The sequence below is a fragment of the Fluviispira vulneris genome (assembly GCF_014281055.1).
In the GTDB taxonomy this organism is placed as follows: Bacteria; Bdellovibrionota_B; Oligoflexia; order Silvanigrellales; family Silvanigrellaceae; genus Silvanigrella; species Silvanigrella vulneris.
The window spans coordinates 692,059-807,401 of the sequence record NZ_JACRSE010000001.1 but is presented as its reverse complement, the minus strand read 5'-3'; the positions used below and the strand labels follow the sequence as shown (position 1 = coordinate 807,401).

General features: G+C 34.9%; 103 protein-coding genes (2 of these 103 only partly in view). 53 read left to right on the top strand and 50 right to left on the bottom strand.

Annotated elements, in window-relative coordinates:
* From H7355_RS03220 to H7355_RS03205, 4 genes are all read right to left on the bottom strand, one after another.
* Positions 1-814 carry the 5' portion of a 2-hydroxyacid dehydrogenase gene (locus tag H7355_RS03220; protein ID WP_186645126.1) on the bottom strand. The gene continues 182 nt to the left of window position 1, outside the view, so only the first 814 of its 996 coding nucleotides appear in the window; the start codon lies at positions 812-814; the stop codon falls past the left edge of the window.
* Positions 815-843: 29 nt separating this feature from the next.
* Positions 844-2,433 (bottom strand): phosphoenolpyruvate carboxykinase (ATP), encoded by a 1,590-nt coding sequence (gene pckA, locus H7355_RS03215; RefSeq protein WP_186645125.1) that lies wholly within the window; start codon positions 2,431-2,433, stop codon positions 844-846.
* Positions 2,434-2,792: 359 nt separating this feature from the next.
* Positions 2,793-4,613, bottom strand: a complete 1,821-nt coding sequence (locus H7355_RS03210; RefSeq protein WP_186645124.1) for an acyl-CoA dehydrogenase — start codon at positions 4,611-4,613, stop codon at positions 2,793-2,795.
* Positions 4,614-4,653: 40 nt separating this feature from the next.
* Positions 4,654-6,219 carry a tetratricopeptide repeat protein gene (locus tag H7355_RS03205; protein WP_186645123.1) on the bottom strand — a complete coding sequence of 522 codons (1,566 nt, stop codon included), beginning with the start codon at positions 6,217-6,219 and terminating at the stop codon, positions 4,654-4,656.
* Positions 6,220-6,368: 149 nt separating this feature from the next.
* Here H7355_RS03205 and H7355_RS03200 point away from each other — a divergent pair, with 149 nt between their 5' ends.
* Together H7355_RS03200 and H7355_RS03195 are read left to right on the top strand one after the other, a co-directional pair.
* The gene (locus H7355_RS03200; protein WP_186645122.1) at positions 6,369-7,034 is read left to right on the top strand and encodes a lysophospholipid acyltransferase family protein; all 666 of its coding nucleotides are present in this window, start codon (positions 6,369-6,371) and stop codon (positions 7,032-7,034) included.
* 218 nt (positions 7,035-7,252) lie between these two features.
* Complete coding sequence (locus H7355_RS03195) at positions 7,253-8,107, top strand: hypothetical protein (RefSeq protein WP_186645121.1); 855 nt, start codon at positions 7,253-7,255, stop codon at positions 8,105-8,107.
* Between the two features lie 38 nt (positions 8,108-8,145).
* Here the strand turns inward: H7355_RS03195 and H7355_RS03190 are convergent, their stop codons facing one another.
* Positions 8,146-8,697 carry a phospholipase D family nuclease gene (locus H7355_RS03190; RefSeq protein WP_222435648.1) on the bottom strand — a complete coding sequence of 184 codons (552 nt, stop codon included), beginning with the start codon at positions 8,695-8,697 and terminating at the stop codon, positions 8,146-8,148.
* Between the two features lie 215 nt (positions 8,698-8,912).
* On the opposite strand from H7355_RS03190, the gene H7355_RS03185 reads away from it, so the two are divergent.
* Positions 8,913-10,064 carry a beta-alanine-activating enzyme beta-propeller domain-containing protein gene (locus H7355_RS03185; protein WP_186645120.1) on the top strand — a complete coding sequence of 384 codons (1,152 nt, stop codon included), beginning with the start codon at positions 8,913-8,915 and terminating at the stop codon, positions 10,062-10,064.
* 157 nt (positions 10,065-10,221) lie between these two features.
* Here the strand turns inward: H7355_RS03185 and H7355_RS03180 are convergent, their stop codons facing one another.
* Positions 10,222-11,700 carry a M20/M25/M40 family metallo-hydrolase gene (locus H7355_RS03180; protein ID WP_186645118.1) on the bottom strand — a complete coding sequence of 493 codons (1,479 nt, stop codon included), beginning with the start codon at positions 11,698-11,700 and terminating at the stop codon, positions 10,222-10,224.
* Positions 11,701-11,710: 10 nt separating this feature from the next.
* A complete protein-coding gene (locus H7355_RS03175) occupies positions 11,711-12,094 on the bottom strand; it encodes a J domain-containing protein (RefSeq protein WP_186645116.1) in 384 nt (127 codons plus the stop codon).
* Positions 12,095-12,155: 61 nt separating this feature from the next.
* On the opposite strand from H7355_RS03175, the gene ccsA reads away from it, so the two are divergent.
* The 9 genes from ccsA to H7355_RS03130 all read left to right on the top strand — a co-directional run bounded on the left by ccsA (position 12,156) and on the right by H7355_RS03130 (position 20,204).
* Complete coding sequence (ccsA, locus tag H7355_RS03170) at positions 12,156-13,061, top strand: cytochrome c biogenesis protein CcsA (protein WP_186645114.1); 906 nt, start codon at positions 12,156-12,158, stop codon at positions 13,059-13,061.
* Between the two features lie 61 nt (positions 13,062-13,122).
* Positions 13,123-14,178 (top strand): asparaginase, encoded by a 1,056-nt coding sequence (locus H7355_RS03165; RefSeq protein ID WP_186645106.1) that lies wholly within the window; start codon positions 13,123-13,125, stop codon positions 14,176-14,178.
* Complete coding sequence (hemA, locus tag H7355_RS03160) at positions 14,175-15,563, top strand: glutamyl-tRNA reductase (protein WP_186645104.1); 1,389 nt, start codon at positions 14,175-14,177, stop codon at positions 15,561-15,563. The genes H7355_RS03165 and hemA overlap by 4 nt, the downstream gene beginning before the upstream one ends.
* A gap of 68 nt (positions 15,564-15,631) precedes the next feature.
* Positions 15,632-16,723, top strand: a complete 1,092-nt coding sequence (locus H7355_RS03155) for a hydroxymethylbilane synthase (RefSeq protein WP_186645102.1) — start codon at positions 15,632-15,634, stop codon at positions 16,721-16,723.
* Positions 16,724-16,733: 10 nt separating this feature from the next.
* The gene (locus H7355_RS03150) at positions 16,734-17,477 is read left to right on the top strand and encodes a hypothetical protein (protein ID WP_186645094.1); all 744 of its coding nucleotides are present in this window, start codon (positions 16,734-16,736) and stop codon (positions 17,475-17,477) included.
* Between the two features lie 159 nt (positions 17,478-17,636).
* Entirely contained in the window at positions 17,637-18,089 is a 453-nt protein-coding gene (locus H7355_RS03145) for a hypothetical protein (protein ID WP_186645092.1), read from the top strand.
* 28 nt (positions 18,090-18,117) lie between these two features.
* The gene (locus tag H7355_RS03140) at positions 18,118-18,384 is read left to right on the top strand and encodes a BolA/IbaG family iron-sulfur metabolism protein (RefSeq protein WP_186645090.1); all 267 of its coding nucleotides are present in this window, start codon (positions 18,118-18,120) and stop codon (positions 18,382-18,384) included.
* Between the two features lie 29 nt (positions 18,385-18,413).
* Complete coding sequence (gene grxD / locus H7355_RS03135; protein WP_186645088.1) at positions 18,414-18,731, top strand: Grx4 family monothiol glutaredoxin; 318 nt, start codon at positions 18,414-18,416, stop codon at positions 18,729-18,731.
* A gap of 87 nt (positions 18,732-18,818) precedes the next feature.
* On the top strand, positions 18,819-20,204 hold the full coding sequence (locus H7355_RS03130; RefSeq protein WP_186645086.1) for a TIGR01777 family oxidoreductase: 1,386 nt from the start codon (positions 18,819-18,821) through the stop codon (positions 20,202-20,204).
* Positions 20,205-20,329: 125 nt separating this feature from the next.
* On the opposite strand, the gene H7355_RS03125 is transcribed toward H7355_RS03130, so the two are convergent.
* The 10 genes from H7355_RS03125 to H7355_RS03080 all read right to left on the bottom strand — a co-directional run bounded on the left by H7355_RS03125 (position 20,330) and on the right by H7355_RS03080 (position 32,240).
* Positions 20,330-21,724 (bottom strand): hypothetical protein, encoded by a 1,395-nt coding sequence (locus tag H7355_RS03125; RefSeq protein WP_186645084.1) that lies wholly within the window; start codon positions 21,722-21,724, stop codon positions 20,330-20,332.
* A 208-nt stretch (positions 21,725-21,932) separates the two neighbouring features.
* On the bottom strand, positions 21,933-22,793 hold the full coding sequence (tatC, locus tag H7355_RS03120) for a twin-arginine translocase subunit TatC (RefSeq protein WP_186645082.1): 861 nt from the start codon (positions 22,791-22,793) through the stop codon (positions 21,933-21,935).
* A 2-nt stretch (positions 22,794-22,795) separates the two neighbouring features.
* Positions 22,796-25,663, bottom strand: a complete 2,868-nt coding sequence (gene polA, locus H7355_RS03115; RefSeq protein ID WP_186645073.1) for a DNA polymerase I — start codon at positions 25,661-25,663, stop codon at positions 22,796-22,798.
* Positions 25,664-25,720: 57 nt separating this feature from the next.
* Positions 25,721-27,214: a lysine--tRNA ligase gene (lysS, locus tag H7355_RS03110; protein ID WP_186645071.1), complete on the bottom strand. Its 1,494-nt coding sequence runs from the start codon at positions 27,212-27,214 to the stop codon at positions 25,721-25,723.
* A 2-nt stretch (positions 27,215-27,216) separates the two neighbouring features.
* Positions 27,217-28,065, bottom strand: coding sequence for a metal ABC transporter permease (locus tag H7355_RS03105; protein ID WP_186645069.1), 849 nt, complete (start codon positions 28,063-28,065; stop codon positions 27,217-27,219).
* A 17-nt stretch (positions 28,066-28,082) separates the two neighbouring features.
* On the bottom strand, positions 28,083-28,754 hold the full coding sequence (locus H7355_RS03100; RefSeq protein WP_186645068.1) for a metal ABC transporter ATP-binding protein: 672 nt from the start codon (positions 28,752-28,754) through the stop codon (positions 28,083-28,085).
* A 24-nt stretch (positions 28,755-28,778) separates the two neighbouring features.
* The gene (locus H7355_RS03095; protein WP_186645060.1) at positions 28,779-29,744 is read right to left on the bottom strand and encodes a metal ABC transporter substrate-binding protein; all 966 of its coding nucleotides are present in this window, start codon (positions 29,742-29,744) and stop codon (positions 28,779-28,781) included.
* Positions 29,741-31,009, bottom strand: a complete 1,269-nt coding sequence (locus H7355_RS03090) for an ABC transporter permease (RefSeq protein ID WP_186645058.1) — start codon at positions 31,007-31,009, stop codon at positions 29,741-29,743. The genes H7355_RS03095 and H7355_RS03090 overlap by 4 nt, the downstream gene beginning before the upstream one ends.
* On the bottom strand, positions 31,006-31,689 hold the full coding sequence (locus H7355_RS03085; protein WP_186645056.1) for an ABC transporter ATP-binding protein: 684 nt from the start codon (positions 31,687-31,689) through the stop codon (positions 31,006-31,008). The genes H7355_RS03090 and H7355_RS03085 overlap by 4 nt, the downstream gene beginning before the upstream one ends.
* Positions 31,686-32,240, bottom strand: coding sequence for a ZrgA family zinc uptake protein (locus H7355_RS03080; protein ID WP_186645054.1), 555 nt, complete (start codon positions 32,238-32,240; stop codon positions 31,686-31,688). The genes H7355_RS03085 and H7355_RS03080 overlap by 4 nt, the downstream gene beginning before the upstream one ends.
* 116 nt (positions 32,241-32,356) lie before the next feature.
* On the opposite strand from H7355_RS03080, the gene H7355_RS03075 reads away from it, so the two are divergent.
* The 7 genes from H7355_RS03075 to H7355_RS03045 all read left to right on the top strand — a co-directional run bounded on the left by H7355_RS03075 (position 32,357) and on the right by H7355_RS03045 (position 38,297).
* Positions 32,357-32,863 (top strand): Fur family transcriptional regulator, encoded by a 507-nt coding sequence (locus H7355_RS03075; RefSeq protein WP_186645052.1) that lies wholly within the window; start codon positions 32,357-32,359, stop codon positions 32,861-32,863.
* Positions 32,854-33,696: an MnmC family methyltransferase gene (locus H7355_RS03070; protein ID WP_186645050.1), complete on the top strand. Its 843-nt coding sequence runs from the start codon at positions 32,854-32,856 to the stop codon at positions 33,694-33,696. Before H7355_RS03075 ends, H7355_RS03070 begins: the two co-directional genes overlap by 10 nt.
* Before the next feature lie 110 nt (positions 33,697-33,806).
* Entirely contained in the window at positions 33,807-34,304 is a 498-nt protein-coding gene (locus H7355_RS03065) for a DUF3015 family protein (protein ID WP_186645048.1), read from the top strand.
* Positions 34,305-34,362: 58 nt separating this feature from the next.
* A complete protein-coding gene (locus tag H7355_RS03060) occupies positions 34,363-34,878 on the top strand; it encodes a DUF3015 family protein (RefSeq protein WP_186645046.1) in 516 nt (171 codons plus the stop codon).
* Positions 34,879-35,022: 144 nt separating this feature from the next.
* Entirely contained in the window at positions 35,023-36,801 is a 1,779-nt protein-coding gene (locus tag H7355_RS03055) for an Lnb N-terminal periplasmic domain-containing protein (protein WP_186645044.1), read from the top strand.
* Positions 36,802-36,894: 93 nt separating this feature from the next.
* Complete coding sequence (locus tag H7355_RS03050; RefSeq protein WP_222435647.1) at positions 36,895-37,203, top strand: HU family DNA-binding protein; 309 nt, start codon at positions 36,895-36,897, stop codon at positions 37,201-37,203.
* Positions 37,200-38,297 (top strand): dipeptide epimerase, encoded by a 1,098-nt coding sequence (locus H7355_RS03045; RefSeq protein WP_186645042.1) that lies wholly within the window; start codon positions 37,200-37,202, stop codon positions 38,295-38,297. Before H7355_RS03050 ends, H7355_RS03045 begins: the two co-directional genes overlap by 4 nt.
* Here the strand turns inward: H7355_RS03045 and H7355_RS03040 are convergent.
* Positions 38,294-42,049 carry an RHS repeat domain-containing protein gene (locus H7355_RS03040; RefSeq protein ID WP_186645040.1) on the bottom strand — a complete coding sequence of 1,252 codons (3,756 nt, stop codon included), beginning with the start codon at positions 42,047-42,049 and terminating at the stop codon, positions 38,294-38,296. The genes H7355_RS03045 and H7355_RS03040 overlap by 4 nt on opposite strands.
* Before the next feature lie 282 nt (positions 42,050-42,331).
* The gene (locus tag H7355_RS03035) at positions 42,332-43,777 is read right to left on the bottom strand and encodes a hypothetical protein (RefSeq protein ID WP_186645038.1); all 1,446 of its coding nucleotides are present in this window, start codon (positions 43,775-43,777) and stop codon (positions 42,332-42,334) included.
* 328 nt (positions 43,778-44,105) lie between these two features.
* On the opposite strand from H7355_RS03035, the gene H7355_RS03030 reads away from it, so the two are divergent.
* From H7355_RS03030 to H7355_RS03020, 3 genes are all read left to right on the top strand, one after another.
* The gene (locus tag H7355_RS03030; RefSeq protein ID WP_186645036.1) at positions 44,106-47,282 is read left to right on the top strand and encodes a hypothetical protein; all 3,177 of its coding nucleotides are present in this window, start codon (positions 44,106-44,108) and stop codon (positions 47,280-47,282) included.
* 122 nt (positions 47,283-47,404) lie between these two features.
* Positions 47,405-48,535 (top strand): hypothetical protein, encoded by a 1,131-nt coding sequence (locus tag H7355_RS03025; protein ID WP_186645034.1) that lies wholly within the window; start codon positions 47,405-47,407, stop codon positions 48,533-48,535.
* Positions 48,536-48,556: 21 nt separating this feature from the next.
* The gene (locus H7355_RS03020; RefSeq protein WP_186645032.1) at positions 48,557-49,534 is read left to right on the top strand and encodes a sucrase ferredoxin; all 978 of its coding nucleotides are present in this window, start codon (positions 48,557-48,559) and stop codon (positions 49,532-49,534) included.
* 3 nt (positions 49,535-49,537) lie between these two features.
* Here the strand turns inward: H7355_RS03020 and H7355_RS03015 are convergent, their stop codons facing one another.
* The 5 genes from H7355_RS03015 to choX all read right to left on the bottom strand — a co-directional run bounded on the left by H7355_RS03015 (position 49,538) and on the right by choX (position 54,206).
* Entirely contained in the window at positions 49,538-49,717 is a 180-nt protein-coding gene (locus H7355_RS03015; RefSeq protein WP_130609263.1) for a hypothetical protein, read from the bottom strand.
* A 176-nt stretch (positions 49,718-49,893) separates the two neighbouring features.
* Entirely contained in the window at positions 49,894-51,537 is a 1,644-nt protein-coding gene (gene betA, locus H7355_RS03010; protein ID WP_186645030.1) for a choline dehydrogenase, read from the bottom strand.
* Positions 51,538-51,550: 13 nt separating this feature from the next.
* A complete protein-coding gene (locus H7355_RS03005) occupies positions 51,551-52,411 on the bottom strand; it encodes a quaternary amine ABC transporter ATP-binding protein (protein ID WP_186645021.1) in 861 nt (286 codons plus the stop codon).
* Positions 52,408-53,250, bottom strand: coding sequence for an ABC transporter permease (locus tag H7355_RS03000; protein WP_186645013.1), 843 nt, complete (start codon positions 53,248-53,250; stop codon positions 52,408-52,410). Before H7355_RS03000 ends, H7355_RS03005 begins: the two co-directional genes overlap by 4 nt.
* Before the next feature lie 11 nt (positions 53,251-53,261).
* Entirely contained in the window at positions 53,262-54,206 is a 945-nt protein-coding gene (gene choX / locus H7355_RS02995; protein ID WP_186645012.1) for a choline ABC transporter substrate-binding protein, read from the bottom strand.
* Positions 54,207-54,612: 406 nt separating this feature from the next.
* On the opposite strand from choX, the gene H7355_RS02990 reads away from it, so the two are divergent.
* The 3 genes from H7355_RS02990 (at position 54,613) to H7355_RS15985 (ending at position 57,851) form a co-directional block, all read left to right on the top strand.
* The gene (locus H7355_RS02990; RefSeq protein WP_186645003.1) at positions 54,613-56,187 is read left to right on the top strand and encodes a HAMP domain-containing histidine kinase; all 1,575 of its coding nucleotides are present in this window, start codon (positions 54,613-54,615) and stop codon (positions 56,185-56,187) included.
* Between the two features lie 420 nt (positions 56,188-56,607).
* Positions 56,608-57,519, top strand: a complete 912-nt coding sequence (locus H7355_RS02985) for a methyltransferase domain-containing protein (protein ID WP_186645001.1) — start codon at positions 56,608-56,610, stop codon at positions 57,517-57,519.
* Positions 57,520-57,725: 206 nt separating this feature from the next.
* Positions 57,726-57,851 carry a hypothetical protein gene (locus H7355_RS15985; RefSeq protein ID WP_286190610.1) on the top strand — a complete coding sequence of 42 codons (126 nt, stop codon included), beginning with the start codon at positions 57,726-57,728 and terminating at the stop codon, positions 57,849-57,851.
* Between the two features lie 5 nt (positions 57,852-57,856).
* On the opposite strand, the gene H7355_RS02980 is transcribed toward H7355_RS15985, so the two are convergent.
* A complete protein-coding gene (locus H7355_RS02980; protein WP_186644999.1) occupies positions 57,857-59,737 on the bottom strand; it encodes an NAD(P)-binding protein in 1,881 nt (626 codons plus the stop codon).
* Positions 59,738-59,796: 59 nt separating this feature from the next.
* Positions 59,797-60,498, bottom strand: coding sequence for an MBL fold metallo-hydrolase (locus tag H7355_RS02975; protein WP_186644997.1), 702 nt, complete (start codon positions 60,496-60,498; stop codon positions 59,797-59,799).
* Positions 60,499-60,993: 495 nt separating this feature from the next.
* Here H7355_RS02975 and H7355_RS02970 point away from each other — a divergent pair, with 495 nt between their 5' ends.
* Entirely contained in the window at positions 60,994-62,241 is a 1,248-nt protein-coding gene (locus tag H7355_RS02970) for a dicarboxylate/amino acid:cation symporter (RefSeq protein WP_186644995.1), read from the top strand.
* A gap of 242 nt (positions 62,242-62,483) precedes the next feature.
* The gene (locus H7355_RS02965; RefSeq protein ID WP_186644994.1) at positions 62,484-63,770 is read left to right on the top strand and encodes a hypothetical protein; all 1,287 of its coding nucleotides are present in this window, start codon (positions 62,484-62,486) and stop codon (positions 63,768-63,770) included.
* 53 nt (positions 63,771-63,823) lie between these two features.
* Here H7355_RS02965 and mnmG read toward each other — a convergent pair whose 3' ends face one another.
* Entirely contained in the window at positions 63,824-65,701 is a 1,878-nt protein-coding gene (gene mnmG / locus H7355_RS02960; protein WP_186644992.1) for a tRNA uridine-5-carboxymethylaminomethyl(34) synthesis enzyme MnmG, read from the bottom strand.
* A 125-nt stretch (positions 65,702-65,826) separates the two neighbouring features.
* Positions 65,827-66,573, bottom strand: coding sequence for a substrate-binding periplasmic protein (locus H7355_RS02955; RefSeq protein WP_222435645.1), 747 nt, complete (start codon positions 66,571-66,573; stop codon positions 65,827-65,829).
* Positions 66,574-66,972: 399 nt separating this feature from the next.
* On the opposite strand from H7355_RS02955, the gene H7355_RS02950 reads away from it, so the two are divergent.
* The 4 genes from H7355_RS02950 to H7355_RS02935 all read left to right on the top strand — a co-directional run bounded on the left by H7355_RS02950 (position 66,973) and on the right by H7355_RS02935 (position 70,882).
* Entirely contained in the window at positions 66,973-67,608 is a 636-nt protein-coding gene (locus tag H7355_RS02950; RefSeq protein WP_186644990.1) for a lytic polysaccharide monooxygenase auxiliary activity family 9 protein, read from the top strand.
* Between the two features lie 32 nt (positions 67,609-67,640).
* A complete protein-coding gene (locus H7355_RS02945; RefSeq protein WP_186644988.1) occupies positions 67,641-69,239 on the top strand; it encodes a chitinase in 1,599 nt (532 codons plus the stop codon).
* 107 nt (positions 69,240-69,346) lie between these two features.
* Complete coding sequence (locus H7355_RS02940) at positions 69,347-70,453, top strand: NAD(P)-dependent oxidoreductase (protein ID WP_186644986.1); 1,107 nt, start codon at positions 69,347-69,349, stop codon at positions 70,451-70,453.
* 30 nt (positions 70,454-70,483) lie between these two features.
* The gene (locus H7355_RS02935; RefSeq protein ID WP_186644984.1) at positions 70,484-70,882 is read left to right on the top strand and encodes a hypothetical protein; all 399 of its coding nucleotides are present in this window, start codon (positions 70,484-70,486) and stop codon (positions 70,880-70,882) included.
* 8 nt (positions 70,883-70,890) lie between these two features.
* On the opposite strand, the gene H7355_RS02930 is transcribed toward H7355_RS02935, so the two are convergent.
* The 7 genes from H7355_RS02930 to tmk form a co-directional block, all read right to left on the bottom strand.
* Positions 70,891-72,123, bottom strand: coding sequence for a GAF domain-containing sensor histidine kinase (locus tag H7355_RS02930; RefSeq protein ID WP_186644983.1), 1,233 nt, complete (start codon positions 72,121-72,123; stop codon positions 70,891-70,893).
* 77 nt (positions 72,124-72,200) lie between these two features.
* Positions 72,201-74,084, bottom strand: coding sequence for a glycoside hydrolase family 15 protein (locus H7355_RS02925; protein ID WP_186644982.1), 1,884 nt, complete (start codon positions 74,082-74,084; stop codon positions 72,201-72,203).
* Positions 74,012-75,343, bottom strand: coding sequence for a glycoside hydrolase family 57 protein (locus H7355_RS02920; RefSeq protein WP_186644981.1), 1,332 nt, complete (start codon positions 75,341-75,343; stop codon positions 74,012-74,014). Before H7355_RS02920 ends, H7355_RS02925 begins: the two co-directional genes overlap by 73 nt.
* A gap of 11 nt (positions 75,344-75,354) precedes the next feature.
* On the bottom strand, positions 75,355-76,764 hold the full coding sequence (locus H7355_RS02915) for a glycosyltransferase family 4 protein (protein WP_186644980.1): 1,410 nt from the start codon (positions 76,762-76,764) through the stop codon (positions 75,355-75,357).
* 52 nt (positions 76,765-76,816) lie between these two features.
* Positions 76,817-79,288, bottom strand: coding sequence for an alpha-glucan family phosphorylase (glgP, locus tag H7355_RS02910; protein WP_186644979.1), 2,472 nt, complete (start codon positions 79,286-79,288; stop codon positions 76,817-76,819).
* 61 nt (positions 79,289-79,349) lie between these two features.
* On the bottom strand, positions 79,350-80,192 hold the full coding sequence (locus H7355_RS02905) for a hypothetical protein (protein WP_186644978.1): 843 nt from the start codon (positions 80,190-80,192) through the stop codon (positions 79,350-79,352).
* Positions 80,189-80,845: a dTMP kinase gene (gene tmk, locus H7355_RS02900; protein WP_286190640.1), complete on the bottom strand. Its 657-nt coding sequence runs from the start codon at positions 80,843-80,845 to the stop codon at positions 80,189-80,191. Before tmk ends, H7355_RS02905 begins: the two co-directional genes overlap by 4 nt.
* 114 nt (positions 80,846-80,959) lie before the next feature.
* Here tmk and H7355_RS02895 point away from each other — a divergent pair, with 114 nt between their 5' ends.
* From H7355_RS02895 to H7355_RS02880, 4 genes are all read left to right on the top strand, one after another.
* Complete coding sequence (locus H7355_RS02895) at positions 80,960-81,457, top strand: hypothetical protein (protein WP_186644969.1); 498 nt, start codon at positions 80,960-80,962, stop codon at positions 81,455-81,457.
* Positions 81,458-81,640: 183 nt separating this feature from the next.
* Positions 81,641-82,390, top strand: a complete 750-nt coding sequence (locus H7355_RS02890; protein ID WP_186644967.1) for an L-histidine N(alpha)-methyltransferase — start codon at positions 81,641-81,643, stop codon at positions 82,388-82,390.
* Positions 82,351-82,602, top strand: coding sequence for an L-histidine N(alpha)-methyltransferase (locus H7355_RS16190; protein ID WP_186645394.1), 252 nt, complete (start codon positions 82,351-82,353; stop codon positions 82,600-82,602). The genes H7355_RS02890 and H7355_RS16190 overlap by 40 nt, the downstream gene beginning before the upstream one ends.
* A gap of 224 nt (positions 82,603-82,826) precedes the next feature.
* Entirely contained in the window at positions 82,827-83,453 is a 627-nt protein-coding gene (locus H7355_RS02880; protein WP_186644965.1) for a hypothetical protein, read from the top strand.
* Between the two features lie 82 nt (positions 83,454-83,535).
* On the opposite strand, the gene H7355_RS02875 is transcribed toward H7355_RS02880, so the two are convergent.
* Positions 83,536-83,859: an RNA recognition motif domain-containing protein gene (locus H7355_RS02875; protein WP_130612839.1), complete on the bottom strand. Its 324-nt coding sequence runs from the start codon at positions 83,857-83,859 to the stop codon at positions 83,536-83,538.
* A 425-nt stretch (positions 83,860-84,284) separates the two neighbouring features.
* On the opposite strand from H7355_RS02875, the gene H7355_RS02870 reads away from it, so the two are divergent.
* Both H7355_RS02870 and H7355_RS02865 read left to right on the top strand, forming a co-directional pair.
* On the top strand, positions 84,285-84,605 hold the full coding sequence (locus H7355_RS02870) for a hypothetical protein (RefSeq protein ID WP_186644963.1): 321 nt from the start codon (positions 84,285-84,287) through the stop codon (positions 84,603-84,605).
* Positions 84,606-84,726: 121 nt separating this feature from the next.
* Positions 84,727-85,392, top strand: coding sequence for a response regulator (locus H7355_RS02865; RefSeq protein WP_186644961.1), 666 nt, complete (start codon positions 84,727-84,729; stop codon positions 85,390-85,392).
* Positions 85,393-85,467: 75 nt separating this feature from the next.
* On the opposite strand, the gene H7355_RS02860 is transcribed toward H7355_RS02865, so the two are convergent.
* Complete coding sequence (locus tag H7355_RS02860) at positions 85,468-85,857, bottom strand: PEGA domain-containing protein (protein ID WP_186644959.1); 390 nt, start codon at positions 85,855-85,857, stop codon at positions 85,468-85,470.
* Positions 85,858-86,091: 234 nt separating this feature from the next.
* Between H7355_RS02860 and H7355_RS02855 the strand changes: the two genes are divergently transcribed.
* Positions 86,092-87,111 carry a hypothetical protein gene (locus H7355_RS02855; protein WP_186644957.1) on the top strand — a complete coding sequence of 340 codons (1,020 nt, stop codon included), beginning with the start codon at positions 86,092-86,094 and terminating at the stop codon, positions 87,109-87,111.
* Between the two features lie 417 nt (positions 87,112-87,528).
* Here the strand turns inward: H7355_RS02855 and H7355_RS02850 are convergent, their stop codons facing one another.
* The 4 genes from H7355_RS02850 to mmsA all read right to left on the bottom strand — a co-directional run bounded on the left by H7355_RS02850 (position 87,529) and on the right by mmsA (position 92,043).
* Positions 87,529-88,002: an alpha/beta hydrolase fold domain-containing protein gene (locus H7355_RS02850; RefSeq protein WP_186644955.1), complete on the bottom strand. Its 474-nt coding sequence runs from the start codon at positions 88,000-88,002 to the stop codon at positions 87,529-87,531.
* Positions 87,986-89,230: a DUF1688 family protein gene (locus H7355_RS02845; protein WP_222435644.1), complete on the bottom strand. Its 1,245-nt coding sequence runs from the start codon at positions 89,228-89,230 to the stop codon at positions 87,986-87,988. The genes H7355_RS02850 and H7355_RS02845 overlap by 17 nt, the downstream gene beginning before the upstream one ends.
* Positions 89,223-90,470 (bottom strand): GTP cyclohydrolase II, encoded by a 1,248-nt coding sequence (locus H7355_RS02840; protein ID WP_186644953.1) that lies wholly within the window; start codon positions 90,468-90,470, stop codon positions 89,223-89,225. Before H7355_RS02840 ends, H7355_RS02845 begins: the two co-directional genes overlap by 8 nt.
* Before the next feature lie 94 nt (positions 90,471-90,564).
* Entirely contained in the window at positions 90,565-92,043 is a 1,479-nt protein-coding gene (gene mmsA / locus H7355_RS02835) for a CoA-acylating methylmalonate-semialdehyde dehydrogenase (protein WP_186644951.1), read from the bottom strand.
* Positions 92,044-92,264: 221 nt separating this feature from the next.
* Here mmsA and H7355_RS02830 point away from each other — a divergent pair, with 221 nt between their 5' ends.
* From H7355_RS02830 to H7355_RS02815, 4 genes are all read left to right on the top strand, one after another.
* Positions 92,265-92,666: a TraR/DksA family transcriptional regulator gene (locus H7355_RS02830; RefSeq protein WP_186644944.1), complete on the top strand. Its 402-nt coding sequence runs from the start codon at positions 92,265-92,267 to the stop codon at positions 92,664-92,666.
* A gap of 156 nt (positions 92,667-92,822) precedes the next feature.
* Positions 92,823-94,466: a peptide ABC transporter substrate-binding protein gene (locus H7355_RS02825; RefSeq protein ID WP_186644942.1), complete on the top strand. Its 1,644-nt coding sequence runs from the start codon at positions 92,823-92,825 to the stop codon at positions 94,464-94,466.
* A 13-nt stretch (positions 94,467-94,479) separates the two neighbouring features.
* Positions 94,480-95,112 carry a bifunctional nicotinamidase/pyrazinamidase gene (pncA, locus tag H7355_RS02820; protein WP_222435643.1) on the top strand — a complete coding sequence of 211 codons (633 nt, stop codon included), beginning with the start codon at positions 94,480-94,482 and terminating at the stop codon, positions 95,110-95,112.
* A gap of 133 nt (positions 95,113-95,245) precedes the next feature.
* Positions 95,246-95,467 (top strand): hypothetical protein, encoded by a 222-nt coding sequence (locus H7355_RS02815; protein ID WP_186644935.1) that lies wholly within the window; start codon positions 95,246-95,248, stop codon positions 95,465-95,467.
* On the opposite strand, the gene H7355_RS02810 is transcribed toward H7355_RS02815, so the two are convergent.
* Genes H7355_RS02810 through H7355_RS02800 form a run of 3 tightly spaced genes read right to left on the bottom strand, consistent with a single transcriptional unit; the run spans position 95,468 to position 98,323 of the window.
* Positions 95,468-96,109, bottom strand: coding sequence for a hypothetical protein (locus H7355_RS02810; RefSeq protein ID WP_186644934.1), 642 nt, complete (start codon positions 96,107-96,109; stop codon positions 95,468-95,470).
* A gap of 59 nt (positions 96,110-96,168) precedes the next feature.
* On the bottom strand, positions 96,169-97,251 hold the full coding sequence (locus tag H7355_RS02805; RefSeq protein WP_186644933.1) for a hypothetical protein: 1,083 nt from the start codon (positions 97,249-97,251) through the stop codon (positions 96,169-96,171).
* A gap of 13 nt (positions 97,252-97,264) precedes the next feature.
* Positions 97,265-98,323 carry a FecR family protein gene (locus tag H7355_RS02800; protein ID WP_186644932.1) on the bottom strand — a complete coding sequence of 353 codons (1,059 nt, stop codon included), beginning with the start codon at positions 98,321-98,323 and terminating at the stop codon, positions 97,265-97,267.
* Between the two features lie 101 nt (positions 98,324-98,424).
* On the opposite strand from H7355_RS02800, the gene H7355_RS02795 reads away from it, so the two are divergent.
* The 8 genes from H7355_RS02795 to H7355_RS02760 all read left to right on the top strand — a co-directional run bounded on the left by H7355_RS02795 (position 98,425) and on the right by H7355_RS02760 (position 106,585).
* The gene (locus H7355_RS02795) at positions 98,425-98,820 is read left to right on the top strand and encodes a ribonuclease P protein component (RefSeq protein WP_186644931.1); all 396 of its coding nucleotides are present in this window, start codon (positions 98,425-98,427) and stop codon (positions 98,818-98,820) included.
* On the top strand, positions 98,817-99,050 hold the full coding sequence (gene yidD, locus H7355_RS02790; protein WP_186644929.1) for a membrane protein insertion efficiency factor YidD: 234 nt from the start codon (positions 98,817-98,819) through the stop codon (positions 99,048-99,050). The genes H7355_RS02795 and yidD overlap by 4 nt, the downstream gene beginning before the upstream one ends.
* Positions 99,051-99,082: 32 nt before the next feature.
* Positions 99,083-100,789: a membrane protein insertase YidC gene (gene yidC / locus H7355_RS02785; RefSeq protein WP_186644927.1), complete on the top strand. Its 1,707-nt coding sequence runs from the start codon at positions 99,083-99,085 to the stop codon at positions 100,787-100,789.
* A gap of 101 nt (positions 100,790-100,890) precedes the next feature.
* A complete protein-coding gene (locus H7355_RS02780; protein WP_186644912.1) occupies positions 100,891-102,018 on the top strand; it encodes a protein jag in 1,128 nt (375 codons plus the stop codon).
* Between the two features lie 39 nt (positions 102,019-102,057).
* Entirely contained in the window at positions 102,058-103,542 is a 1,485-nt protein-coding gene (mnmE, locus tag H7355_RS02775; protein ID WP_186644910.1) for a tRNA uridine-5-carboxymethylaminomethyl(34) synthesis GTPase MnmE, read from the top strand.
* A gap of 80 nt (positions 103,543-103,622) precedes the next feature.
* On the top strand, positions 103,623-104,387 hold the full coding sequence (locus H7355_RS02770) for a class I SAM-dependent methyltransferase (protein ID WP_186644902.1): 765 nt from the start codon (positions 103,623-103,625) through the stop codon (positions 104,385-104,387).
* A gap of 23 nt (positions 104,388-104,410) precedes the next feature.
* Entirely contained in the window at positions 104,411-105,142 is a 732-nt protein-coding gene (locus H7355_RS02765) for a hypothetical protein (RefSeq protein ID WP_186644900.1), read from the top strand.
* Positions 105,143-105,241: 99 nt separating this feature from the next.
* Positions 105,242-106,585 (top strand): hypothetical protein, encoded by a 1,344-nt coding sequence (locus H7355_RS02760; protein WP_186644898.1) that lies wholly within the window; start codon positions 105,242-105,244, stop codon positions 106,583-106,585.
* 133 nt (positions 106,586-106,718) lie between these two features.
* On the opposite strand, the gene H7355_RS02755 is transcribed toward H7355_RS02760, so the two are convergent.
* Both H7355_RS02755 and H7355_RS02750 read right to left on the bottom strand, forming a co-directional pair.
* Positions 106,719-107,747, bottom strand: coding sequence for a rod shape-determining protein (locus H7355_RS02755; RefSeq protein WP_130609093.1), 1,029 nt, complete (start codon positions 107,745-107,747; stop codon positions 106,719-106,721).
* Between the two features lie 121 nt (positions 107,748-107,868).
* Positions 107,869-108,834, bottom strand: coding sequence for a hypothetical protein (locus H7355_RS02750; RefSeq protein WP_186644896.1), 966 nt, complete (start codon positions 108,832-108,834; stop codon positions 107,869-107,871).
* Positions 108,835-108,973: 139 nt separating this feature from the next.
* On the opposite strand from H7355_RS02750, the gene aspA reads away from it, so the two are divergent.
* Positions 108,974-110,824: an aspartate ammonia-lyase gene (gene aspA, locus H7355_RS02745; protein ID WP_186644894.1), complete on the top strand. Its 1,851-nt coding sequence runs from the start codon at positions 108,974-108,976 to the stop codon at positions 110,822-110,824.
* A gap of 83 nt (positions 110,825-110,907) precedes the next feature.
* Positions 110,908-112,287 (top strand): hypothetical protein, encoded by a 1,380-nt coding sequence (locus tag H7355_RS02740; RefSeq protein WP_186644892.1) that lies wholly within the window; start codon positions 110,908-110,910, stop codon positions 112,285-112,287.
* A gap of 77 nt (positions 112,288-112,364) precedes the next feature.
* Here the strand turns inward: H7355_RS02740 and H7355_RS02735 are convergent, their stop codons facing one another.
* The 4 genes from H7355_RS02735 to H7355_RS02720 form a co-directional block, all read right to left on the bottom strand.
* Positions 112,365-113,090: a riboflavin synthase subunit alpha gene (locus tag H7355_RS02735; RefSeq protein ID WP_186644890.1), complete on the bottom strand. Its 726-nt coding sequence runs from the start codon at positions 113,088-113,090 to the stop codon at positions 112,365-112,367.
* Between the two features lie 57 nt (positions 113,091-113,147).
* The gene (locus H7355_RS02730; RefSeq protein ID WP_186644888.1) at positions 113,148-113,351 is read right to left on the bottom strand and encodes a hypothetical protein; all 204 of its coding nucleotides are present in this window, start codon (positions 113,349-113,351) and stop codon (positions 113,148-113,150) included.
* Positions 113,352-113,356: 5 nt separating this feature from the next.
* Positions 113,357-114,217, bottom strand: a complete 861-nt coding sequence (locus H7355_RS02725) for a lysophospholipid acyltransferase family protein (RefSeq protein ID WP_186644886.1) — start codon at positions 114,215-114,217, stop codon at positions 113,357-113,359.
* 81 nt (positions 114,218-114,298) lie between these two features.
* On the bottom strand, positions 114,299-115,132 hold the full coding sequence (locus H7355_RS02720) for a hypothetical protein (protein ID WP_186644884.1): 834 nt from the start codon (positions 115,130-115,132) through the stop codon (positions 114,299-114,301).
* Between the two features lie 150 nt (positions 115,133-115,282).
* On the opposite strand from H7355_RS02720, the gene H7355_RS02715 reads away from it, so the two are divergent.
* Positions 115,283-115,343: the 5' end (the start) of a 2Fe-2S iron-sulfur cluster-binding protein gene (locus tag H7355_RS02715; RefSeq protein ID WP_186644882.1), read on the top strand. It continues 221 nt past the right edge of the window; only the first 61 of its 282 coding nucleotides appear in the window; it begins with the start codon at positions 115,283-115,285; the stop codon falls past the right edge of the window.

Sequence of the window (115,343 nt, the reverse complement as noted above, 5' to 3'; positions counted from 1 at the left end):
TTTCGGAACAATCAGAGAAAAAATATCCTTCCTCTTCTTCGTAAACGTCAAGAGCTGCTCCTTTTATAATTCCTTTTTTGAGAGCATTTATGAGTGCGCTGCTATCAATCAAACCTCCACGACTGGTATTTAAAATGATGACATTTTTTTTCATCTTAGCAAAAGCTTCATTATTTAATAAATGATAAGAATCTTTATTAAGTGGGATATGCAGAGAAATAATATCAGAATATTGGTAGAGATCATTTAAAGAAACATAAGTTATATTTTTATTGGTATTGTCAGGGAATTTATCGAATGCAAGCACTTGACAACCAAAGCCAATCATAATTTGTGCCATGGCCATTCCTATTCTTCCAGTACCAATAATTCCAACAGTTTTTTTATAGAGGTCAAAACCTGTTAAGCCATCAAGACTAAAGTTAAATTCATGCACACGATTATATGCTTTGTGGATTTTGCGATTGAGAGTGAGTAAAAGTGCAATTGTGTGCTCAGCTACTGCATGCGGAGAATATTCGGGCACATGCAATACAGTTATTTTTTGTTTTCGAGCTTCAAGTAAATCCACATGATTAAAACCAACACTGCGTAAAGCGATAAGTTGAACACCTAACGCAGATAATTCTTGGATGGTGTGTTTATTTAATTTGTCATTTACAAATGCACAAACACAAGTAAAACCTTTTGCGAGAGCTGCTGTTTCTGCATTTAATTGTAGATCTAGATATTTGATATTGTGATGAAAAGATTTGTTGATCTCTTCAAAGTAACTTTTTTCATAGCTGTGTGAACTAAAAACAATAACATTCACTTTCTTTCCAATTCTGCAGAAACTTTTTATTAATGGGAACGAGTCATTTCAATGTCTGGTCCTGCTTTCAAAACATCTTGATTTGTCTTATGAACAAATTTCTTAAAATTATCTATAAACATTTGAGCAATTTTTATTCTTTGAGTGTCATAGAGATTCTTATCTTTCCATGTGTTACGAGGATTTAATATTTGTGTCGGAATATTTTTAATTTGGCGTGGAATTTTGAAATTAAAGACATCAAAGTTTTCAAAATCCTCATTTGTGAGTGCGCCTGAGTGAATCGCATTCAAAATACTGCGCGTGTGTTTTAAAGAGATTCGTTCCCCTTCACCAAATGCACCCGCTGTCCAACCGGTATTGACTAGCCAAGCTTGGGCGGAGTGTTCACGTATTTTTTGGGCTAATAATTCGGCATATTTTGTAGGATGCCACACCATAAAAGGAGCACCAAAACAAGCTGAAAATGTTGCTTTTGGCTCTTTTATACCGACTTCTGTACCGGCAATTTTTGCAGTGTAACCACTCATAAAGTGATACATCGCCTGCTCTGGTGTTAATAAACTGATTGGAGGTAACACACCAAAGGCGTCACAAGTGAGGAAAATAATATTATTTGCATGTTTAGTTATACATGGAATTTTTGCATTTTCTATATATTCAATTTTATAGGATGCTCGAGTGTTTTCTGTTATAGATAAATTGGTATAATCAATTTTACGACTGATAGGATCGGCAACTGTATTCTCTAATAAGGTACCAAACTTTATAGCAGCAAATATTTCGGGTTCTTTTTCTTGCGAAAGATTGTCGCATTTAGCGTAACAACCTCCTTCGATATTAAATATACCATTATCCGCCCAGCAATGTTCATCATCACCAATTAATTTTCGATTGGGATCAGCTGAAAGAGTGGTTTTGCCTGTGCCTGATAGACCAAGAAATACTGAGACATCTCCTTGCGTGCCTTCATTTACTGAGCAGTGAAGTGAAAGAACACCTTTTTTGGGCATCAGATAATTCATAACGGTAAAGACACCTTTTTTCATTTCTCCAGCATAATCAGTGCCTAATATTACGATTTCTTTTTGCTCAAAATGAAATGAAATGCTTGTTTTAGAACTCATTCCTTCTGCGTTTTCATCTGCAGGATGACTGCCCGCATTGAAAATAACACAGTCAGGTTCACCAAAATTTTTCAGTTCTTCTTGAGTTGGGCGGATAAGCATATTGTGCATAAATAATGCATGATATGGGCGAGAACAAATAACCCGCACTTTTATTTGATAGGACTTTTCCCAACCTGCATAGCCATCAATTACATAGAGATTTTCTTTTGCAGATAAATAGTCAATAGCTCTCTGTTTACATGTGGTAAATGATTCTTGTGATTGGGCTATGTTAACATCACCCCAATCAATATTTAATTCACTTTCAGGATGTTTGACAATTCTTTTATCTTTTGGACTTCTTCCTGTCTTTTCACCGGAAAAAGCTACTAACGCACCTGTATCAGTGAGAAAAGAATCTTTTTCTAAACGAATTGAATGTTCATAAATTATCGGAATAGATGTATTATAAAATATTTTATTATGAATCAAACCATATTTTTTTAACATTATGTTCTTTTTCCTTTTCTTATAATATAGATGGCCATTTTTTAACATAATGATATTTAAGCGATAGTTTTAAGAAAGTCAATAACTTGAAATTTTTCTTTTACTTATTGGTACTCTTTTTGAGAGAATACTGGGTTAAGATATATTTCCAAGAAAAAAATTTTTCTTAAACCAGAGTTTAATCTTTTCTCTCCATCATCTTATAAAAGTATTTCTATGTGAGGTCAATTTTGGAAATGAGTTATTGTATAGACAATTTTGCTGCTATTTTAAAGCGTGTTTATTAAATTTTATAAAAATAAAAAATGCATCTAATTAAAAATAAAAATTAGATGCATAAAGAAACAGGACGGTAAAAATCAAAACTCAAATTCTAGACAGGAAATGTCATTTGAAACGACATTTGCTAAATAGGACTTTGCTTCAGGTAGAACATGATGTGTAAAGAATTTTGCAGTCTTGATTTTATTAGCATAGAAACGTTTTTCTGCAGCCGAAACATTTCCTGAAAGTTTTTCAGCAGCCACAACTGCTTGCTCTAATAATAAGCCTGCAATAATAGTATGGCCGAGTGCCATTAAAAATGGATAAGCGTTAACTATCGCAGCTTTGCGATCTCCTTTTTTAGCAACTTCTGCCATGTGCATAGCGGATTCAGCAATTCCAGCTATGTATTCTTCAAGTATTGCAGCTTCCGCACCAATTGCTTTATGATCCTTATATTTTTCGATAAAGTCAGTGTGTCTTTCAAGCCAACCCATGAATATCGCGCCCTCTTCCATGCGCATTTTACGGCCAACGAGATCCAGTGCTTGAATTCCATTTGTTCCTTCGTAGATTGAAGCGATTTTTGAATCGCGGAGGAGCTGCTCAACAGGATAATCCTTTGTAAATCCATAGCCTCCATAAGTTTGAATGGATTGTACTATGGAATGAAAACCCATATCGGTTGCCCAAGCTTTCACAATAGGTGTTAATAACTCAAGAAATCCTTGGCATTTCTTTTTTAATTCATTGTCCGGTGAGTGTTCGGATTCATCGTGCATGAGAGCTGCTGTATAAATGAGCGCACGGACACCTTCTACAATACTGCGTTGACGTAAAAGCATTCTTTTCACATCAGGATGATTGACAATAGCAATGCGTGGAGGGTTTGTAGCATCTTTTTTATCTGTTATATCAACCCCTTGGATGCGTTCTTTTGCATAGGCTTCTGCATTGAGAAAAGCAACAGAGGCTTGAGCAAGCCCTTGGAGACCCACACCGATCCGCGCTTCGTTCATCATGAGGAACATGTAGTTAATTCCTTGATTTTCTTTGCCAATCAGAAACCCTTCACAATCATCTTTATCACCAAAACTCATCAGACATGTTGAGTTGCCATGAATGCCCATTTTTTCTTCAAGAGAAATGCAATAAAGATCATTTTTGCCAGTGATTTTTCCAGTGTTTTTATCGAAACGCTTTTTAGGCACTAAAAATAGGCTCACACCTTCAATCCCTTGAGGAGCGCCTTCAATACGAGCTAAAACAAGATGTAATATGTTTTCAGCAAAATCATTTTCTCCACCTGAAATCCACTGCTTTACACCTTTAATACGGAAGCTTCCATCTTTGTTACGCTTAGCTGTTGATTTTAAATCGCCAACAGCACTGCCCGCTGAAGGTTCTGTAAGACACATAGTGCCTGTCCACGTGCCCGCAGCAATTTTTGGCACACAAGTTTTTTTCATCCATTCTTCACCAAAATGATAAAGCACATGGGAAGCCGATTTTGTTAAACCTGGATACATAGTAAAAGCTTGGTTGGCACTAGAGAATAATTCCATAAAAACAGCAGCAATTACGCTTGGTGCTTGGATCCCTCCAGCTTCTTCGGGATCGGAAAGCGTTAAAAAACCATTATCCACAAATTGTTTATAAGCTTCTTTAGTTCCTTTAGGTGTTGTTACTTCTTTTGTTTCTTTATTATGCACACAACCCGTACGATCTCCAATTTTATTCAGTGGTCCTAAATATTGATTACATAATGAAATTGCAGATGTTAACATTTCTCCAACGGAATCCTTAGAGTGATCAGTAAAATAAGAATATTCAAATAGTTTTTGAATATTTAAATATTCAAATAGAACAAATTCTATTTCTCTTCTGTCAACCATGAAAGAACTATTTGCTGCCATAAAACAATCTCCTAGATAATTAAAAATGAATAACTAAACATTATTGTGGTTCTGATTCTGTTACGCTCCATTTTTCATCAAAATCCTCTAAAATGAGTGAAGCAAACTGAGAGGAATACAAATTGTCCGATTTTATTGAGGCAAAATCAGAATCAACTCGTGCTAACTCGATTAATTTTTTATCTTCAATAAAAGCGAGCTTTAAAGTCTTTAGAGCATCCGCTTTTTTTCCTAAAAGTGCGAGCATACAGGCTTTATTATAAAGATAAATTGCAGTATGTGGACGCAGCTTTAAAGCAGCTTCGAAATCTTCTAGTGCATTTTCGTAACTAGAACTTTTATAATATGTAATTGCTCTTTCTGCAAAGAGGTCATCTCTTTTTGGTTCTAAAGATATTGCTTTATCGTACATTTCTATAGCAGTACCGTATTTTTTATTGTTTCTATTGATTTCAGCAAAAACAGTATAAGGTAGTTCAAATGATGGTTCTTCTTTTATTAAATAATTTAATGAATTATCTAATATATACAAAGCATTTATTTTTTTATATTCAGCAACGAGTGATGTATAGAATTGTTTGCTTTCTCCACTTGATTTTGCCGCATAGGTCGCAGCCAATGCGGCTTCTTCATTTTTTTTGTCTTTAAAATAAGCTAAAGACAAATGAGCATAAACTAAGGAATATGCTGTTGTAGAGATATATTCTTTTTCTCCAAGTATTGTGATCAATTTATTTAAATTTTCAATGGCTTTTTTATTTTTACTCTCAATCGAATATTGCATAACGGCTAACTGTAAACGTGATTCGACATCATTTCCGAGGGTGATTGCCTTTTCAAAAGCATTTGTTGCTTCTTTATAATTTCTATTATTGGCATAAGCTAAAGCAGTTTTATGCCATAGCCACCTATCAGGATATTTTTGTGCATATGATTTTAGCTTATTTGCTAGAACTTCTTTCTTTGTACTGCGAATGAGAGCTGAACTTAAATACTGAGAAATATCATCTGTTGAGGCTCCCAATTTAAGAGCGGCTTCAGCATTGCGTATAGATTCCTGTGGATTTTTTTCTGAATATATTCTTGTTTTTTCTATATACGTATCTCTATGGTTTGGGAATCGAGTCATCGTGTCAAGGTAAAGATCTTCTGCGCTTTTTACCTGACCTGTGTAGAATAAAATATCTGCACTGGCAAAACGTGTTTTAGGTCTTTCGGGGTCAATTTCGTATGCTTGGTTTATGAGAGTGATGCTTTTGTGTAGTTCTTGGGGATATTTATTACCCTGCGCAACCTGCGATTGTATGAGTTTGGCAAGAGCAACATAAGCATTGATATTCTTTGGGTTTTGCCGGATGCTTTCAATTAAAAGCTTTTCAGCTTTTACCTGTTCTCCAGGTAAAGAGTCGACAATAATTCGTTTTGCAGTTAAATAAAGCTGAGTTGAAGATTCGGAATTATAATCTTTATCGGCTTTGGAAATCAATTCCATATCTTTAACAAGTGTATCCTTGGTCGCTGTGTACGATCCTTGCTCTCCATAGACAATGAAGCTCTTGCAAAACATAGTGCCATAAAGTGTTATGGTAAGAACCCTATTTTTCAAAGAGTGCCCTTCCTCAACCTTGTGTTGTGAAGTTGTTGTACCTAGACTGGCGTATCGACGTTATTTCTTAATAATTGAGATAGACGAATATAGATATCAATGAATGAGTTGTGTTTTTAGTGTTGTAATTTCAAAGAATTAGGAATTTTATGAGGACTTTTTTATTTTATATAGGCTATTTGTACTATCTCGTATTGCTAAAAACCGTACGCATTCGCCTTGTCGGATTTGAGAATATCCAAGCGGTTTGGCGTAAAGGCAAAAATGCAGTTTTTTGCTGCCCACATAATTCAATTTTAGCTTGCTTTATTGGAGTGGATCAACAAGAAAGACCTAAAGTCTCTTTAATTGCTAGCTTAAGTAAAGATGGTGAGCTGGTTGCTAAATTGTTGTTAAAAAGAAGGTATGAAATGATCCGTGGATCCTCAAGCCGTGGAGGGCGTAAAGCATTACTTGAAATGCAGCGGGCTGGAGAGAGTGGTGTCAGTCTCGGCATTGCCTTTGATGGACCAAAGGGGCCGCCTCTTATTCCTAAACGTGGCATAGTTGGTTGTGCTCGAGTGGTAAATGGGCCACTTTTTTTGATCCATGCCCATTCTAAGAGCGGCCGTTTGTTTGGTTTTCCAAGAGCAATTCGCGTAAACTCTTGGGATAAAATGCTTATACCTGTTCCTTTCTGTGAGATTGAAGTTTTCTTTGAGAAGCTGCCTGAGCAGGAAGAGATGCATATTCAAGTTGAGGAGGAGTATGAAAAGTTTATATTAAATTATGTACAAAAAAGGTCATTTGAAGTTTTTCCTAATTTATATTCTTAAAATTATAAATTTTTAAATATTAAATTTACAATAAATGATATTCAAAATATCCATTGATAAAAAATGAAAATAGTAGATTTATAATAAAATTAAGCAAAATAAAAAATAATAAATAATGCTTTATAAAAAATATCTCTAAAGCTTGAAATAAATTTTTAATTATAGTATTAACTAGCAATTGAATTTGTGTTAACCCAAACCTGATCGAGGTCTATCGTATGAAGTTAATTTTAGGATCTGCTCTCGCTGTATGCACTTCTGTTTTTGCTTTAATTGGTTGTGGAAATAAAAATGATAACAAAGAAAAAGGTGGTCTTGATTTTAATCAATCACATCATATCACTTCAAATATAAAAAATACTCAAATCACATGTGCCGATGCTACACTTAAGGACTGTAATATCGAACTTAAAACTTCTAATAAAGGTGAAAGTATTCTTAAAGCAAAATTGAAGGTTGAAGATAATATCAATACAATTTCTGAACTTTCATTGCATGAAAATCATCAAAAATCCTTGGTTTTAAATCTCTCTGAAGATCAAAACAAAGAATTTTATAAAAATCTAGTAGCTAACTTAACTTATCAATACAACTCTGCAGATAACACAGCAAGTTTAGATTATCTCGGTGACCTGAGTGTTGCCGCTGACAAAAAGGCAGAAGCCAAAACAGCAGCAAATACAAAGGTAAAAACCGATCTAGACAAACTTTTAGAAGCTGTTAAACCAATTTTAAGCAAAGAGAGAGCGGATAAGAATACTAAAAATATAGAAACTCTTAAAGCTCTTAAAACTGATATAACCTTTGAAAGCGTATTGAATGCTTTAAATGACATTAGCATCAACAGCTTGTTACCGAAGAGTCTAACTGATAACTATAAAACTCTCGGAATCAACTTTAAGTTAGTTGGCAAAGATATTGTTTTATCTTACACTGATAATGCAAATGATGTTTGTCAATTGACTTTTGCAATATCTCCTGATCAAAAGCCTGCTAAATACGTGTATAAAATTGATCCAAATAAGGCAGAGTTTAAAACTGCTGATGGTAAAAAAACTTGCTCACTTAACTAAAATTTTAAAACTAAAAAAAAGATCAATTAAAATGCATTTTAATTGATCTTTTCGTTTTTACCATCTTCACGGATTGAAGCAGCTTTGCGTTTGTCCCAGTTCTCTTTGTATTTTGCAGCTAATTCTGTGTCAGTGATAATCAGTATATTTTCCGCATTCCGTTCTTGAGCTGCCTTGGTAAAATTAAAACTTCCCGTAATAACGGTTTTGGCATCGATGATCATAATTTTATTGTGAGCGATAGCTGGCTTAAAATCTTTCCAAAGAGGGATACCCTGATTTTGTAAAAATTTTGCGGAAGAGTATTTTTGTGAAAATTGTCCTTTATCTAAAATTACATTAATTTCCACTCCTCTCTTTTTAGCATCCACAATTGCTTTGGCTATGGGAGCACTTGTAAAAGAATAAGCTTGTACATAAACACTTTTTTTTGCTGCATCAATTTCTTTTACAATTTGTTCTGCACAATTTGAACCAGGCGTGAAACAAACTTTATAAGAAGAATCTTTAAATGTACTTGCATAAATAGGATTTAAATAAAAAAATAATGAAGAACATGTCATAATTTGTATTAATTTTATTTTGAACATTTTTTTTTCCTTTCGTTTTTGTTCCCTTAATTTATAAGCTATCCATAATTTTCTGTAAAGCACACCATATGTATGTTTTTATCTATATCGCATAAAAAAAATGCATATAAAATATTTTTATATTAAAAACATTGACTTGCACTTTTCTATTTTTTTTTGTTAATAAATTTCTCTGGAGATTTTTTATTTAGTTTTATCATTCAAGGAAATTAAAAATGTTTTTCAATAATCCGTTGTGTTGTCTGATATTATCTTTTTCTTTTTCAAGTGTAGCTTTTGCAAATAATGATTTAGAAATTAGTGAAAATTATGATAATTCGAGTTATTTAGAGGGAAATTATCAAAGATTATATGATTTTGAACCCAAAAAATTATGGCGATATTCTACTCAAGGAAGTTTATACGGTAGTCCTACAGTCGCAATAAATGGAGCCGTGTATATTGGATCGAAAGATGGTTATTTACATGCATATTATCCAGAAGATAAATTTCACAATTGGAAATTCAAAACGGATGGAGAAATATTTTCAACTCCCGCTGTTTCAGATGATGGTAGCATTTATTTTTCTTCTTTAGATAAAAATATTTATGCTTTAACGTCTGATGGAAAACTTAAATGGAAATTTATCACAGGCGATGAAGCTTATTCTAGTCCTGTCATTGGTAAAGATGGAACGATTTATGTAGGATCTAATGATCATAAACTCTATGCAATCAATCCAGACGGAACAAAAAAATGGGATTTTATTACGGGTGATGCTATTTTTTCCGCATCTCCTTCTATAGACAATGACGGAACAATTTACATTGGTTCTAATGATAATAAACTTTATGCAATCAATCCAGACGGAACAAAAAAATGGGAATATACGACAGGAGGGATGATTTATTCTTCACCTGCATTTGCTTCGGATGGAACTATTTATTTTGGTTCTTATGATAATAAACTCTATGCACTCAATCCAGACGGAACAAAAAAATGGGAATTTACAACAGGACGCAGTGTGCATGCAAGTCCGACTGTTGGTAAAGACGGAATAGTATATTTTACGTCCATGGATAGTAAGCTTTATGCTTTAACTCCTGAAGGAAATAAAATATGGGAGTTTTCTGCTGGTGGATCTATTTATTCAAAGCCACTCTTAAATAAAGCTGGTGAAATATATATTGCTTCATTTGATCAAAAATTATATTTAATTTCTAGGGATGGATATAAAATTTGGTCTTATAAATTAGGAGGATTTGTTTATTCAAGTCCTGTATTAGGTAAAGGTAATTCAGTAATCGTAAGTTCCTTTGATAAAAAACTTTATGCAATTTATGAAGATATTCAGTTGATGCCTTCGCCTTTTGATTTAAGAAATTAAAGTTGTTAACTTATTCGCATCGCTTTCAGAACGTAATGAGAAAATTCACATATTTTGGAATTTATATTTCCTTCTAATAATTGAGATGGTAAGGGAAATAGATCGAGTAAGTTAGAATAAATATTTTTTTAAGATAAAAGTCTCTGAGGTTGTTGCTTTAAATTTTTTTAAATTTAGCCAAATCTTGCAACATATGAATTTGCCCAAAAAGTGATTTTTTAAAATCTGTAAGCAATAAACTTTCATTTTCCGAATGCGCATTTGTGTAAGGATCTTCAACGCCCACAAGGATTGCCGGGATTGAACCAAACTCATCGGATAATGGTTGAACAAATGGAATACTTGCGCCACAACCAATAAATTGAGTGGTGTGCCCATAACCTTTTTCCAAAGAACGTGCGGCAATTTGGTAAACATCTTCTTTGGGATCCGCAATTGCCCACCAATTGCTTGAAGACTCGGGCTTAATTTTGAGACGGAAACCTTGCGGGCAAACAGATTGTATGTGTTTCGTTAAAATATCTAAAATTTCTTGCGGCTTCATGTTAGGAACGATACGAATTGAAACACGTGCCCATGCTGCGTCTTGAATAATATTACTTACGAGTTTACGTGAGCCACTTTGAATGGCGTTTATACTCAAAGAAGGTTGGCGCCACAATTTTTCTGCAAAATCTTTTTCCTGAGCAGTAAAAGGCAGCCCATTTAACAGACCGGTTGCTCCGCGTGCGATATTTTCCATTTTTAAGTGCGCAAAGTTTTCTCTTTCCTCTTCTGTGAGAGCTTTAACTTTATCGTTAATACCTTTGATGGCAATGTTTCCATATTCATCGCACAAAGTGGATAAGATTTTCGTAAGAGCAAAAACAGGATCGGGCAGAATTCCTCCCCAGAGTCCAGAGTGCACTGGGTGATCCAGAGCTTCAACTTCTATATCCACTGCGACGAGTCCGCGTAGGGCAGTCGTAATGCTTGGAATGCCTGAATCGACATTGGCACAATCTGTTACGATTATTCCATCTGCTCTCAATTTATCTTTGTGTTTCCTTACGAATGCAGCAAGATTATTACTGCCGATTTCTTCTTCGCCCTCAATCAAAACTTTTACATTTACTGGTAATTCCCCAGCTGTTTTTAAATACGAAGAAATTGCTGCTGTGTGTGCAATAATTCCTGCTTTATCATCTGCTGTTCCTCGGCCATACAGGCGACCATCCTTTTCTACTGGTATAAATGGATTTGATTTCCATTTTTCTTCTCGTCCTGGTGGTTGAACATCGTGATGAGCATAAAGTAACAAAGTAGGTGCACCGGGCTTATGCAGCCATTCACCATATACATAAGGATGAATGCCTTTGCCGAGTTCAAGCAATTCAACATTTTCAAGACCTGCTTCTCGCAAAAGCTCAGCAGTGGCTTCTGCGCTAAGCTTCACATCATTTTCATCGAAACCAGCAAGGCTTACACTTGGAATTTTTACAAGTTTGATTAAGTTTTTAAGTTCTTTTTCAAGATGTTTTTCACAATAATCAAGAGCATCTTGTGTTTCTTTTGACGGTGCTGTAACAAATAAAGGTTCTCCTTTTTCATTTTTACAACCACATGTAGGGGAATGAAGATGTTTAATATTTTTCATTCTAATTTCCTTATTTATTTTTTTTAACAATTTGCCAAGCTTCGTTTAAATATTGCATTGCCAAATGATTCTTATCATTATTTTTATCTGGATGCCAAAGCTGAGCGCGTTCTAAATATACTTTTCTAATGAATTCATGATCTGTATCAGTTTGTGCACTTAAAAACTCGAGAGCCCATTTTAAAGTTCCCCTCGGATATTTACTCGATTTTTCTAAACATAGGTTAAAATTATGCTGACTACTTGTATTATGTTCGCGGATTTTTTGTAATTCTTGGATTAATTCCGCTTTTTGTTTCAATCGAAGTTGCTTTTCAAGCTTTTTTTGTTTTTTTTTCTCTAATTCGATTCTTCTCTCATCAAAAGAATCATCATCGCTAAATTGGCTGCACATGTTGGAAACATTCACCTGCTGTTGTAGATCAAATTGACTTTCGTGTTATGACGCTGGTTAAATGGAAGGATGGGGCCGACCATTTACCCTCAATGCACAGAGTTTGGATAATGACATGCAGAATCTGACAATTCAAGAAAACATTTTCCGTAATATATTTATGCTTGAGACCATTGCACGGATTGGTATGAGCACTTTATATGGTTTTGCTGTATTGATTTTTGGATACACATTGATGCTAAAATCAAAGAATGCTCCACATTCAGAAAAATTTCATATAGGTGCAAGAGCTCTTTTTTTATTAGCAACTTCTTTTACTATCGTATATGGAACTCTTGAGTTTATTTTCCCAGTGAATTCATTGACAACTCAAGTTTATACAGTCATTTGTTTTGTTCTATCTGTTGCAGTCATTGCCGTAGATCGCGGAAAAGAAGGACTTCCAGCTTTTTCTTTTTTGGTGGGCGCTCTTACTTTTCTATTAGCAACGATCTCTCCATTTCTCGACCCAACGCCACTTTATAATGCAGCATCTGGCGATTGGTTGGTCTTTTTACATATTGGTACAGCCGCACTGGGAGAAGCTATTTTTGTAGCAGCATTTTGCGCATCCCTGCTTTATTTAAGAGAATATACAAAATTAAAACAAAAGAAATTAGAAAAAGTACACTCACCTATCAGTCTTGCCGCACTCGAAAAACTCGTTGAACGATCATCTTTCATTGGCTTAACTTTTATTACTATCAGTTTATTATCAGGGTTGGCCTTGATTTTTATCGGCAAAGTGACTGTGCAAGTTGGAATTGTTAAAATTCTCTGGGCATTTTTAGTTTGGGGATGGTATGTGATGACCATATTTGGTCGCAGTCTTTGGGGATGGCGAGGAAGAAAAGGGGCTCGCTTGACTGTTTTTGGTATGCTTTTGTTGATCTTAGGTTTTTTTGGGACAATTTGGCAGTACGTTTGATATTTAGTTAAATATGAATCGATAAACTGTGTTTTTTAAGGCAGAATGAAATGAGTGATTTATGAAGAAAAGAGTTCTTATATATCATACCGGTGGTACTTTTGGGATGGCTTTGGGCAATGCACAAACAGTCCAAACTCAATCTCCAGACTTTTTAAAAGATCTCTTAGAGCGTGTGCCAGAGCTGCCTTCACTCGCGCAAATTGATTTAAGAATTCTTTGTAATATCGATTCCTCCGATGCAAATCAAAAACTTTGGTCCTTAATTGCCAATGCTATACAAGAAAACTGGGATGAATTCGATGGATGTGTGATTATTCATGGCACCGATACTATGGCTTTTACAGCAACAGCACTTGCATTCTTTTTACAAGGCCTAACAAAACCAATTGTTTTTACGGGATCACAGCGTCCGTTAAGCGCAATGCGTTCAGACGCACGTGTGAATATTATCGATGCTGTTGAATTGGCAACGCGTGGAATTCCAGAAGTCATGGTTTGTTTTGACAGCAAAATTCATCGTGCAGCACGAGTCACGAAATACAGCAATGAGCATTTATATGCTTTTAAAAGTTATAATGCTCCATTAGTTGGCAGCCTTGGCGTTAATTTTAAAATAAAACAAAAAATTTTAAATTCGATTATCCCAACTGCAAAAAGACATATGCCGATTATAAATACACAGACAAATAGCAATATTGCTTCCTTAAGTTGTGTACCTGGTGCATTGCCTTCCGAAGCATTTATAGAATCCCTCTTAAATTCTATAGATGGCCTAATTATTCAAGGCTTTGGTGCAGGGAATTTACCTGCAGCAAATAAAAATTGGTTAGAACTTTGCAAAAAATCTTTTCTTAAAAAAATTCCAGTTGTGATGTCAACTCAATGTGAATCTGGTTCTGTTTCGTTAGATTTATATGAAAATGGAAGAATTTTTGCAAATTTAGGGGTTATATCTGCAATGGATATGACATTTGAAGCAGCCAGTGTAAAATTAATGATTATGCTTGGTAGAAACATTTCCTTTGATAAAAGACATGAATTTTTTGCTACACCTTTAGCATATGAGTGCACTCCTATCTTTAAAAACAAAGAAAATATAGGATCAAGTAAATGAAACAATCGCAATTTTTTGCTTACACTGGAGCTCATTTTAAAACCTGTCCTGTGGAAATGCGTGAAGCTTGGGCTGCGATTGGTACATATAAAAATGTCGAATATGTTTTACAAAAAATAACCCCATTACAAAAAATTGAATTTGTCATTATTAGCACATGCAATCGGTTTGATATTTGTTTTTTTGGCATGATCTCTAAACAACAAATTTTAAATATATTTTCAGAATTGTATAATATTTATATTAAAAATTTAAATTCAACGTGCAAGATATTAACTTTAGAATATTTTGAACGATTTTTGCATATTGATTTCGATGCTGATGCTCTAAGAACGCTCTATAAAGTTACAACAAGTTTAGACTCATTAGTACTTGGTGAATCGCAAATTCTTGGACAAGTTAAAGATGCTTATATGCAAGCATGTGAATTTGGCTCAGCACAAAATCAAGCTGCTGCTATTTTTAGTCGGAATTTTCGTGTCGCTAAAAAAGTACGCACAGAGACCGAAATTGGTCGAAATGGAATATCAATTGGGCATGCCGCTATTGATGTTATTTCCCGCGTATTTGAAGGCGTGCAAGATAAAAAAATTGTGATTTTTGGTGCTGGAGAAATGTCAAGAATCACTGCTCAACATTTGATTGTTTCAAATGCTAAAAGTGTGTACATAGCAAATAGAACATTTGCAAAAGCTGAAAAACTAGCCCTCGAATTGGGTGATGCATGGCCTTTGGAATTGCAAGATGCCTTAGATCGTATTTCAGAATTTGATATTTGTATTGCAGCCGCTTCAGGTAATAACTATATAATTGAAAATAATCATTTAAAAGACTATGCAAAAAAAAGGCATGGTAAACTTTCCGTCATGGTTGATATAAGTGTGCCAAGGAAAATTGATCCTAAAGTGTCAGAATTTGACAACCTTTTTCTATTTAATGTTGACGATCTTGACTCTGTGATGGAGAAAAATCGGCAAAATCGGCGAATGGCAGCTCAACAAGCAGAACTTATTATTGAAGGTGAAGTACGCGATTATATATTATTTTGCAAACAAAAAGAAAATCTTGCGAATGTTGGACGGTTTCACAGTTGGATTAAAAACGTAACTGATTATGAAATTTCTCGCTATGTAAGAGATATTAAAAATGGGAAATCTGTTAATCCTTCAGTTGTATCAGACGCAATTGCAAAAAAAATAGTATCAAATGCAGCATTTCTCGCACGTAATAATATGAAACCTGAAGATGCAGAGTCTACAGTGGGAGATCTTCTTGAATATTTATTTCGACTATCTGAACAACCTCTGTTACCTGAAAATGTGCAAAAAGAAGATAATATTGTGAAACTCCCAGTCAAACCCTCTGGAAAATTAGGTGGGATATAAATTATTTTTAAAATTAAATAGTGCATTAATTTAAAAATAATTTTGCTTAGAAAGAAAGTTGTTATTTTATGAACTCAATTATTCAAATTGCGACACGCAAAAGTCCTTTAGCTTTATGGCAAGCGCGCACAACGCAAAAGATGTTAATAGATATGGGACTGAGTGTCGATATATTTCCAGTGGTCACGACAGGTGATAAAATACAAAAATCTCAACTTGCAGATGTGCATTTAGAATCGAATGACCCCAATCATTTAAGCACTGGTAAGGGTTTATTTATAAAAGAAATTCAAGAAGCTCTCCTTGCTCAGCAGGCTCATGTCGCCGTGCACAGTATGAAAGATCTCCCTGTCACTCAAACAGAAGGTTTAAGTGTTGCTGCTGTTTTACCACGCGCAGGTGCACGGGATGTGCTTATTCTTTCTCCTATGGTATTAGAACAATTAGGCTTAAATAATAAGTCTGAAGATGAGTTAAAAAATTTAACTTTTACAAAGCTTAAAGCGTTATTACTGGCGAGTGATAAGTTTTGTGAAAATATTATAGGAACAACAAGCACTCGTAGACAACTCTTACTCAAAAAACATTTAAAACATGATCTCAATTTGCAAATTTTACGAGGTAATGTTGATACACGTCTTAAACGTTTGCGCAATAATGAATTTGCAGCCATCATTTTAGCAGAAGCTGGCCTCGAGCGGCTTGAACTAATGTCACACAAAGAAATGTTTGCATTGCCTTTAAATTTATTTATTCCTGCGACTGCACAAGGTGTTATTGCAGTTGAAGTTCCAGAAGCAAATCAAACATTAAAAATGCAAATTGCTCAGTTGTGCTGTCATAAAACAGCAATAAACGCTGGTATTGAAAGAATGGTATTGTTTTTACTTGGTGGAGACTGTCATTCTTCCATTGGTGTGCATTTTGATGGAGAAAATTTGTTTGTGATATGTGGACGTGAAGGAAGAACGAAGGAACTTAATATTTCTTTAAATAAACAGGAATTAAAATGTATGCAAAATATCTTTGGAAAAAATAAATATATTTATTCTGACTTTTTTAAAGAACTCTGTTCTTCTGAATCTGCAAACAAAATTCATAAAATATTAATTGAAAATAATTTTGCTGATGTAAGTGATGTTAATTTAATTAAATTTTAAGGTTTTAACAATGGTAAACGAAAATCGAGTTATTCATATTGAATGTGGTGTGCTCGGTGATAGTGCACATGCCCCCTCGCATTTTTTTTGGCCCGTTTACCAAACTGAGTTATTAGAATCAAATTGGTGCCCTTCTCGGGAAGACTCTTTTTCTGTTGTTTTTACGAGTAAAAATGCTGTCCTTGCTTTTCAAAGGCAAATATATTCTAAATATTCTGATGAAAATAATTGGCTCAAACTTAACTCTATTTGTGCTGTTGGTAAAAGTACGGCCAATTTTATAAAAAAAACTTTGCCAAATGCTTTTTTTCAACAAAACAAAGAAGTTTTTACCCCTGACGGGCAAAATGGTCTGCTACCTCTACTCAAGCAAGAGAAAATTTTTTCAAAGAGTTCATCGGTGTATATTTTTACTTCACAAGTTGGAAAATCTTTTCAAATAGTTGACGATGTGAAAGATAAATGTCACTTTCAATGCGTAGTTGTTCCTCTTTATACTTTAATTGAAATTAATAATGATATTAAAGGAACAATGGCACAATCGATATTGAAAATAGAACAGAACTCAAACCAGAAGGTTGTTTTTTATTGTCGATCTGGACAAATATTAAATAGAGTTGTTGATTTATTAATTCAACTTTTTAAGGTCGATGCTGCATATAAGTTACCTAAATATATCTTTTTTTCAACTTGGGAGCAGTCTGCAAACACTGTTCTTTTAGAGCTAAAGCTGATTGACAGAAAATTCTCTTAATGACAGTTTTAGCTTGTGTGCTTTTTTTAACAAAAGGTCACTTACTTGGAAAAATGCCATTGTGCATGCTGAAAACCAAGCTTATTTGAGGTCATTACAATGAAGCAGTCAGAAAAACTCTGGATCCAAAATCTCGCAAGAGTCAGTCTTGGAATACCTTTGAAAGCCTCGCATGCTGCGCAATTGATACAGCAATCTGTGAGTGTTTTCTTTGAAGAACTTTGCTCTCTTATGATCACTTACTCTCATTATTTTAATGAATTGATTGCAGAGACGAAGCCTCAAGATTGCAACCGCATCTTTCAAACAAGCCAACCCCGCCCTGGTCTTATAGTCTTAAAAGGTGGCGATAAAATGATCATCTCTCTTGAGGGCAAAACAATTCGCGTCCGCACAGTACAGGTGCATGTTAACAGCGAACGCAATTTTCAATCCTACGATTTCGAACCCAAACAAAATGAAGTAGGAGCTGTTGTTTGGAGTTGTTTAAACGACGGACAGACGGTAAATCCTCAGTTGGTAGCGGAACATTATCTGACCTCTTTTCTGGTCTCAGGTTGTCGCGCTATATCTCAAACATTACGATTGGTTGCTGTTGCATCTCATCCGTAAGTCGAATTAATTTAAACAGAGGTTTTTAATGTTGAGCCATGAAGTGAAAAAGCGTATTGAATCAGGGATTGCAGAAGCTGAGTGCCTTGTCAGTGAATTTTCAGGCGGAACAGACCATTATTCTGTCATTGTGATATCAAATGCTTTTGAAGGTCAACCTGCTTTAAAACGCCATAGAATGATTATGGAACTATTTAAAGAAGAGGTTGATACGGGTGAAGTGCATGCGCTCGCGATAAAAGCATATACTCAAAAACAATGGGCGGATGAAAAACAAAAACATAAGCCCCTCTAAATCTTTTATTAAGTAAAGGAGATTCTAACTTGAATCCAACATGGAAAACTAAAATCGAAAACGATGTAAAAAATAATGAAATTATGGTTTATATGCGCGGAACCCCTGAAGCGCCTCGTTGCGGTTTTTCAGCACGCGTTGTGCGTGCTTTAAACGAGCTTGGTCGTCCTTATGGTTCTGAAGATATGGACAGTGATCCTGAACTTTGGTCAACTTTAAAAGAAATCAATAATTGGCCAACATCACCTCAGATTTTTGTTAAAGGAGAATTCGTGGGCGGTTGCGATATTTTTATTGAAATGTTCAAATCCGGTGAATTGCACGAAAAGCTTGGCATACAAAAATAAATAAAAATTACGAAATTAATTTTTCTTGGCGACACATTGAACTCCTGATAGACTTGCTCAAGTCGTTTTATTAGGAGTTTTTTATTTATGTCAGTAAAAACATTTATCAGAACATGCCATTTACCAGTCTCTGTAGAAGAAGCTTTTCATTGGCATGAAAGAATGGGAGCTCTTGAACGAATGATCCCTCCTTGGATGCCGACAGAAATTGTGGAGCGTTCAGGGGGAATATATAACAGTGATACCATTGTACTTAAAACAAAAATTTCTTTTGTTACTTTAAAGCTTAAAATGCTGCATCAAAATTTTATTGCCAATAAACAATTTGAAGATATTCAATTAATTGGTCCATTTAAGTCTTGGAAGCATAAACATTTGTTTGAAAAAATTGATGAAAAAAAATCGAAAATAACCGATCATATTGAATACGCTTTACCAATGAGTTCAATATTAAATATGTTTGGTAAACACTTTGTTGAAGATAAATTAAATCGTCTGTTTACTTATAGACACCGAACTTTAAAAAATGATCTTTTTTTACATGCAAAATACTCTCAAGAAAAATTGAAAATTCTAATTACCGGTTCTTCAGGGTTGGTCGGTAGCAATCTGGTTCCCTTTTTAAGATCTGGTGGACATACTGTGTTGCGCCTTGTACGCACTCCTATTGCCTTAAGCGAAAATGACTGCGTTTATTGGAATGCTAGCGAAAAAAAATTTATAAATCCTGAACTTTTAGATGGTGTGAAAGCCGTTGTGCATCTAGCGGGTGAAAATATTGCGGCTGTTAAATGGAGCGATTCCAGAAAACAAGTTTTAAAATCGAGTCGTGTGGATTTTACCAAGGACTTTTGCAAAGCACTTTCAGCATTGCAAAGTCCGCCCAAAACATTTGTAGCAGCCTCTGGAATTGGGATTTTCGGAAGTCGTGATTATGACGATATTTTACATGAAGATTCTAAACTTGGAGAAGGTTTTCTTGCACAACTAGCAAAAGAATGGGAAGCCTCTTGCCATGTTGCAGCCGAAGCAGGAATGCGTGTGGTGAATTTGCGTTTTGGATCAATTCTATCCCTTGGGGGAGGAGTGATTAAAAAAATGTATACCCCTTACAGACTTTGCTTAGGTGGTCCTTTTGGTACGGGTCGACAAATGATGTCTTGGATATCTCTCACCGATGTGCTGGGTCTAATTTTATTTTCTCTTACAAATTCGAGCGTAGTAGGAGCTGTCAACGCAGTAGCACCCCATGCTGTCACCAATGAACAATTTTCAGAATTGCTTGCTCAGACCTTGGACAGGCCAAGTTCCTTGCGTATACCGGAAATTGTTGTTGAAAGTTTATTTGGCGAAATGGGGCGAGAGTTGTTGTTATCTGGTCAAAATGCCAAGCCGTTGAAAGCAACGAAAAATGGTTATGTTTTTCTTCATGCCCACCTGCACGATGCCTTTACATATTGTTTAGGAAATTAAAATTTTAATTCATAATTAGGTTTAGAGTTTTATAGTTTATTTTTGAAAATTAAGACTCATTTCTAATAAATAAAAAACCACCGTACGTTGAAACGTACGGTGGAGGAGAGTCAAACTGTTTTCTCTTAGAATGAGTAAAGAGCAGTGATGTAAGTTGTAGTAGCGCTATCTACGGAATCCCCTTTTGCATTTTTAAAAATGCTCTTACTGGAGCTCTTATAGTCAGCTACTAGGGCAATCTCATAAGTGTTTACGGCATAACCAATTTGTGCAGCGACTTGGCCTAAATTGTAGTTCGTGCCATTGGATTGGTTGGCATAAATGCTTTCAACAAATGCGTAAGATAGGCCATAAGTGAGTCTGTCGCCTTTTTGCATCATACCAGTTAAGAAGTTACCTGTGTCGCCAGATACACCTATACCGACAAGGTTTGAGTAATTTGCATCATCAACACCTGAAGTAGCGTTTCCTTGGCGAGCATAGCTATAGCCACCATTGTTTTTAGTGGCTGTGTAAGTCGTGCCTGCGTTTTCGCCTTCAAACCAAATAGCAACTCCATTGCTGGCGATAACGGAATTGCTTCCAAAGATAGCTTTGTCATTATACCAGAGAGAGCCTTCCATGTGGCTGACATCTCTTGCTTTTGCTAGTTCTCCATCAGTTGTTTGTGATGATGGCGAATTACTTTGTTCACCATAGAAAAATTGACCGGTAAGGCTCTTGTTGTCATCGAGATTGTAAACAAGTTTAATATTCCCTGCATAACCGAGAGTGCCGTTAAAGGATGGATTCGTCCAGTTAGCTTGTACAGAATTGTTTGCAGAAGCATAGGAGAATGTACCAGGAGCTTGTGAGTATGCAGTGATGTTGTTAAATGCACCTACACCGATTTCAGAGCTAAATGCTTTGCCAAGGGTGATAGTTTCTTTAAGATATACGCCGTCTTGGCGGGCAAAACCATTTGTCGTTACGGCAGCATCGGGAGCAGAAGAGTCTGCACCACCAATACGCACACCACCAAGAGAAAGTGTTGTTAAGAATGTGTTTGAGCCACTTTTAACGTTGAGCACATCGAGGTTCAACTGAGCACGGCGGATAGTGACTGTGCCATCACCTTGAGATGTTGCGGATGATCCAGACACTGCTAAATTTCTTTGTTGATTTCCGTTGAACTGGACTTCGAACTGACCTGTGGCGATCCCGCCAGTGGCTAAAATACCAAAGCGAACTTTACCAGCGGAAAAGTCAACGGTGCCACTGCGGGTGGTGTCTACGAGGTTAGCATTTAATTGAATGAGACCATAGGCTTTAACAGCATTTTCTGTGGGGTCTTTTTTAAGAACTTCTTTTTTAAGGGCATCAATTTGCTCTTGAGAGATAAGAGAAGAGCCTGTTGAAACACCAGTGTCCATTGCTACTTTTTCGCCTTCATTTTCAGTGGATGCCTCTTGTGCAAACGCAGTGCTTCCAATGAGAGAAAGGGCGGATATAGTAAGAGTGTGTATTACTTTTCTTTTCACAAAAAACTCCTTTTGAGAGAAAATATACTATCTATGGCTTTGAACAAACCTAAAAATAAAAGAGACAAATAACTTAGTTTCTGGAAGATAGGTGAATGAAATAATCTTGTCAACTCTCTAGCCAATTTTTTTAATTTTTTTTAATTTTATATTAATAATATTGAACTTGTGCCTTAAAATCATAGATAAATATGATAGTGTAATTAAATTATGAAGTTTGGGCAATGCTATTTTGGTTTTGATTTTTCTCTATTTTTTTGATAATGAAAATAGAGACTTCCACCATAAAATACATAGGTAAGGCGACTAGGCACTGACTTATCACTTCAGGTGGTGACAATATAGCACCTAAAATAAAACATGCAAGAAATGCAATTTTTCTATTTTTTATAAGTGATTTTGAAGAGACAATACCTGCCATGCCAAGCAGCGAGAGGACAACAGGCACTTCAAAAACAGCAGCAAAAATAAGCATTAGTGTGATTAGCGAATTGAAATAACTTTCATAAGTGATCATAACTGAGGCGTATTTGCTGCTCCAACTCAAAGCTTCTTGAAAAAAATAGGGAATGATAAGAAAAAAACCGAAACACATCCCTAAATAAAACAATATTATACTTGAGATTAAAGCGATGCGTGCCAGTCGTTTTTCTTTGTCATACAGAGCAGGTGATACGAATCTCCAGAGCTCTCTCACAAGAAATGGCAGACTCAAAATAAAACCAACTAAAAAACAAATTTTAAAATTCATGGTCATAACTTCAAAAATACCAATAGAAGATAAATTTTCTTTTATTCCCATACTTTCTGCGTGTTTGAGAAAAGCTGTATAGGGGCGTTTCAAAAAAAATATCACATGTTCCATAAATAAAAAAGCGAGACCTGAAAAAGCTATGAGCCATAAGGTACCATGGAGAGCATGTTTTCTTAAATCTTGAATATGTTCAAATAGAGACATTTGCCCATTCTGATTCCCAGAAATTTCTTGTTCCCTTTTAGCTTTTCTATGCATGGCTGCATTGAATGCACTTGAAATATATTGAAAGGGTTTAAAACCTGAGCCAGCCATTGTTATTTTGCCTCCAGCCAATTGTCACCATGTCCCACTTCGACGAGCATGGGGACTTTGAATTGTACTGCATTTTCCATAGCTTCTTTAACAATTTTTTTAACTTCTGTATATTCTTCCGTAGGTCCATCGAGGACAAGTTCGTCATGCACTTGCAAAACGATTTTTGTTTTCAATTGTCGTTTTGAGAGTTCTTTGTGCACAGCAAGCATACCTAATTTCATAATATCAGCAGCGGTGCCTTGTATAGGAGAATTAATTGCCATATTTTCAGCAAGTTTTGCTTCTAAAGGATTTTTCGACAGGATTGCTGGTATGGGACGAATACGGCCAAAATAGGTGCTCACCTGTCCTGTGGAATGAGCTTTAACCCGTTGATTGTCTAAATACTTTTTGACGCCCGCAAAATTTTCGAAATATTTTTCAATGAATTTTTTTGCATCTGCTAAAGATATCTTTTGCTCTTTTGCTAATCTTTGTGAACCCATTCCATAAATTATTCCAAAGTTTATTGCTTTCGCTTTGCTGCGTTCATCGGAACTCACTTGTTCTGGATTTTTCCCAAGAATTTGTGCAGCTGTCTGCCTATGAATATCTGCTCCTGCTTGGAATGCAGCCAGCATATTTTTATCTTCAGATAAATGAGCAAGAACTCTAAGCTCTATTTGAGAATAATCGGCTGAAATTATGTTAAATTTTGTCGCAGAAGAAGCGTTAAAAGCGGCTCTTACTTTTTTACCCCAATCGCTGCGCACAGGAATGTTTTGCATGTTTGGATCAGAACTGGAGAGGCGACCCGTTGCTGTGCCAATTTGATTGAAGTGCGTGTGCACGCGACCCGTCGATTTTTTAATAAGTTTTGGCAGGACAAGAACATAGGTCGTTAACAGTTTTGATAATTCCCGATGTTGTTGAATTCGTGCGACAACTGGATCTTCTTCAAATTGTTCTAGGACTTTGGCATCGGTTTTGTACCCTTGGGTCGTGCGCGCTAATTTTCCTTTAAAACCAATTTTTTCATGAATTTTTAGGTGATCAAATAAAATATCCCCCAATTGCTTAGGGCTAGTTAATTTAAAAGGAAAACCTACTTTTTCATATATTTCTTTTTCAATTTCCATAATTGTTGTTTGAATTTCGGCAGCGAGTCCACCTAAATACTCAGAATTGATATGCACACCATTGCGTTCCATTTCAGTTAATAACAATAAAATGGGCATTTCAATATCAAAATAAATTTTTTGTAAATCGGAATTTTCTTTTAGTTTTGCTTTGTATTTATGCCAAAGACGGTAAGTCGCATCGGCATCTTCACAGGCATAAAGTGACAAGTCATTTAAAGGAACATCGAGCATAGAGCTACGTCCTGTTTCTTTACCAATGAGTGCACTTGTAGGTATTTTTTGAAATTCAAAATGCTTTAAGGTTAAAAAATCTAGACTAAATCCACCTTCAGCTGGGTTGCAAAGCCATGCGGAAACCATTGTGCAGCATATAGGTGCTTGACCAATTTCAACGCCGATATTTTTAAGTTGGTGGAGATCAAATTTGAGATTATGAGCAACAAGCAGCGCGGTGCGTTTAGAGAATGCAGTTTTAAGGCCTTCAACCACATCTTTTACAGTGTATTCAGGGAGATCTACTTCAGAACCTAAGAGTGTGCCTCCATGTAAATGATTGTTGTGAGCTGCTACATAATATGCTGTCCCTGCTTCGAAGCAGAAAGACATGCCAATGGGGGAGTCTTCGAGAATATCGAGTCCTGTGGTTTCGGTGTCAAACGAAAAAAATTCACAATTGGGATCGGTAATTTTTTGAAAAAGATCATTTAATTCTTTTTTTGATTTAACAAGATGATAATTTTTAGTATCCCAGTTGTTGAGATCTTTTTTTCTATTACTATTTTCAGTTATTTTTTGTTCGGATTTTTCTTTGTCTTCATTTTTTGTCGTTTCATGAAATAAATTCGTTTGAATTGTTTCTTGCTTTTTTTCTGAGAAAAGATTTTTGACAAGACTGTGCATGCGCAGAGTTTCAAATTTTTCTTTTGCTAACTTATTTGTTTTAAATGAGTCGAAATTGTAACGTAACGAAAGTTCACTAACATTTAAAGGGACTGCTGTATTGATTGTAACAAGGTAACGAGAAAGAAGTGCTTCTTCTTTATGATTTTCTAAAGATGTTTTTGCTCTTTTATTTGTTATTTTATCAAGATTTTCATAAACTTTTTCTATGGATTTATATTCTTGTATGAGTTTCGCAGCAGTTTTATCTCCAATACCTTTGACTCCGGGAATATTATCAACGGCATCGCCTGTGAGAGCGAGAACTTCTATCACTTGTTCAGGTGGCACACCAAAATAATCGATTACTTTTTCTCGATTGACAATATCATATTCATCGCCTTTTTTTAAGGAAAATAGAGAAATTTTGTCATTAATTATTTGCATATAATCTTTATCAGATGTCACAAGGTAAACTTCACCATAATGTTCAAAATATTTTGCAAGTGTTGCTGCAACATCGTCAGCTTCGAAACCAGGTATTGCAAAACTTGGTAAGCCAATTTCTTTTAGAAGATTTTGAATTAGAATGATCTGTGGAATGATATCTGGTGGGGTTTCGCCTCGATTTGCTTTGTACTGAGGAAAAACCTCATGGCGAAATGTTTTCTCTTTGAGATCCCAACAAACAGCAAAGTGTGTCGGATTTTGTTCCCTTAATATTTTAATAAAGACTTTTAAAAATCCATAGACTGCGCCAATAGGTTTGCCATCGGGTGAAGTCAAGCGCGATCCCATTGCATAAAAAGAACGGAATAGGAGTGACATGCCATCGATAATAAAAAGGCGTTGCGTTTGATGTTCCATGATTTTTTCCTAGAAAATAAACAATAAATATGAAGATGAAAAAAGAAAACCAGTTATTTATTCAACTGGTTTTTCTTGAGTTTTTTCTTCTTGGCTTTGAGTTTGGGGGCGAAGAAGTGGGAAAAGAATAGTGTCTTTTATATTCTCGCAGCCACAGAGGATCATGGTCAAACGATCAATGCCGATGCCCACGCCCGCAATGGGTGGAAATCCGTGTTCCATTGCCGTTAGATATTCTTCATCTATAGGCATAGCTTCATCGTCACCGTGTTCACGTGCTTGCATCTGTTCTTCAAAGCGTTCGCGCTGATCAAGAGGGTCAACAAGCTCGGAATAGGCTTTGACGAGTTCCACCCCATTGACGAGGAATTGAAAGAAATCAACGTAATTGGAATCTTTGCTATTGCGGCGTGCAAGTGGGGCCATTTCCACTGGATACTTGATAAGGAAACAAGGTTGAATAAGTTTAGGACGACTGACTTTTTTATAAAGAGAGTCAACCATATTTGCCCAACTTAAACTTTCAATATCATCGTCAAGACGGATATTTTTTGCTTTAATTTGCTCGGCTAAAGATTCGCGACTTGTATATTTAGTGATGTCAATCCCTGAGTCTTTTTTTACAAGATCAGAATATTCAATCACTGGCCATTTACCTGAAAAATCAATTTCATTTCCGCTCAGTGTTACTTTAACACTGCCGAATATTTTTTCGATTAAGTTGCGCATCATACCTTCGACAAATGTACGCATTGTTTCTGCATTCCAGTATGAAGCGTAAAACTCAAGCATAGTAAAATCTTGTAAATGAGTAGCAGAAATGCCCTCATTGCGGAAGCTGCGGGCAAACTCAAATACTTTGTCCATACCCGCGCCAATACAGCGTTTAAGATAAGTTTCACATGCAATACGCATGACACATTCAATGTCGAGAGCATTGTGATGCGTGTAAAACGGGCGTGCTAAAGCACCCGATGGAGTTGTTTGAAGGATAGGAGTTTCAACTTCAACATAACCGCTATCTTCGAGGTAGCGGCGAATTGTTTTCACAATTTCGAAACGTTTCTTGAAAACATCTCGTGATTCTTGATTCATTATTATATCAAGATATCTTTGACGATAGCGAGTTTCGATATCTTCAATTCCGTGGTATTTTTCAGGTAAAGTACGTAAGCATTTGTTCAAAAGTTTCCAAGAACCTACACGTAAAGTGAGCTCTCCTGTTTTAGTAACAAACATTTCCCCTTCTGCGCCAACGAAATCTCCGATAGAAACATTAGCAACAAAATTTTCGAAAACTTCAGGAGCTTCTTCAGTTTTTCGCACACAAATTTGCACTTTACCAGAAAAGTCATAGATATGAGCAAAGAGAATTTTTCCCATTGTACGCATAGCAACAATACGGCCAGCAGTGCTCACGTTTTTAGTGCCTTCTTTTAGAACAGCTACTTGTTCGATTGTATGAGTTTTGTTGTAAGAATCTGCAAGATTGTTGTTCTCTCGTTGTTCAAGAAATTTTGTTTTTTTAAGCTCAAAAATATTGTCTGACATTTTCAAATCCTTTTTTTGGTCTGTAGGTGAACTACGAAAGTCTTCGTAAGTATAGTGATAAAACCAACGAGGACAATACTTGGGCCTACAGGCCAGTTAAAACTAAATGCAATAAGAATTCCAAGAATTCCTCCAATAAAACTTATTAAAACAACAATTGGAGAAAAAACACTCTTTGGTTGAAAAATAATCGTTGGCAAGGTGAGGAGTGCTGAAATCATAAGACCACCAACAGCAAATATTCCAGAAAGAATGGCAAAGGTCATTAGAAATGGAAAGAGTTTGTCCAATAATTTAACCTTAAATCCTGCAATTTCTGCAAATTCGGGGTCGGTAAGCCATGCATCCCAATGCTTTCTAAGCGTTATAATAGAAATAAAAACCACAATTAAAGACAGCATTAGAATGTACAGGTCATTTATAGTTAAGGTTAACACATCGCCAAATAAAATACTTTCTGGGTCTATACGAGTGCCTTTATTGCTTGAGATAGCTATAATTCCCATAGCAAAGAAAGATGTTAAACAAATAATAGCAGATGCATCAGGAGGTATTTTCAGAGTTTTTAAAATCCATTCTGAAATAAAAGTGCCGATAAATGCTGTAATTGAAGCACCAAGTAATATGCATGCCCAAAAAGGGATACAAGAGTATTTTGCGAGAACGATACCTGCTATCACTCCTGGGAAAACTAGGTGAGAAAGCGTGTCACCTAAATAAGCTCTCTGCTTAAGAACAACGACAGGACTGAGGCAACCACACATGAGTGTGATAAGCACGGTCGCTGCCAAGGCAATTTGCGCAAATTCAAATTCAAAGGTTTGTATGAAATTTAAAAGAGTGGGAGGCATGAATTTTGTAACCTTTTTTAGATAAAAACAACAGATGTTTCTTGATCATGTCTGCGCGTAAATGTGATTTTCCCTGATATATAGGATTCAAAGTTTTCAAAATGATGATCGATCATAAAGATGCAAACTTTTTTTTCCTTAGACAATTCAAAGAGAGTGTCCATCAGTTGAAGTTGACAGCAGCTATCAAGACTGGCAAGGGGTTCATCCAAGAAAAGCATTTTAGGTTTCGAAATAATCGCTCGGGCAATCATAGCACGGGTTTTTTGACCACCACTCAGCTCATGAAAGCTTCTTTTTTCGTATCCGGCAAGTTGCCATTCTGTAAGGGTACTTAAAATTTTTTCAATATCGGATTCGATAAGCTTGTGGTGCGGACCAAAGCCTTGTTTTACAAAATCTTGCACGGTCAAATGGAAATAACGGTTTACAGCATGGAATTGAGGTACATAAGCAATGCCTTGAGAAATATCGTGAGCATTGGGAATGGGCATGTTATTTATGCAGACTTTCCCTTGCAGGGGTTTAATAAGTCCTAGCCAAGTCTTAAGTAGTGTAGATTTCCCACAACCATTTTGTCCAACCACAGCATAAATGCCAGGCTGATCCACTTCTCCTGAAAAAGGGTGAATAAGTGGATGCTTATTCGGATAACCTACAACCAAATTTTCCCAGCTTAAATAACTCATATAGTTTCCATATATTAAAACAAGTTAACTCTTTAAAGCATTAAGGATGGTTTTGACATTTGTCTGCCACATGCTGATAACTGTGTCGGCATTTGAACCTTTTGCACCTAAAGAGTCTGTGTAAAGCTCACCCCCAATTTCAACCCCGGTTTCATGAGCTACGGTTTTTATATTGCGCATGTTGCCTGTGGATTCAAGAAAAATAGCTTTAACATTTTGATTTTTGATCTTTACGATTATTTTTTTCAATTCTTCCGGTGTAGGCGCAGCTTCATCAGAAAGTCCAGTGATGCTAAGGATTTTAAAACCAAAAGCATCGGCGAAATATCCTAAAGCATCGTGATTGGTTGCAATAACTCTCTTGTCTGCCGGTAAGTTTTGGATATCTTTTTTGAGGGTTAAAACTGCTTGGTCGATTCTCAGCATAAAATTTTGCGTGCATTTCTCAATAGCACTTTTTTCGTTTGGCTTGAGTGAAATAAATGTTGCAGCAATCTTATTGAGGGCAACTTTAGTCAGTTCTGGGGATTGCCAAATATGTGGGTCATATTCAAGGTGATTGTGTTCATGATGATGTGCTTCACCGTCGCTGTGGGAGTGGCTGTGAGTTGATTCATTCTCATCATTTAGTTTTTTCAAGTTCATGCCATTGCTGAGTTCAAGCCAGACTTGATTTTTGGTATCATTTTTATTTTTACGAATTTTTATAAGCCACGCTTCAAGATCTGCTCCAATATAAATTACAGCATCCGATTTAGCGAGATCAATGCGATTCTTGGGTGTCATATGAAATGTATGAGGATCTACACCTAAATCAATAATGGACTGGATATCAAAAGATTTTGAATCACAACTCACTTCTTTAGCCAATTCCATAATATATGGTAGCGAAGTTTGAACTTTAACTGTGTTCTGAGAAGTATTTGCAAAACAATTTTGTGTAAAAGATAAAGCGATCAATAAGATAATTTTTCCTGCTGCTTTTTTCATATTCTAATACTGAGTCCATCGATAAGAGAGTTTTTGTAAGCTTTTACAGCCGGAATAAGACCAATAAAAACCGATAATATAATGACTAAAATTAAATAAACATATTCGTAAGCATCTAATGAAGTAAAAGAAAGCAATATACCAAAATGGGATAGAATTATGGGTTGAGAGATACCTACTAAACAATAACTCAATAAAACTCCAAACATGACACCGAATAAACTTAAAAAGGCTGCTTCTGTAACCAAAAGAAGAATAATCGTACTTTTTCCTGCTCCGACTGCTCTCAAAATAGCCATTTCTCTTCGCCTACTTTCGAGAGAAGTATAGAGTGAAACCATCATGCCGATCAGTCCAACAATGACCACACAGAGAGAAATGATTTGCAAAGCTGTTTCCGCATAGCTCACTGTGATCCAAAGTTGACTCAACGCAACTCCAGGGATAATGCCCATAAGAGGTTCTTTTTTATAATTATTGATTTCACGCTGTAAACTTAAAGAACTGATCCTTGATTTCGCGCCAATTAAAAATGAAGTGATCTGTTCTATTTTAATATTTTCTTTGGATAAAAGAAGAGAATTCGTATTATTTTTTAGATTAGAAGGAGCACCATTTTGCCAATTGATATGCATTGCTTCCATTCCTTCAAGGGTAATAAACGCAGATCTATCGATGGGAGTTCCTGTTTCTTTTATAATTGCTGTTACTTTAAATGGGTTTTCTTTATGTAAAATAATACCAGGGCCATCACTTATTCCATGGGTTAATACTATATTATCACCAAGCTTTAAATTTTCTTTTATTGCCATTTCAGAGCCTAATGCAACATCAAAAATATTTTCGGGTCTTTTGCCCGATTGAAATTCAATTTTTTTATTTGAAAAAAATTGATAGTGTTCATAAAAATTCTCATCAGTTGCTACAACACGGTGTCCATTGTAACTGTCACCGAGAGAAAAAGGGATTGTCCAAGCAACATCTGGATGATTTTTAAAATTATTATATGAGCTCCAAGAGATATTATTGGTTGCATTGCCCATATGAAAAACAGTGTAAAGTAACAATTGAATTTCGCTGCCTCGCGCACCAACGACAAGATCTGTTTTGCTGATTGTATTTGAAAAACTTTCTTTTGCCCCTTGGCGTATGCGCTCTACCCCTAAAAACAGCATAATACTGATGGCAATTGAAAAAATGGTTAGCAATGTGGATAATTTTCGATTCCACAATGATTGACTTGCAATTTTTAACAGATTAATCATATTTTAGCCCGATTTATTTCTGGCAGTGCGACTTGCCTTGGGAAGAATTTCGCTAAACTTTTATCATGACTTACAAATATAAGTGTTGTCTTTTGAGCATCACACTGTGCAAATAAATTCTCTAAAAACATTTCCCTTGCGTCCGCGTCAAGTGAACTTGTGGGTTCATCAGCGATAATAAGTTTAGGAGAACCGAGCAAGGCACGTGCAGCTGCAACGCGTTGCTGTTGTCCAACTGAAATTTCATTGGCTTTTTTTAAAAAAATATGTTCAATATTTAAAGCTTTTGCTATTTCTTTACACTTAACTAACAAGGAATTATTATCTAAGTTTTCTCTTTTTTTAGGATTGAGTTTGCAAGGTAACAAAATATTATCAAGCACATTTAAATATGGTATTAAATTAAACATTTGAAAGATATATCCCATGTGTGAACCGCGTATACTATCTTTGACAGATGTTTTTGCACCGATAAACTCTGTACCAAAAACTTTCAGTGAACCTTCCTGTGCTGGAATAATTCCAGCCAGGGTGCTGAGGAATGTCGTTTTCCCACAGCCACTGGGGCCAAAAAGAAATATTTTTTCTCCTTTATTTACAGAGAATTCATTAATATCTAAAATATTTTTCCCTTTTTTATAAGAATATTTTAGATTTTTTACATCAATAATGGGAATCATAATTGGATAAAACCTTTGTTTTTAGAAACTGTAACAGATGTTTGTAATTTATCGCTGTTTAGTTGGACGATAATTTTTTGTACTTTTGGAAAATAAGTGGTGAAAGCAAATTGAATTTTTGAACCTATTGCAGTTTGTTTGCATTTAATTTTAAATTCAGCTTGAAAATCTCCGTGTTCTCCATGTTTTTTTTCAGAAGAATTTTCATGTTCATGTTCATTTTCTTCTTCAGAATCGGAGATAAACGGGGTGATTTTATCTTCTGTTGCAGTGCAGCCTAATGAAGGATCGAAGCGAACGATCTCTAAAATATTTTTTCTCAATATATTATTTGCTTCTTTAACTTTCTTTTTATCCGCTTCACTTTTTGCCTCGTGTTCAAAACCGTAAATGCTTTCGCTCGGGACTTTTATGAAGATGGATCCATCTGTATCTTGGAGTGCAATATCGATCTTCGCTGTGCCATGTTCATGTGCGCCATGGGCATAAGCCTGTTCAGATATCAAAGCTAAGGATATAAAAATGAAAGCTTTATGCATTTTTGAGAGCATAGGAGACCTCCGGGAGAAAAATTGATAAAAACAACTCAGAGTTTTACCATCGAGCACTCTTTCATAATTGCAATTTTATTGCAATAGAGTTACAGAGACTTTCTAAAGGAGATTTTATGATGAATACTCACCTCCATGACCACGATCACAATTACAGCCATGCTCATCATGCAGAAGGTTGTAGCGGAAAATCTTTTTATGACATTGCTGTGAGCTCTTTGAAAGAAGCTAAATGCCGAATAACCAAACCACGGCTCGCAGTAATAGAATGTCTTGCTGATTCAGCCGTTCCGCTTTCGCCAAAAAGTATATATGAAAAAGTTCAAACAAAAAATAACCTTAACGTTGATCAAGTGTCAGTCTATCGCATTTTAGAGGCATTGACGAAGCTTGGCCTTGTGCATCAAGTCTTTCCATCGGGTGAATATTTATCTTGCAATACCCGTTGTGAAGTGAATCCAAATCACGTCATGCTCAATTGCATACAATGCGGAAAGGTTGAAGAAATCCATTTGGACTGGAGTTTTATTTATAAAATATTTGAACGTGTGCGGAGAACATCACAGTTTGATGCAAAAAAACATATGCTCCAACTCGATGGAATTTGTGTAAAATGCCAATAAACGATGCTGGAAATAAATATGCTCTTGTTTATACTGAGTCTGGGATTCCAACCTTTCGTCATTTGGCCACTCAAGAAACTCTGCATGGGCAAGTAGGACCTTACGAGGAAGCACAAAAATTATATGTCGAAAGTTCTGCAATTCAAACAAAAAATGGAAAGTGTATTGTATACGATATTGGTATGGGCTGTGGTGCGCAATTAATTGCAATGTTTCATGCATTTCTAGCAAATAAAAATCTCACTCACATGACAATCGTAAGCTTTGATTTGGAAAAAGAGGGATTAGTTTTATTATGGCAGAATAAAGAATTGTTTCCTTATATAAATCAATTTACTCATATTCTCCCAATGTGTTTAGAAAAAAATCATCTGTTAGTGAATTTAGAGGATGGAAGATTATTTGAATGGATATTTATTCAAGGAGATTTTGTCCAGACTTTAGAAAGTGAAGCTAAATATCCTTATGCAGATATAATCTGTTATGACTTTTTTTCGCCAGCAAGTCATCCTCAATTGTGGACGTATAATATTTTTTCAAAATTAAGAGAAAGAGTTAAAGAAGACTCTCTATTAATCACTTATTCCTCTGCTACATGCATAAGGGCAGCACTACTTGCCTCTGGTTTTTTTGTGGGTATGGGAATTGCAAGTGGAAAAAAAGCACGCTCAACTTTAGCATCTCCTACAGCACAAACGTTAAAAGAACTTCTCCCACCTGAGTGGAAAAATCGTTTTGCAAGGTCACAAGCACAATTTTCAAGTTTGGAAAAAGATGAAAATAAAGCAATTATAAAAGAAAGAATTGCAACCCATTCGCAATGGGATTTATAAGTTATAAAAAAAAGATTTTATTTTGACGTTCCATTTTTTGTACTCCCGTGTTTTGCGATAAAATACGAGAGGTTTTTGTTAAAGTAGCAAATAAAATTTGGGGGTTATTTATGAAATTAAGTTTAAAAAATTATTTTTATTTTGTAATTGTTTTAGGATTGTCGCATTTTTCAATGAGTGCTTTTGCAGTTGGTTCAGCGGGTTGTGGATTAGGTTCAGTGGTTTTTTCTGGAAATCAATGGTGGAAACAACTGCTTGCTATGACGACAAATCATATGACTTTGAGCCAAGCGTTTGGGATTACAAGCGGAACATCGAATTGTGCATCGGGATTATTTGGAGAAATCGAAAAACAAGAAAATTATATGGTCGCAAATTTTTCATCTCTGCAAAGGGAAACTTCACAAGGATCGGGCGATAGTTTAAATGGTTTGGCTTCTTTATTTGGTTGTCAACCAGAACTATATTCTAATTTTGCTGCGTATGCGCAGACACATTATAAAACAATTTTTAATTCACAAGAACCAAAAACAGTTTTGTCTAATTTTAGAGCAGAAATAAAAAATGAAAATACTCTTTCTAGCAATTGCTCATTGATAAATATATAGTTTTGTATTAATAATATTTTCGAGTTAGTCCGATCAATTATGAATAAGGAGAAGATCTATGTATCAGTTGCATAAAATAGTTTCAAAAAATGCTCTTTTATTAACGACACTTTTATCAAGTGTTTGCGCTTCGCAAGCATATGCTGCTTCTTATGGCACGGCAGGTTGTGGACTTGGTTCTATAATATTTGAAAGCACGGGTACTTGGTGGAAGCAAGTTTTAGCTGCAACAACAAATGGAACTTTTGGCAATCAAACTTTTGGAATCACAAGCGGTACTTCGAATTGCGGTAGCGGTGCGACAGCTTTGGCACGTAAGCAACAAGATTATGTTACGGCGAATCTCGTTTCTCTACAAAGAGAAGTAGCTCAGGGCAGTGGAGAAGTTGTAATTGGTTTAGCTGATGTTTTTGGTTGTAAAGAGAGTGATTATAGCAAATTTGCAGAATTTTCTAAATCAAACTATAAAGCAATCTTCAATTCCAACGATCCTGTTGCAATAATATCAAATATAAAAGTTGAGTTAATTAAAAGATCAAACCTCGCTCAATCGTGTGAATATGTGCAGATATAATTATTTTTTTTTAGATGGGTCATTAAGCTAATTGTTATTTTTTTTGTTTTAATTACGAATTATATTTACGCCATTGAATCTACTATAGATGATTCTCAAAAAAAATATTTTTTAGAAAAAGCAAAAAATTTAAAATTAGCTGAAATGCCTGAATGGCGCAAAATTCTTTTTTATCAGAGAAAATATTTTGGACCGAGAAAAGGTCTTGTTGATGGAGAAAAATTTTATTTATCCCAAAATGGTAAGAAAGATCCCTCAGCAGAATTAAATGCGACTCTAGAAAGTTTTTTTTCAGGTGAGGAGGGAGATCTATCGGGAAAATGTAAATTTCCTCGGCGCTTGAAATGGTTAAAAGCAAATCTCGATGATGAAAATTATCAAATTCCAACAACAAATTGTCCAAGTTTTGAAAAGTGGATTCAAGTTGTCGATCCCAAAGGGGTTGTGCTTGTTTTTTCTTCCTTTTATATAAATAATCCTTCAAGTATGTTTGGTCATAGTTTCTTGCGATTTATTCATTCAAATAATCCTTTAACAGATTATGGCGTGAATTTTGCAGCAAATCCAGATACAAATAATATGCTCGTGTATACTTATAAAGGGTTGACTGGGCTTTTTGAAGGCAAATACAGTTTGTTACCCTATTCAGTAAAGGTACAAGAATATAATAATTCTGAAAGTCGAGATCTTTGGGAGTATGAGTTAAATCTTTCTCAAGAAGAGGCCATTAATATGGCCACGAGTCTTTGGGAAATTGGTGATAATAGTATTGACTATTATTATTTTGATGAAAATTGTTCATATGTTTTATTAACACTCCTTGACACTGCAAACGATCATTTTAACTTTGCAGACGAATTTATGCTTTGGGTGAATCCTGCAGATACTTTAAGAGTTATAAATCAATTTCCAAATCTGGTAAAAAAGGTTAGATATCGTCCTTCGTCACAAAAGCGTTTTCGATTTCGTTACGCGCTTTTAAATTCTGAGGAAAAAGATATCTTTTCAGATGTTCTGAGAGAAAAATATCGTCTCAATGAATTGCAAGATTATTTCTCAAAAGAAAGTGTGGCAAGGGTTTTCGATGCGGTTTCTGAATATATAGATTTCAAAGAAAAACTTGCAGGAACAGAAGAGTCTGTTAAATATCCTCTCTTCAGAAAAAACTTATTGGAGGCGAGAGCATCGCTTGAAGTTATTTCTACACCATTGAAAATTGATCCACCGGTTGAAGAAAGACCGGAATATGGTGTTCCTGGAGCAAGGTTGGGAGCGCAATATTCTTATTCATATTTTGCAGGGAATGCAATTGATTTTGAATTAAAGCCTGTTTTACATAGTCTTGACAGTCCTTCTGCTGGTTATGCAAAGGATGCTCAAATAGAATTGATGAAATTACTTTTGCGTTATGAATTTAAGTCATCAACACTTTTTGTGCAAAATTTAGATTTGCTAAATATTAAATCATTTCCTTCGCTCGATCCACCACTTTATCCAATTGCTTGGAAGTTAAGAGCAGGTATTGAGCAAGATAATGACTGTAATAAATACGGCTATCTTTCGAGTTGTGAACGATCTTTTTTACAAGGTGGAACAGGTTTTGCATTATTATCTGGAATTTTTCAAATTTACACACTTGCCCAAGCAGATCTTGCTTACCAAGAAGTAAATGGGTTTGAAGGTTCCTTTGGAGTCTATACAGGTATATCGTTGCGGCCCAATCACTTTTCAGTCTTTTCCTCACAATTGGATTGGATGAAAAGATATTCATTTACATACAACAGTGAGCGTACAAGATTATTTTTAGAAAATTCCTTGTCTTATCAGTATTTCTCACGTATAGAAAATAAAATATTCGCTGATTTTAATCTCGAAAATCAAGATTGGCGAGTTGGAACTGGCATTTATTGGTATTTTTTTTAAATTTTTGGGTGCCAAAACTTTGAAAAATTTTTGTTTCTATGAGATTGATAATTGCATATACTGTAAGCGGGATCTTCGCTGATCCCTTTCCTTTTGTACGTTTTGATTGGAGCCTCTTTTATGGTTAAAAGTGAATTAATAGAAATCCTCGTATCTAAGGCAGACGTTACTTCTCCCCAAGCAGAAGAACTCATCAATATGTTCTTTGATACTGTTTCTGAAGCTTTAACTGAAGACGGGCGTGTCGAAATTCGTGGTTTTGGAGCATTTACTGTGCGTAAATACAAATCATATGATGGTCGTAATCCTAAAACAGGTGAGAAAATTGGTGTCCCAGAAAAGAAACTTCCATTCTGGAAAACTGGTTTAGAATTGCGTCAACGCGTGGATGGCTTAGGTTGAAAATTGTTGATATCCATATCGGCAAAATAAAAATCCCTCTCAAAAAGCCATTTAAGACGGCTTTAAGAACTGTTTATTTTGCTGAAGATATCATCGTAAAACTCTTAACCCGATCGGGTTTAGTCGGATTTGGCAGCGCTGCCCCTACTTTAGCAATCACGGGCGAATCATCCGATTCCATTATTTCTTGTTTACATCATATTTTAAAACCTAAAATCATAGGTGCGGATCTCGGCCAGCTCGAAAAAGTTATGGGTGAGTTGCACTCTACTTTTGTAAATAACACCTCAGCTCTGGCTGCAATAGATATGGCTTATTACGATCTGCTAGCCCAATCACTTAATTTACCACTTTACAAGTATTTAGGTGGATTTCACAATCTTGTTTTTACAGATTTAACAATTAGCGCAAACTCACCTGAAGTGATGGTAGCAGATGCTCTCGTTGCACTCGATGAAGGTTTTCAAGATCTCAAACTCAAGTTGGGCGTAAATCCTTCGCTCGATTTTATCCGTGTGCAAGCGGTTCGCACTGCTGTGGGCAATCAAATCAAAATTAGCCTCGATGCGAATCAAGCTTGGGGAGCAAAAGAAGCTGTGCGCATTATTCGCAGATTTGAAAAACTCAATTTAAATATAGAATTTGTTGAGCAGCCTGTAAAAGCAAAAAGAATATCCGATCTTCGTTACGTCACTGAGAATGTTGAAACCGATATCCTTGCCGATGAATCCGTCTTTTCTCCCTTCGATGCCCTGCAATTGATAAATAACAAAGCGTGTGACCTTATCAATCTCAAGCTTGCAAAGGCGGGTGGCATTTACAATGCCACAAAAATTTTAAATATTGCCGAAGCGGCTGGGGTAGAGTGTGTGATGGGTTGTATGCTCGAAAGCCAAGTTTCAGTTACAGCGGCCGCGCATTTTGCCGCTGCAAAGAAATCAATCGTACGTTGTGACTTAGACTCTCCAGCACTTCTGGCAGAAAATCCTGTTGTGGGTGGTGTCCAGGTTGAAGCCAATACGCTCACACTCAGTGAAACGGATGCAGGTCTTGGGATAAAAGAAATTATTGGGGTTGAGTACTTAAAATTTTAATTTTCTTTTAAACCATCTTCAACAATCAAATAACTAGTTGCTTTGCCATCTTCGTCAATTTCATTTACTAAATGGCCATTTTCATCGTAATAGTAGTAATCAATATTATTACCGTAATAAATAGCACCTAAATATCCGTCGGGGAAATACATATAAGCAGTAAAGGGTTTTCCTGGTGAAATACGGCTCAATAATTGATCTTTATTATTATAAACTAATGATCTGCCATTTTCATCGGTGGTTGGATTCCATACGGGATCATAACTGATTTCTGTAATCTTCCCATTGTTATTTATAGCAGAAAGTTTAAGTAAGCTATTGTAAGTGTACTTAATAATATTTTTAGTTAACACCTTTTTATTTTTTTCAGTTACATCAAATTTAGTTTGTGTTTTTGTAGTTATGTTATTTGTGATATCATAAATGAATTCGTTCTCGTAAGAAATTTTGTTTTCAGTGTTTTTTACTGTTTCTTTAATAAGACGATTGAGCCTGTCATATTCATATAAAGTTGTATTATTACTTTCAAGATCATTTGTACGAGTTGACGAAAATGTTTTTGTAGAGATATTTCCTCTTAAATCATAAGTTATATTTTGTCTATTTATAAAATTATTTTTTTTATCAGAAAATATAATTTCAATAGGACGATTGAGCAAATCGTATTTAAATTCTCTTTGGCTTTTTTGTGGATAAGTTTTTTTAATAATATTACCAAAACTATCATACACGATATCGACATTTCCTAAGCTATTTGAGCTTGCTTGTGTCAATCGATTTAGATGATCATAACTGTAGCGAGTGATGTCACCAATGATATTTTTCATGCTTGTTTTTTGTCCAAGTGAATTATAAGTATAAGAAATAAATTTTTTATTCGGGAACTTTTTCTCTAAGAGCCGACCTTCATGGGAATAAGAATACGAAATCTCTGAACCATTTTCTGTAATGCTTTCTACTTTTCCATTTTTCCCATAGCTATAGATTGTATTTATTTTATCAAAAGTATTAATTTCTTGGATCTTCCGTCCGAGAACATCATAAGCGTATTCAAATATTCTATGTGAGCCTTTGTCCATTTTAATGAGTTCAGAAGCTTTGTTATAAGTGTAATTGATAGTATTTAATTTGCTGTTACTGCTAATGAGATCACCGTAAATATTATAATCATAAATAGGATATTGGTATGACTCAGAAGATTTTGCGACAGACGTGTATCTGAGTTTACCAAGAAGATTATACTCATAATAAATACTAGTTTTGTTATCTTGGAGAGTTTTGGCTATCAACTGTCTTGCTGGATTATAAGTATAACTTATGCTATCGCCTACTTGATTAGTTTCTTTGACCAATTGGTTCCAGTCGTCATATTCATACACAGTGCTTTTTAAAATACCTGTTTCTTTTTCTAAATTTGTCGATTTATTTTCAATAATTTTACTGAGAACTTTGAAGAGTTTATCGTTGTCTCCCATGTAATTTATTTCATGTGCAGAAATAGTATACTCAGCTAATTTTTTGTCAGATATAGGATTTTTAAGTGTGACTTGAAATACTTTGATATTTCCATTCATATCTTTGGAAAAATTTATAATAAACGAACCCATATTGTTACTTAGTGTATAATACTTTAATCCATTCATGATTTGGTAGTTTTGTGCTTCATATGGATTGGCAAAGGTTTCATATGGCTTTTCATCACCATTGAAAAGTACACGGGCTTTTAAGAGCAGATTACCAAGAGCGTCATAATAATATTTTTTAGTTTCTCCGTAAGAATTCATTTGGATAGAAACAGACTTTTGTCCATTTTTTCCAATCATATAATAATAAGCTACATGACTGCCATCTGCATAAACGATTTTTGTAAGATTGCCGAGATAATCATAAAAATATTGGGTTGATCGGTTAAGGCCGTCTTCTTTTTTAATGAGTTTCCCTGTGGCTTTGTCAAATGTTTCACTTGTTATTCGTGATTCGCCCGTAATAAAATCTTTTGAACTGGTCAATTTAACTATTGAATTTGGATCATGCATAATACTTTTATCTTGAAGATTATTTGTATACATATTTTGAATTGATAAAATATTTCCACCTTTAAACCATCTTGGCGCTAAAGATGAATATGAAAAAATAGATTTCTTTTTCTCCCCATCGGGGAAGTAAGCATATTGATTTATATAAAGCTGCTGCCATTTTCCTTGAGATAAAACCTCATCTGTTTTGGAATAAATAGATTTATTGTCTTCAGTAAGAGTGTAGCTTTCAGCCATTTTATTGTCTTTTAAACTTTGCACTTCTTTTCTTTTTAAGAGTCCAAATTTATTTTCATCAAAATAGGAATAATTATATTTAAAACCAAATTTATCTTCTTGATATGTTAATCTAGCTAGATTGTCATATTGTGCAATTTCCCTGTAATTAATTCCTTTACAATCGGGAAGGAGGGAAGAAAGGTTATCGCCTAAAACTTTAGTTTTAAAGAAATTTTCTACTGAAACAAGCGCTGTTTCAAATGAGTTAGAAAAAGATTCTTTATCACCTTTACAAAAAGTATATGACGATTCTGCTAATAAGTTATAATTATTTTCGAGCTTAGAATATGGGGGAAATTGTTCTTTTGCATTTTGTCCCTGATATTTATATTTTACTTTAGAAATGAGATCTGTATTTTTATAGATTACTTTTGCAACTAATAAATTGAGGTGATTGTAAGTATATTCCGTGACATATAGTCCTTTAATAAATCTTGTCTTATAGAGCAAATCTTTTTGATTCTGTGTAGATAAATCGTTATAAATTTGTGGATCGATAAAGTCGGCGAAATTTTTATTGGAAAAAGTATATTCATATCTTTCACTTGGTAGAGCAAGTTTTTTGTTATCAAGCACTTGAATTTTACCAACGCTATAGATTGGTATATTTTTGCTATTTGGGATTTTGAGATATTCAATACTCGTAACTACACCAGTGGCAGAAATAATTTCAGTGTAGACTCCATCATTAAGTTTAGAAAATAAAAACTTGTTTGAAACAAATGTTGTGTTATCTTTGAACTGAATTATTTTATGCAATTGAGAATAATCATCTAATATAAATTTGAGAATGGTTTCTTGAGTTATACCATCTTTACTCAATGTCAATGTAGTCCCTGTTGAAGTTTTTCCTGTTTCATCGTCGATCAAGTCATTGGCACTCAGAGCATAATAATTTTCATAGCAGTCAACGATTGATTGAATGGAATTATCTGAATTATAAAATACTTTTATAGAGTTTCCATAACGATCCTCTCGGTAAATTTCATTGCCTTTGTTATTTAAATAAACCTTATTGCCATTTAAATAAGTTAAAAGGTATCGAAATTCACGGTTGTCAGGGGTTTTTTGCGCACCCTTTTCATAATCTGTAAATTTAGGATAGGCTCTGTTTAATCCTTCTATTTTTTTATTTTTGAGGGTATAAATACCGCCTTCTTTTAGATATATTTTATCATTTACTATTTTTGTAAAAGGAAATGTCCAACCTTTACCTAAACCAAATAAGTTTTCCTTTAAAACTTGATCATATTTTGCAATCAGTTGAAATTCTATTTCACCTCTTTTAATCATTGCGCCAATTGGATATGTTAATTTAAGTGCACCATTTTGTGGATTGACCGACTGTGTAAGAGGTGTTTGAAAATTCCATTCTGCTTGCGCTTTTGTCGATAGATAGCAGAAAAGGGAAAAGAGAAAAATATAGAATAATTTCATTTTAATTTCTTTAATTTGAGTTAGTCTTTTGCTATTTTAAGTGCTCCATACAAAAAGAGGGAGTCAAAAAAACAGCATCAATTCTAAATATTATATTTGTGAATGGGAAGCAATTATTTCTCTGTAGCAGATCTTAAATGTATGAATTTATTATCAATGTGTGAATTAAGAAAAGAAATTTTATTTTTTAATAATATTTTGTGAGGCTGTTTTGTTTTTAAATAAAAAGAAAGAAAATTAGGACTTTGGGTAGTACATAATTTCCTGTGTGCTATTTTAAAATTAAAAATAGAGCGACAATGTTCCTTTAACATTCATAGGAGATACAGCACGATTTTTACCGGCGATTGGGTATTCGAATTCACCAGCAAACTCCAATGGAATTCGATAAGGCAAACCACTGAATTTTGAACCAATCAACACAGAATAATACTGTTCAGCTCCATGGTCTGGGTGCATGCTTGAATCTCCTAAAAAGAATTGGTCACCCATAACGTTTATAGGTTGGTCATTTAAATAAGCTTTTGCAGCAAAGTTGTATTTGAATTGAGAGAAAAGACCGAGCCATTTTAAGGTTTCAGTGGCATTGCCCACTCCCCAAGCCACTTGGAAGAAACCAATATTGTGCAAACCCTTTCTTTTGAAGGTCAGGATATTTGCTTGTTTATCACCGTGGCCGTTGGTTGTACTGTAGTTTGGATCTGCTGTGTTATATGCGTCGCTGTTAAGCATACTGGAACGGCTAAAATTGACTTTGTTTAACGAATACTCGGACATATGTTGCCAGCTAAATATAAGACCAGGCATTGCGACATAGTCTACGTTCAAGCGGGCAATAACATCGTATGTTCCACCGCCAGTTAAGAGGGTATTGTCTCCACCCGTTCCTCTGACCGCGTTTGGTAAACTGAACTTACCAGTTGGTAAACGCAACCCCCCTCCAACAGCCACATAGAGAGGTACATGGCGGATAGGAGACTCTTCTGAAATGACACTCCAGAGAATACCAAATTGTAAGTCACCTATACCTGTAGCACCATTTTCCGGTTGTGATGCCGTTAAAAGTGTGTTCCTGATTTGATCCTTGATGACATCTCCTGCCGTAAAGGTCACAACTTCACCAGTTGGCAGAATAATATTTGTTTGGCCTGCAGGAAGCGTTAAGCTCCCATCATTAATTTGATTCGTACAAGCTTGAACAGAAGGACATCTTCCTTGGGCACTTAATTGAGTAGCAAACTCATTGACGAATTTATTATAATACCGCTCATACATTTCTGAGTTAGCCACTATTTTATTGCCATCCATTTGCACATGGTTGGATAAAACAATCGGAATGCCCACTCCCACAGAGATGGAATTGGTCAACCCGTATTGCAATTGAATTCCATTGACCCAACGTTCCATACTCAAACCATTTTGCACAGAATTGCCTGTGCTGTCGAAACCATCGCTGCCAAAGGTATAAGCGAAAGGGAGATCGAGTTTAAAAATTCCTTTAGGCAAAGTCTTGCCAGTGGGCAAAACTGCATATTTTGGGGCATTAAAACCAGCTTCTCCTACGCCCCCTGCAACATCTTCAGTTGGATCGGGTTTATTGTGCTGTGTGCTATTTTGTGCATGAGCTTGCATTGAAAATGCAGTCGCAAAAACACTCATGAATGAAAGTGTGCTTTTTATTTTTTGTTTTATAAAAATAGAATTAAATTTTCCTTTATAAATATGCATGTCATCTCCTCTAAAAAACATACGAACTATTACAAAAAAAGATCAAAAAAATAGAAAACTATAATTACGATGAGAGAAGAGGAGATTATAAAAGGAGACTTACCACTCTCAAAAAAAAACTGCAAGTATAAGAAATTATATTTTATACTTGCTGTTATTTGTTGAACGGTGTAAGAACGATATTAAGTCAACTGCAAAACGATGAGAGAGAGTGAGTGGTTTGGCGCGGAGTTTTTTAGAGGCGCTCCACGGAACAAAATTAAATATGAACTTGTAATATTATATATTAAGTTATTTACGTAGTATATGTGTAATAAAGGAATAAAATATGATAAAGAAGCGGATTCTTGTCACGACCTCCTGTTTTCTTTCGTCCCTTGCGCTCGTGGGGTGTGGAGGCAAAAAAAATATCAACATGCAAACAAGTAGCAATCTTTTGAATGAAAGATGGGATACTTTAGCCAAGCAAATCTGTCTACCTTTGAGTGATGAAATTCCAAATTCAAGTGATCCAAAATTTATGGAAGAATTTACCAAAATTCTATCTACGAATCCAAAATGTTTTAATCCTAATTCAGACCCTAACAGTGTAGAGCAAACTAAATACTTAGTGAACACTAAATCTGTAAATGAATATGTCGCAAAGATGGCGCAAAAAATAACTGCAATCGAAATTATCAGCTTTGAAAAACTTTCGGATGCCTCTAAAAATAGAAAAATTGATTTTCAAGAATATGATTTAGCCTCAATGAAAGATCCTAGAAAATATGCGCTTCCATATGTTGAACGTAAAGATGAGAATGATACAATTACTCAAGATGATAAACTGATTCCTATAGAATTAAGTCATATAAAAACTGCAAGTGGTTTGAATCAAGATTCTGAATTTAGCTTCTTTAGTACCAAAAAAGGTAAACTCGACGGAGCAAACAATATCAGAGGTAAAGCATATGTGCTAAAGTACCGCTTGTCGGATAATAATATTTACTCAGCCATCATAACCATTCCAGAAGGGAGTGCTAAAGTACCTCTTATGCTCTATGTGCATGGGGGTGATACAGGTCTTTCCTTCCGTGAATTAGCAATTCCTTTACAAACCGCTTTAAAGGATAATATTGTTGCAGCACCAGCATTACCCGGTGAAGACATATGTTCTGTAGATAAAACTACAGGTAATCTCGAAAAAGGCTTTAAACGGGTTTGTATTGACGGTTCCGGCAATGAAATTGCTCCTGCAGTGGAAGCTATTGGTGAAAAATCACCGCTTGATAATGACGTGGTTGCGACTTTAGGTTTGCACAGCGCATTAAAAAGAATTTCGTTAGGTGAGTTAAAACTGAATAACGAAAATATAAAAGAGTTTTTTGTGCATGGTCAACCTAGACTTGAATTTTATGTTGATAAAGTGCCTTCTTTTTTAAATTCCTACAAGCCTTTGCTACAAAAAATTGCTGGACCAAAAACTGTTGCCACTGCAAGCAGCCGTGGGGGAGCAACTTTACTTGCTGCTATGGGGCGTTCTGGTATAATGCTGCAACAAGCTTTGTCTCAATTAGACAATAAAGATGTAGATCTAAAAAATATTATTATACCACCCCTATTTAGCTCTGCGGCGACTTATTATGCACCAACTACTTTATTGATGGGAAAATTTAGAATACTTTTTAAAGATATGCTAAACGGAAAAGTTTCAGATATTTCGCATTTGAATGCTTTGCCTATGATTCCTGATCTTCAGAAAAATCAATATTTCTCTAATTTCCGGAATTCCGACTTAGCAAATAACCAAAAAGAATTAAATGAGCTTATTGGTTTCTTAGGCGCATCAGATGTGACTTATTTGGCTCCATATATATCTGTGGCAACGCAAAACTGGACTAATACATTAGATAATATTTTAGATCTTAAAAAATTAATTGCAGCAAATCCTGCAGAATTTGAAAAAGTCTTAAGAAATGCCCTTGGAGCATTGGGTAAGCAAAATATTCGCACTCAGGAAAATCCACTTTTTGTAAACGATTTTTTAGGTAAATTTTTAACTGCATTTATTGATCATAAAGATGGTGAAAAATCTTTATTAAAACATTTTTCTGATGCTCTGTTAATAAAAAATGTAAATTCCTCTGACGAACCTTGTTCAATAGTTTATAATCCTTATGCCAAACTTGAGATTACTTATAAAGGTAATTGTTCTGTCAGGGGAATTTTCACAAATGGCGCTGGTACTTTCGATTTAATGGGGGAAAAAAAGGTATTAAATCTTAAACCAATACTTGAAAAAGACGATGATGTGAATATCAAAAAACTATCTACATTATTTGAAAAATTATCCAATGATAAATATGGTTTGAAAAATTTTACGGATGCTTTAGCTTCAAGAAAGAATGATGAGTCAATTGTTAAATCTCTAGGATTTTTATCAGCTTCTTTAAAAGAAGCTGATTTTGAACTGTCACTAGAAAATATTAAGATTTTAATTCCATATTTGATAGCTTCATCGATAACTGTTCAATTGGATTTAGAACCCTTTAAAGATAATTTTGATATTAAGAATCAAAACCTAAACGATATTTTTGTAGAATCAATTGCTTTAGAAACAAATCTTTCTTTATTAAAAGATAACATTCAAATAAAATCTTTGTTAAAAGAGCCTTTGAATTATATTAAAAAATATAGAAAAGCTTCCCCAGGATCTTTATTACTTATGCACAACACTCAAGATCAAATTGTCGATCACACGCAATCATTGATTGCTAAAACTGTATTTGATACAGTCTTTAGTATGTCCTTTGGCACAGGGGTTTACTTTTTTCCATTAAATGAAATGAATATTCCACCAGTTGGAACTCAGTTTATTGCATTCCAACCAGAGAAAAGATTTTATTCCATTCCTGTTGGAGGAAAATATAATCCGAAAAGAGGAGAATTGTGTTCTGATAAAAAGAATAAACATGATGAATATCCTGCGGATTACAATGTAAAAGAGAAAAAATGCTTTGCTAAAAATGGCAATATTGCACACGGTGACCCATCGTTTTTAACCGGCAAAATAATAAATTCGCATTTACAAAATCTTGAACCAGGAGCTACAGAAAAAAATTCATCACTGGCCAAAGCATTTTTATATGGGTATGATCCAGGTCTAAATGTTCCATCTACTTCAATAAGCACACAAATCTTTGTGATGAATGAGACTTTTAATAAGATTCCTAAGGAATTAAGACCAAAAGGGCACACTTATCCATTACAATCTCAGTGTGTAACAAGCGACGCCAACTGCTTTATCTTTGGCGCGAGTGTACCAATAAGTTCGACAGCTCATTCTGTTGCGAGCGAAAATACACCTCTGTTTACGAGAACACTGTATCAAGATGCTCTTAAAATGAGTTCACTTAAGGGAGGGGTTTGGGACAAAAACGCCGAAGAGCATGACAGCATGACTCCAACGGACGTAATGTCTATGTGGTTTGCAACTTCTGCAAAAGCAAGCTTAACAGCACAATAACAATTATATTTGTACTAAAAATTCCCTTTAAAAACAGCTCCATGAAGAGCTGTTTTTTTATTTATTGACAATAAAAATTAAAATAACTATTTGCCAGTGAGGTAGAACAAGCTAGCGCTTTAATGCTAGGAATGCTTGGAAGAGAAAGAGCTTTGGATAGAAGAATTCTTAAAATAAAATATCTTTTTATATTAGCTGTTTATTTTTGGACACACTCTGTCAGAGCAAATGAATTTATGTTTGCTAAAACTCAAGCAGTGAGTTTTCTAGATTGCAATCAATTGAGAAACTTTCATTATGATTGGAATGAGGATCTTGAAGAAAAAATAGTAAAGTTGTGGGATAATCCACTTTTTCAGGAGTCCGATTTATTAATTCAAATTCGCAAAAAAATTAAAATTGCAAATCTAAAAAAACATAACTTAAAATTTAATGAGTATATTATACTAGAAATTTTGTGTAGAAATGATATTTACTTTAATAATTTATTTAATAATAGGTATCTGCAAAAATATCTTGTTCAAAAAAAAATAATAAAGAATGATTCATTTGTATTTGAAATTTATTCTGGAAATAAAGTTTCTGAAAGAGCAGAGCAATTTTATTCAAAGGAATTTTTCAAATTTTATAATAATTTAAGTAAATCTGAACAAAATTTTTTAGCTTATTTAAAAGCTGCATGTGAAGGTCTTTTTCGTGCAGAGTATTTATCTAAGGGATATTTTTCTTTACTGAGAAAGCAAAAAATAACAATAGGCAGAGGTGGTGTAATAGAATTGGGTTTTCGCTTGCGCAAGGCACGCGCTGAATTTATTTTTAATTTGTTACCCTATGCTCAGACAAAACAAATCTCCTTTCCGTCCCTTGTTGCTCTCACTCGTTTTCAAAACGGAGGCAGTGTTTTTTTAAGTCACAATGCATATAAGCAATTTATTTTGAATGACAATAAATTCTTAGGTCGTAAAGGTGTGATCTTTATTACAGCAAAAAGTACTGCAGAGAAAATTCTGCATTTATATAATAAACACGAAATTGAAAGGATTTTAGGTTTACCAAAAGGATCGCTCAGTAGCGGTATCGTCAAATATTCATTGCCCTTTTCCTTTAACTATCTACCTGACTTGCCTCATAATAGCACTATTGGTAGAAATGCTTTTTTCAAATATGGTGGTTTTACCTCTGGAAATGCGCCAGAATTGATTTTTACAAATGTTCCTAAGAGTGATATTCAATCTGTGGAATATATACAATGACTTTTTGGTTAAGAGGCAAAAATGTTTACAGAAAATATGGAATGTTCGCTCGCAACCCGTCAGAGTCGAGAAGATATTGTTTGCTCCGTTTCCCCTGTTGACGTCCAAATCTCAATCGAATTGCAAGAACCTTGGGCTTCTGTGCCGGGTAAATCGGAAGCATTTTTGCATCACAAACACCTATTTGAAATTCTTCCTATATTTTTTAAAGAGAAAATAAGAAGCGCTGTTAATCACTTTGCCCAAAACGAATTCTCCGTTGAATATCATACTCGTGTCTTTTATTTTCAAAGAACAGAGGATGAATTTTCTCCTTTTAAAAAAATTGAAATGCTCGTACCAAACTCAGAATTTAAGGATGCAGTTCTTGCGCTGAAAGAATATCAATTGGAAAAAAAAGAACATTACAAAAAATGGCAAGTCAAGGGAACAGAACATTTCCATGAATTATTTATTTGCACGCACGGTGAAAGAGATCACTGTTGCGGAAAATATGGTCTTGCAGTTTATGAAAAATTCAGGGAAGAAAATAAAAAAAGTGGGAATCCTTTATTTCGCATATGGAAGTCATCACATATAGGTGGCCATCGTTTTGCACCGACTTTTTTTGAAGCTCCATGTATGCGTTGGTATGGATTATTTAATTTGGAAAATATACCGCAATTTCTCCAGAGAGATAAAAATTATTTTACTATAGATAATAATTATAGAGGTATGAGTGGAATAAATAATTCTTTTGCACAATTTGCTGAGAAAGAACTATTTAAAAAACACGCTTGGCGGTGGGATCTTGCACAAAATAAAAAGTATGAGGTTGCTTTAAGCGAAGATTGTCAATCAGCCAAAGTGATATTTTATTTTACAATGGAAGGAAATCCTGCTCAGCAAAAATGCAAGTATGAAATCTGTTTTGACAAACTGATTTCGGGCATAGCTAGCTGTGGCTCTGACGATATCAAAACCCTCAAGCAGTATAAAGTTATTGAAATTACTGAATAATACTTAAGGCCAGTCGCAAGTCTGGCTTTTTTGATTCCACTTACCACCTTCATTTTGACAGGCATCAATCTGTAAAAAGTGTATATCATAATTGTAATTTACAAAAAGAAAACCATAGTAAGATGCACATGGGAGAAAAAGAAAAGTTGCTAAGATAATAATAATTTTATTAATATTTTTCATGAAAAAATCCCTAAACGTGAAAACAAATGATTTTTATATTTTAGCATTTGTTCTTTTCAAAATCTTCTATGCTTCGACAGTGGCAAAGAAGACAGAGTATCAAATGCCAAAACTTCATTGTTCGCAACAGCTATCGGCGGATTTTTAAATAACTTATCAATAAACTCAGTTTTTTTTTATTTTAGATAAAATGGAGCAGAGGAGGCTGGGAGAGGTGTATTTCCGAGAATAATATCCGCTGACTTTTCTGCTATCATCATGACAGGTGCATAAATGTTTCCGTTTGTGACATAGGGCATAACAGATGCATCAACAACACGTAAATTTTTGACTCCATGCACTTCAAGGGTTTTGGGATCAACTACGGCCATTGAATCGGTGCCCATTTTACAAGTGCATGAAGGATGCAGTGCTGTTTCCGCATCTTTTTTAACCCACTCTAATATTTCTTCATCTGTTTCATATTGTTTTCCTGGGGAAATTTCTCCACCATTGAACTCATCGAGAGCAGCTTGGTTGAGAATTTTACGGGCACAGCGCACGGCTTCAACCCACTCTCTCCGATCTTGCTCAGTAGAAAGATAATTAAACTGCATACTTGGATGTTCGCGGGGATCAGTAGAGCGGATTTTAATATGACCACGTGCATCGGAGTTCATTGGGCCAACATGCACTTGGTATCCATGCCCCCCTGAGGGTGAGGTGCCATCGTAGCGAACAGCTAGAGGGAGAAAGTGAAATTGCAAATTGGGATAGTTCACGTCTTCGTTGCTGCGAATAAATCCACCAGCTTCAAAATGGTTGGATGCTGCTGGACCTTTGCGTTGAAAAAGCCACTGAAAACCAATTTTAGGTTTATTCCACCATTTGAGAGCAGGATACATACTCACAGGTAATTTACATGCATGTTGTATATATACCTCTAAGTGATCTTGAAGATTTTGTCCGACGCCGGGTAAATCTTGAACCACTTTAATACCAAGGGTTTTTAATTCCTCAGCATTGCCTATACCTGATAGTTGTAAAACTTGAGGGGAATTGATTGCGCCTCCGCAGCAAATAATTTCCCCTGCATATATTTTATGAATTTTTCCATAGCGCATATATTCAACTCCCACAGCACGATCTCCTTCAAAAAGTATCCGAGTGGTAAGAGCTCTGCATTTTATACTTAAATTGGGACGTTTTCTGCGGACAGGATGCACATAAGCTCTGGCAGCGGAAAGTCTTCTGCCACGATTGATATTGCGATCGAATCGGCCAAAACCTTCTTGACGAAATCCGTTGACATCATCGGTTAATGGGTAACCTGCTTCTTGCACTGCTTCAAAAAATGCTTTGAACAATGGGTTTTCGCAAGGGCCGGTCTCAAGCAGTAAAGGTCCAGAAAAACCGTGATAGGCATCGGCGCCGATCATACGCGTTTCTGCGCGGCTAAAATATGGCAGACAGTGTTTATAGTCCCATGTTTCCATTCCTGGATCTTTGCTCCATTTCTCATAATCCATAGGATTGCCTCGGATATAAATCATCCCGTTAATCGAGCTTGATCCTCCTAGTACTTTTCCTCGACCATGAAAAACTCTTCGATTGTTCATAAATGGTTCTGGATCAGTGTAATAACACCAGTCATATAATTTGTTACCTAAAGGATACATAAGGCCTGCAGGCATATGTATAAAAATATCCCAAATATAATCTGGGCGACCTGCTTCAAGTACACAGACTTTGTGCGATGGATTGGTGCTCAAACGATTTGCCAGCACACAGCCAGCAGATCCACCACCAATAATGATAAAATCATAATGCTTCACACTCATATTTTCTCCTTGATTAATTTAAAAATACATGGCTTGCTTTAATATCTTCTGTAAATTTTTTAACATTTGCACATGCTGGATTTTCAATTATTTCTTGTGGTTTACCAATTTGTAATATTTTTCCCGAATCCATGATTGCTATACGCGATCCAATTTTTAAAGCTTCGGAAAAATCATGGGTAACAAAAACAATTGTTTTTTTTAATTTTTGCTGCAAATCTAAAATTTCATCTTGTAGTTGCTTGCGGATAAGAGGATCGAGTGCTGAAAAAGGTTCATCCATTAATAAAACTTCGGCTTGGGTGATAAATGCTCGAGCAAGTCCGACTCTTTGTTGCATCCCACCAGAGAGCTCATGCGGATAATGATTTTTCCATTTTTCAAGTCCAACGATTGCTAGTTTTTCTTCAACTTGTTTAAGGCGTTCTTGATGTTTTATACCTTGTATTTCTAAAGGGAACGCAACATTTTCAGCTACTGTTCGCCATGGCATTAAACCAAATTGTTGAAAAACCATTGAGACTTGATGTTTTCTGATTTCTCTAAGGCTACTTTTTGGGCATTGGGTTATGTCAATTTTCTCATTTTTATTAGAATCAAAAAAGAGAATCTGGCCGCGAATTTTACCAATATTTCTTCCGTTCATGCCGTTTAAACAACGTAACAAAGAGGACTTTCCTGAGCCAGATAATCCCATTATGACTAAAATTTCACCTTTATAAACGATGAAATTAGCATTGCTAACAGCAACTGTTTGCTGTAATTCCTGTTGGATTTCTTCTCTAGATTTACCAGCATCTAATGCTTGAAAAGCTTTATTTATTTTTTTGCCAAAAACAAGATCGAGTTGCTTAATACTAAAATGTTCAATCATTTTGTAGCCCCCAATTTCCGCTCCGAATGGGAAAAAATGCGATCGAGTAAAATAGCAAGCAAGACAATACTCATCCCTGCTTCGATTCCTTTTGCAATATTGACAGTGTTAAGTGCTTGCACTACAGGTTTTCCAAGACCATCTGCGCCCACAAGAGCGGCCACCACAACCATAGAAAGTGAGAGCATCATGCACTGCGAGACTCCTGTTTTTATCGATTGCCATGCATAAGGAATTTCAACTGAAAAAAGTTTTTTACGTGTGCTCGCACCAAAGGAATCAGCGACTTCAAGTAATGATGTTGGAACGCTTTGTACACCCAGATAAGTTAGACGAATAACTGCAGGCATGGCAAAGATAATTGTAGAAATAAGTCCTGGAGCCATCCCTAATCCAAAAAGCATTAAGGTCGGGATTAAATAAACAAAAGTAGGAATTGTTTGCATTAGATCGAGAATAGGTCGCATAAAAGAATAAATAAAATGGTGATGTGCACAGAGAATACCTAAAGGAACACCAATCACGATAGACGTAATTGTGGCAAAAAGGACGAGGGTCAACGTTTCTAAAGTTTCTTCCCAATAACCCAAATTAAAAATGGCAAAAAAACAAAATCCTATAAGAAGAATATTTTTTAGACTGCGATTGAAAATGTAAATAATGACTAAGTTAATAACAATAAATGACCATACAGGAAACCACATTAAAATTGATATAACATGTTCAATAATTCCGGAAATTGACTCAGAGAAAAAGCGAAATTGACTTTCAAAAATTTTTGTCAGAAAATTCACTCCCTCTTGTGCCCAAAGCCCAATGGGAAGTTTTTGCATGTGCATTCCTTATGATTTTATTTTTGTGAATTAAAAAGATTTTTTTCAATCGTTTGAAGAGTTGTCTTCGTTCCATCGAAATTATTTACATTTACGATCCATTTTTCTACAGTGGGTAAATTTTGTTTTAACCAAATTTCAGCTGCTTTTTTGGGTTCGATATTTTTATATAAAATCATGTCCATTAATTCGTTTTCATTTTTAACTGTGAATTGAATATTTTTTAAAAAATTAGCTAAATTTGGGCAATCTAAAGCGAAATTTTTGCGAGTTATTGTGTGGACTGTGGATTTACCTTGATCCGGTCCAAAGTAATTTTCTCCTCCTTTTAAAAACTTCATATTGATTTTTGTATTCATTGGATGTGGTTGCCAACCCAAAAAAACAATCCATTTTTTGCTTTTATATGCACTGTAAACCTGCATAAGCATAGCTTGTTCACTTGATTCAACCATTTTCCAATTTTTTAATCCATAAGCATTGTCATCAATCATTTTTTGTATATTTTTGTTACCATCATTTCCTGGTTCGATTGCAAAAATTTTAGTTTGAAATTTATCATTATATTTTGCCAGATCCGCTATACTTTGTACGCCTGCATCATAGACATAGCTTGGGACTGCTAAAGTGTAATTTGCGTTCTGTAAAAGAGTCCCAATTTTTTCTATCTGTTTATTTTTTTCATAAGGTTCTAAAATTGTAGACATTGAGGGAAGCCAGGCGCCCAAAAAAACATCAATATCGTTGTTTTTGAGACTATTAAATGTAATTTGCAAGGAAAGATTTTTTTCTTTAACTTCATATCCCATTGATTTTAAAAGTAAATTAGCAACCGAAGTTGTTGCTGTTATATCAGTCCAGCCAACGTCGGAAATACGGATTGCTTTACAATTTTGATTAGCATATGTTTTTGGGATGAAGAAATTTAAAGCAACTGAAATAAAGAAACAGATTTTACGCATAATTACTTCTCGTTTAGACAATTTATGAATATATAAACTGATATATTCTTATTTATTTGTTGCTGATAATTAAAACAATTTATTTTAATTATCAGCATTATAGTATGACTCATATCAATTGATAATAATACATATACTTTTGCAAGATGTCAAATCAATCTTCTTCGAGAATATTTTGAAATTTATATAATTTTGTTATATATGAATTTTAATTTATATATTTTATAGAATAAGTAAACAAATTATTACAGTAATAATATATAAAAGTTTATAACTTGACAAACTCTTTGATATCGCTTTAATGAATAAGCTTATACGTATGACGTTACAAGCCTTTTTTTATTTGGCTTGTTAACTTAGCGCAATATATAAGTTCGATATGGATCATAAGATTAAGGGAGCTTATGTGAGTTTACTCATCTCACTTGTGCAATTATTTATTATATTATCTTTATGCATTTTTTTGCTAATATATTATAAAAAAAATAAAAAACTCTTAAATGGTATAAATCGTTTTGTAAAAAAATTGCATAATATTAAATCTGAAATGGAGTTAAAAGAAATTGCTTTTGTAAAAGAAAGAAATTTACTTCACTTTCAAATTGCCCATGAAATGAGATCTCCAACTGTTCCATTGCTTTCTTTTATTGCTGCTGTAGAGGGATTGCCAGAAGAAAGTCGAAAGTTATTAAGACAAGCTGTCCATCGGATTCAAGATATTTCTTACTCTATTTTAAATAATAAGCAAAAAAAAGAAGATAAAATTGAAGTCATGCACTATGCAAATGAAAAGCATACTGTACAATTGTTATCTACACTTCTCCAAGATATAATATCTGAAAAACGCTTAGTCTACAAAGAATTTTTAGGTGTGGAAATCTATGCTGAGTTTGGTTTATCTTCTTATGGATTATTTGTAAAAATACCACTTGTTGAATTTAAAAAAGTTATTTCCCAATTGATAGATAACTCAGTGGAAACCATTGCTAATCATGGGAAAGTTAAAATACGGCTTTCTGCAAATTCTGAAAATATCTTTATGTTTATCACTAATAACAGCTATAATAAAAATACAAAGACAATTCCAAAAGTAATATTAAGTGAATCAAATCGTTTAAAAATCTCGACCCGTGGCTCTGCTCTCTGTCACGCAAAATCTGTTGTCGAATCTATTGGTGGTAAATTTGAATTTCGTGTGCAGTTTGGAGCTGAAGCATCGGTGAAAATTATTTTACCAAAAGCGGAAGTTCCTAACTGGTATGCAACTTCGATTCAAATCAAACCTTATTCATATATTGTTATAATTGATGAAGACCCTTCTATTCATAGCTTATGGCAAGAAAGATTTAAAAACTCCTATTTACATGATTATAATATTTATCTCATCCATTTTTCTCAACCAAAAGATGCTATTTCTTGGAATGAAAGCTTAGATTCTTCGATTGAATTTAATAAATATTATTTGTGTGAAATGGAATTTGCAAATGACTCAATGAATGGTTTTGATTTTCTTTCGCTTATTCAATTTGAAAGTAATTTCTATATCGTATCAAATAAGTTTACAGATAATAAAATATCAAACCTTTATGAACAAAAAAAATTCAAAATTATTCCAAAAGACAGTTTGTTTTTTATTCCAATCGATATATTAAAACCTAAAGAAAAACCTTGTGCAGTTCTTATTGAAGAAGATTCTTTGGTAAAAATGATTTGGCACCTAACTGCTCAAAGTAAAAATAAAAAAATAGTTTTATATAGAAACCTTGAAAAATTTATTCAAGATTTTGAACTTTTTGATTGCCATACTCCAATTTATATAGATATGACTTATCTAAGTAAAAAAAGTCAGAATAAATTGGTCGTAAAAATTTATCGGCAAGGGTTTAAACATTTATATCTTATCACGGGCCAGAATCCTAAAGATTATGCAGCCGCAAATTGGATTAAAGGAATTGTGTCCAATCAGCCTCCTTGGTTGTGAATTATAAATCATCAATTGTTTTTGTCTTTATTACGTCGGGTATGCGGAATGTGAGGGGCTTCTCAGGGCAGAGTTGCTGGCCGCAAATGCCCTTCGAACCCACCTCACATTCCTCTCCCCTCTAAATTATGCCATTCGTCACTCTGCTGATTTATGCACTGACGAAATATACGGACACTACTGATTTGATTTATGCTATGTAATTTTAACTTATGCGACGAATTATCGAATTAATGGGCATTGTTGATTTTAGTGAGAATTTAAATAAAAAAATGAAAAATTATATATTTAAAATCTCACAGAATAAAAATTCGCAAATTTTATCCGCAAAATTTTAAAAATACCAAAGAGTCTATTTGCCCTCACTCATATTTTCTGGTAAAAAAATATTTACTCATAATCAAATAAAGGTTTTTTTATATGGAATTTGCACCAGATTATATTAATCTTGAACAAAATTTAGAATTTGCCTTGGAAAATAAATGGTCAGCAAAAGCTATACCAATTGCAGGAGAGTCATTAGAAATAAAGGAGAAAATGTTCCTTTACCATGATGACAAATACAGCAATTATTGGAATATTCGTGAGATATTGCTGCGTGACTCTATAAATTACTCTGAACTGAGTCAATTTATTTATATGCGTTACGGTGGCGATGATCTCGCCCGAAAAACTTTGGAAGATTTAAACACACTTGATTCCAATAAAAGCTATCGCATTCTCAATGCAGGATCAGGGTTTGGTTCTGACATGATTGCGCAAGCCAAAATGCTGCCAAATGCAAAGTTTTGTGGAATTGAGTTCAACAAACGCTACGCTGATTTATCGGCAAAAATAATACAAGCGCTCGGCCTGGAAGAGCAAATTAAAATATACAATGCAAACCTTACGGATCACGATCATATTAAAGAAATACAGGCGAGAGAAGGGTTATTTGATGGTGCATATTCGAATCTTGTTGTCTTACACATAAAAAATAAAGCCGCGCTGTATCAATCTATATTGACTCTATTAAAACCCGGAGCAATTTATCGTAACGAAGATTACACACGACAAGAATTGACAAATCATAAATTCGCTGAAGAGAAAATTGGCTGTCAAAACTTAATGACCATTGAAGAAATGATTCAACTTGCACAAAGTGCAGGGTTCTGTGAATCAAGCTTTTCCTGCTTAACTGATTACTGGCGAGAATTTACTTTGCAAAGAAAAAAGAATTATTTCGAAAATATTCCGAAGAGAAGTAAAAAGAAAGAAATATTTTTTCAGGATGTTGCTGAATTTTTTAGCAATCAAGGCGGCTGCGGTGGAGTTTTTAGACACATTAAGTGAGATATTGTAATATTACTAATTGTGATTTTATAGTCCCATATTGACAAGTTTTTTTTTTATTCTTAGAATTTTATGTCAATACGAATACCTCGAGAATATTATTTAATATTATTTTTTGAAGTGAGTATTGATCTTGTAGGTCAGCAAAATGCAAGATTATGTATAATTTACATAATTTTTTTCAAACAATTTGTGTTGAGGTGCTTATGTCATATTCCATTGAAGAAAATAATGAACATATTTTTGATATAAATTTCACTTCATCAACTATAGAAGTTAGTGAAGAATTAATGTCTTGGCGTTCTTGTAGTACCTGTCTTTGTTTGGATTGAAAACTTTAAACGAGCGTTGCAAATTCTTGCACTGCTCTGTGCGCCATATCAATTGCCACATGCGTATAGGGACTCCAAGCTGAATCTGCATTGGCAATTGTAATATTGCCAAAAGGTTTGGCAGCGAGTTGAATTATTTTTTGGTTCTCATTTTTATCATCAAATAAATCTTTGGCCGCATAGGAATAACCGTGCGACCACCGATTGACTGTGAGAGCTAGAATATCTTTTTTATGATTGAAACCTTGATTGCCAAGCATACGTTGCAGTTGTTGGCGGATATCGTTTTCCATTTCTGCAAAAGGTGTGGTGAGTAATTTTGCTCGTGCGAGGCGTGCTTGGCTCCGGGCATCTAGGCCTGAATCTGGCATCGTTGGTACATAGACCATATGTAAACAGATGGGATCGCTTGGATTTTTTGAGTGAGTGTAGTTTTTAAATTCTACGGGATAATCAATTTTTATCCGAGAGTATTTCATTTTTGGTGCATATATTTCATGGACACCAAGTTGTTTAAATGCATGCCAATTGCGTAAAATAACTTTTGTGTAGACAAGAGCGGCTTTGACATTTTTGCTCAGGGCTAATTTTTGTTCATTCGGAAGATCAGGAATAATATAAGGGATCATCATATTATAGCAGGCCATGACGCAGTGTTTTGTCTGTAATCGATGTAATTTTCCCTCTTTATCTAAATAACCGAGATCTACAAATTTTGCATTTTGTTTTACATTCACAACTGTGCTGTTGAGTCGAATGCGTACGGGCGAATTTTTTAAATCTAATTTTGCATAGTCAAATTTGGCTAAAATTAGATCGTCCATTGTGTTACCTTTAGCCACCTGCGGGATCATTTTACGAACAAGTAAACGAGCAATGGAGGCATTGCCATCGGGAAAATGATAAATATATGGATCATTTAAGTCATTATAAGCTTCACCGGTTAGTGGCGGAAGATTCATCCCATCAAGCCCAGGTAAATCAAGGCAACGTGCTTCAAGAGCGGAAATGCTGTCTACACCAATTGCAAAGAAGTCATTGCTACGCGCTTGAAAATAATTTGCAGCATGTTTGCTGATTTTTGCATGTTTCGTTAAGAATTCTTTGTAACTGATTTTTTCCAAATACTTTATTTTTTCTTGTACTGTTTTTTCTGGGAGGTAATCGATTTTTTTTTCATGTAAATTAATCAGTGATATTTTATCTTCTTTTGATAAGGGAAAGTCATTTATAAAATCTTTTACACTTCTACCGTTAATTCGTTTTGGATCAATGTCATCTGCCACAGCTCGCCCAGGATCGCCCGCAACCATTTTGTCTACGCCAAAATCTTCTTTGTTAAAAAATACAGCACGGCTTAAGCCAAGATCTGGATAAAAGTTTTGGCGAAATTTTGATCCTAAATAGTCAATATCCACAGATAATTCTTTTAAGAGATCAACTGCGATTTTACTATAATTCGTTTTTGGTGACTGTAAGGATTCTGTGCCTCCATAGGCTAAGATCAATTTTCCATCAATATGAAATTCATTTCTTTTTGCATGGCCACCAAAGTCGTCATGATTATCGAGGATGAGGATCTTGGCATTTTTTCCGAATTTTTTTTGGTAAAAATAAGCTGATGAGAGGCCACTAATTCCTCCTCCGACAATAATAGCATCATATTTTTCTTCTACTGGGGAATTTTCAAGTGGAAATTTCATATTTTCACGTCCGAGTTTATGAGCATTCTCAAAAGAACCCGGATGATTTCCTCTTAATCCTGTTAACTCTGGTGGGTAATAATTATTTTTAATAGGTGCTGCATTTAAAACATCGAGTGGGGTTAAGCCAGCAGCTATTGATATAGAAATCCCATTTAAAAAATCACGTCGGCTGATACTCATTATTTATTCCTCTATAATATTTTGATAAAAATTGGATTTTAACTCTTTAAATATTTTGATTAAGAAATTGGCATTAAACCTCCTAGTAAATTTGCAGGGACCGACTCCTTAATTTTTTTCGGTGGGGGGAGGTTCCAAGAATTCAGATCATTTTCAAATTCGTTTAAACTTTTATGGAGCAGTTGCTTATTTGTAATTTTTTCTTCTTGAACAGTTGAGACAAAACGGCTTTTATAATCATGACCAGGGTAAATTAGGACATCATTTGGGAGAGTTATTATTTTTTTTAAAGATTCATACATATCCTTATTATTTCCTGATTGAAAATCGGTACGTCCACAGCTTCCGATAAACATACAATCACCTGTGAGAAGTCTATTGCTATCAACTAATATAGAAATACAATCCGGAGTATGACCAGGGGTTTCAATAAATTGCATTGAAATATTCCCAATATGCAGAGTTTCTCTTTCAGTTACTTTTTGATGCTTATATTGAACTTCACTTTTTGCACTGAGTAAAACCACTGAATTTACAAAATGATTTTTTAGTTGATTAACAGCTGTAATATGATCTGCATGTAAATGAGTTTCAATTAAATATTTAAGCTGCCAATTATTTTTTTTTATTAGACTTAAATATTCATCTGTGTTCTCATGCACAGAGTCGACTATAGCAATTTCATTCGTATTGCTGTCGCCAAAAATATAGGTATAGGTATTTGAGACTTTATCAGTCAATTGTCTAAATATGAGTCCCATATGAGCTCCTTTAATGACATTAACAAGGCATAAGTAAAATATTCAAAGATTGATTAACGCAGTTTCATATATCATTTTGGATTAATTTTCTAGTCATTTTTTGAAGTCTCAGTCTAATATTTCAATAATGTGGGATTGTAATGCTTTTATCTAACGACAATATTTAGACCCATTTCTCAGAGTATAGAAAAAAATGTTTTATATATTTGAAATATACTCACTATTATGATAATAGTCGGGAGTTATGATTAGATTCAAGATTTCGTAAGGGGATCAAAACTTGAAAAATGTAATAATCTCCATAGTTAAACTTAGCAATGACCAACCGCTCACCTCAAACACGGCGTTAAGCAACGCATGTGCTTATTCTTCCTTCTGTTGTTGTTAAATCATTCATTTATTATCACATTTGTTAAAATAAAATATAATTATTTAAAATAAATTAATGAATGTTTATATGTCTTTTTCATTTAAATTTTTATAGAGAGTTTATATATGACCGCAGTAATAATACCTAAAAAAAGAAGTATCTATAAAATGCCCCTTATTTATTTATCTATGATTTTGTTAGGTGCTGGGTGTGGCCTCTCAAATATTGAGATTTTACATTCAACGGGTTTATTTATTTCAGATTTATTTATTAAAATATTTAAATGCATCAGTGTGCCCATCATTTCTCTTTCTCTGATTGTAACCCTGTCGGGTTATAATTCTGAAAAATCGATGAAAGCTATCTGGCAACGCACTCTTTTTTATACCTTAAGCACCACGCTCGGAGCTGCGACTGTGTGTGCTGTTCTCTATTACTTTATTAAACCAAGTAATGTGAATTTCTCTCAAGCAAATTCTGCACCTGTTGTGAATACGGATCTTAGCTATTTTCAACATATTTCAAATATCTTTCCTGCGAATATCATTGCTCCTTTTTTAGAAAATCAAGTCATGGGGGTTTTGTTGATTAGCATATTAGCAGGAGTGGCTATTCGTTTTATACCTGATGTAGAATCAAAGAAAACAATTACTAATTTCTTTAAAGGTGCCCATGGTCTGTTTCTCGTCTTAACTAAATGGATTGTAGCAGTCATACCTCTTGGTCTGTTTGGATTTGTAACAGCGACAGTGATCCAATTGCGTGACGGAATGGATTTAAAAGGGGTGGGTGAGTTTTTAGCTGTGGTCGTCTTAGCCAATATAGTACAGGGCTTTATCATCTTACCATTGTGGTTAAAATGGAATGGTGCAAAGCCCTTTCAAACAATGCGTGGAATGTTGCCCGCATTGTCTTTAGCTTTTTTCTCAAAATCATCGGCAGGTACTTTACCTGTAACCATAGAAAGTGCAGAGAGTAATTTAAAACTGCATCCTACAGTCACTCGTTTCGTTTTACCCCTTTGCACAAGTATTAATATGAATGGGTGCGCAGCCTTTATTTTTGCCACTGTTATCTATTTAATGCAAAATAATGGTGCCGACATAACCATTGCTACGATGGGACTTTGGGTGGTAATTGCGAGCATAGCTGCAGTGGGCAATGCTGGGGTTCCGATGGGCTGCTTTTTTCTCAGTGCCAGCCTGCTTGCGAGCATGAATGTGCCAATCACTCTCTTAGCGGTTATATTACCTTTTTACAGTATTATCGATATGGTAGAGACATCCTTAAATGTCTGGTCTGATTCCTGCGTTGCTAAGGTCGTAAATGATAAGTTAAATCTAAACAAAAGTGTCTTAAATAAAGCTTCTTAACAAAGAAAACAATTCACAAAATAGCCCACCAAAAAGTGAATTGTTTTTTGACATTTAACGATCTAGACGCTTTAAAAATTTTTAAAACTTTGATTTTATATATAAAAAATAATTAATAACTCGCCAAAAATAAGTAAAAAAAATTTACAATAAAATAAATTGAAACATTTATGATTGCAAAGAGTATGAAATATATGAGGTTTTGCTTGATTTGTCTTTCGATATTAAAGGAGAAATTATAAATGTTAAAAAGTAAGACAAAAAAAATCACATTATTAATGAGTGTTTCTTTATCTGGAATAGCTTTTGCGAACTCTTCAAACGGAGAAACTAGGCAGATTCAATCTCAACCAAATAATGAGATAGTAAAATATAATATTTATGCTGGGAATAAGTTGCTAAAAAGCAATTATAATATAAGAGGAAAACGCTCAACAGGGGAAAATCGATTATCAGATCCTATTCCATCATATCCCATGCCCAGTTTTACGAACATTGATACCTACGTAAATTCCCATAATGGAGCATTTCCCATGACTTGGGGAATTGAAAATCAACAAAATTGGTCTCCTGCAAGGTCATATGCGAGTTTAGGATACAAAGATATCGGCACAGAACTTGTCTGTACCGATCCAACTGGTTGTCATGGAGTATTGGGAGTAGAACGAAACATACAAACTACGGCTCCCTTTCTTCCTCCCGACAGTCCTCCCGGCAAAAGCGTCGGTTTTGTTTTAAGAGATATTAAAACAAACACTGTAAGTTGGTTTTATGTTGAAGATTACAATGACAGTTTTGATAAATTCTTTGCTGCCACGGGAGATGGCAAATTCAAAGAAGTGACTCCTTCAGTAGATTCTTTTGATTTAGCAATTGAATTCAATGCTAAATATGGAGAACCTATTGGTTATGTTTTAATAAAATCAAACCCCAATGAGTCTTTTAAGGTTTGGAATGGAAACAATGGATCTCCGGCGAATTTGCAACAAATTACGAGTGGTGATGGTTCTGAATCCTTAAGTTCAGGGACTTTCTGGCAGTTGGCATGGGAAAGCCAAGTGGGTCGAGGATCTGCATTGAGCAATACCATTTCTGTTACGCATGGTTTGTCAAAGACAGAAACTTCAAGCTTAGGTTATCAGTTGGGTGTTAAAGAAAGTGCTGGTTTTGATGGACTTTTTTCAACAGAAATTAGCACAAGTTTTCAACAAAACTGGGGTTGGTCTACAAGTGTAGATGATCAAAAAACATATTCCACACAAATATCGTTTCCGGTCGACAATGACCACGATAGGGGCGTTGCTTATTATAACTTAATGCTTGGCGTCCATACCAATGCACCCCAGCTTGAAAAGTTTTTAGACCCAAGCAATCCGAATGGGTTCAATGCCCAAATTCAAAATAACTTTGTGCGATTGCAAATGGCTAAATCTTTGCCAACTGGAGTGTTAGGAGCGGAAAACGCTGTGGATGCGAAAGCTCCTTCAGGTGAATATATATATGGTACTTTGACAGTTAATAGAACTTAAAATTAATCGTTACTTTAATTTTAAGATACTAAGAAAAACACAATGCCTTTTCGCTATTGAAGGGGCATTGTGCTTCTTTCTCTATCGATCATAGTGTGCAGTAAAGTAACTGCTGCAGGAGTGATGCCGCTGATACGCGATGCTTGCCCCAGAGTGCTTGGGTTGTGTTTTTTGAGTTTTTCAACGACTTCTTTAGATAAACCGCTAACTAATGTATAGTTAAAGTTTTGTGGGATCCACACATGATCGTATGTGCGCAGTTTGTCACATTGCGTTTCTTCTCTTTTAATATACCCTTCATATTTTACTTCTATTTCGACACAACGTAACACGCGGAGATCGTAATCTGAAACGAAGCCTGCTTCTTTAAGGAAACGGACATTCACTTCGGGTCTTTTTAAATATGCATCGAGCGTAACGTTTGTTGAGATTTCGGGTAAACTATTTTCCAATAATTTTTTATTTAACTCGGGTGTTGGATTTAACCAAATACTTTTTAAACGTGCACGTTCTGAAGATATTTTTTGAATACGGTCTTTAAATTTTGCATAGACTTCATCTTCCACCAATCCAAGTTGGTAACCATACTCGGTGAGACGTGCATCAGCATTGTCTTCGCGTAATTTCAATCTATTTTCAGCTCGACTTGTGAACATTCGGTAGGGTTCATTTGTCCCTAATGTAGTCAAATCATCAATTAAAACGCCAATATAGCTTTCAGAGCGGCTTAAGATAAACGGTTTTTTTCCACTCACTCGAAGAGCAGCGTTTATACCTGCAATCAGCCCTTGCGCAGCGGCTTCTTCATACCCTGTTGTTCCATTTAACTGACCTGCAAAATAAAGATTTTTAATTTTTTTTGTTTCTAAAGTTGGGTGCAATTCTGTCGGTTGCACAAAATCATATTCAATTGCATAACCTGGCTTCATAAGAACTACATTTTCAAAACCAGCAATTGTTCTTAAAAATTCTTCTTGCACATGTATGGGCAAGCTCGTGCTGATCCCATTTGGATAAATTTCGTGGGTTTGATAGCCTTCAGGTTCAATAAAAATTTGATGACTGACACGGTCAGGAAATTTTACGACTTTGTCTTCAATGCTGGGACAATAGCGTGGGCCAATTCCTGTGATGATACCACTGTAAAGTGGTGAGAGATGCATGTGGTTTTTAATAACTTCATGAGTCTTTTCATTAGTATATGTTATATAACAGGGAACCAAAGGTTGGGTGATTTTGTCTGTTCTGTTGCTAAAAGGAACAAAATCAGGGTCACTGTCCTGCCGCTCTAAACGGGAGAAATCGATGGAGCGAGCATCAAGTCGAGGTGTGGTGCCTGTTTTCATCCGTCCCACTTGAAAGCCATAGTCTTTTAAAGCTTGAGCAAGCTCTACACTTGCAGGTTCACCCGCTCGTCCGGCAGTGATTCTTCTTTCGCCAATATGAATCAAACCATTTAAAAATGTACCTGTGGTTAAAATAACACAGTTGGAATGAACGATTTGATCGAGAGAGGTCTTCACCCCATAGACACAATTTTCATCTAATATAAGGGAAGAAACAGTATCTTGTAAAAGATCAAGATAAGGTGTGTCTTCAAGTGTTTTTCGCATATATGTGCGATAAAGATCCATATCTGCCTGTGCGCGACTCGACCAAATGGCTGGGCCTTTGCTCTTATTCAAAATTCTGTATTGAATACCAGTTTTGTCGATGGCAGCGCCCATTTCGCCGCCTAAAGCGTCGATTTCTTTTACTAAATGTCCTTTTGCTGTTCCGCCAATTGCGGGGTTACAGGACATCTGTCCAATGCGATCGATGCTCATTGAAATAAGAAGTGTTTTCTTTTTCATACGTGCAGAAGCAAGAGCTGCTTCACAACCCGCATGACCTCCTCCAACCACCACCACATCATAATTTAAAGAACGCATAATAAATAACCCCCAAAAACACAAAAAGCCTATTGTCATAGTTCATGACAAGCTTGTGTTACTTACCTGCATTTGTGTTGTGATTCAAGGGAAATTGGCAAAGAGTGAGGCAGCTGGGAGATTCCTTATTTGTACTTTTTATTTATCTTTTCAATAGTTTTGTCCTTATTCATCTGACTAAGGAGGTCATTGAGTTTCTTAATAAGAGCGTCATCCGTTCTTTTATTGAAGGCAGCATAGAGTTCGCTTTTTTTAATTGTAAAAACCTCAACAATATTTCCCGTTTTCTCTGATTTACTGATATAAGGGCCAAGTAAAGCGCCCGTTGCCCAGAGGTCAATTCGACCCGCTTCCAGTTTAAAAGCATTTTGCACTTCATTGTTGGCGAGAATGAGTGATTTGCCAGATATAAAGCCATTTTTCTTCAGATATTCAGCGGTGGCATCGTCATTGTAACCGCCAATCTTATACTTTTTAGCGTCTTCAAGTGTGTTTATTTTTATTTCTGAGCCTTTTTTCTTAAAAAAAACCCAGTTGCTTTCACCGATGGGGCCTACCCATTTAAACAGGTTTTCTCTTACAGGTGAGCGAGAAGTGGCAAAAACCACGGTATTTGGCTCTTCAAGGGCCAATTTATAGGAATGTGCCCAAGGATATATATTCAATGTGTAATCAACTTTAGCACGCTTGAATAATTCTTGCATGATTTCTACTGAAACACCGACAATACTTTCATTTTCAATCATATTATAGGGTGGATAATGTTCAGTGACAGCTGTTATTTTAGTCGAAGCATGAAGATGAATGAAAAAAAATAAACTAAAAAGAAGAATCAAAAATCTAAATATTCTATTTATTTTTAGAAGCGTCATCTGCTTTACCTCACTCCTTATTAATTATTCATAATTATAATAAAAATTGTTATATGTGAAATAATTTTCTAACAAAAAAATGGCAGAAAATGCATTCTAAAAATAATGCTGATTTTTTCAAAAAAAATAATAGGCAATGGAAATATATTTTGAAATTTTTAGTCAACTGAATTTGTTGTTTTTCTCGAGATTTTTCTGGATAAAATCAAATTTTTCCGTCAAAATTTAGACGAATTAAATTTGTTAAAAAATAATAAGTTTGTATTATTAAAAATAATTGTCTTTTGCTGGCTATCTAAATTTCACAAAAAAACTAAATATGGAGGATAAATAAAAAGTATATAGGCATATCTAAGTAACTGTCTACTTAAAACTGAATAAATTTGGGAGTAAATGATCATGAATCAATTCACACAAAGAGTTGTGTTCTTGAGGTTTGTTACCTTTTCATTTTCTATAGTGCCACTGCTCAGTTTTGCACATGGTACTATAGAATATCCTATCAGTCGTGTCTACAGCTGCTATAAAGAAGATCCTGAAGATTTAAAATCTGCAGCTTGTAAAGCCGTTGTTAAAGAAAATGGTACGAATCCACTTTATAACTGGAATGGGATTAATCAAGCAAATGCAAATGGAAAACATAAACAGGTAGTACCTGACGGACATTTATGCGGTGGTGGTAATAAAATGTTTACGGGGCTCGACTTGAATCGGTCAGATTGGAACACATCGTTCATAAAACCCGTCAACGATAAATTCACTTTTGTTTACTTAGCTGCTGCACCACATGCAACAAAATATTTTAAGTTCTACATTACAAAAGATTCATATGATTATTCTCAGCCCTTAAAATGGTCTGACTTAGAAGATGAACCCTTTTGCACAATAAATAAAGTTACTTTGACAAATCAAAGATATTATATGAATTGTGATTTTCCAGAAAATAAAAAAGGTAAATATCTTATTTATAATATTTGGCAAAGATCAGATAGTCCAGAAGCTTTTTATTCATGTTCTGATGTCTATATAGATTAAAGATAATAGAAATTAAATACATGGAGAATATTATGAATTTTTTGCAATTTATTCCTTTTATTGTTTCTGCTTCAGCATTTGCTCAACAAGTTGTCCCTCCTGAATGTTACAAAGCAATTTCTAGAAATGCATGGGGTACAAATTCAACAATAAATATATTAGCTAAGTGTACAATTGATTTTACTGCAGGGGGGACCATTGCATTTAAAGGCGATCATACAGGAACACCTTGGGGAACATTTCCTGGTGGCTGGATGGATTTTATTAATATTCCAGAAGGATATTTATACAAACCCAGCACAAATGACAGTCATATTTTAAATAATGGTGACACTCTTATACTTGAATACTCTGCTAAGACAGCGGCAACACATATTGCATTGTATACAGGTGCAAACCCACCTCCTCCTCCCGTTCCGACTTATGGTGTATTGCAATTTACAAATTCAACTGGTTATAATTTTACTGCTCATTTAAATAATGAAGACAACCCACAAGATATCGTAATTAATGGTACGGATTTAACTGAGAAAACTTTAGTTGGAAAATATTATATTTCTATCCCACCATTAAATAATAACGGCAAGATATTTGTGATAACTGCAGAGCCAAATCCTGTTATTTTAGCAGAAAACCAAACTGTAAATGTATCATTTTCAGCCAAGGAAATTGTAGCCAACAAAATATTTTTTCCTTATATTGAAACCAGTGCTTTAACTGATCCAACGCAGCCAAAACCAAATGGTTGGTTGTATCCTTTTTCAAAACTATCTGATCTCGTTCCAATAGGGATATATAATGTAACACTTGCTTTTGTTTTAAGTGATGGAAAATGTGGTGGCGATTTTTATTCTCAAAATTACAATGCCAATTTAAAGGAACAGATAAGTGCATTTCAAGCAAGTGGTGGCCGAGTTATAGCTTCATTAGGAGGCGCTAATGGTCCCTATATTGAAGAGCAGTTTATAGGTAATCATTGTAATGTGCCTGGTGAACATAAAGAAGTTACTTTAGCTAAAGCCTATGAAAAGTTTATTGATAAGTATAATATACGCTATTTGGATTTTGATATTGAAGGATCTGCAATTTCAAATACAAGTCAAGTAGATTTAAGAAACAAAGCCATCGCAGTGTTATTGAATAATCCAAAATACGCTGATGTAAAAATTTCTTATACACTGCCTGTACTACCAACAGGAGTGCTTGAAAATAGTATTCATTTATTAAAAAATGCAAATACAAATAAAGTTGTTGTTGATAGAATTAATATTATGACAATGGATTATGGAGCAGAATTCCCTCCAAATAGAATGGGTGATAATGCTATACAAGCAGCTGAAAGCTTGCATAAACAAATTACACCTATTTATCCAAATGCAAGTTCAACTGAGCTTTATAATAAAATCGGTATCACTCCAATGATTGGTTACAATGATGTTCGCCCTGAAGTTTTCACACTTGCAGATGCTTCTCAAGTTTATATCTATGCTCAAACTAAAGGAATTGGTTTACTTTCGTTTTGGAGTTTAAATCGCGATCATGCATGTGAGAGTGGAACTGTCTCAGGTGTTTGCAGTGGAATTCCAACGCAACAGCCATTTGATTTTGCAAAAAAGTTTTTGGGTCAATAAATGGCAAAAGCAATCCTCTCTTTATATATGATAAACTATATTGCCTTCGACCGTCTTTCACTTTAACTTAACAGTTAAAGTGAAAGAAAGATTGGAGGCAAACCAGCATGGAATACATTTTCAAATCAATTAAAATCGAAGAATTGAGAAAAAGAACATATTTTTTATATAAAGATGCAGAAGAAGTTTATGAAAAAAAACCTCTTTCTGGCATTCGCATTTTGCACTGTGCTCCTTTAACATTCGAAAGTTTATGTAAAGTTGAGCCTCTTGTCCTTGCAGGTGCTACTTTAACAATGACAGGTTACCCTAATTTAATGGATCATCCTGAAGTAGAAGATTTAATCATTAAAAGTAATATTAAATATGTTCGTGATTTTAATTATATCAAAAATGAATATGATATTTTTCTCGATTATAATGCCCGCCTTTTACAGGCAGGAACACCAAAAATTGGCACAGTTGAATTTTCTCAATTGGGTGGAGAAATCTATAAGAAGATTCATTTAGATTATCCAGTTATTTCACTTGATGACTCTCAGACAAAAATTATTGAATGCAAATATGGTACGAGTGAATTATTTGTTCAAGCTTTTAAATCAATCACGAGTGAAGATCTCAATAATAAAAATGTTGTTTTAATTGGCTGTGGAAAATTAGGATCCGGATTATTGGAAATTCTATCTAAGAAAAAAGCTAAAATAACCATTATTGACAATAAAGCAACTGCATTTGAATTGGCTCGGTATTACTCTGCTGCATTTATTGATAGTAAAGAAGTTGAAAAAATAAAATCAACTCTGAAAAAAGCTTTTTGTGTCGTATGCTCTACAGGAATAAACAATTTAATATCGAAAGAATATAAATTAAATCCGAGTGATTTTTTTGATGCTTATTTAGTTGATATGGGTGGGGCGGATGAATTTGGAGATTATTTTCCAGAAGAAAGAATTTTAGCAAATAAAAAACCAATTAATTTTACTCTTGAGCATCCTTTTGTTATGGAATATATTGATCCTATATTTTATGCGCAAAACTTATCCGTGTACCTTTTGTTGGATAAAATGTTCCCTTTTGCTGGTTTTTATCCATTTCCAAAAGAACTTGATCAACAAATAGTCAATATTTTTGAAAGAAACTATCTTAAGCCGAGTATAGAATGGCATAATATGAAGGGAATTGAGACCGTTGATGTCTTTAAAAAAGAGTATTGAATAGTTTAAACTTTAGCTATGGATAAAAAAATGCCTAAAGTGTTTTCATATTTATCGTTGTTAATTTTGTTTAATATTCCTATTTACGCTAAAAAAATGATTGATAAATGTAGTGTGTGTGAAGCAAAGTGTGGCGAGAGTTTTCATTATAAGAAAAACTGGACACCAGCAGAAATCCGTCTCGAAATGTACAATAATAAGCATTTGGTATTTGAACGATCCGGTGATAGTATTTTGAAACTCTATTTAGATGATGCGATAATGACTTATACGAAAGATACACTTAAAGTTACGGAAAAGAATAGAGAAGAACAAAATGAAAATCCATTTTATACAGTAAAGCATTATTTTAATTTTTCATATAAAGGAGAGAGAATTTTTCGCATAGGCTGTTATTGTTGTGCAGAGTGTGGAAAAAAATGTGAATAAATTTTTGCTTATTCTTCTACATATGTTGGAAGCTGAATGATAAAAGTAGACTTTTCATTGAGATCATCGTGAATAAGGTTACCATTGCAATCAGAAATGATCCACTTTGCTAAATTTAAATCGATACCCATTGACGCTTCCAATAAATGAGTTGGAAAAAGAGGATTCATTATATTCTTTTTTATATTCGGATGCATACCTGTGCCACTGTTCAAGATGCGCACAATAAGATTGTTTTTATTATCGGTTTCTAAGCAAGACATTTTAATATTAATCCATTTCTCTTCTTGATCTAGGACAGCTTCATATGCATTCATTATGACATTATAAAATGCGTGTGCTAAATTAATAGGTCTACATTTCAATTTAACGCTCGGAATTTCATCAATCACTAAATATATTCCACTATTAATAATTTTTGTTTCGCAAAGAATGAGCACCTGGTTTAAAATCTCAGAGAAATCTCGTACTTTGATTTCTTCAAAATCTGAAACCATTGAAAAATCACATAAAGAATTAATAATATATGAAATACGTTTGCTTGCATTCAAAATAGAATTCAAATCTTTTAAAGCATCTTGCTGTTCAAAAGCATGTTCGCTTTTTATTTTGCTTTCTAATAAATATATGCGGCCAAGAATAATTGATAATGGATTATTTATTTCTTGTGAAATACCAGAGCTGATATTAATTACAGATTTTAGTTTTTCATCATGAATAATTGATTTTCTTAAAAGAATGAGTTCTCTATTTTTCTTATAAATTTCAAAATAGTTTACAACTTGTTTTGATAATGCACGGAGAAGTTCGAGTTTATCTTCGTCTAAATAATTGGGTTTTTGATCAATGACACAAATGGTTCCAACATTATAGCCGTTATGAGACTTAAGTGGCATTCCTGCGTAGTAGCGAATGTAGGGTTCTCCTGTTACTAAAGGATTATCTTTAAAACGGGGATCTTCTGTTGGATTTGCAACGATAAAAACGTCGTCTTGTTGAATGGCGTGGGTGCAGAATGATATTTCCCTTGGAGTTTCCTCAACATCAAGTCCAACTTTTGATTTGAACCATTGTCTGTTTTCATCAATTAATGAGATGAGAGCGATTGGAGTATGACAAATACGTGATGCTATTCTTGTTAAACTATCAAGATTAAAATCAGGGGGGGTATCTAAAACAAAATAATTATTTAATTCCTGCATTCTCAATTCTTCATTTGACACAGTTGGATTATTTTGCATATTAAATTCCTCGATATGAACTCGTCTAAAATAAATATATATTAAAAAATGAATTTATTTTTCAAATAATTGACATGCTATTTAATTTTTTTAAAATTTTCGTTTGTCCATAAATAAAATGCATGACTCCAAGCAAGAGGCACAACCCAAAGCGCTTTTCCTGTTACAGAATGTATTTGCTCTGGAAAATAACCAGCTTCATTGCTGAGGTTAAGAGTTTTTTCAAAGATATCCTGCGCTATTTTCTGAAATTCTGGTTTTAAATGAGCCAGGGAAAGAGCGGCTTGTGCCAGCCAAAAGCCTGAGAGAATCCAGCTATTTCCTCCCATATAGATGTCATTTTCATAGCGCAGAGCTCCCATCTTTGTCGAAAGCTTATCATAACAAAATTCAAAAATAGATATTTTGAGTGCATCTTCAATTGGAAATTCATTGAAGGGAAATATACAGGATAAAAGGGAGATATCTGCTCTGAGATCGCGGTTATTATGAGGGTCAACTCCGCGAGCAAATCGTTTTTGTTTTGTTACATATAAGTGATTGTAACAGAAATTTTCGCAGTTTTTTATTGAATTTTTAATATCTTCTTTGAGTTCAGGAAAAAGTGGTAAGGTATTTACTAAAGCAGAATGTGCACAAATATGTGAATAAAAATGTAAACCATAAAATTCTTCCCAGAGGTCAAAACTATTTTGAAGGGAGCCTTTTTCATTAAAGTCGTTGATTAGTTTTTGTACTCCTTTTTTAATACAGAGGAGAAATTTATCATTCTTTTCGTAACGAATAAATTCAGTCAACGCAACAATAACAAGACCTATTTGATCTGCTTGCAATTCGCACCAACTTGGTGCTTTGTTACCTTGGGAGTCGAAACGTTGAAAATAATCTCCACTTTGACTTTGTATTTGACATAAAAATTGTAGTATGGGACGCGCATCCTCTATATATCCACATTTTATTAAACTCAGAGCACAAAATGCAGCATCTCTTGGCCAAATAAATCCATATCCACCACTGTGTTTAAAATCAGAATCACACTCAGGTGCTGCAAGAATTCCACCATTTTGATCAGTTAATGATTTTAGAACTGAAAGAGAAACATCTTTTAAATATTGTTTCTTTATTTCTAGATTGCTTAATATTTTTTGACGTTGGTCTTCGATTTTATTTTTATTCAAAGGTTCATTAGGGATATTTATAGAGGGATCTTTATCTAAATAAAGAGCAAATTTTTGCTCAACTTCTTCTTGCTGAAAGCCAAATTCATAAATAATTGAGATCTTTGCAGTAAATAAATTATTATTTTCTAGCGATTGTGTGAGAGTGAGTGGTTGAGTGCAAGCAGCTGCATATACTTGACCCATTTCAATTCTACGAAAGTGATTGGGGTCGCGTAAAAAAAGATCGATCATTTCTCCCATGGTTGTGCTGTTTTGCGCTTGGATTGCTCGGACGTATTGGAAATGAGAGAACTGGGAATCATTACAGGCAGCAATTCCAACCCAATAATTGCTATTGTAAGCGAAAATTAGGTCTTCTCCAGTTTCTGAATAAACAGCTTGAAATCTTTTTTCATTGTGCATTTTCCAGCTTGATAATAACCAAAGCTGAATTTTTTTGTCCGCAAATTCTATTGGTATTTCGAAAGACCATTGTTCTATGAGAGCAGACCCATTAGGAATTACTCTTTTTATTATTTCAATATTTTGAAAGCGTGGATGCTGGATATTCCAATGGACAGCTAAGGCATTTTCTTTTGCAAAAAAAGATATACTAAGCCCATCGCGAATTTTATCAAGCCAAATGCTTTCGCCATCTATTGCTAATCCACAAATTGAGAAATTGAGATGCGAATGGTGTGCGTCTTTAAAGGGCCAAAAAAGTCCTTTTAGTTGTCCATCTTCACCAAGACAGGCGAGGATATTGGCTGAGGCGACGATGCTTGAATAGTTTTCGGACATGCTGCATTCTCTCCGATATGTCCATATGCTTGAATTAACACGTTATTTTTGGTTAGTTCTTTTTCCTTTATTTTTTCGGCACATTTTAATTCAAAATCTTCTAAAATATTGACATAATCTAAATAAGCTTCATAAGGACTTTCAAATGGACTAAAATACTTGTGCACATCTCCATCATTAGACCATTTTATACACATATAATAAAAATGGTCACTTGTAAGAAGTCTTCTCCACTCTTCGGTTAATGAATCATCTTTAAGGGAACTGATTTGTTTCTTTAAGCTGTAAACTTTTGCGAATGCATCTTCTTGTATACGATTCCCAAGCCATGCGGATATATCACGTTCTGTATCGGCCCAACTCAGCGGTCTATCGATATCAAGAGGAGCCTGAGCAGAAAATTTTTGTGAAACTTCTGATACTGTTAAAAATTCGAAACGTTTGTCTAAGGTCATATTGCTGATAAAGTTTTCAAGGAATTCAAAAATACCTGTGTCGGCCCATTGATGCTCTCCAAAGGTTTCATAATCCATAAATAATCCAACAAACTCATGTGTGCCATCCAAGAGTTTTTCAAACCAAGCATGATATTTTTCAGGTGTCAGAGGCCATGATTCCCACCCACGGTTTGAAAAGCGAAAGGCTAAGTCATCAGAAAGCTTATAACTTTTAGGTAATAATTTTAAATTTTGCTTTTCGGGATGATGAAACACGTGGTGCGGATTCCAACCCTGTGGAATAAAGGGATCCCATCCTTCAACAAGGCAAGTGTTAAAACCAGCTTTCTCTATCAGTTTTCCAATATTGTTAGAATATATAAGTTCTGTGTTGCGGAATGCTGAGACTTCTCGATCAAAAAGTTTTTTAATATTTTTTTTGTGTAGATCAATTTGGGCAAAAAATTCTTCTTCATCGATCAATGCTGATAAACTGTGATGAGACGTTTCACAAATAATTTCTGCATTTTTGAGAGATAATATATCTTGATATAGTTCAAGTAATTTAGGATCATATTCTTCACACTGGGCTAAAAAAGTTCCTGACAATGAGAATGTTACTTTAAAACTGGTTGGATATCGCTTTAGCAGTGAGGCAATTAATAAACCTGCTGGCCAATAACATTTTTTTGCAACTTTTTCAAAAATTACCTGGTTAGAATCAGAATTAAAGTAATTTTTATGCTCACCAATATCTTTTATTCTATAATGATTAATACGAAAAGGCTGATGCACTTCAAAATAAAAACACAAAGCAACCATTTTATTTCCTTTCAATGAAAATCACTGTATGCATTTATAAGCGTTTGAGCTGAGTGTTTCCAAGTTCTATGTGAAAGATCTTTTAATGAGTTTTCAACAAGTTCATTGCGAATGGGTTTATACTTTAAAATACTCAGAATTCTATCAGCCATGAGATCGGTGTCCCAAAAGTCAACTTTCATAGCATGATTTAACACTTCGGAAACACCAGACTGTTTAGAAATAATAACAGGTATATTTTTTGCAATAGCTTCAAGAGCAACAATGCCAAAAGGTTCAGAGACGCTTGGCATGACAAATAAACTTGAGTCATTTAAAACATTTTGCACACCTTCAGCATTTAGAAAACCTGAAAAAATAAAATTCTTATCTATTCCCAGTTCCCAAATGAGTTGTTTCATAGAGGGGAGAAGGTCACCTGTGCCAACGACTTTAAATATAACATTTGGATTAATTTTTAGAACTTTTTGGGCAGCAAAAACAAAATATGACGGGCCTTTTTGAAAGGTGATTCGGCCAACAAAAGTAACAGTTTGTTTATTTGATTTGTGTTCAATTGACTTTTCAGTCTTTTTTATAAGAGTAATATGTTGATCATTGTTGGCATTGTATACGACTTTTATTTTTTTGTGCATGATCCCAAACTTTTCGATAATTACATTCTTTGTGTAATTTGAAACCGCTATGATCATGTCGGCATTTTCGAGACCTTTTTTTTCGATTGCAAGGATGCGGCGGTTATTGTGAATATCTCCAGCTCGATCGATTTCAGTGGAATGAATATGTGCGACTACAGGAATATCATATTTGGAATTGAGCATATCTATTGCGGTGAAACTCATCCAATCATGAGCATGAATAATATTATAATCTGGATCTTTAGATAAAATGTCTAAAGCAAGTAGTCCAAGAGCATATATCTTTTCATTAATTTCATTGCTTATAGAAAAAGTAAATGGTTTGATTTTGAGGTTTATTTCATTGCTTTTTAAATTTTCAGTTAATAAATGATGGTAATTTTTTAAGTCTTTTTCTAAATTTTCTTTTTCATTTTGCGATAGATCAATATCATTCAAGGTGTAATTGTAGTGAGAAATATTATTTTTATTTGATATATTTTGTATTATATTCTCAATGTCTTGATAGGTTTGCGAAATTATTTCGAAAACACTTTTTTGTTTTTGGTTGTGAACTGATTTTATATTATGAATGTTTTCGTCAATTTCTTCGTCAAGGATATATGGATTTTCGGGACTGACAATTTTGAGACCTTTTATTTTTACTGAATGGGGAAAATAAGGTAAAACAAGTGTTACTTTATGCCCCAAAGAGATGAGCCCATTTATCAGTCCTTCCGTAGCTGTTGCTAAGCCACCAGAAATCATTGGAGGATACTCCCATCCTAACATTAGTATCTTCATAATTCCACCGTTCTCAATTCAAAAAATTCATCATTAAGCATTCAAAATATTGTTAACGTGCTACTAAATTTAAATCAAGATGTTCTGGAAAAATAATTGGATTTGGACACACTCGGATATTATATGTACGGATTTCTGGATTGGTAGTTTCGAGATGTGTAACGTAGATAAACTTTTTGCCAGAATCTTTTTCTACACATGGCATAACAATATCTTTGCTTATAATTTCTGATTTATTGTTGTCAGATTTAGAAAAAACTAGGTTAACTTCAAGCCAATTTTCAGGGAAGGGTGAATATATTTCAACCTGTAACGTAACAGTCTCGCCGACACTTACGGTATCAGAAGGCTTTAACTCCACGCGAGTTATTTCAACTTGTCGCCATTTTTCTTTTAATTCCTGCACATTATTTATATGTTTTTTTAATGCATTTATTTGCTCTGTAGAGTGCATAGACCATTTTTCATGAAATTTTGCAGCGGGTAGATAGGACTGATTTGTATAATCCATTAACATTCTATTTGCGCTAAAGCGAGGAGTGAGTGTTGAAATTGCTTTTTTCATTTTCTCAATCCACTCATTTGGTACTTTAGAACTATAATAGAGAGGAACAATTGCAAACTCTAAGGTATCATATAAACTTTGGGCATCTCGTTCATCTCTTAAATTTTCATTAGTGAGCATTTCTCTTGAACCAATACACCAACCCAGGTCTTCATGGTAGGCCTCGTCCCACCAACCATCGAGGATGGAAAAATTTAATCCACCATTAATGGCAACTTTCATCCCACTCGTCGCTGAAGCCTCGAGGGGGCGGATAGGAGTATTTAACCACACATCAATTCCTCGCACTAATTTATGCGCAATCTGCATATCGTAATTTTCAAGAAAGACAATATTTGAATTTAAATTTTCATTCTGTATATATTTAACAACAGATTGAATAATTTCTTTCCCTAAATGATCTGCAGGATGAGATTTGCCTGATATAATTAATTGTATCGGACGGTCTTTATTTTGCATGAGTTTTTTAAGTCGCTCTATGTCACGAAAGATAAGATTGCCTCTTTTATAACTGGCAAATCGACGGGCAAATCCAATTGTTAAATATTCAGGAGATAAATATGACTTTGGTATGGATGACAATAAGCGGCTTTTGCGAGTCATGTGGATATTCCAAATTTCAGTATTTGGAATATTTTCAATTCTTTTCCAGATAGTCGGATCATTTAATTTTGCATCCCATCCTTTACCCAAATAAAAATCAAATAGCTCTACCAATTCGTTACACAGCCATGTGCGTGTGTGAATCCCATTGGTGATACCATTAATTGGGACTTCTGAATCCAAGAGGTCGGGCCAAAGCGGTTTCCATATTTTTTTCGACACTTTTTTATGCAGCTGACTCACTCCATTTCTATGCCCACTCGTCCGTAAAGCAAAGACGGGCATGGAAAATTCAGCATGATTGTCGGGAGGACGGCCTAAATTAAAAAATTCATTATCAGGAATGCCATAGTTTTTATAGAGATCGCCTAAATAATGAGCAAGCATTTGTGCTGGAAAAGCATCGTTCCCTGCAGGTACGGGCGTATGGACTGTAAAAACTTGTGTTCCTTTAATAGCGATAAGAGCTTCCTGCCAATCAAGACCTTTTTTTATCAGTTGAGAAATTCTTTCTAAAGTTAAAAAAGCGGAGTGACCTTCATTAAGATGATAAACAGAAGGTTGAATTTGTATTTTTTGTAAAGCACGAGTCCCACCAACACCTAAAATAATTTCTTGTTGAATGCGTAACTCTTGTCCACCAGCATATAAGCGCGATGTTATGAGACGATTTTCAGCAGAATTTTCTGGAACATTAGTATCCATTAAATAAAGAGGAATTTTACCTACATTTAATTTCCAAATTTGAAAATATATTTTAGAACCTGCAATTTCAACATCAACAAGTATTGGCTTATTTGAAGATTCAACCATAAGCTGCATCGGTAAATAAAAAGGATCATTTGTATCATAGTTTTCTATTTGCCAACCATCTTTATTTAATATTTGGCGAAAGTAACCTTCAGAATAAAACAAGCCAACGCCAACCATAGGTAACGATAAATCACTCGCCGTTTTTAAATGATCACCTGAGAGTACTCCTAGACCTCCTGAATAAAGTGGAATGCTTTCATGCAAACCAAATTCCATTGAAAAATAGGCTATTATATTTGAATTTTTATATTCTGTTACTTTATTAGTTCCTGTTTCAAGATAATCTAAAAATTCTTTGTACACTTCATTCAGGTGCTCTAAAAATCCGTCATCTTCTTTCAGACTGTCCCATGTAGATGAAGGTAGGGTGTTTAAAAGCTTAAGTGGACATGGGCCACTGGCTTCATATTCTTGGGGATTGATCCGCCTAAATAAGTTTATAGCGTTGCTATTCCATGACCACCAAACATTGCGCGCAAGCTCCCAAAGCGGATGTAAATTGCTTGGTAAGGATGAGCGGATGTGCAGTTGAATTGTTCGCATGTGTATTCTCCCCATTTTTGTCTGAGGATTTTCACTTTATTTTTTTAGAAAATCAACTTGTTCAGGCAACTTGAAAACAGGTGAAAATGCGAATGAGCCACAATTGCGTTGAAGGATTCAAGCTTTCATTGTTTTTCCATTCCGAAATTTGCGACAGGATAAATTTCGAAACTGAGAGAAAATCAGGCTCTTTTTTAAGGCGTTCACATGTTATAAAAACAATTATGTCTTGCAATAAATGAGCTTTGTATTCTTTTGCAAGTTTTTCCGATAGTTCAATAATATTTTTTAGTTTTACAGGATTTATTGAACTGATAATCTGTTCGGAGAGGGTTTGATTGAGATAAGAAATAGAATTTTTAAATGAATCCACTTGTAACTTTATTGCTTTGTAGTCTTCTTGTGTTAATTCACTCACAATATTTTTCTTTTCGATGTCCGTAAAATGGAGAAAAACTTTTAGACAGCGGCTTGTTATTGTTGGTAAGACAAGGCTTAAATCTTTTGTTGTGAGTACAAATAAAGAATGAGCTTGAGGCTCTTCGAGTGCTTTTAACAGCGCATTGGCTGAATTTGCATTCATCCTTTCGCAATTTTCAATAAAAAAAAGACGACGGGTGCCTTCATTGGGTTGATAAAGAGAAAGTTCTTTAATTGCTTTTAGATCTTCAATTCTCAATATTTTACGCTGTCTATCTGCAATAAATATATCACTATGGTTAGAGGCAATTTCAAAGGCAGAGGTGTTTTCACTTTTAAATAATTCAATATCGCAACTTGCTTTGATAAGTAAACGAAAATGCTCATCCGAAAAATCATTGTTTTCAAACTGTCTTGAAACAAGAAGAAGGGCATGGTGTTTAATGTTTTTTATATTCGCTATAAATTCATGAAAAGTTTTCATAAATGGATCCCAAGCGTATTCAATACTGCTAGCTTAACTTGGGCAAACACATTTTCAACAGATGCATTGGCGTCGATTGCAATTCTAACTGGTACTTTACCACTTGGATAAGGTAACTTGTTCGTTAATATTTCTTTATATCCATTCATTATTTGTGTATGAATATCATTTGAAAAAGAATCCAGTCTGTCTTCTGTTCGCCTTTTTTCTTTTTTTATCCTCGACAAAGCTTTCTGTGGGTCAGCCGTTAACACCAATGTGAGATCCGGAATGATATTTTGCAAAGCATATTGCGAAATGGCATCGACCACCTGTTTCTCAACCTTGCCCACAAAACTTTGATACACATATGTGCTGTCAAGAAAGCGATCACAAATAATATGCTCACCTTTTTTCAATCCGGGCTCGATGACCTTTTGTATGTGCTGAGCGCGAGCGGCCGTGATGAGCAGAAGCTCTGTTAAGGGAAGTGGGGCGTCGCCATGCGCATTGATCCGTTTGAACAACGCACGAATGTCCTCCGCAAAGGGTGTGCCTCCGGGTTCGCGCGTGAGCGTGCAGGTTATGCCTTGCTGTTTTAAAGATGTGAAAAGAAGTTCGATTTGAGTGCTTTTACCAACACCTTCGCCACCTTCAAATACTATAAATGCCATTTGTTCTACCTGGTTAAATGCAGTTTTTACCGTAGGGGAGTTCCCCATGACTATTAACATAGAACAGGACTCCGATAGAAAGAAGGAAAAAATCCAGAAAAAGAGGAGGGGCAGATGGATAAAAATGAACTCGATATGCTGAGCATCTCAGCCTATGCCGATTCTTCACATGCCCGTGATCGTGAACTCTGGCGCGGTTTTTTAAGCTATGCATTGCCCGTTGTGATGGCTTACGACCCTTCTAAAATAGATAAAAACTTGGCTGATGCCGTGGTCTACTCCTTGCATGAACTCACTGTAAAGACAGGGAAATCTTCTTCTAAATCCGAGTTGCTGCGCTCGATTTCTATCCTATTGGCTAAAGAGATTGGTGTTTCACAAGAATTTGCTTTGGCCTCCTTTTTTGAAGGCGAAATGCCTGCCACAAGACTGTATAAAATCAATTACAGACCCATGAAGAAGTCGGCCAAAGTCCATCAAGAGGATGTTATGATTGGCGGTTGGCTTGCAGATTTGGCAAAAGTGCAGTCAGATAAAAAATTCTTAAAAACGGTCGAGAAATGGCGCAAGTGGATGGAGTCTGAAGATGATGATCACAAAGAAGCGAGTTGATAGTTTTGATGATTTAATTATGAACAAATGACAAAATTTTCATTAAAAAATGAATTTAAAACTTGAAAAGAGTTTAGTATTTTTCTATTTTGTTATTTGGATTATAATTTTTATGTTTTAGATTAAGTTTATAAAAAATTAAATATTTTATTCAAATAAAATAAATTTATTATAGGAAAAAATATGAACAATAATAAAAATTCATTACAGGAATCAGAATTCGCTTTGGATGTAAAGCAGGGACTAGAGAGTTTTCCAAAACGAATTCCTAGCAAATATTTTTACGATAAAGAAGGAAGTCGTCTTTTTGATCTTATAACAGAGCAGGAAGAATACTATTTAACACGTACTGAGAAGCAAATTTTAGCATCTTGTGCGAGTGAATTAAAACCTTATGTTGGGAAAATTAAAGAAATTTTAGAATTCGGGCCTGGTGATGGTTCGAAGGCAGAAATTATTCTTAAGCATTTTATGACTTGGAATCCCAAAGAAATAAGTTACAAAGCTATTGATATTAGCATCTCTGCTATCGAACAATCACTTGCGCGGTTCAGGAAATATCCAAACATTCAAACCAGCTCGATCATTGGAGATTATAATTCATTTTCTTCTCCTGCAATTGACAATAATGGGCGCTTTTTTCTATTTTTAGGTTCAACGATTGGAAATTATGATCCAGCGCAGGTAAAAGATTTGCTTAGTGGAATTAGTCAGCATATGACAAAAAATGATTTTCTACTCATAGGTTTTGATAAGAAAAAAGATATTTCATTGCTTACGGAAGCTTATAACGATAAAGCGAATATAACTCACGATTTTAATTTAAATTTGCTTGTAAGAATGAATGCTGAGATTGGCTCCAATTTTATAAAATCTAACTTTTCTCATCATGGATTTTACAACCCCTTAATTGGAGCGATGCAAAGTTTTTAATTTCTGAAAAACTGCAGACAATTTATTTTAAAAAATTACAAAAATCATTTTGTTTTGATTATGGTGAGGCGATTCACGTAGAAAATTCATTTAAATACTCAGATAATGATATTTTTAATTTTGCTCAGAATACTGGATTTTCTGTAATAAAAAATTTTACCGATGAAAAGAAAATGTTTACCGATTCTCTTTGGAAAATAAAGGAGAGTTGAAGTTGAGGCAGTGATGTAAAGTTAGAATGAATGAAATTGTTTAAAAATAAATCAATTAAAATTTTATTAAAATATATTTTAATTTATCTAGAAATTTAAATTTTTTTAAGTTAGTTAATTAAGTGTTATTTATATTTTTATTTTATAATTAATTTAATGTGTAAAATTAACTTATATAATTAATTATTTTAAGAAAGTTTTTATTTTTTTTGAGAGAAGAGATTATGCATAAATTTAAATTTACACCAAAAATACTTTGTGTATTTTTGGTCTTACCGTTATATTCTTTTGCACAAGATAGTAAATACACATTAAATGATTCTAAGTCTTCAATTCAACCTGATTCTTTTCAGCCAGTGTATTCAGCGTGGGATCCACAAAAAAATTACAATGAACCAGGGCAAATTGTTGAGCATAAGCAAAGGCTTTATCGTTATAAATTTGATTTTGTAGGAAAAAATAATGACTCAATGCGTGAACCTGGCTCTCAACCTGAGGATAAAAATCCTTGGGAGCTTGTAAGTTTTGAAAATTTAGCAAATTATCGAAAAATTTTTCACAATTATAATAATTTATGGGAGCAGAAAAAGCCATGGGAGCAGGATAAAATTTGGCATGAGGATTCTTGGGAATATAATTATGCAAAAAATGATTTTACTAAACCATGGGAACAACAGAAACCATGGGAACAACAGAAACCATGGGAACAACAGAAACCATGGGAGCAGAGTTTAGAAAATCAAAATAAAACTGTGCAAGATGTAATGGAAAACTTTGCTAAACAGCAAAATTTGCATCAGAGAAAAATGAATGGAGAAAGTATTGAATCTATTTATAATGGACGAAGTTAATTAGTAATTAAAAAGCCCTCAGTCCTAAAAGGAACGAGGGCTTTTTAATTCGCGTTAGCAAAAGGATCAATTGAGCTTGATCTTAGTAGCGAGTGCGGTTTCCACCACGATCGCCACCACGATGACCGCCGCCGAATCCACCGCGGTTGTTGCGTGGTTCAGGTGGACGAGCTTCGTTTACGATCATTGGACGGCCGTTAAGCTCAGAACCGTTGAACATAGAAATAGCTTGTTGTGCTTCAGCTTCTGTTCCCATTTCAACAAAACAGAATCCTTTAAAACGGCCTGTTTCGCGATCCATAACGGCACGAACGGAAGCCACATTACCAGCCTTTTCAAAAAGACTAGCAACATCATTTTCACTAACAGAAAAAGGCAAATTGCCTACATATAACTTGGTACCCACAGGATCTCCAGTTGAATTGAACAAATGCCGATCTAACACAAAAGCCCCATGCCACGCGTTGTATCGAACAATAAAAACTTTGAGAAAAACGGTGGCTCTGAAAACTTTTCATGACTCACGGAGTATTCTCGGTTCCCAGTGTTTCACGGAACGTCTCTATTTGCAAGAGAAAAATGACGTCAAGAAAAAATCTTTTTAATTTCATAATGTTAATAATTTATTAGAATCAGTCTAAATCCTCCAAAAGGTCAGAGTGATGCTTTTTTGAACATCTCTCCTTTATTTTTATCGTAATTTTTGTCTACTTTCTAAACTCCCTTTGAAGCCATAATCAGAATGATGTATGAAGTTATGAGAGCAAATTTAAATTTTCTTTCAGCAATGCATAATTATTTAAACATTTTATTCAGTAATAAAGGATAGATATGAATTTCCAAACAGCTTTGAGCCTCGTTTCTCTCTCTGGAGCATCCCTCCTTACCGTTTCTTGCCTTACTGTGGGCACCCAGTTTCCAGCCAAAGTCACTTGGATAAAATCAGACAAAACGACAAAAGATGAAATTGAAAAGGCTTTTGGCCCACCATTTCGTGTGGGTTATGATTCTGGCTACAGAACATATTCATATGGGTATTATAAATATTCCGCCTTTTCTGAAAGTCAAACAAAAGACCTAACCATACGTTTTAATGAAAATGGGACAGTGAGTAGTTACACATTTAGTAGCTCATTTCCGGAGGATAAATAAAAAGCATAGGTTCAGACAAAGAGCGGCATTTAAAAACTATAATGGATTAGTCAGACTGATTTGAATGAAAATAAAAAGATAAACGTGTGGAATTAAGATTGTTTGCTAAAGGAGCTTTGCAATGAAGAAAGACTTTATGGATAAAACAATTTTTATAGTAGACGATGAACCAGATATATTGGATGCAATGGCATCAGTCATTCAAATCTATTTGAAGATCAATATCGTTTTATTCAATTCATCTGTTGAAGCTTTAGAGAAAATCAAATCCGGAGATGTGCCCAATTTAATAATCTCTGATATTAAAATGCCTATGCTTGACGGACTCAAGTTTGTTTCTGAAATTAGGAAGTTAAATATCCGTAAACCCATTATTATCCAGTCAGCATTTGCTAATAAAAAAGATGCCATTCAATCACTTCGTCTTGGGGTCTATGGATTACTCGATAAACCTGTTCCGCATGAACTTCTTATTCACGAGATTACCCGTGCACTCAATATGGAAGAATATGCTTTGATAGCAGAACAGTTGCGCAGAGAAAAAGATTTATTAATTGCGCTTTTTCAAAAGTTTATTGCCAAAAATCATGAGAGAATTGCAAATGTAGAAAATTTATTATTAAATGAGAGTAAAGTTTTTTCAAAGAATAAAAATAAAGATAAATTGGCAACTTTTTTAAAAGATATCAAAGAAAGCAATGCGATCGATCGCGAGGTCTCAAAAGTTTTTCAAAGCGTGAATGAGCTTATGACTAAGCAAGAAGAACAAATTAATTATACAAATTAAAAACGATCTGAAATAAGAAAACTTTTTTCGGATCGTTATACTTAAGTGTTTTAAATATTTTGTTAATTTATTTTTTTAATGAATAATCGGCGTTAGTTCTGTATGTACTGATAAATTCGCAGGATCAATCTTTAAAATATTTCCTGTTGCGGCATCGATTAGAAAGCCAAAACCATTTAAAATATTCCATATACCGACAGGTTGGAATTTAGAATTAACCATAATAGAAGTTTCTGAGAAATTTTCTTTTCTTAGAACAAGAGTTTTACCACCATAAATATAAGAAGAGAGAGTAATAACAGAAGGGGTTTTTCCGACACGGGCTCCATCAATATAAATATCAGCTCCTTGTGGTTGGGAATCGACTTTGACAAGTCGGGTATTATCTCCATACATGCTTGCGCAACTAGTTAATAATGCAGAGATAACCAGTAATATAGCGGTTTTTTTAAAAAGTGTTTTCAAAATTTATCTCCTTGAAATTTCTAGTGATATAGCATTATTGAGTGATATATTCATATATAATGCTGTTTAAGTTTTATATTATTTTTTTAAAATGTAAAGATCATTTTTTTTGCAAATCACTGCAACATTTTGTTTCGCGTATTTTTCTTGAATAATTATTTTTAAGTGCTATCCAAAAAAATCCGTAATTTTTCTTTACGGATTTGTTGTTTTAAGTTGTTTTAAGGGTAAAAAATGAAGTTTCGTCAAATATATTCAACTATTGTTACTGGTGTTTTCTTTACGATTATGAAATCTGCTTTTGCATGCTCATCTTGTGGATCAAGTGCAACCTCTCCATTGGTTTTAAATCCCGATGAAAATTTGAAAATGTATTTTGGGATCGCACAAAATTTTAATTATATGGATTATGGTGTAAAAAAAATCTCAGAAACGAAACAAATTCCGAATCATAAAATATCTTCTCGACGTATTTTAACTTTAGGAATTGGCTATAGAACTACTAAAAATTCGTTTGTTACTTTAACTGGGTCTTTTGTCCGTAATCAAGGAGATGTGAATCCAACCAATGTCAATGAAGGTTTTGAACATAAATATTTAGTTGCCGATCCTATTCTCGCAGGCCGCTACAATTTAATGGATATGAGTCTTGCAAGCACCTATCGTCCACAAATTCAATTGGCACTCAGTTATAAACCCAGCCTTGCAAAAAATATGGTCGATGATGACCCTGTAGCAGTGAAAACAGTAGGCAATGGTTTTCATCAAGTCACAGGTGGACTTGATTTCTGGTTTGGTATGCCATTTATCCAATTCGGTTTTGCTCAATTTGTGACATATTCATTCGATAGACATCCTGATAATGCAGGAAGAACCTGCTGTGGGATGTTGAGTTCAACGACAACACAAATTAAACGCACTCGCGATCTTCAATACACCACTGTTCTTACAGTTGGGCATTCTTTTAAAGAAAGCAAAATATCTGTACAAGGTGGTGCAATACTTGATTATATTGGGAAAGAAGTCGTTACAAATAAAAATAATACCACAGGCGTAGAAACTTCTTGGACAAGAAATGCTGCACAGTCCAATTCCTTATTTGCCAATGTAAAATACAAACCAACTTTTGAAGATACATTTAGGTTGTCTTATACCATGGGTGGAGCCTATAATGGAGATTTAGGTTATTTTACGAATGCAAATCAAACAACTTTTGATACATTGTCTCTTTCATATGAAAGAACATTTTTCTAATAATAAATTACAATAAATTTGCTAAAAAATAATATTTGTAATATTGTTAATTGTTCTTAAATGGTAGTATTTAGGAACTATTTTTTCTAACTATATATAAATGTGATCTATGTTTAAAAATTTTTTGCGCATTTCGTTTTTTATTTTTTTTCTCAATTATACTTTGTTTTGCTACGCAAAATGTCAGGACATGGGATTAACAGATTTCGAAAAATCTATAAAAACTTTGCCAAAGGTTAAACTCGTATTTTTTTCCACTTGGTGCATAGACTGCAAGGAAAAACTTGAAAAGATTAAAGAGTATAAAAACAATAAAGAAAATGTGATATTAATAAATACTTTTTCTACTAAATCCAATCCTGACGATGTGTTAAAAGCTTTTGACTTGAGCGATTTCACCTGTGTGATCGACAGCTCTCATAAAATCAGAGAGAGATTTGCAGTAGAAAAGGTTCCTAAAATTCTAGAATTTTCTCCCACTGCTGAGGACGCTGAAATAAATTCACAGACTAAATCTGCTGATATCCTAGCCTCCGGAAAAGTGTCGAGTGTACTGAAAAAGCCGTGAACAGTTCCTGCAAATTCGTAGTACTTCATTTCTGTTTTATGAGTATAACACTTTTGTGCATAGAGATAGGCATCATCACGCAGGGGATCGCATTCTCCGGCTATGATTAAGGTTTTGGGCAATGAAGAAAAATTATTGTAATAATAAGGATATATTTTAGGATTTGTCGAATTTTTTTCAGCTGCGCCGTTTAAATAATAATCGAAGAAAATATTCATATGCTCAGTTTCTAGGGAAAAACCTTTAGCATATTTATTATAAAAAAAATTATTTTTAGTAAATCTGCGAAAGAAATTTTGAAAAAAACTAAAAAACAGTTCCATCGCTGTTTATTTTTAGGGGTGGACTTTTATCTTTGCGCATTTGTTCAGCCATTTTTCTTCCAGCCCACCATGTACCCCCTTCTAGAACACGCGCCAAAGGGAATTCTGAAGGTTTTTTTCCCAAAATTTCTGTTACTTTTTTCCCGATTTCATCGAGGAAAGTGATCGTCAAAGCTCTCCACTCAATAATAAGATCTGAACTTGGCAAGTGGACTTTTTCAAGCTCTTCCTTGTTTTTTAAAGTGATTAAACCTGAATCGAGGATAAGGCCTCCATTGCGATATTCTGCTAAACCTGTGAGGGAATCTATTTGCGTAATGCTCAAACCAGCTTCCGTGAGTGGCTCAAATAAAGAATAAGAAAGCCATTGTGACAACTTATGAAAAGGAACGAGAGCTTGAATCCCTTCACCGAGAGCTTTATAGTTCCAAACATCACCAATATTGACTTGATTGATTGTGGCCCGTCCAGGCCAGATGGAACCTAATCCCTGCTGCAATGTGCGCAAAATAAAAGTTGCTGATATTTTTCCTGAGGGTGATTTTTCTTGGAAATAATCGAGCATATTTCCTATGCGCTGACTTTCTGTGCCAAAGAGATCCACATCGTTATGCAAAGCATGTCCTAAATTGTGCAGAAGTTTTAAGCGCCCTTGTAGACCAATAATTGGATTTTTTTCAGTTACTTGTAGGCCATCTGCCAGTTCTTTTTCACTTATGCAGAGAAGTCTTTCGGCGTCGACACGCAAAGGACTTTTTTTGTCGGCAGAAAAGAATCCTGCTAAAAATAGACGAAAGCTTGCTACAGCCAGTCCTTCGGAACGAGAATATTCTTTGCCCGACTTTTGTTCTAAGTAACGCCAGCGCATACCAGCGCCTGCATCGAGCAGCACACTCACAACGACGAGATCGAGTTTCGCTTTGGTTTGTTGGCTGGGAGTCTGCTTTTCAAGTTGTAAGATAAGTTCTGAAACTCTGTCGATATTGCCAACGTTAAAGTGATTCCACCGCGAATGAAATGGAATATTTAATTTTGGATAATTGCTTAAAGTAACATCAATCACAAATTTTGAAACTTCATCAATTTTATCAAGATGAATTTGAAACTGAGTTTTGTCAGCTATTGTTAAATTATATATTTCTAAAGATTTTTTTCGAATTGTTGCTGGAGAAAAGATATATTCAATATCGTTGATATCTCCACTATAATCTATCATATTATCACTCATTCAGATTGCGTCCTTTCACTTTTAAGAGCTCAGTCGCATCTTTTGTTTTCCCTTCAGTATAGTATCCCGCCGCTTTTTTGGCTTCCATTTCTACTTGTGCATCCAATGGTATAAGCTCATCGGGTATTGAGACCCTACGGATAACCTCTATTCCACTGTCAACAATTGCATTGTATTTCATATCACTCATAGACACGAGATTGTCTATGCGTTGTATACCGAGCCAATGCAAAACATCTGGCATAAGTTGTTGAAAACGCATGTCTTGTACGCCTGCGACACATTCTGTCCGGTGAAAATAAGTAGCTGCACTGTCACCACCTTCTTGCCTTTTGCGTGCATTGTATACGAGAAATTTTGTCACTTCACCCAGTGCACGTCCCTCTTTGCGAAAATAAACAATCACTCCAGATCCGCCTTCCTGTGCAGTGCGAATAGATTCTTCAATGCCATGAGTTAGATAAGGGCGGCAGGTGCAAATATCTGAACCAAATACGTCAGATCCATTGCATTCATCATGAATACGTACTGTCAATTGTTTAGAGAGATCAGATATATGCGCAACATTTCCAAACATATAAATAGACGTGCTGCCTATGGGTGGAAGCAATATTTTTAAATCTTTGCGAGTTATGAGTTCAGGAAACATTCCTCCCGTTTGATCAAAAAGAACTCGACGGAGATCGCCTTCTGAAACATTAAATCTCTTTGCAATTCCGGGTAAATACCAAACGGGATCGATGGCTGCTTTAGTTACAAGAACATCTTTGTTTTTTGTAATGATCTTATTATCAATATGCAATCTTCCTGACTCAATTGCTTGATTTATTTCTGGCATATTAATATGAGCGGTTGTTATTGCAATTGTTGGTCTTATATCATATCCTTTTTCATAAAAACTTTTAAAAGCTTCTGCGACTTGAGCCCCCCAAGGGTCAAGACTGACTATTTTTTCTGGGTCGCCCCATGACGGAAAAGGACCAATATTTGTGATGGGTGCTGTGTTGGTAAGGTCAGGTTTATGGTCCATAGTCAAGGCACCAGAAGCATTGGCCAATGCTCTGTAGACAGTGTAGCTGCCACTATGGGTACCAATCGCATTACGGTGCTCTCTTTTTGTTAAAGATGCGACCACAGGACCACGTAAAATGGGTGTGCTTTCTCCCCAGTTGAGAGGAGCTGCTTGTTTAAAAATGCTTGCAGGGTGAGAAGTTAAAAGAACATGACCGTTATTTGCCATTTTGATTCTCCAAGCTGTATAAAACATCTGACAGTTACTTTAGTGCTTATATTTAAAACATCCGACAGTTACTTTATTGAAGCATCAAGTTGATTCATGACATCCAATTGTTTGTTTTTTGTTGCATCCATTTGCTCGTAATTTTTTTCCTTTGGCTCCAAAACTCAATTCCACTTTCCCCAGTGATATCTCCATGTCCAAATTTGGATTGATTGAAACCACCAAAGGAAAATGGTTCCCGAGGAACAGGGATTCCGACATTGATTCCAATCATGCCAGATTGCGCCTTTTCTGAGACATATTCAGCAACATCACCCCGTGTTGTAAAAACGGAAGCAGCATTGCCGTAAGGGTTTGCATTTTCAATCGAGAGAGCTTCAGCTAGGTTTTTACAGCGAATAATTGAAAGGATAGGGCCAAAGAGTTCTTCTTTTGCGGCAAAACTTTCTGCTGTTACGTTGTCTAATATAGTAGGATTCAACCAGTAGCCTTTTTCAAATTCTTTTGGAATTGTTACTTTACGTCCGTCCACAACAATTTTTGCACCTTCTTTTTGTGCTTTATCAATTGCATTGCACAAACGAATATAAGACTCATTTGTTATTATTGCGCCCATATTTATTTTAGGCTGAAATTCTTTTGCTCGTTCGGCAAGTGTGTTTATTATTTGATCTACTTCTCCAACTGCAAGTAAGACACTTGCAGCCATACAACGCTGGCCAGCGCATCCTGTAAATGATGCAAGAATTCCATCAACAGCTGTTTCTTTATCTGCATCTGGCATTAAAATAATATGATTTTTTGCGCTTCCTAACGTTAATGCTCTTTTCCCATGTGCCGTTGCTCTTTTATACACCTCTTTTGCCACAGGAGTTGAACCCACAAAAGCAATTGCTTTTATGTCGTCATGTTCGCAGAGGCCATCGACTGTTACTTTATCACCCTGAACAACGCTGAGAACGCCATCGGGCAATCCCGCTTTTTTCAAGCCTTCTGCAATAAGCAAAGAGGTCATCGCTGTTTTTTCAGATGGTTTCCAAATAAAACAATTTCCAACGATCAAAGCATTTGGGATCATCCACAATGGCACCATAGCTGGAAAATTACTTGGGGTAATACCTGCGACAATCCCAAGCGCTTCCCTGCGGTATTCACAGGTCACTCCCCTAGAAACAGGTGTTTTATAAAGGCGTTCACTTGCAGGTAGACTTATGGCAAAATCAATAATTTCAACACCTTTTAGCAAGCCATCCTGTGCTTCCTTCGGAAGTTTGCCACATTCATTGCTAATCGTTTGCGAGAGAAGCTCAAGGTTTTCTAAAATCCAGCCTCTAAATTGATTTAAGATCTGAGCTCTTTCACGCAAACTTGTTTCAGCCCATACCTTTTGTACAGCTTGCGCTGAATTAATTGCTTGTGAGATATCATGGACGTTGCTTCTAAATGTGCGTGCGATAGGCAATCCTGTCGAAGGATTTTTAATGTGTGAAAGCTCTTCAGCTGGTTTTATCCATTTCCCTCCTATAAAATTAATGCACTCAACTAATTCTTGGTTTACAAAGCGACTTAGCATACGATGAATTTCCTTTATGCTCTTTGATTAGGTAAACAAAAAGAGTATGTTTAGTATCCCTAGACTATTGGTGATGGTTTAGTGTATGTCAATTTTCCGATGTGGTAAACCATATCAATTTTAAATGGCGAATTTAGACATTTGATGTTTATATTTGCATCTCATAAAGTCATACCAATGTTTGTTTTTGGTATCAGTGTTGTGTAGGAGTACGAAAAACGATGCCACCTAAGATGCCTTCCCAACCACAAGAGTTGACTCGTGAAGAGATTATTCAGCTCAAATCTGTTCTTACAAAGATGCGTGATGAACTTTATGCTAAAGAACATGCACGCAAAACTGAAGGCGCATATGAAATTAGCCGTGATGATATCTCTGATGAGACAGATCTTGCCTCTGTCGAAACCGATCAAGAAGTCAATATGAAACTTGCTGAGGCGGAACGTAACAAGCTTTCTCTTATTGAAAAAGCTCTCAGAAAAATTGATGCCAATGATGGCACTTATGGTCTGTGTGAAGGAACAGGAGATCCAATCGGATTTAAACGTTTGCAGATCCAGCCATGGGCGCTCTATTCTTTGCGTCATCAAGAAGATCTGGAACGTGGACGCAGGGCAAATTAAATCATTTAAAGTTCTTAAAACTCATGAAAAACTCTCAAAAATTTTTTTTGAGAGTTTTTTTTTATAATAATTAGAAATAGGCTAGACGGCCAAAAAAATCGATGATATTTTTGCGTTGCATTTTAAAAAAGTACAACAGTATGGGAGATCTCAGTTATGGCGGTTTCAAGAAATAAGCTCATATCCTCGAGTGTGTTAGCAACACTCTTGTTTTCCTCAGTTTCGTTTGCAGCTGAAGTTCCTAAAAATGTAACTTTAGCAAAAAAACAGGTTTTTAATAAAGGGAATGGTGCAGAACTTCCAACCCTTGATACACAAAAAACAGAAGATAAACAGGGTAATAACGTTGCTATCGATCTTTTTGAAGGCCTAGTGCGTGATAACAATGAAGGTGTTGTTGTGCCTGCAGGCGCTGAAAAGTGGGATATCAGTGCTGATGGTCTCACCTATACTTTTCACTTGCGCAAAAATGCCAAATGGTCAAATGGCGATCCCGTTACTGCGCATGATTATGTATTTGGAATGCAACGTTTAGCGGATCCAAAGGTAGCTTCGACTTATTCTTTTTTAATCCACGCAATTAAAAATGGTGCAGAAGTCAACGAAGGAAAAGTTTCTGTGAGTTCGTTAGGAGCGAAAGCCCTCGATGATCATACTTTGCAAGTGCAACTCTCAAAGAAAAATCCCGCAATTTTGGATGTATTAGTAATGAGAAACTTCTCGCCTGTGCACAAAAAGGAATTGGAAAAATACGGGGATAAATATTTCCAACCAGGAACACTTGTGAGCAATGGACCTTATAAACTCACTTATTGGCGAGTAGGTGATAAGTTAACATTGGTAAAAAATCCATATTATTGGAATGCAAGTAAGACTGTCATAGAAGAAGTAAATTATTTTCCAGTACAAAATGTTAACAGCGAAGAGCAGATGTTTCTTTCAGGCCAGCTTGATATGACGAACGATATAGCAACGGATCAATTCGAAAAATTAAAGAAACAACTTGGCAGTGAAGTTCGTAGCCACGCCTTTTTAGGCAGTTACTTTTTTAGTTTCAACAATCAAATCGCGCCATTTAAAGATAATAAAAAATTAAGACAAGCACTTAATTTAGTGGTTGATAGAAATGTTATTACAAATAAAGTAACAAGAAGAGGGGAGATTCCATCTAACGATATTGCAGCACAAGGAGTTAAAAATTATCAATTGCATGAGTACAATTGGTCAAAGCAGCCTATGGAAGAAAGAATAAAAGAAGCAAAAAAACTATATGCTGAAGCAGGCTATTCAGAAAAAAATCCATTAAAGCTTAAAATTACTTACAGTACAAATGAAAACTTTAAAAAGCTTGCTCTTGCTGTCGCTTCTATGTGGAAAGATCATCTCGGTGTTCAAGTCGAACTTGAAAATCAAGAGTGGAAAGTGTTTTTGAAAACAAGACAAAAAGGAGATTTTCAAGTCGCTTTTGACAGATGGAATGGAGATTATAACGATGTAAATACCTTTGCGGAGCTATTGAAGGGTGATAATATTCAAAATAACTCTAAATATCGCAGTGAAAACTTTGATAAATTATTAAAAAAAGCAGAAGCAGAGCTTGATGCTGACAAGAGAAAAAAATACTTTGAAGAGGCTCTTAGCTTTGCGATGAACGATTACCCAATTCTTCCTTTATACACAGCAGTTGCTGTTCACCTTGTTAAAAAGAATATCGGTGGCTTTACAGGAAAGAATCCTCTTGATAACATAAGCACTTTCGATCTCTATAAGATTGAACCAGCAAAGGTTTTAAAGAATTAAGAAACAGATGAAGATGAAAAAAAATATCCTACTTTTAATCGACCTACAAAATGACTTTATTCCTGGTGGTGCACTGGCTGTGCCCCAGGGGGATGAAGTCATAGCCATCGCAAACACCTTAATGAAAAACTCTAAAGGTTTTTTTGCTGAAATAATTGCTACTCAAGATTGGCATCCACAAAATCACAAAAGTTTTGCTATAAATCATATAGGTAAAGAAGTGGGTGAGTTTATCAAACTCAATGGAATTGAACAAATTCTTTGGCCCGTTCATTGTGTGCAAAATACACACGGAGCTCAACTTGTTTCATCATTGAATTCTCAACTTATAAAACGTATTTTCCATAAAGGACAAAATCCTGAAGTGGACAGTTACAGCGGTTTTTTCGATAATGATCACACTTCTTCAACGGGTTTAGGTGAATATTTAAGATCAATCTCTGCAACAGATATTTATATTTTAGGGCTAGCAACTGATTATTGTGTTAAATTTTCTGCACTCGACTGTGCAAAATTAAATTTCACAACCCATCTTATTTTAGATGGATGTCGTGGGATTAATCTCAAAGAAAATGATATTGCAAATTCAATCCAAGAAATGCAAAAACAAAAAATTAATATTTGTCAAAGCTCTGATATTTTATAAATAAGTAAATATATAATTTTTTCAAAATTCTCGTTTGAGTAAATAAAACTCGATAATAAAAGCCTATTTCAAATATTTGACATATTTAGCTTGTCTTACTTTGGTTAAGATATTTGAGTAAGGAGATTTGCATATGCTCACTTTTTTTAAATATCTGGGATTATTTATACTTTTTGGATTTATTTGGTTCTTTATTTTTTCAATTCCAGTAGATAGAACTTCTAATTTACTTTTAGCAATGCAAAAAGAATTGAATATGCGTGGAAAAGTTGAGGAAGTAGATCAGAGTAATAAAAAAGCAATTGATAGAGAAAAAGTGATCGATGCGCTTACAAAAGCATTTGAAGATAAGTGATTATGAAACAGGCAAAGTTATATTTTTATAAATTAATATTGAACGATGAACAGATATAACGTAAGGATCATCGAATTTAATATCATATGGTATTCCTAGATCGTCGTCAAAACAGCATGGCATAGAAACGGCATGAATCACTGCGGAGTCATTGGTTTTTAATGCATTGACACTTGCTTTTAAACTGGCGTGCGAATGAACAAAAAGTAAAACAATGGTATTAAACTTTTGTAAATCAATTTTGCAGTTTTCAATTTGATCGGGAAAAATTTTAAGGTTTTTTCGTTTTGCGATAAATTGGTTTATTTTTTCGAAATCACGCTGCATAGCGGGATCAACAGAAAATACACTCCATTGGGTCATGCATGCAATATAATAGCCAGTTCTTGGGTTATATCCATCACCAACCACTACGATAGCTACACTGCTATCTTTGTAGTCGAGTTTTAACTTATGTCTTGCTCCTTCAAATACTCCCTGAGTTTCGGAAATTTCTTTTGCATTGGGATAAAATCCTGTTGCAATTAGTTCAGCTGCGCATTTTAATTTCAAAAAGAAATCAATATATCGTAAACTTGGTTTTGTGACTTTAAGAGTGAAGAATTCGTTAGTTTCTTCAACATTAACAACAGGGCGGGGCATGCAAAAGACCTCAATTTAACTGCAGAATTTATTTCTGCTTTCTCTCCATAAGAAACTCTTTAGGGAGAGTCAAATGAATTTCTTAAGATTGTATCCGTTAAAACTGAATGAAAAGGTTTTATAATTTTAAGTCCATTGTCACTCAATCCGTAGGAATAACCTTTTTGTCCATTGGGAACTTTGAAAAACAAACCAAATTCAACACCTATTTCAAGTAAGCTTTCAATTTCTTTTTTTAATCCATCATTGTCATCAATATTTATCCAGTTTTTTAAGATATCAATTTGAAACTTATCAGACTTAAAATCAGGCGAAAAAAGACGAGCAATTTGACTTACAGAAATAGGAGAGTGTGGAAGTAAAAGATTTCCTGTTTCATCACTATGGGGTACAAGTAATGAAACAACCGCCATGATTTTTCTGGAATCTGTTTTTTTATTTAAAATACTTTCCCGCATAATAAAAATAGATCCATCTCTCTTATCAGTAAACGATATAAATGATTCAAGCCGCCAAGATAAAAGAGAAAGTGGATCGGAATGCAATTGATAAAGAAAATCAAAAAGAGTACTTTTAATATTTGGATAATTGTCTAAGAAGAATTCGTGGTTTTCTAAAATTGTATCATTCCATTCGAATTCTTTTTTTGTCGTAATTCGTGCAATCTTTTCTCTGGATATTTTTCTAATATTTTCTATCGTTTCACTAGAAAAAACACTCATTCCAGTGAGATAGTCTTCTTCTTTTTCTGAGCAAAATATTCTTTTAATAAATTCTACAGAAAATATTTGCTCAAGTTTTTCTTTATCACTCATGTTCTCTTTTAAAGGGAGTGTTATTTCTTGAAGAATAGATTCTGCTGTTATGTTAAGCCAATTAATGATGATATTTTTTTCCACTCCAGTTATGCTTTTTAATTCATTAGCAATTAGGTTTATGCTTGTTTTAGCAAATAAACTAAATCCAAAATGCTGATATGCATGAGTTATTTCTATTATTAAAAAATCTCTTTGTAGTGGAAATATTGCTTCATTTGTGCTTACAATTTCTAACGAAGTTTTTAGAAATTCAATGACTTTTAGGTTTTTTTCGATAAGTTTTAAATGCCTGTATGTCTCTGGAAATATTTTTTTAATATTCATATTATTTCCTATTTTAAAGTGATGGATCATTCACATTAACAGTGACATTTTTTGTCTTTTGATAGCCACTTGAAGTATTTATAATTGTGTTAATTTGTCTATTGATTTGATCATTAACATTATTTATTTCTTTTAAAGCGTTCACAATCGGAGCAAACTCAGTAATATTACTCGGACGTAAACGTGAATTGCCTTGCGTAACAAGAACATCGTTCAAAGCATTGTTCGTGCTAACAACAGTGCTCGTGCCATCTGTGTTAAAGACTTGTTTCTTTTCAGCAGGGACAGGATTGTTGTCATTTGATCCTTTTGAAGGGTTTTTATCTTTTTTGGGTGCTCCCTCAGGTTTTGGCGCAGGTTTTTCACTTTGTTTATAATTAGGATCGATCAAGCTTGCCTCGGCATTTAAGCGATTTATTAGCATAGGTGGTGCGGTTTTTGCAGGGGTAGGAGGTCTATTGCCAATTATTTCTGAATATTTATTTTCAGACAATACAACAGATTTTGTCGGATCAGCGAGGCTTGTGACTTCAACGCTCCCTGAAGTGACCAATATTTGAGTATTTCCAATTGCAGAGGTGTCGATATATCCGCTTGTTCCTCTTATTCCCATTACGGAATTGGAGGTTTTAAATTTAGCGTCCACTTTTCCGTCTTCTTGAGGCTTCACAAAGAAACGGATTTTACCTTTAGCAACTTCTATAGCTGATTTTAAATCATTTGCATTATTCTCTTTAGCTTTGATATTATATTCTGCCAGCTTAATTTTTGAATCTTGAAATGCCATTAAATAGCTGCCATCATTGAATTCAATTTTTATTGCTGTTTTTTCGAAAGTAGTCACTATATCTGTTTCAAATATTTGCATGTTTTTTTCTGCGGGAATATTTTTTCCAGCACGTAAAATTTCTGCTTTTCCGATGATATTTGCTAATTTTCCAATAGATTCAAGTGATTGAGGGAAAGTTGGAAATTGGAACGCAATTGTTGCAAAGAGGAACAACTCTAAGATAAGCCTAATGAGCAAGGTTGCCCGATACGGACCGATAGGTTTGTATTTGAGCACTGTCATGTGTTCCTCGACTGTGACTCCTTTGTTATTTATATAAAGACAGCATAGCGAGGATTATTCTTAAATTGTGAAAAGAGTGCCAAAAAGGACAACACCTAAAAATGTGTAGTGAACCTATTTTAACAATAGCAAAGATAACTCATTTCTCTGAGTTTTATGCTAAAGCCGTAAAATCGAGATCTGAATTTTTTTTAACATATATGACTTTTAGCAAGTGCTCTCTTGATCAAAAATTATTAAAATTTGCTGTTGTTGCTTCTAAAAAAGGAGTGCATAAAAGAGCTGTAAAAAGAAATAGAGTGCGAAGAAGATTGAAAAATGCGCTCAATCAGTGTTTAAAATCCTTTGAAATACCGGCTGGCAACGAAATTCAATTGCTTTTTATGGCCAATAGAAATGTTCTCGAAGTTCCTTGGGATGATTTGCTAAAAGCTATAAATACAACTTTGCAGAAAGCATTGAAAAAGTGTCAATCAACCCAGGAAGAAAAAGTATGATCTTTAAAAAGTTGAATGAATTCTTTGTTCTTCTCTTTGTTTTCTTGATTAGAGTTTATAAGCAGTGTATTTCTCCTGCACTTGGCCCAAGATGTCGGTTTTATCCGAGCTGCTCCCAGTATAGCTTAGAAGCATTTCAAAAGCATGGAGCGGTTAAGGGTTTTGGAAAGACGGTTGTTAGGGTATGTAAATGTCACCCTTTTCATAGAGGTGGAGTTGATCTCCCATAGTTGTTTAACACAGTAAAGAACGGGATTCTGAAGTGAAAAAAGAAACAATAGGTTTAATGTTAGGCTTGTTTTTGTTATTTGGCGGATATTTTTATGCTCAAAGCTATTATATAAAGCAGCAACAAGCAACGATCGAGTTACAAAACAAACAACAGGCACAACTGCACAAAGTGCAACCCGAAAACTCTCAATTAAAAACAAATGCTTCTCAAGTAACTTCACATGTGGAGCAGGTTGGGCAGGCAAATACTTCTTCAGCTTCCACTGAGCAATTGCCTTTAGTTGTTGTCAATCCATCGGACTTAATACTAAAAGTTCCTTATGCAACCTTTGAATTCACCCCTGAAGGTGGATGCCTTGGCAAAAACAGTCTGGTTGGAGAAAAAGTCGCCTACAACGATCCGACTCCTGTTTCTGTCATTCAAAACTACAATATCTGTAAAGCCTATGGTTTTCGTGTTGGGACAACAGATCTACGCAATCAACCTGCGCGCATAGAAAAGACGGCTGATGGTTCTACTCAAATTATTCAGAGAGCAAATGGCCTTGAAATTCTAAGAACTTTTAAATTTTATGACAAAGACTACAATGGTGAGTTTCAAATCACTGTTAAAAATAACTCTCAATACCAACAAAATACCAATGTTGATTTCGAAATGGGTGCAACCTCTGACAACCAAAACTCAGGTGGATTGTTCTCTTCCCATCCTGCAGAATTTCATGGAGCTGCTCTGCGCCTTGCCAATGGTGATGTGAACAGGGTGATGACTCCATTCGATGCAGAATCAACTTATAAAGTTATGCATTCAGAAACTGGGGTTGTGCCAACTTGGCTTTCCGTCGATTCCCATTATTGGATGAACACTCTTATTCCTCTTTCACATAACCCACTCAATTTTGAAGTCGTTCGTACAGGCAATCTTTTAAGAAAAGATGGTTTGTCTCCAGCTGATCAAACAGTTTATGAAGCATGGGTTAAGCAACCAGTTAACTTGATGCCAGGACAATCAGTGACTTTTAATTATAAGGTGTATTTTGGCCCTAAAAATGAAACGATTTTAAGTCATTTTGACCAATACAGTTTGTACCAAACTATTGATTATGGCTTTTTTAAAATCATTGCGCGACCACTTTATCATGTTTTATTTTTTCTGCACAATCTCATAGGCAATTGGGGTATAGCGATTATTATCTTGACTTTTTGTATCAATATATTGTTCTTGCCATTGCAAATTAAAGGATACAGTGCGGCACAAAAAATGCAGCTTATTCAACCACAAATCAAAGAAATTCAAGCAAAATACAAAGATGACAAACAAGCTTTACAGCGCGAAACGATGTCGCTTATGTCAAAGAGTGGAGTGAATCCATTGAGCGGATGTTTACCACTTCTTCCACAGATCCCCGTGTTTTTTGGGTTAGACACTTGTTTAAGAAACACTTTCGATCTTCGCCAATCACCATTTTTCTTTTGGATTAAAGACTTAACTCAAGCAGATCCCTATTTCGTTTTACCTGTTCTGATGGCTTTTCTTATGATCGGTTATCAAAAAATGATGCCAATGCCTTCTATGGATCCAACTCAAGCAAAAATGATGAAAATTCTACCAATCGTCTTTTCTGTCTTTATGATTTTTTATCCATCCGGTTTGGCTCTCTACGTTATAACGAATACAATCATTTCAATGATTAGGCAGGGGTTCCTGACACGTCACTTTAAGAAAGCACAAGCAAAATAAAGTAATCTAAAAAAGAGTGCTTTTGATTGCATTCGCAAAAAATAATTCCCCTCTTTTTCAGTTGAGGGGTTACTAATTAAATCCCGAATTACGGAGTATTCATGGATAAACGGCAATTTACTGGGAAAAACCTTGAGGAGGCTCTTGCAGAGGCTGCAAAAACATTTTCTACAGATAAAACTCTTCTTTGCTATAATGTCATTCAGCAGTCGAGTGGCAATTTTTTTTCAAAACTTTTTTCTCGTTCTGTTCGGATAGAAGCTTGGGTCGAAACCTCAAAACAAGATCTCCAAGCAGCAGCGCGTGAAGCTGTGCGTCAGGCTTTGAGTAAAACACCAATGGCAAAAGCACAGAACTTAGCTGGGACGCAAAAGCAGGCCCGTAAGCTCAATCCTGATCTAAGTAAAAAAGATAATTCTCAACCTAAAACTTCTCACGACAATGTTGAAAGTGTTAAGACATCTTATAATTCAGAAAATTATATGCCCCGCAATTTATTAAATATGAAAAGCGAAGGGGTCGAAGAATTATTTGATAACTATAAAAAATTATTCTTTTCGGCGTTTGATGTTTCGTTAAATAAGACAGAAACTGTTATTGGCGAAAATGAAGCAGTTGTAAAAGTATCTGATGAATTTATAGAACGCTTTTTAAGTAAAAGTGATCGACTTTCTCTAGCCTTTGAACATGTTTTTAAGCGTGTTGCACAAAAAAAACTTGGCGATATTTCCTCTCGAATCAGTTTAGATGCGGGAGAATCATCGGAAAAACGTGAAGAAAGACTTATTGGAATGGCGCGTTCTTTAGCAGAAAAAGTAAGAAAAACAGGTAAAAGCGTTGTTCTTTCTTCGAAGAGCAGCCAAGAAAGACGTGTGATTCACTTAGCGCTAGATGGTGTTCCTGGTGTGGCAACACGGAGTGTTGGGACTGGCGATAAACGTCGCTTGGTGATTTATGCAACTGAAAAAAGAGTGCATAAAAATAACAATTCAAATACTTTTAAAAATAATGCAACAGAAAAATCAGGCAAACCGACTATAAAACAAAAAAGAAAAATTCATTCGAAAAAGACAAAACAGACCGGACATTTCCAAAATAATATAGAGCGTGTCGGTGCGGTTACATCAAATGAAATCAAAGAAATAAACCATAAGAATGATACCAATGAAATAAGTCTTAAAAATGAAGCAAAGGAAAAGTTTAATTCTTTCCCAAGCAAAGATGATTAATTTATTGTATACTTATGAATATAAACTAAGGAAATAGTTTTGAACGCGCATTTTCAATCGATTTTTGCACTTGCTACCCCTATGGGGAGAAGTGCTTTGCATTTGCATCGCTTATCAGGAGAAAATGTTTTTTCAATACTTTCTCCTTATATTCTTTCACCTCATAATAAAAAATCAGTCGATCTTGTTTCTTTAGCAAGTAAATCAGAAGGCAGACCTTGTACCCGTTATGTTTATATAATTGATCAAGAAAAAAATGAAATTGATGATGTTGTTTTAACAATATTTCCTGCACCTAAAAGTTACAGTGGAGAAAATATTATTGAAATATCTGTGCATGGCAATCCATTAATTTCAGCAAAATTGCAAAGTTTATTGCGTTCCATTGGGATGCGTGATGCCCTACCCGGTGAATTTACCCAAAGAGCTGTGTTAAACGGAAAAATTGATCTTGCCCAAGCAGAAGGAATCAATCAGCTTATTCATGCAGAAACATTAGGTGGTGTTGAGCTTGCTCGGCATACTGTCGATGGTGTTTTATCACGAGAAACAGAAGATATCCGAGCACAGATCATTACAATTTTAGCGTATTTAGAAGCTCATATTGATTTTGCCCCGGATGAAGTTGGAGACTATGAACCTTCTTCTTTGCTTCCACAAATTCACAACGTTGTAGAGCGTCTCAATAAGTTGCATGCGACTTTTTCAAGCGGTTTAAAAATGCGTGAAGGTGTGAAAGTTGTTCTTTTAGGCAAGCCCAATGCAGGAAAATCAAGTTTGTACAATTCCCTGTTACGTTATGATCGAGCTATCGTTACACATATTCCAGGAACGACCCGTGATGTTCTTGAAGACAGGCTTGTGATTCAAAATAAAGATTTTGTTTTATTGGACACAGCAGGAATAAGAGTGACTGAAGACGAAGTAGAAAGAATTGGGGTTGAGCGCAGTTTGCAATCCGCTCTTTCTGCTGATGTCATTTGTCTTGTCATAGATATTCACAATTTAGATTGTTCTCGAATTCACGATCATATATTATCCGAAATAAACAAATTTTTTACTTCCGTGAAATTATCGGAAGATCAAAAAATTATTCCAGTGGTAAGTAAACAAGATTTGCTTTCGGATGACCAAATAAACATGCTGCATATGTTTAATCAAAATTTTTTAAAATTAACCAAAGATATAGAATATAAAAATTGTTTAAATAGTAATTTAGTTTTGATTTCTTTATCGAATACAGAATCACTGTGTGAAAATTTAGTAAATTATCATAATTTAATAACTGGTGAAGTGAGCAAAAAAGAGAATCCAACCTTGATTTCTGTGCGACAAAAAGACAAAGTATTAAACGCAATAAATTCTTTGAACGAATGTTCTAAGTTAATTGCCATAAAGGACTATCCAGAAAAAATAGCATCACTAATCAATCATTCTAAACACTCATTAGAAGAAATTGTGGGTGAAATACATTTAGATAATGTCCTTGATAAAATATTTTCTACGTTCTGTATTGGTAAATGAACATTATATTCTGAATCGGTTCTTGTTCTTTAAGTCAAAAAGTGTGTGAAGTTTTTCTGTTATTTAATAAGGAAAATACTATGGCATTTCTCGACACCTCCGATCGATTTTCAGGCAAGGCAAAGGATTTTGCTAAATACAGACCAACCTACCCAGACGAAATTATAAAATTTCTACGTGATCGCTATGGTTTTAGCTCTAAAAGTATATGTGCTGAAATCGGTGCTGGAACGGGTAAATTTACCAAGCTCTTATTAAAAAATAAGTGTCGTGTCTTTGCTATTGAGCCAAACCCAGAAATGCGAGCCATTGCTGAAAATTCTTATAAAAAATTAAAATCATATACGAGTGTTGATGCAACATCAGTAAACACAACTCTCAAAGACAAATCAGTCGATTTTGTTTTTTGTGCCCAGTCTCTTCATTGGTTTTCGAACGCAGAGACTGCTGCGGAAATGCGCAGAATATTAAAACCTCGAGGTAAAGTAGTCATCGTTTGGAATAAAAAAGATTATAAAAAATCTGCTTTTATGACAGGTATACATAAAGTATTTATTGAAGACTCAATCGATTTCCTCTCTGTTAAAATTGAAAATATAGAAGATGAAAAAATTCTTGCCGATCTTTTCCCTCAGAAATTTGAAAAGTTTTCTATACCTACAAAACAAATTTTAAATAGAGAAGAGCTTATTGGGCGTATGCTTTCTACCTCTTATGCCCCGCCGAAAGATCATCCCAAATACGATCGCTTTATGGCAGAAACAAATCGTCTTTTTATGATGCACCAAAAGGATGGAAAAGTTGAATTTTTATATGAAACCGTTGCTTATGTTTTAAGAATTTAATTGTAAAAACAGGGAGATTATCTATGCAACAAATCAAGGCTCATATTGAAATGTATAATAAGAAATATGATTTACATCCTTTATTTATTTTTCTAAAAGATTCGTCGATTGATCCTCGTAAGCGACTAGCAATAGCTCCCTGTATTGCGCATTTTGCCATGAGTTTTGCTGATTTAAATAGATATGTTTATCGAGATTTTGAAAATATAGATATTTTTCAAGAAATTATAAACGAGCATACAATAGAAGATTCTAAACATTCTGTATGGTTTCTAAATGATATCAAGAGGCTTGGTTTCGATCAGCCCATGTCTTTTGCTGAATCTATGGCTTTTCTTTGGGGAAAAGATACGATTGGCATTAGAAGAGCATCCTATGATTTTAGTGCGTGCATTCGTTATGCAACCTCCTTTGAGCGCTATATTGTCCTTGAAGCGATTGAAGGCAATGGTTTCGCTTTTTTTACTGCTACTTGTAAAGCTGCAGATGATCTTTCGCTTCTGACGGGTGAAAAATATATCTATTTTGGCCAACATCATCTGAAAATGGAAACAGGACATGCAACAGGTGAAACCTATTTACGCTTAAAAGAAGCTGTTGATAATTATAAGCCGAATGATGAGCAAAGAGAAAAAGCAATAAAATTGATTGATCGTTCTTACGAAATATTTACTCGCTTTAACGATGATATGTATAATTATGCTAGTAAATATAATGTTGTTGATAATATTATAAAAAGAAAAGAAAATATATAATAATAATTATATTAAAAATTTGACATAAATATCGGAAATAAAATATTCTTCTTAATTAAAATATAGTTAATTCGTTTATGAGTATTTGAGGAGGATATTTTGAAAATCAAAAAATTATACAAAAATTTTATTATTTTATTTGTTATATTAATCGCAAAAAATATTTTTGCTGAAAATATTGCAAAAAATATAAATAATAATTCGGTAATAATTGATCAAAAAGGAGTTTTTGACGAAAGCTTTGGAATAAATGGATTGGTTAGATTCAAATTTAGTGATAAAAGTAATAGTTTTAATAAAGTATTAATTCTAAAAGATGGTAGCTTATTGGTAGGAGGACATGCACTTGCAGAAAATAATATAAACTCTATATTTTTGCTAAAGGTAAATTCTGACGGTACTTTAAATAAAAATTTTGGAAATAATGGCGTTGTTCAAGTAAATATTGGTAAAGATCTTTTATTTAAAGCTATGGCAGTTGGAAATGATTCGACAATAACCATTCTTGGATCTGCAGATTACAAAACAACAGGTTATTACTCTGTTTTATTTAAATTTAATAATGATGGTACTTTATTTAAAAATTTTGGTAATAATGGTATTGTCGAAATTGAAAAAGAGTGGATTCGTGCAGAGACTCATGCATTAAATAACGACGGATCTTTAATATTGGGTGGAATGTCAATTCAGAAAAATCCTATAACTCAAAATGATATTTCAACAAGTACTCTCGTAAAATATTTTGCAAATGGAAGCAAAGATTTAAATTTTGGTTTAAATGGAAGAACGATAGTTCATACATATTATGGTTCATATACCGATAAAATTATAATTAAAAATGATGGGATTATATTAGCAGCAGGAAGAACCTGGGATGCAAACCATAGGATTACTTTGAATATGGTTAAACTATATTCGAATGGCTCTTTAAACAGACAGTTTGGTAGAGATGGTGTTTTACTTGAAAATTTTTCTCCAAGTGGATATTTTAGTCTTGATGCTCTCTCATTGTTAAATGATGGATCTATTCTTGTCAGTGCAGATGTACATAGTTTTATGCAAGTGAATCAGGGCTATAACTCCATAGCTTTTGCAAAATTTAATCCCAACGGAACTCGTTTGAATCAGTTTGGAAATAATGGAATTCAATTCACGAGTGTTTTTAAATATAGCTTTTTAACAGACCATGTTGTTCAATCAGATGGTTCAGTACTGGCATGTGGCAATACGAGTGAAGTGAATTACAATACTGATTTTGTAATTTTAAAATATAAATCTGATGGTTTACTCGATTATAATTTTGCCCAAGAAGGCGCATTGATCGGTAAAATAATGAACGCAAATTTAAAAATGAACAGTATAGTAACTACGAATGAAACTGCATTTTATACAGTTGGCTCGACTTTAGATGGCAGTGAAGCAGTGATTGCTAAGTTTAAATAAAGCAAAGGTTCAGCTTTTAACTATTTCTTGCACATGCGCAGAGTCATATATTACATTTACAATTGAGTCTGCTGCCAACGACCACAGGCTTAGGTTTGAACTATGATTTAAATTATATTTTTTTAAATTAAAATTAAAAAGTAACTTCTCTTAGAAGCTCAGGATTGTCGAGCACGCGCCCAGATCCAAGCACCACAGCTGTGAGTGGGTTTTCAGCGACAACAATAGGTAAGCCTGTTTCTTCACGTAATAACACATCTAAATTTCGAATAAGAGCTCCGCCTCCCACAAGGACAATTCCCTTGTCGACAATATCGGCCGCCAATTCTGGTGGTGTTTTTTCCAGAGCTAATCGCACAGCTTCAACGATGGCATTGACGGGTTCTTGCATGGCTTCGCGGATTTCTTCGCTTGTGACTTCGATGGTTTTTGGAATCCCTGCAACAAGGTCGCGCCCCTTAACCTGCATGGTGCGGATTTCTTCTTCAGGATAAGCAGAACCAATCGCAATTTTTATCTGCTCTGCGGTGCGTTCCCCAATGAGTACGTTAAAACGTCGCTTGAGGTAGTTGACGATGGATTCATCCATTTTGTCACCCCCAACGCGCACACTTTTAGAATAAACAATTCCTAAGAGAGAAATTACCGCGACTTCTGTAGTTCCTCCACCGATATCTACGATCATATTTCCACTTGCTTCGTGGATAGGAAGATCAGCTCCGATGGAAGCAGCCATGGGCTCTTCGATTAAGTAAACAGAAGCACAACCTGCCGACTCTGCAGATTCACGCACAGCTCTTTTTTCCACTTCCGTTATTCCGTAAGGAATACAAATAACGGCTCTTGGTCTTACGAGAGAGCGGTGATTGTGTGCAACACCAATAAAATAACTTAACATTTTTTCGGTGAGCTCAAAATCAGCAATCACACCATCCTTCATCGGACGAACGGCTTCAATTGTTCCAGGAGTTCGCCCAAGCATTTCTTTTGCGGCTCTTCCCACTGCTTTCACGGTGCGGAGACCACGCGAGTCTCGTTGAACAGCAACGACAGAAGGTTCGTTTGCAACAATTCCCTTGTTCTTCACATAGACCAAGGTATTTGCTGTGCCTAAATCGATGGCTAAATCATGAGAAAGTAGCCTAAAAAACCAGTCGAACATGGATCCTCCCTAAATTTGGAGAGAATGAACAATTAAAGAACATTCATTAGTTTCATAATGGTTATAAAAAAGGTATCACTTTGATAATAGAGAAGCTATCAAAACTAAAACCAATTTTACTCTATTGCGGTGAATAATGCACAAAAACGTTTGTGCTCACAACTTGTATAGCAATGACTTCCGTGACAATGCTGTGAGTAAAACGAGGAGGTACAGGCATAGGAAGCACTTGCGACACAACCTCTTTAAAGATAGTATCTGCTCCCGAAAAATCTTTATTTGGGTTTTTTTTCTGAGTCAAATTTTCGAACTTTTCAAGGAAACCATCTCCTTTAATATAGATTTTATAATATACCAAATCCCCTGGTCTCAGGGGAGACTCTGGTGGCAAGTTTCGATCTTTTAAATTCCAGACAGCACCAAATTTTTCCTTAAATTCCTGACTGAATTGATAAAGACTCATGTCTTTTGTTGCGAATCGTTCTTTGTACTGTGGTTCGTTACTAGGAGCATATTCTTTGCCTAAAATGGGAATATCTCCACTGTCACCTTGTATCGGTTTCCCTTGGCGAGCTTCTCGCCTAATTTCATCGATGTAAGATTGGCTTGACTGTGGAAGCAGAGATTCTATCCCCCCAATCGGTTTTTTTTGTGATTTATTTGGTAGAGATATTTTGTCTTTTTTTCGAGTGATACCATTACTCTTAAAAGGATCATTTTCTACTCTTTTGTCATTTGCTTCAAGCTCTTTGGGGACTTGGAAAGTTTTTTCAACTCTTTGGTTCTTATCGGTTAAAATCCCGCCCGATCTGCTTTTAGGTATAATTAGATCTTTACTTTCAGTTTGATCATTTTTTAATGCGGATTTTTTTGGGGGTGGGGTGTCGAACTTAATATGAACTGGAGGTGGACTGAGTGGGTTTTCATTTGAAACTATATCATGTCCTGAAACTTTTATGAGAGTTATTAAATATAAAAGAAGTATATGTATAGCAAGCGAAAGGGTGATAACATAAAATAATTTTTTATTATTATTTGGGTATAGCCATTTTTCAAATTGTATTTTACTTTCCCGAATTGCCGACAAATACAGTCCTTTTTCCGCTAAAAGGTTTCTCAAAAATTTTATAATCCAAAGTTATTTATTTGGACTATATGACTCCCATTGTCTCTGATAAAAAATGGGTGTAACACAATATCTATCCATCAATCGAGGAGCTTTTACAATGGATCTCTCCCACGTTTCTCATTTTCCCCTTTTTTCTAACCTCTCAGAAAATGAAGTCAAAATTCTAATCAATTACTTAGAAAAAGAAAATTATAAAAAAAATGAAATACTCTATTCCCCTGGACTCGTGCGCGATAAATTGCGTCTCATTATATCTGGCCGAGTAGAAGTTTCTGCTCCATCCTCAGACTTTGAAGAGCCTACGACCATTTATGGACCCAATCAGTTTCTTGGAGAAGTCTCTCTTCTTCAAGAAGGAACTCTGCACAAAGCAAAAGCAGTTGCGCTTCTTAGTACAAAAGCCATCACACTCTCTCGACAAAATTTTTTAAAACTTATGAAAGACCATCAAGAAATATCATGTAAAATTCAAATGAGCATTGGCTCTTTCGTATTTAATCGTATTTCCAGTGCAGTGACTCATAGCTCAGTCCACTATGCGGGCTACAGCTCGGGTAAAAAGCGCTTAGAACATGACTTGCTTGGCAATCGGGAATTGCCTGATGATGCATATTATGGAGTGCAAACTCTCCGCGCATTAGAAAATTTTAATATCACGGGTGTGAAACTTAAATCCTTTCCTATTTTTATAAAAGGCCTTGCACAAGTTAAAAAAGCGGCCGCTTTGGCCAATGCTGAATTGGGTGTCCTCAATAAAGATATTGCAAATTATATAGTTATGGCTTGTGATGAGATTATTGCGGGCCATTGGCACGATCAATTTTTAGTCGACATGATTCAAGGTGGGGCTGGAACTTCCACCAATATGAATGCCAATGAAGTCATAGCCAATCGAGCTCTCGAACTGTGGGGCAAAGCAAAAGGGGATTACAACAGTATTCATCCAAATAACCATGTAAACCTAGGTCAGTCGACAAACGATGCCTATCCGACCGCTATCCGCTTAGCGACATTACAATCTATTCCCAGTTTGCTCGAAGCTTTGGTCGAATTGTGTGGGCTTTTATCAAATAAAGGCAATGAATTTTCTGATGTTATTAAAATGGGACGCACTCAATTACAAGATGCAGTGCCTATGACTTTAGGTCAGGAATTTGAAGCCTTTTCTGTGACTTTAGGTGAGGACATTGCTCGCATTCGGGATGGTGCAAAACTCTTTTTAGAATTAAGCATTGGTGGGACTGCGATTGGCACTGGAATCAATTCTCATCCAAAATACGCGGCAAAAGCAATCGAGAAACTACGGGAAATAACAGAATTAGATTTAGTGGCATCACCCAATTTAATTGAAGCAACTCCTGACACAGGTGCTTTTGTTTTATTTTCAGGAATTCTGAAACGTCTAGCAATTAAATTGAGCAAAATATGTAATGACCTAAGATTATTATCAAGTGGTCCTCGCTGTGGTTTTGGCGATATCAATCTTCCTCCTATGCAGCCAGGATCAAGTATTATGCCTGGCAAAGTCAATCCCGTAATTCCAGAAGTTGTGAATCAAATTGCCTTTCAAGTGATCGGCAACGATTTAACTGTCACAATGGCTTCGGAAGGTGGGCAGTTGCAGCTCAATGCTTTTGAGCCTGTTATGGTGTTTAATATTTTTCAAAGTGTCACTATGCTCACGCGCGGAATGCGCACCTTGGGGCGTCTCTGTGTAGAGGGAATCACTGCAAATAAAGAAGCTTGCCGCCGATCCGTGGAACACAGCATTGGCCTAGTGACAGCACTTAATCCTCTCATCGGCTACGAAAACTCTACAATGATAGCAAAGGAAGCTTTGGCGACAGGAGACAGTGTGTTTAATTTGGTTTTAAAACATAAACTCTTAACCCGCCAACAGCTAGAAGATGCTCTAAAACCTGAAAATATGCTCTCTGCTCGACTCTAAAACTTTACCAATTCAGTACATATTATTAATATTTATTCAGCTTGGCCGATAAACTCCAAACACACAACTGTTTGGAGTTTTTGATGGAGAATCAGAGCGACTTTGAAGTCATACAAGAAGGTTCGATTTCAAAATTAAAAGGACATCTCGTCGACTCTACTCAACTCGAAGAACATGCACAAATTTTATCAAAAGCAAAAGAAATAAGTTTAAAAGAATTATTTTCTGTGAGTTGGCTTGGATTGCAAAGATTTTATGAAATGGTTTTTAAGTTTCCAAATAAAACTTTGTTATCCGATATTCCTCCACATGTTTATCGCATACTTTTGTTGTTACCTAGTTTTGGCAAAAAAGTAGGGGTTAAAAGCTTTATGATAGAAGTTAGCAAACCCAATCAAGAGAAAAAAAAGATTTCTATGACAATCGAAAAACTTGCTGAAATAGGCAAAAAACAGGGTAGTTTCGCACATTTGGAAGATGGTTCACGGATCAGTGGTTCACTGCATCATCTCTGTCGACCTTTATTTAATGATTTTAAAATGCCGAAGAAAAATTTTTCATCGAATTGGTGTAAAAAAAATGAAGGTATTTGTAATTTCTTTTATGAATATTCTTGTTTTATGCGCGTTACTTTAGAAATGTGTTCCTTAGCACAAGATTCAACTGCCCGTTTGATAGAAGAATCTTTGCAACAAATATGTATGCGAATTTCAAATTTGGAATTTGGAGTAAAAACTATAGATCCCAATTTTTCAGATTATAAATCACGTTCGCTCATGTCCTTAATGCCACATATTCATGAAGTATCAAAATCTGTCGTAATTGGTTTAAATTTAAGTAGCACAACCTTCGAAGCAGTATCTGAAACATTTGAAGCAATTTTCCTTAGTGAAAGAATGGTAGGAACAGAACTTTTTGATCAAATGGATTATTTTATTAAATTCACCGATCAACTGACCCCAATGGCGAGAAGTCTCGAAGATGTGGGTGTTGAATTAGGTGACAACACACTTAAATATGGTGAAATTTCCTCATTGCGCAAAGCATTTGAGACTTTTTCAGGGCGTGACTTGAGTGAAAAAAATATCGCAACCTTGCGACGTAAGCTAAAAATGGATCAATATACGAATTTAACTTGGGATGATACTTTAAAAGAAATACAGAATGAATTTAAATTAATTCAAAATGAACTCGGACGCTGTATAGTCGCTTTACAAGGCTTCGATCTTGTCAGACAAGTTCTTGAACATAGAGTAGGAGAAGTAGAAATTCTTAAGGATCATTTTGAAGCGGTACGTTCTAAAGAAATGCAATGGGAGAAGTTAAAGGAACTTGTTTTAATTAAAATTGTAGACCGATTGGTAACTGATCAAGAAAAGTTTTCATTCGCTTTTTTCTTTCCAGATTGTACAATAAAACAAAATGAATCTAAACTGTTAAATGGTGAAACCTTTTTCTTTTAAAAAAAGACTAAAATATTTTTCAATCTTAACTATTTATTGTTTAAGTTACAAAGATTAGAAGATTTTTTCTGATTAATTTATTTGAGAGAAGAGTTTTTTGTAAGGTTAATTTTCTCAATTCCGAGAAGTGTATTTAGATCGATATTTTTTTGCTCAAGTATTTGTTCTAATATCTGATATAATTTACCCATATTTTCTTCCAAAGTTTCACGAATGGTATCAACGACAACTTGAGTGTTTCGTTCAATTTCAATATTAACGAGAACTCCTTCTTTTTTTTCATTAAAAGTTGTCATTCTTCTAGTTTCAGGGATGAGCCAGACATCAAATGTACCTGTTATTTTATTGACCTCAGATATAGTTAAACTGGCACCATTGATTGCTATATACCCTTTAGGAAAGACATAACGCTTCCACATTTCTGGCAACGCAAAGCGGAGTCTACAGTTGCCTTCAGCGTTATAAGATTCAAGCAATTGAGTGCGAAAATCTATATGGCCTGAGAGTGGGTGTCCACCGATTTCTGCCCCGTCTTTTGCTGCCCGTTCCACATTGACTTGTGCTGCCATTTTCAGAGTGCTAAGTGTTGTTATTTCAAGAGATTTAAAGATCACGTCAAACTCAGCGATATTTTCACTCAATCGTTGTGTTACAGTAAGGCAAACGCCATCAACAGCTACACTTCCACCAACATTTAAGTCATTACAAAATCCTTTGGGAAATTCGATTTGAAAAGTACGGATTCCATTGTGGTCTTTGATATTTTTAATTGTTGCAACTGCCTGAACTATTCCAGTAAACATGATCGATCCTTTTTATGCTTGTCTTGCACAATATTTGTTAATTTATATTAATAATAATTAAATTTTTTTAAATTCTTTTTTTAAAAAAGATAGGGTTGATTTAAATTTATTTAATATGCACGGATCGTTTATGTCTTCAATACTTTCTGCAATTTTTATTTCATTATAAAGATGTTCAAGAAAGCGAAGACTAGCATGAATATCATGAACTCTTTTCTTAGATAAATCAAATTGAGATTTGAGCGTTTTCTCTTGAGTCATTTAGGTTATCCCCAACGGTTATGCATCCAGAAGTATTCTTCTGGGTTTTGCCGGATCATGTCTTCAACAACTAAATTCATTCTTTTTGTATTTTCAGTGACAATTTGTTTCCTCGTCCAATCTTCATTCGCAATCATTTCAAATTCAGGAAAATATATTACTTCTTGGGTGTCAATGGATTTTCTTTTAATAATGACTGGAATAATAGGCGCATTCTTCTTCAACCAAAGTTTTGCTAAACTATTATTTGTTGATGCTTCTTTGCCAAAAAATGGAAGCATTTCTCCACGAGATCGTTTTTGGTCTACGATAAAACCAATCACTTCTTTTCGATCAAGGGCATTGAATATTTGGGTTGTTGAAGCCACTTCACCTTTTCTATCAATTACTCTATAACCAATTGAAGCTCGCATCTTTTCTATCCAAACACCCATAGTTCCTTTAGCTAATTGTTTCGAGATTACGTTAACAGTGGCAAAATTGCGTGAGTTTATATGACATAAAAAATCCCAGCTGCCAATATGAATGCACATGGCATAAATGCCTTGATTTCGCTTGTAAATATTTTCAGCAATTTCCTTGTTCTGGAAAACTACTTTTGTTTTTTTAAAAAGTTTATCAGCAGCAAGTAATTCAAGAACTGTGCGAATAAAATTAACAGTAGATGCTCTGCCTATTTTGACGAGTTCTTCGGGAGATTTTTCATTTTGAAAAGCTATGTTTAAGTTTTTTAATATAACTTTTCTACGAACACGTAATACATCATATACAATAAATCCAAGAGTTTTTGCTATTATTAAAATTCCTCTATATCCAATAAATCCAAGAAAATTTGATAACATATTTAAAAAAAATATCATTAACATGAGTGCCCTCATCCATAAAAAATAACACTCTCAATTACTATATTAGAGATGTTTGATTGTAAACATATATATGAAAAGAGTCTATACAGTTTCAACTAATGGATGTTCATTAAAGTGGGTTTCAGCTTCCATTTTTGTAAAGAATTTTTCATTACAGACGGAGCAAACATAATTTGAACCATTGCGAATAAATGGTTTTTGGCCAGGAGTTCTAAATAAAACAGGTTTGTCTTTTTCGGGGGCTTTTTCATAATATACCACTTCTTCATGATCCATGGGTTCGCCTGTGGTCCCATCGGCTGAGTCTGCTACCGTTTCAAGTTTAGGCGTTTGTGCTTGCACTTCAGTGGATTCATTGCTTTCGTTTTGTCCAGAAGAGGCTGAACTCATACTATCATCGCCTTCATCCATCGAATCATTTGTAGAATCGTTAGTAGAATTGTTTATCTGGTTTTGTTTTTGAGTCGCTTTTTTCTCATCACCAGAATCTGGTATTGGCGCTCCACCGCCTCGTTGGCGCGTGATGAGGAGATCTCTTCTCGTTTTTGGATCGGTATTAAGCATGCTGTGCGCCATATTAAGGAGGTGCTCAGCCAAAACCCGTGGGAACCAGCCCGCTTCCACATCCCGGATGACGCATAAGGAGGTATCTTGTTGATTTGCATATACTTTTCCACACAATAAGCATTGATAATTGTGGGCAAATGAATTGCTTTCTGCTATTAAATGCGATTTTATTTTGAGCCCATTGAGAGTGACGCATTTCCATGCATCTTTGAGATTTTTATATCTTCTTCCACACAGTCCGCAGATATAACAAGCAGGACCTTTGAAAACTCGGCAAACCCGTTGCATGGTTGGCGAGGAGGTCTTTGTCTTAGGTTTCAGTAATAATTGGATTTTATCAACAACCATCGTCATTTCCAATCTGCGTCCAAAGAGTAGCCCTCGTTTGCACGTCGTATATTTATCGGTGTAATGAATGAAAAGTATATATTGCGATAAGATATGATTTCAGTTAGGAATACGCGGTACCCTTTGGGGAGTTAAATAAGGAATCGATTCATGCCCATACTCACGGTTAAAACAGATAAAAAAAATATTAATATTGAACACGGTGCAGCTA

Bases quoted from the DNA above. Each gene is read 5' to 3' on its own strand.
- H7355_RS03005 (WP_186645021.1), bottom strand. From the start codon at position 52,411: ATGATTGAACATTTTAGTATTAAGCAACTCGATCTTGTTTTTGGCAAA.
- H7355_RS03185 (WP_186645120.1), top strand. From the start codon at position 8,913: ATGTTTTTCAATAATCCGTTGTGTTGTCTGATATTATCTTTTTCTTTT.
- H7355_RS03015 (WP_130609263.1), bottom strand. From the start codon at position 49,717: ATGAAAAATATTAATAAAATTATTATTATCTTAGCAACTTTTCTTTTT.
- H7355_RS02825 (WP_186644942.1), top strand. From the start codon at position 92,823: ATGGCGGTTTCAAGAAATAAGCTCATATCCTCGAGTGTGTTAGCAACA.
- H7355_RS02970 (WP_186644995.1), top strand. From the start codon at position 60,994: ATGACCGCAGTAATAATACCTAAAAAAAGAAGTATCTATAAAATGCCC.
- lysS (WP_186645071.1), bottom strand. From the start codon at position 27,214: ATGTCAGACAATATTTTTGAGCTTAAAAAAACAAAATTTCTTGAACAA.
- H7355_RS15985 (WP_286190610.1), top strand. From the start codon at position 57,726: ATGTCATATTCCATTGAAGAAAATAATGAACATATTTTTGATATAAAT.
- H7355_RS02985 (WP_186645001.1), top strand. From the start codon at position 56,608: ATGGAATTTGCACCAGATTATATTAATCTTGAACAAAATTTAGAATTT.
- H7355_RS03140 (WP_186645090.1), top strand. From the start codon at position 18,118: ATGTTGAGCCATGAAGTGAAAAAGCGTATTGAATCAGGGATTGCAGAA.
- H7355_RS02805 (WP_186644933.1), bottom strand. From the start codon at position 97,251: ATGAATATTAAAAAAATATTTCCAGAGACATACAGGCATTTAAAACTT.
- H7355_RS02755 (WP_130609093.1), bottom strand. From the start codon at position 107,747: ATGTTCGACTGGTTTTTTAGGCTACTTTCTCATGATTTAGCCATCGAT.
- H7355_RS02795 (WP_186644931.1), top strand. From the start codon at position 98,425: ATGTGTAGTGAACCTATTTTAACAATAGCAAAGATAACTCATTTCTCT.
- ccsA (WP_186645114.1), top strand. From the start codon at position 12,156: ATGGAAGGATGGGGCCGACCATTTACCCTCAATGCACAGAGTTTGGAT.
- H7355_RS02950 (WP_186644990.1), top strand. From the start codon at position 66,973: ATGAATCAATTCACACAAAGAGTTGTGTTCTTGAGGTTTGTTACCTTT.
- H7355_RS02770 (WP_186644902.1), top strand. From the start codon at position 103,623: ATGGCATTTCTCGACACCTCCGATCGATTTTCAGGCAAGGCAAAGGAT.
- H7355_RS02780 (WP_186644912.1), top strand. From the start codon at position 100,891: ATGGATAAACGGCAATTTACTGGGAAAAACCTTGAGGAGGCTCTTGCA.
- H7355_RS03155 (WP_186645102.1), top strand. From the start codon at position 15,632: ATGAACTCAATTATTCAAATTGCGACACGCAAAAGTCCTTTAGCTTTA.
- H7355_RS03180 (WP_186645118.1), bottom strand. From the start codon at position 11,700: ATGAAAAATATTAAACATCTTCATTCCCCTACATGTGGTTGTAAAAAT.
- H7355_RS02890 (WP_186644967.1), top strand. From the start codon at position 81,641: ATGAACAATAATAAAAATTCATTACAGGAATCAGAATTCGCTTTGGAT.
- H7355_RS02810 (WP_186644934.1), bottom strand. From the start codon at position 96,109: ATGCCCCGCCCTGTTGTTAATGTTGAAGAAACTAACGAATTCTTCACT.
- H7355_RS02765 (WP_186644900.1), top strand. From the start codon at position 104,411: ATGCAACAAATCAAGGCTCATATTGAAATGTATAATAAGAAATATGAT.
- pncA (WP_222435643.1), top strand. From the start codon at position 94,480: ATGAAAAAAAATATCCTACTTTTAATCGACCTACAAAATGACTTTATT.
- H7355_RS03085 (WP_186645056.1), bottom strand. From the start codon at position 31,689: ATGATTCCCATTATTGATGTAAAAAATCTAAAATATTCTTATAAAAAA.
- hemA (WP_186645104.1), top strand. From the start codon at position 14,175: ATGAAACAATCGCAATTTTTTGCTTACACTGGAGCTCATTTTAAAACC.
- H7355_RS03210 (WP_186645124.1), bottom strand. From the start codon at position 4,613: ATGGCAGCAAATAGTTCTTTCATGGTTGACAGAAGAGAAATAGAATTT.
- polA (WP_186645073.1), bottom strand. From the start codon at position 25,663: ATGGAACATCAAACGCAACGCCTTTTTATTATCGATGGCATGTCACTC.
- H7355_RS02740 (WP_186644892.1), top strand. From the start codon at position 110,908: ATGGAGAATCAGAGCGACTTTGAAGTCATACAAGAAGGTTCGATTTCA.
- tmk (WP_286190640.1), bottom strand. From the start codon at position 80,845: ATGGCATTTATAGTATTTGAAGGTGGCGAAGGTGTTGGTAAAAGCACT.
- H7355_RS02895 (WP_186644969.1), top strand. From the start codon at position 80,960: ATGGATAAAAATGAACTCGATATGCTGAGCATCTCAGCCTATGCCGAT.
- H7355_RS02940 (WP_186644986.1), top strand. From the start codon at position 69,347: ATGGAATACATTTTCAAATCAATTAAAATCGAAGAATTGAGAAAAAGA.
- H7355_RS02730 (WP_186644888.1), bottom strand. From the start codon at position 113,351: ATGACTCAAGAGAAAACGCTCAAATCTCAATTTGATTTATCTAAGAAA.
- H7355_RS03025 (WP_186645034.1), top strand. From the start codon at position 47,405: ATGCTAGGAATGCTTGGAAGAGAAAGAGCTTTGGATAGAAGAATTCTT.
- betA (WP_186645030.1), bottom strand. From the start codon at position 51,537: ATGAGTGTGAAGCATTATGATTTTATCATTATTGGTGGTGGATCTGCT.
- H7355_RS02865 (WP_186644961.1), top strand. From the start codon at position 84,727: ATGAAGAAAGACTTTATGGATAAAACAATTTTTATAGTAGACGATGAA.
- H7355_RS03040 (WP_186645040.1), bottom strand. From the start codon at position 42,049: ATGAAATTATTCTATATTTTTCTCTTTTCCCTTTTCTGCTATCTATCG.
- H7355_RS02925 (WP_186644982.1), bottom strand. From the start codon at position 74,084: ATGTCCGAAAACTATTCAAGCATCGTCGCCTCAGCCAATATCCTCGCC.
- H7355_RS03200 (WP_186645122.1), top strand. From the start codon at position 6,369: ATGAGGACTTTTTTATTTTATATAGGCTATTTGTACTATCTCGTATTG.
- H7355_RS02870 (WP_186644963.1), top strand. From the start codon at position 84,285: ATGAATTTCCAAACAGCTTTGAGCCTCGTTTCTCTCTCTGGAGCATCC.
- H7355_RS02720 (WP_186644884.1), bottom strand. From the start codon at position 115,132: ATGGTTGTTGATAAAATCCAATTATTACTGAAACCTAAGACAAAGACC.
- H7355_RS03130 (WP_186645086.1), top strand. From the start codon at position 18,819: ATGTCAGTAAAAACATTTATCAGAACATGCCATTTACCAGTCTCTGTA.
- H7355_RS03175 (WP_186645116.1), bottom strand. From the start codon at position 12,094: ATGTGCAGCCAATTTAGCGATGATGATTCTTTTGATGAGAGAAGAATC.
- H7355_RS02845 (WP_222435644.1), bottom strand. From the start codon at position 89,230: ATGAGTGATAATATGATAGATTATAGTGGAGATATCAACGATATTGAA.
- H7355_RS02840 (WP_186644953.1), bottom strand. From the start codon at position 90,470: ATGGCAAATAACGGTCATGTTCTTTTAACTTCTCACCCTGCAAGCATT.
- tatC (WP_186645082.1), bottom strand. From the start codon at position 22,793: ATGGCTGGCTCAGGTTTTAAACCCTTTCAATATATTTCAAGTGCATTC.
- H7355_RS03035 (WP_186645038.1), bottom strand. From the start codon at position 43,777: ATGCATATTTATAAAGGAAAATTTAATTCTATTTTTATAAAACAAAAA.
- H7355_RS03065 (WP_186645048.1), top strand. From the start codon at position 33,807: ATGAAATTAAGTTTAAAAAATTATTTTTATTTTGTAATTGTTTTAGGA.
- H7355_RS02735 (WP_186644890.1), bottom strand. From the start codon at position 113,090: ATGTTTACTGGAATAGTTCAGGCAGTTGCAACAATTAAAAATATCAAA.
- H7355_RS02980 (WP_186644999.1), bottom strand. From the start codon at position 59,737: ATGAGTATCAGCCGACGTGATTTTTTAAATGGGATTTCTATATCAATA.
- mmsA (WP_186644951.1), bottom strand. From the start codon at position 92,043: ATGCTAAGTCGCTTTGTAAACCAAGAATTAGTTGAGTGCATTAATTTT.
- H7355_RS02880 (WP_186644965.1), top strand. From the start codon at position 82,827: ATGCATAAATTTAAATTTACACCAAAAATACTTTGTGTATTTTTGGTC.
- aspA (WP_186644894.1), top strand. From the start codon at position 108,974: ATGGATCTCTCCCACGTTTCTCATTTTCCCCTTTTTTCTAACCTCTCA.
- H7355_RS03105 (WP_186645069.1), bottom strand. From the start codon at position 28,065: ATGCCTCCCACTCTTTTAAATTTCATACAAACCTTTGAATTTGAATTT.
- H7355_RS03095 (WP_186645060.1), bottom strand. From the start codon at position 29,744: ATGAAAAAAGCAGCAGGAAAAATTATCTTATTGATCGCTTTATCTTTT.
- H7355_RS02945 (WP_186644988.1), top strand. From the start codon at position 67,641: ATGAATTTTTTGCAATTTATTCCTTTTATTGTTTCTGCTTCAGCATTT.
- H7355_RS03100 (WP_186645068.1), bottom strand. From the start codon at position 28,754: ATGAGTTATTTAAGCTGGGAAAATTTGGTTGTAGGTTATCCGAATAAG.
- H7355_RS03000 (WP_186645013.1), bottom strand. From the start codon at position 53,250: ATGCACATGCAAAAACTTCCCATTGGGCTTTGGGCACAAGAGGGAGTG.
- H7355_RS02850 (WP_186644955.1), bottom strand. From the start codon at position 88,002: ATGGAACTGTTTTTTAGTTTTTTTCAAAATTTCTTTCGCAGATTTACT.
- H7355_RS02800 (WP_186644932.1), bottom strand. From the start codon at position 98,323: ATGACAGTGCTCAAATACAAACCTATCGGTCCGTATCGGGCAACCTTG.
- H7355_RS02815 (WP_186644935.1), top strand. From the start codon at position 95,246: ATGCTCACTTTTTTTAAATATCTGGGATTATTTATACTTTTTGGATTT.
- H7355_RS03055 (WP_186645044.1), top strand. From the start codon at position 35,023: ATGCCTGAATGGCGCAAAATTCTTTTTTATCAGAGAAAATATTTTGGA.
- H7355_RS02975 (WP_186644997.1), bottom strand. From the start codon at position 60,498: ATGGGACTCATATTTAGACAATTGACTGATAAAGTCTCAAATACCTAT.
- H7355_RS02955 (WP_222435645.1), bottom strand. From the start codon at position 66,573: ATGACGCTTCTAAAAATAAATAGAATATTTAGATTTTTGATTCTTCTT.
- glgP (WP_186644979.1), bottom strand. From the start codon at position 79,288: ATGCGAACAATTCAACTGCACATCCGCTCATCCTTACCAAGCAATTTA.
- H7355_RS02725 (WP_186644886.1), bottom strand. From the start codon at position 114,217: ATGTTAATGATATTTTTTTTAAATATGTTATCAAATTTTCTTGGATTT.
- mnmG (WP_186644992.1), bottom strand. From the start codon at position 65,701: ATGCGTTCTTTAAATTATGATGTGGTGGTGGTTGGAGGAGGTCATGCG.
- H7355_RS03165 (WP_186645106.1), top strand. From the start codon at position 13,123: ATGAAGAAAAGAGTTCTTATATATCATACCGGTGGTACTTTTGGGATG.
- yidD (WP_186644929.1), top strand. From the start codon at position 98,817: ATGATCTTTAAAAAGTTGAATGAATTCTTTGTTCTTCTCTTTGTTTTC.
- H7355_RS03195 (WP_186645121.1), top strand. From the start codon at position 7,253: ATGAAGTTAATTTTAGGATCTGCTCTCGCTGTATGCACTTCTGTTTTT.
- H7355_RS02915 (WP_186644980.1), bottom strand. From the start codon at position 76,764: ATGAAGATACTAATGTTAGGATGGGAGTATCCTCCAATGATTTCTGGT.
- H7355_RS03190 (WP_222435648.1), bottom strand. From the start codon at position 8,697: ATGTTCAAAATAAAATTAATACAAATTATGACATGTTCTTCATTATTT.
- H7355_RS02905 (WP_186644978.1), bottom strand. From the start codon at position 80,192: ATGAAAACTTTTCATGAATTTATAGCGAATATAAAAAACATTAAACAC.
- H7355_RS03090 (WP_186645058.1), bottom strand. From the start codon at position 31,009: ATGATTAATCTGTTAAAAATTGCAAGTCAATCATTGTGGAATCGAAAA.
- H7355_RS03030 (WP_186645036.1), top strand. From the start codon at position 44,106: ATGATAAAGAAGCGGATTCTTGTCACGACCTCCTGTTTTCTTTCGTCC.
- H7355_RS03070 (WP_186645050.1), top strand. From the start codon at position 32,854: ATGCCAATAAACGATGCTGGAAATAAATATGCTCTTGTTTATACTGAG.
- H7355_RS02935 (WP_186644984.1), top strand. From the start codon at position 70,484: ATGCCTAAAGTGTTTTCATATTTATCGTTGTTAATTTTGTTTAATATT.
- H7355_RS02930 (WP_186644983.1), bottom strand. From the start codon at position 72,123: ATGCAAAATAATCCAACTGTGTCAAATGAAGAATTGAGAATGCAGGAA.
- H7355_RS03080 (WP_186645054.1), bottom strand. From the start codon at position 32,240: ATGCTCTCAAAAATGCATAAAGCTTTCATTTTTATATCCTTAGCTTTG.
- H7355_RS03075 (WP_186645052.1), top strand. From the start codon at position 32,357: ATGATGAATACTCACCTCCATGACCACGATCACAATTACAGCCATGCT.
- H7355_RS03150 (WP_186645094.1), top strand. From the start codon at position 16,734: ATGGTAAACGAAAATCGAGTTATTCATATTGAATGTGGTGTGCTCGGT.
- pckA (WP_186645125.1), bottom strand. From the start codon at position 2,433: ATGTTAAAAAAATATGGTTTGATTCATAATAAAATATTTTATAATACA.
- H7355_RS03020 (WP_186645032.1), top strand. From the start codon at position 48,557: ATGTTTACAGAAAATATGGAATGTTCGCTCGCAACCCGTCAGAGTCGA.
- H7355_RS02855 (WP_186644957.1), top strand. From the start codon at position 86,092: ATGAAGTTTCGTCAAATATATTCAACTATTGTTACTGGTGTTTTCTTT.
- choX (WP_186645012.1), bottom strand. From the start codon at position 54,206: ATGCGTAAAATCTGTTTCTTTATTTCAGTTGCTTTAAATTTCTTCATC.
- H7355_RS02965 (WP_186644994.1), top strand. From the start codon at position 62,484: ATGTTAAAAAGTAAGACAAAAAAAATCACATTATTAATGAGTGTTTCT.
- H7355_RS02920 (WP_186644981.1), bottom strand. From the start codon at position 75,343: ATGGTTGCTTTGTGTTTTTATTTTGAAGTGCATCAGCCTTTTCGTATT.
- H7355_RS03060 (WP_186645046.1), top strand. From the start codon at position 34,363: ATGTATCAGTTGCATAAAATAGTTTCAAAAAATGCTCTTTTATTAACG.
- H7355_RS02830 (WP_186644944.1), top strand. From the start codon at position 92,265: ATGCCACCTAAGATGCCTTCCCAACCACAAGAGTTGACTCGTGAAGAG.